The following is a 112,218-nucleotide window of genomic DNA, read 5'->3' on the forward strand; positions in this document are numbered from 1 at the left end:
GCTGCCGGAGTTCGTGGACGCGAACACCGCGACCGGGCAGTTCGTCGTCGAGCGCGACCGGTACACCGACCCCTGACAGAGCGTGACGCGCTGTGACCGGTGGGGCGGGGGAGGCGTCGACACACCTTCGGACCACGTCCGGGAACCGAGGATGCGCACGGATCGGCCGCCGTTCCCTACGCTGGGCCACGTGTCGTCACCCGTCGTCCCCCTCGCGGACGGCGGCCGTACGGGCGGGCACCGGTCCCGCCGCCCCGCGCCGGCCCTGCCCGCCGTCCCCGCCTCGGTGCTGGACGCCTTCCCGTCGCCGACCGCGCTGCTGGACTCCGAGGGCACTGTCCTGCTGGTCAACGCCGCGTGGGCCGGCCAGCTCGAGCAGGGCGCCGCGCTCCCGCTGGCCGCCGGCGACGACTACGCCGAGGCGGTGCTGGCCGCCCGCGACGACGACGACGTCCGCACGCTGCTGGCCGGCCTCGGCGAGCTCACCGCGCACGGCGGCCCGCCGGTGTCGATCGACGTCGCGCTGGGCCCGGCCCCGGTCGGCCGCTGGGTGCACGTGCAGGCCAGCCGGGTGGACGAGTCCGGCCAGCTGGTGCTCACCCACACCGACATCACCGCCAGCGTGGAGGCCGTCCGCGACAGCTCCCGCCGCGCGCTCTACGACCACCTCACCGAGCTGCCCAACCGGGTGCACCTGCAGGAGCTGGTCGAGGCCGAGCTGACCAGCGGCGACGAGCGCGGCACGGCCGTGCTGATCCTCGACGTCGACGAGTTCAAGGCCGTCAACGACACCCTCGGCCACGACACCGGCGACCTGCTCATCCGCCAGGTCGCCGCCCGGCTGGCCCGCGCCGCCCGCGAGCTCGACACCGTCGGCCGGCTGGGCGGCGACGAGTTCGTCGTCCTCTGCCGGGACGTCGACGCCGAGGAGGCGCTGCGGCTGGCCGAGCGCTGCCGCGCAGTGTTCGCCGAGCCCTTCACCGTCGCCGGGGCCACCGTGCCGCTGACCGCCAGCATCGGCGTGGCCGTCTCCGGCGGGCAGCGCAGCAGCGCCGCGGACCTCGTCCGGGACGCCGACCTGGCCAAGTACGCCGCCAAGGCCGCCGGGCGCAACACCGTCACCCTGTTCGAGGAGGAGCTGCGCGACGCCGCCCAGCGCCGCCTGCGGGTGACCACCGAGCTCCGCGACGCGATCGGCGCCGGCGAGCTTGTCGTGCACTACCAACCCCTGCTGCACCTGCGCACCCGCACGGTGACCGGTGTCGAGGCGCTGGTCCGCTGGCAGCACCCCGAGCGCGGGCTGCTGCCGCCCTCGGAGTTCGTGCCGGTCGCCGAGGCCAGCGGACTGGTCGACGAGCTGACCCGCTGGGTGCTCGCCACCGTCGCCCGCGACGCCGCCGGCTGGGACGCGATGGGCCTGCCGCTGACCGCCGCGGTGAACATCAGCGCCACCCACATGGGCTCGGGCACCCTGGTCTCCGACGTCAACTCCGTGCTGGCCAGCAGCGGGCTGCGCCCCGAGCGGCTCGTGCTGGAGCTCACCGAGACCAGCGTCGCCGAGGACCCCGAGCGCGCCGCCGAGCAGTTCGCCGAGCTGCGGGTGTCGGGCATCGAGGTGTCCATCGACGACTTCGGCAGCGGGTTCTCCTGCCTGGGCCAGATCGTCTCCATGCCCGCCGGCATCCTCAAGATCGACAAGTCGCTGGTGCAGGGCATCGCCGGGGTCGGCCACAAGCAGGCCAGCCAGTCCGCGGCCGCGGTCGAGACCGTGGTCAGCCTGGCCCGGGCCTGCGGCATGCGCAGCGTCGCCGAGGGCGTCGAGACCCCCGAGCAGCTGGCCACCGTCGCCGCCCTGGGCTGCACCTACGCGCAGGGCTTCGTCATCGCCCGACCCATGCCGGCCGAGGACCTGCCGCGCTGGCTGGGCTCCCGCAGCCGCCGCCGGGCCGCCCTCACCGGCTGACCCTGCCGGAAAACCAGGCGCGGCTGTCGGACCCCGTCCGTAGCGTGCTGCCCGACGGACGACGGCGGGACGACGGGGGAGGCGACAGCTCATGCGGCAGCACGCGCCCCTGGGCTGGCGCCGGCTCGCCGGGCCAGCGACGACGGTCGCCGCGGTCGCCGCCGTGCTGGCCGCCGTCGCCGAGACCCTGGGCACCGTGGTCGCCGGCCGGATCGCCGAGGGCCCGACCGGGTCGCTGCTCGCCGCGCTGGCGGTGCTGCTGGTCGGCTCGGCGGTCGGCGAGGTCGTCGGCCGCACGCTGTTCGCCACCGCCGTCGGCCGCGCCGAGGGCGTGCTGCGCGCCGACCTGCTCGACGCCGCCCTGCACCAACCGCTGACCACGCTGGAGGGCCAGGGCGTCGGCGAGCTGATCGACCGGGTCGACGACGACACCCGGCAGCTGGCCACCCTGCTGCGGATCACCGGCTGGGCGATGGGCCGCGCGGTGTTCCGCTCCGGCCTGGCCTGGGTCGCCGCCGGGCTGGTCTGGTGGCCGGCCTGGATCGCCTTCCCGCTGGTCGCCCTGCTGGTGCTGGCCACCGTCCGCGGGCTCACCTCCAGGCTGGCGGCGTCCAAGACCGTCGAGGAGGAGGCGTGGTCCGACGGCGCCGCCCAGCTCGAGGAGGCCGTCGCCGGCCGGGACGACGTCCGCACCTCGCTGGGCCAGCCGCACGTGGTCGCCCAGTTCGCCCGCCGCTCCGCCGAGATCGTCCGCCGGAACACCAGCACGTCCCGGATCGGCGCGATGGTCGCGCTGCGCAGCGGGCTGGTGCTGCACGGCATGCTCGCCGCCCTGGCGCTGACCGCGATCGCGCTGGTCGGCAGCGGCGAGCTCGACGTCGCCACCCTGGTCACCCTGTGGCTGCTGGTGACCACGTTCGTCGGCCGGCTCGACGAGGTGAACCACCACCTGCCCGAGATGCACGAGGGCATCGGCGCGCTCACCCGGATCCGCACGCTGATGTCCGCGGCGCCCGAGCCGCAGGGCGGCCTGCCGCTGACCGGCGCCGGCATCGAGGTGCGCGACCTGGACTTCTCCTACCGCACCGAGGGCCACCGGGAGCCGTTCAGCCTGCAGGTCGAGAGCTGGACGGTGCCGGTGGGCACCACCTGCGCGCTGGTCGGGCGCAGCGGGGCCGGCAAGTCCACGCTGGCCAAGCTGCTGTCCCGCGCGGTCGACCCGCCGGCGGGCACCGTGCTGGTCGGCGGCCAGGACGTCACGACGCTGGACCTCGAGCAGCTGCGGGCCGGCGTCGGCGTGGTCACCCAGCGCACCGAGCTGCTGGCCGCCACCCTCGCCGAGAACATCACCCTGTTCGCCGACCTGCCGCGCGCCGTGGTCGACCGGGCGGTCGCCGAGCTGGGGCTGACCCGGTGGGTGGCCTCGCTGCCCGACGGGCTGGACACCGTGCTCGGCCCGCGCGGGATCACCCTGTCCGCGGGCCAGGAGCAGCTGGTGGCCTTCGCCCGGCTGCTGGTCCGCGACGTCCGGGTGGTGGTGCTCGACGAGGCCACCGCGCGGATGGACCCGACCACCGAGGAGCTGGTCACCGGCGCCGCCCGCCGGCTGCTGGCCGGCCGGACCGGGGTGGTCGTGGCGCACCGGCTGGGCACCACCCGCTGGTGCGACGCGGTCGCGGTGCTGGAGTCCGGCCGGATCGTGCAGCAGGGTCCGCGCGCCGACCTGGCCGCCTCGCTCGGGCCGTTCCGCGACCTGCTGGTGGCCGCCGGCAGCGCCGGCACCCTGGACGGCCCGCCGGCCGACGAGGCCGCCGAGGTGGCCGAGGTCCCCGTCGCGCACGACGCCGGCCTGCTCTCCCGCGCGGAGCGGCGGGCCCCCCGTCCGCAGCCGCCGACCCCGCGGGTCCGGCTGGCCCGGACCGTGACGCGGGCGATCCTGGCGCACCCGCGCTGGGGCGTCGTGGGCACGATCGCGTTCCTGGGCGCCTCGGTGACCGGCACCTACGGCGTGTTCACCGGGGCGCTGTGGGGCGACCTGGTGGCCGGCCTGCAGCGCGGCGAGGACCCGACCGGGGTCTCGGTGCTGCTGGCCCTGTCGCTGCTGGGGTCGTCGCTGTTCGTGGCGTGGGCGTTCTGGCTGTACCCGATCTGGTGGACGTCGGTGACGCTGCGGCTACGGCTGGCCGTGCTCCGCGGGCAGACCGAGCAGTACCGGCTGGCCCGCACGCCGGCCGGCGAGGTGACCGCCCGGGCGCTGGACTCCGACCGGCTGATGAACTGGGCCGACCGCTGGATCGACGTCGGCATCGGCGCCGCGGTCACCGGGCTGACCATCGCGGTCACCGGGCAGCCGCTGGCCGGGGCGGTGACCGGCGGGGTGATCGTCGGTGCGGTGCTGGTCGCGTTCCTGGGCGCCCCGGCGGCCGGGCGGGCCGGTCGGCTGGCGGGGGACCGGCGGGCGGCCTTCGGGCGGTCGCTGGCCTCGGCCCTGGAGGCGGTGCGCACCGTCAAGCTCGCCGCCGCGACCGGCCCGGTGCAGCAGCACCTGGAGTCCGTCGACGCGCTGCGGGTGGCGGCCACCGTGCGCGAGACCCGGATCCGCACGCTGCTGGAGGGCGCGGCCGTCGTCCTGGTGCAGGTCGGCATCGTGGCGACCTGGGGCTTCTACCTGCTCGACGTGTGGGGGCTGGCCACCGCGCTCACCGTGAGCACCGCGGTCGCCGGGTCGGGTTGGTACGGGATCACCGCCGGACTCGCGGTCGTGGAGCGGCCGATCGCCGGTGCCTGGCTGCGGGAGGCCACCGCCCTGGCCGGCAGCGACGACCTGGTCGGCGTGCCGGCGGGGGTCGACCTGGTCGCCGGGTCCGCGCCGGCACCGGTCGACACCGACCGGGTGCCGCTGCGCCGGCTGCGCCTGGACCGGGTCACCGCTGTGCACGACGACGGCACCGTCGGCGTGGCCGACGTCGACCTCGAGGTGCCGGCCGGTTCGCTCACCCTGCTGGTCGGCCGGGTGGGGTCGGGCAAGACCAGCCTGCTCGGCGCACTCGCCGGGCTGGTGGACCACGAGGGCTCGATCCGCTGGAACGACACCGAGGTCGGTGACCCCCAGCTGTTCCTGCGGCCCGGCCAGGTGGCGCACGTCGCCCAGGTGCCGCGGGTGCTGTCGGGCACCATCACCGACAACGTCGCCCTGGGGCACGCCCGCGAGATCGGCGGCGCGCTGGCCGACGCCCGGCTGGAGCGCGACGTCTCCGAGGCCGGGGGAGTGGGGGCCCTGGTCGGGCACCGCGGGGTACGGCTGTCCGGCGGCCAGGTGCAGCGCCTCGCGCTGGCCCGGGCGCTGGCGACCGGGGCCGAGCTGGTGCTGGCCGACGACGTGTCCTCGGCGCTGGACGCCCGCACCGAGCTCGAGCTGTGGGCCGCGCTCCGGGAGCGCGGGGCCACCGTGGTGGGCGCCAGCTCCAAGCGGTCGGCGCTGGCGCTGGCCGACCAGGTGGTGGTCCTGGAGGCCGGCCGGGTCGTCGCCCGCGGCCCGTGGGTGGACCTGGCCGCGGACTGGGGCCACCTCGCGGGCTGAGCCGTCGGCCGGCCCGGCCGGTGACGACTAGGCTGGACCACCGTGGCTGCCGACTTCTCCTCCCGCATGGACGCCCTCGACGGCACGCTGAAGTCCATCGAGACCGTCCTCAAGCTCGACGACCTGCGCGACGAGATCCGCGACCTCGAGCAGCAGTCCGCCGCGCCGGACCTCTGGGACGACGTCGAGGCCGCGCAGAAGCTGACCTCGCGGCTGTCCTACCTGCAGGGCGACCTGCGCCGGGTCGAGGACCTGCGCAGCCGGATGGACGACGTCGCCGTGCTGTGGGAGATGGCCGCCGAGGAGGACGACGAGGCCACCCGCCTGGAGGCCGAGCGCGAGGTCGAGAGCCTGCAGAAGGCGATCGAGGAGCTCGAGGTCCGCACCCTGCTGTCCGGGGAGTACGACTCCCGCGAGGCGCTGGTCACGGTCCGGTCGGAGGCCGGGGGCGTGGACGCCGCCGACTTCGCCGAGATGCTGCTGCGCATGTACCTGCGCTGGGCCGAGCGCAAGGGCTACCCGACCGAGGTCTACGACACCTCCTACGCCGAGGAGGCCGGGATCAAGTCGGCCACCTTCGCCGTCAAGCAGCCCTACGCCTACGGCACGCTCTCGGTCGAGCAGGGCACCCACCGCCTGGTGCGCATCTCGCCCTTCGACAACCAGGGCCGCCGGCAGACCTCCTTCGCCGGGGTCGAGGTGCTGCCCGTCGTCGAGCAGACCGACCACGTCGACATCCCCGAGAACGAGATCCGGGTCGACGTCTTCCGGTCCTCGGGCCCCGGTGGGCAGTCGGTGAACACCACCGACTCCGCCGTCCGGATGACCCACATCCCCACCGGGATCGTGGTGTCCTGCCAGAACGAGAAGTCCCAGATCCAGAACCGGGCCGCGGCCCTGCGGGTGCTGCAGGCCCGGCTGCTCGTCGTCCGGCAGCGCGAGCAGAAGGCCGAGATGGACGCGCTCAAGGGCGAGGGCAGCAGCTGGGGCAACCAGATGCGCTCCTACGTCCTGCACCCGTACCAGATGGTGAAGGACCTGCGCACCGAGGTGGAGAGCGGGAACCCCTCCAACGTGCTCGACGGGGACATCGACGCCTTCGTCGAGGCCGGCATCCGCTGGCGCAAGCAGCAGGAGCAGTAAGCCGCCGAGGTGTAAGGCTCCGCCCGCAGCACGGCGAGCCGACCAGGATGACCAGGTTCGGCGGGTACGGTCAGTCCCCGTGATCGAATTGCAACACGTCACCAAGGTGTACCCGACGAGCCCGCGGCCGGCCCTGGACGACGTCTCCATGGAGATCGACAAGGGCGAGTTCGTCTTCCTCATCGGTTCGTCGGGATCGGGCAAGTCCACGTTCCTGCGGCTGCTGCTGAAGGAGGACAACCCGACCAAGGGCACGATCAAGGTCAACGACAAGACCTTGAACACCATGAGCAAGTGGCAGGTGCCCAAGCTGCGCCGCACGATGGGCTGCGTCTTCCAGGACTTCCGGCTGCTGCGCAACCGCACGGTCGCGGAGAACGTCGCGTTCGCCCTCGAGGTGATCAACAAGCCCCAGCGCACCATCCGCCGGGTCGTGCCCGAGGTGCTGGAGATGGTCGGCCTGGAGGGCAAGGCCGAGCGCCTGCCCACCGAGCTGTCCGGTGGTGAGCAGCAGCGCGTCGCGATCGCCCGCGCGTTCGTGAACCGGCCGCTGGTGCTGCTGGCCGACGAGCCCACCGGCAACCTGGACCCCGAGACCAGCCAGGGCATCATGCTGCTGCTGGAGCGGATCAACCGCACCGGCACGACCGTGGTCATGGCCACGCACGACTACCACATCGTGGACTCGATGCGCCGCCGCGTGATCGAGCTGAACGACGGTCAGGTGTCCCGCGACCAGTCGCGCGGCGTCTACGGCGTCGGTCGCTGACCCCCCGAATTCCCGAAGGAACCCATGCGCGTCAACTTCGTCCTCTCCGAGGTGGCCACCGGGCTGCGTCGGAACCTGACCATGACGGTCGCCATGATCCTGACGACCGGCATCTCGCTGGCCCTCATGGGCACCGGCCTGGTCATCGCCAACATGATCAGCGACATGCGAGCGATCTACTACGACAAGGTCCAGGTCTCGATCTACCTGACCGACGACGTCACCGAGGAGCAGCGCGAGTCCATCGCGACCGAGCTCGACTCCTCGCCCGAGGTCGCGAACTACATCTACGAGTCCAAGGCCGAGGCCTACCAGCGGTTCACCGAGCAGTTCTCCCAGCAGCCGGCCCTGGTCGAGAACACCGACCCGAACGCGCTGCCCGAGAGCTTCCGCGTCGAGCTGGTCAACCCGGAGCGGTACTCGGTGATCGCCGCCGAGTTCCCGAACGGGCAGAACGGCGTGGACCAGGTGCGCGACGAGGGCGACTTCCTGGACCGGTTGTTCAGCCTGCTCAACGGTGCCCGGAACGCGACCATCGCGGTGGCCGTCGTCCAGGCCCTGGCCGCGTTGCTGCTGATCTCCAACACGATCCAGCTCGCGGCCTTCAACCGGCGCAACGAGACCAACATCATGAGACTCGTCGGAGCCTCCCGCTGGTACACCCAGCTGCCGTTCATCCTCGAGGCCGCGCTCGCCGGCCTGCTCGGTGGGTTGCTGGCCACGGTGGGCCTGGTGCTGACCAAGGTGCTCTTCATCGACCGCACCCTGGCCGGCCCCATCCGCGCCGGGATCATCCCGCCGGTCGACTGGGGTGTCATCGCCACGATCAGCCCGGTCATCACCGGTGCCGGCATGGCCCTCGCGGCGATCGCGGCGTACGTGACCCTGCGGCTGTACGTGCGGCTCTAGCGGCGATGTGAGTTGCGGGGCGACCGTAGAGTTGACCCCGGACCAAGGCGAGGCGCCCTGCGGGGGCGGGTTGAGGAGTGGGGGCCGGAGGCTCCCGCGATCGATGCCCGGGGTGCGCTCGTCGCAGCTGGGGACGGCACCTGGAGCGGTGTCGTCCGGAGGACGACGAGGTGCAGAGTGCCGCGAGAACAGGGGCGGAAGTTCATCGCCCAGAACAAGAAGGCGCGGCACGACTACTCGATCCTCGACACCTACGAGGTCGGGCTCGTGCTGACCGGCACGGAGGTCAAGAGCCTGCGGATGGGTCGCGCGTCGCTGGTCGACGGGTTCGCCATGGTCGAGGACGGCGAGGTGTGGCTGCACCACGTGCACATCCCGGAGTACACCGAGGGCACCTGGACCAACCACACCCCCCGCCGCAAGCGGAAGATCCTCATGCACCGCAGCGAGATCGAGAAGCTGGTGGGCAAGACCAAGGAGGGCGGGCTGACGCTCGTCCCGCTGGACCTGTACTTCAAGGACGGCCGGGCCAAGGCGACGCTCGCGCTGGCCAAGGGCAAGAAGAGCTACGACAAGCGCCAGGACCTCGCGGAGAAGGACAGCCGCCGGGAGATGGAGCGGGCGTTCGGCCAGTACGTGAAGAGGGGCGGACGACGATGAGCGGGACCATGCGGGGGATCGCCTACGACACCTTCGGCGGTGTCGAGGTGCTGCAGCTGCGCGAGGACCTGCCGGTCCCGCCGGTGGGTCCGGACGTCGTCCTGGTCCGGGTGCACGCGGCCGGGGTCAACCCGGTCGACGTGGGCATCCGGTCCGGCGGGCTGGCGGAGCTGTTCCCGCACCACTTCCCGGTCGTGCCGGGCTGGGACGTCTCCGGCGTCGTGGAGCGGGTCGGTCCCGCCGTGACCGCGTTCGCCCCCGGCGACGAGGTGTTCGGCTACGTGCGCCGGGACGACGTCGGCCTGGGCACCTGCGCGGAGCTGGTCGCCGCGCCGCAGCGGTGCCTGGCGCACAAGCCGGAGTCGCTGTCCTTCGCCGAGGCCGGGGCGCTGCCGCTGGCCGGGCTGACCGCCTACCAGGCGCTGACCGAGGTGCTCGACGTCGGTGAGGGCGACCGGGTGCTGGTGCACCGCGCCGCCGGCGGGGTGGGGTTCAACGCCGTCCAGATCGCGGTGGCGCTGGGTGCGCACGTGATCGGCACGGCGAGCGCGAAGAACCACGGCTTCCTCCGCGAGGCCGGCTGCGCCGAGGTCTACGACTACGCCGACGGCCCGCTGAGCGAGCAGCTCTCCGAGCCGGTGGACGCCGTCCTCGACCTGGTCGGCGGGGCGACGCTGGCCGACGCCCCGGACCAGGTCCGCGACCCGGCCCGGATCGCCTCGGTGGTCGACCCGGCGGTCAACGACCTGGGCGGGCAGTACGTCTTCGTGCGACCCGACGCCCACGACCTGGAGGAGCTGGCCCGCCTCGCCGACGACGGCCAGCTGCGGGTCCCGGTGGCCAAGGCGTTCCCGCTGGAGCGCACCGGCGAGGCGCACGAGCTGGTGGCCGCCGGCCACGTCCGCGGCAAGGTCGTCGTCACCCTGCGCTGACGTGGCCGGCGGTCGGTCAGACCGCCAGCGCCGCGTCGGCGGGCAGGTCGTCCTTGCGCGCGGACACCAGAACGGCGCCGAGCAGCAGGGCCAGCGCCAGGAAGCCGGCGCCCCAGACGAAGGCCACGTGGTAGCCGTGCACGAACGCGGCGGCCGGTGACTCCCCGGGGTTCTCGGCGAGGTAGCCGGTCACCGACGAGGCGTAGAACGTGCTCAGCAGCGCCAGCCCCAGCGAGCCGCCGACCTGCTGGGCGGTGTTGAGCACCGCGGAGGCGACCCCGGAGTCCTGCTCGGAGACCCCGACCAGGGCGGTGCTGGACGCCGGCACGAAAACCGCGGCCAGGCCGAGGCTGATGACGACCTCGGCCGGGAGCACCTCGGTGACGTAGGAGCTGGTCACCCCGATGCGGGTCAGCCAGAGCATGCCGACCGCGGCCAGCAGCAGGCCGACCACCATCAGCGGCCGCGGCCCGACGCGGGGGAGCAGCTGGGAGACCACGCCGGCGCCCAGGATGATGCCGCCGCTGAAGGGCAGGAAGGCGAACCCGGACTCCAGCGGGGTGTAGCCCAGGGTCTGCTGGAAGTAGAAGGTCAGGAACAGGAAGATCGCGAACATGGCGGCCCCGACCAGCAGGAAGACCAGGTAGGACCCGCCGCGGTTGCGGTCGAGCACCACCCGCAGGGGCAGCAGCGGGTGGCTGGTGCTCCGCTCGCGGACCACGAAGCCGACGAGCAGCACCGCGGCGGCGGCGAGCAGCGTCAGGGTGACCGGGTCGCCCCAGCCCACGCCCTCCTCGGCGGCCTTGTTGAACCCGTAGACCAGGCTGGCCAGCCCGGCGGCCGACAGCAGGACGCCGGGGATGTCGAAGCGCCGGTCGCCGGTGGCCCGGCTCTCGGTCACCAGCGTGACGGCGAGGACGGCGGTGACCGCCGCGATGGGCACGTTGATCCCGAGCGTCCAGCGCCACGAGGCGTACTCGGTGAGCACCCCGCCGAGGATCAGGCCGATGGCCGCCCCGCCGCCGGAGATGGCGCCGAAGACCCCGAAGGCGCGGGCCCGCTCCCGCGGGTCGGTGAAGGTCACGGCCAGCAGGGACAGCGCGGCCGGTGCGAGCAGGGCCGCGAAGGCGCCCTGCAGCGCGCGGGCGGCGAACAGCAGCTCCTGGTTGGCCGCGATGCCGCCCAGCGCGGAGGCCAGGGCGAACCCGCCCAGCCCGACGAGGAAGGCCCGCTTGCGGCCGATGAAGTCCGCGATCCGGCCGCCGAGCAGGAGCAGCCCGCCGAAGGTGAGCGTGTAGGCGGTGACGACCCACTGGATGTTGGCCGCGGAGATGCCGAGGTCGGCACCGGCGTCGGGCAGCGCGATGTTCACGACCGACACGTCGAGCACGATCATCAGCTGGGCGACGGCGATGACCGCCAGCGCGAGCCATCGGCGGGGATCGGGCCCGGACTGAGGGGACCCGGCCTCCCTGGCTGTGGTGGTGGGGCTGTCTGCGGGCATGGCGGAGCCGTCCTTCCTGCGCGGGTGCGCAGACGGGGGGATGAGGGCGTGCGGGCAGGGACGGCCGGCGTCGGTGCGCGGTCGTCCGGTGGGGGTGCCGGGGAGGGGTGCCGGTGAGGGGTGGTCAGCCCACGGGGTGGGCGAGACCTGCGCCGGCCCAGCGCAGGCAGTCGCGGAGGATCTGCAGGAAGTCCTCGAAGGGGTCGTCGACGTCCCAGGCCTCGATGGCGGTGGCGACGGCGGCGACGGCGGTGTTGAGCACGAGGGCGGCGTGCACCCGGTCGGCGTCGGGGGACCGCCGGGTCAGCCACTCGTGCAGGTCGGGGTAGAAGGTGTCGCAGGTGCCCTGCGCGGCGGAGCACACGTCCGGTGACTGGGCGGTGAGCCGCTTCTGCAGGGGCAACCGGTCGGCCAGGGACGCCGCCAGCGCGAGGGCGACGTCGGTCATCGCCGTCCAGAGCGGGACGTCGTCGGGGACCTGGTCGAGCATCTCCTGCCAGCGCTGGACCTCGACCGGGTCCAGGTCGAAGAGGACGGCCTCCTTGCTGGGGAAGTAGCTGAAGAACGTGGTGCGGGAGACGCCGGCCTCCCGGGCGATGTCCTCCACGCTGACCGCGTCGAAGCCGCGTTCGCCGATCAACCGCAGCGCGGTGGACCGGATCGTGCGCCAGGCCGCGAGCTTCTTGCGCTCGCGCAGGCCCTGCACGGCGTCGACCACGCACCGCTGTCCTGTCGTCCTGGCCACGGGAGGAGGCTAGACCGAAAACTGGACGCAGTGCAAGTTTTTACGCAGTCCGGTTTTCGGGATCGTCCTAGGGTGACGTCGTGGTGCACCCGCCGGTCGACGACGCCGACGTCCCGCGGTACCTGGCCGAGCTGGGGATCCCCGGGATGGTCGACGTGCACGTGCACTTCATGCCCGAGCGGGTGCAGGCGGCGGTGTGGGCGTACTTCGCCCAGGCGGAGACGCACTACGGCGCGCCGTGGCCGGTCACCTACCCGGGGACCGTCGACGAGCGGTTGGCCCAGCTCGCGCAGCTCGGCGTCCGGGCGTTCTCGGCGCTGAACTACCCGCACAAGCCGGGGATGGCGGCCGGGCTCAACGACTGGTCGGCGGCGTTCGCCCAGGACCACCCGCAGGTGCTGCAGTCGGCCACCTTCTTCCCCGAGCCCGAGGCCGCGGACTACGTTCCCGCGGCGATCGGGGCCGGCGCCCGGGTGTTCAAGGTCCACGTGCAGGTCGGTTCGTTCGACCCCCGGCACCCGCTGCTCGAGCCGGTGTGGGCCGCGCTACAGGACGCCGGCACCCCGGTGGTCATCCACTGCGGGTCGGGGCCGCTGGCCGGGGAGCACACCGGACCCGCGCCGATGGCCGGGCTGCTCCAGCGGCACCCGCGGCTGCAGCTGGTGATCGCGCACCTCGGCATGCCGGAGTACGCGGAGTTCCTGACCCTGGCCGAGACCTACGACGGCGTCCGGCTGGACACCACCATGTTCGCCACCGACTTCACCGAGGCGCTCATGCCCTTCGACCGCGCGTTGCTGCCGCGGCTGGCGGCGCTGGGGGACAAGGTGCTGCTCGGCAGCGACTTCCCGACCATCCCGTACCCCTACGCCCACCAGCTCGCCGCCCTGCACCGGCTGGGTCTGGGCGAGGGGTGGCTGCGGTCGGTCCTGTGGGGCAACGGGGCGCGGCTGTTCGGGCTCACCCCCTAGGGTCGGTACCCGTGCCCTTCCCCGCCGGACTCACCGACCGCCCCCTCACCCGGGACGACCTGCCGGCGGTCGCCGCGCTGTACGCCGCGGCCGAGCAGGTCGACGACACCGGCGAGCACCACGACGCGCACGACCTGGCCGAGTACTGGTTCGCCCCCTACGTCGAGGTCGAGCACGACCTGCGGGTGGTGCTGGACGGCGACGACGTCGTCGCGGTCGGCACCACGGTGGCGCCGCCGACCTTTCGGGACGCCTACGCCGTGCACCTGGACGGCCGGGTGCACCCCGACCGCCGGGGCGAGGGCATCGGCCGCGCCCTGCTGGACTGGCAGGTCGCCCGGGGCACGGCGGTCCACGCCGCCCGCCACCCGGAGGCGCCGGGCCGGCTGACCGTGCTGGCGCAGTCGACCATCGCCGGCCAGGAGGGCCTGCTCCGCCGGGCCGGGTTCGCACCGGCCCGCTGGTTCCAGCAGATGTCCCGACCGCTCACCGGGCTGCCCGAGCCCCGCACCGTCGAGGGCGTGCAGCTGGTGCCCTTCGACTGGGCGCGCGACGAGCAGGTGCGGCACGCCCACAACGCCGCGTTCACCGAGCACTACGGCTCCAGCGAGCGCGACCGCACCTCGTGGGAGGCGATGTTCACCGGGCAGCGCGCCTTCCGGCCCGACCTGTCGGTGCTCGCCGTGGGCGACGGGGACGTGCTGGGCTACGTGCTCGCGTACGTGCACGACGCGGACACCGCGGCCACCGGTGAGGTCGACGCCTACTACGGCCAGATCGGCGTGGTGCCGGCCGCCCGCGGGCGCGGGCTGTCCAAGGCGGTCATCACCGCGGCGCTGGCCGCGGCGTCCGCGGCCGGGTGCGCGAGCGCGTCGCTGGAGGTCGACACCGACAACGTCAGCGACGCGCAGGGCCTGTACGAGGCCATGGGCTTCCGGGTCCGCCGCACCCAGGTCTCGTGGTCGGTCCAGCTCGCACCGCAGGGGTGACCGACCAGTAGGGTCCGGGCATGGTCACTGTGGATCAGCTCACACCGGCGGGGGTGGACGCCCGGCTGGCCGCCCGCGCCCACCGGGCGATCGAGCCGCTGCACTCCCACCACTACTTCAGCCCCGAGCTCGACGAGCAGCTCGCGGCGGCCGGGCTGCGGCCGGGCCGGATGACCTACTTCGCCGGCCGGGCCGCCCCGATGGGCGCGGTGTCCCCGGGTGTGGTGACGGCGACCTTCTACAACTTCGCGCCGGCCCTGGTGGCCCGGCACGTGCCCCGCTGCTGGACGCTGGCCACCCCGGAGACCGTGGTCGCCGCCCGGTTCGCCAGCGCCGGGGACTCCCTGACCCGGCTGCTCGGCGACACCCCGCTGGCCGACGTCGTCGAGCTCGGCGACCTGCTGGCCGAGGCGTCCACCGTGCTGACCCCCGAGGCCCGCCCGCTGTACGCCGGGCACGCCGACCTCGAGTGGCCCACCGACCCGGTGGTCCGGCTGTGGCACGCGGTGACCCTGCTGCGCGAGCACCGCGGCGACGGGCACCTGATGGCGCTGCAGCTGCACGGGCTGTCCGGGCTGGAGGCGCTGGTGACGCACACCGCGACCGGCCGCGGGTTCACCGTCGAGGCCGCCCAGCGCACCCGGGGCTGGTCGCCCGAGGAGTGGGCGGCGGCCCAGGACGGCCTCGTCGCCCGCGGGCTGGTCGACGAGCACGGAGCACTGACCGAGGACGGCGTGGCCCTGCGCGGGGCCGTGGAGGAGGCGACGGACACGATGAGCACCCAACCCTTCGAGCACCTGGGGCCCGAGCGCACCGCACGGGTGGTGGAGCTGGCCAAGGGCATGGCCCGCACCCTGGTCGGCAACGGCGCCTACCCGGCCGGCGTCCTGGCGGGTGGTCAGCGGTGAGCGGCACCCACCACGAGGCGACCGGCCCGGCCCGGCTGCCCTTCCCCGAGGTCGCGCCGGACGACGCCGCGGTCGCCGAGCGGATGGCGGCCCGCCGCGGCGGCGAGCTGTCCGCGCTGGACCGGCTGCTGCTGCACAGCCCGCCGGTCGCCGACGGCTGGAACGAGCTGCTGGGCGCGCTCCGGCACCGGTCGTCGCTGGCCGCCGACCTGCGCGAGCTGGCCATCCTGCGGGTGGCCGTGCTGAACAACGCGGCCTTCGAGTGGGTCGCCCACAAGGACGCCGCCCGCCGCGCCGGGGTGACCGACGCCCAGATCGACGCGCTGTACGAGCAGGACCCCTCGACGCACTTCGACGCCCGGCAGAACCTGGTGCTGGAGCTCACCGATGCCTCGACCTGGGGCATCGAGGTGCCCGAGCTGCTGTTCGACCAGGTCCGCGCGGAGTTCAGCGAGCGCGAGATCGTCGAGCTGATGGTCACCATCGGCGGCTACGCGATGGTCAGCCGGTTCCTGGTCGCGCTGCAGGTGCCCCCGCCCGAGGGCGAGGTCGGCTCCAGCTAGGGCGCGACCAGCAGCACCCGGGCGTCGTCCCGGGCGGTGACCGCCCAGCCGGCGGCCACCGCCTGGGCGACCAGCGGCCGGTCGGGGGTGAGCAGCAGGCACCCGACCCCGGCGGCGGTCAGCGTGTCCAGCGCGCCGTCCGCGCCGTCCATCAGCCGCTCGGTGGCCAGCAGCGCCGGCATGCCGTAGACGTCGTTGCGGCCGTCGGCGGAGACCAGGACGCCGTCCTGCCCGCGGAGCAGGGTGAGCAGACCGCCCTCGTCGTACTCGTTGAGCACCCGGCACCCGTCGGGGATCGCCGCGACGGTCGCCGCGGTCGGGAACAGCGGTCCCGGTCGTCCGAACGAGCCGGGGCTGGTGAGCGCGACGGCGACGACCGTCGCCCCGATCGCCACCGGCAGCGCCCAGGACAGCCGGCGCACCAGCCGCGGCACCCGGCCCGGGGTGACCGCGGGCAGCACGGCGGCCACCGCGGGCAGGGCCACCAGCACGGCCATGGGGGAGAAGCGGGCGGCGGTCACCCCGCCGATCACCAGCACCGCGACCGCCCCGACCCAGCAGGGCAGCCACCCGGGGACCCGGTCGGCCGCGGCCGCCCGGCGCCAGGCCAGCACCAGCACGGCCAGGCACAGCGCGGCGGCGACCCAGGTCATCGCCAGCACCGGCTTGGCCCGCCACAGCGGGGCCCACTCGTCGATCAGCGCCGTGGACTCGTCGGCGGTGTGCCCGGCCGCGGCCACGATGCCGGTGCCGAGCGGGGAGGCCAGGCAGCCCAGGCCCACCGCTCCGACGACCACGGCGGGTCGGACCAGCTGCCCGGCGACGTCCCGCCAGCGGCGCTCGCGGACGGCGGTGCGGACGGGTCCGGCGAGGACGGCGAGACCGACCCCGCCGGCCACCGCGGCGAACCCGCCGAGCGCGGCCAGGTGCAGGTTGACCCACAGCGCGGTGAGCCCGACCAGGCCCGCGGCCCCGAGCAGGGCCGACCGTCGTCCGGTGCCCAGGAGCACCCGGGCGGCCAGCCCGACGAGGAGGACCAGCGCGGCGTAGCTGACCGTCTGCGGCCGGGCCGACAGCCAGGCGGTCAGCGGGACGACGGCCAGCGTGGACACCACGGCCAGCGCGGGCGCCGCGGCACCCAGCCGGCGTCCGACCACGACGACCGCGACGCCGACCAGGGACACCGTGAGCACGGTGAACCAGCCCAGGCCCGCCCAGCCGCCGAGCCGCCAGGCCAGGTCGACCAGGACGTCGTAGCCCCAGGAGTTCGGGTGCCACGGTGTCCCGGCGGCGTTCCAGCTGTCGTCCTCCACCAGCGCTGTGGTGCGCCGGGCCAGGACCTCGGCGCCGGTGGTGATCTGCCAGTAGGTGTCGCCCTCGGCGAACGCTGTCGACCGGGCGAGGGCGACCAGCACGAACGGCAGCGCCCCGCCCAGCAACGCCGCGTCGCGCCACCGGTGGCGGGGCGCGGCGGTGGTCGGGGGCGGTGCGGGGTCGAGGCTGGTGGTCACGGGGTCCTCGGGCCGGGGCGGGGAGTCCTCCCGGTGATCGACCACCGTGGCCGGGTGCTTGAGCCCGGTCAGGCGGGCTGGGCCTCCCGGTCCGCGGCCCGCCGGCGGACGGCGACCAGCGGCAGGAACAGCTGGACCAGCGGACCGATGGCCACCGCGTAGAGCACCGTCCCGATGCCGACCGTGCCGCCGAGCAGCAGCCCGACGCCCAGCACGGTGACCTCCAGGCAGGTGCGGACCAACCGCACGCTGCGGCCGGTGCGCGCGACCAGGCCGGTCATCAGGCCGTCCCGTGGTCCGGCGCCGAACTCGCTGGCCAGGTAGGTCGCCCCGGCCAGCCCGTTGAGCACCACGCCGCCGAGGAGCAGCCCGACCCGCAGCGGCAGGGACTCCACCGGCGGCAGCACCGCGAGGCCGGCGTCCACCGTCAGGCCGATGACCACGACGTTGCTCACCGTGCCCAGCCCCGGCCACTGGCGCAGCGGCACCCACAGCAGCAGCACCAGCGCGCCGACCACGATGACGACCGTGCCGAAGGACCAGCCCAGCTGCTCGGCCAGGCCCTGGTGCAGCACGTCCCAGGGGTCCAGCCCGAGATCGGCGCGGAGCACCATCGCCATGGAGAACCCGTAGAGGGCCAGCCCGGCGTAGAGCTGGACCAGCCGTCGGGGCATCCGGCCGGTGCGCAACTGCTGGAGGGGGCTCAGCGACGGCGACGGCGGCGTGGACACGTGCGCCAGCCTGCCGCGGTCCACCCGCGTCGGGAGCAGTCCACTCCGGCCGGTGGACAGCAGTCCACCGGGCCGGGGGCCCCGGGCGAGTGGTGTTCACCGCACCGACCCCTGCCGTGCGTGCTGTTCCCGGCCCGGGCGTGTCACCATGGACGACGGCCCGCACCGGGGCCCGACGGGACGGGAGGTGGCACGCATGCGCAGCGAGCCCCCCAGTCACAGTCCCGAGGTCCCCGCCGCCTGACGCGGCCGGCCGCTGTCCCCCTCGCGGGGACCGGTGCGCGCGGGACCTCCTCCGACGTCCCCCACCCGCACCACCCGAGGGAGTCCGTCGTGGCCGACCGCCGCCGTCCCCAGCTCACCGCCCCGCTGACCGCGCTCAGCACGCTCACCCGCCGTCCCCGCCCCGCCGGGCTGGCCCCCGAGCCGGTCACCCGGCTCGAGCTGCCGGGCCGGGCGCCCAAGCTCATCGACAACGCCGTCTACAGCGCCGGCCGGCGGGTGGACACCCCGGAGTCGCCGGAGGAGAGCCGCACCTGGCTGCGCCTCACCGATGGGTTCACGGAGAACCGGCTGGCCTGGCTGGGGCTGTACCGGCCCGAGCCGCACCAGGTCGGCGAGCTCGCGGAGCTGTTCGACCTGCCGGAGCTGGCCGTCGAGGACGCCATCCACGCCCACCAGCGGCCCAAGTTCGAGCGCTACGGCGACACGCTCTTCGTCGTCCTCAAGGCCGCCCGGTACCTCGACGCCCGCGAGGAGGTGGAGTTCGGCGAGCTGCACCTGTTCCTGGGGCGCGACTTCGTGATCACCATCCGGCATGCCGAGTCCCCGGACCTCGCCCGGGTCCGCCGGCGGCTGGAGAGCGACCCCGAGCTGCTGGCCAAGGGCAGCGAGTCGGTGCTCTACGCGATCCTGGACGCCGTCGTCGACGGGTACCTGCCGGTGCTGGCCGGGCTGGACAAGGACATCGACGAGATCGAGCTCGAGGTGTTCCGCGGGGACCCGAAGGTGTCCCGGCGGATCTACGAGCTGTCCCAGGAGGTGCTCGACGTGCAGCGGGCCACCGCCCCGCTGGCCGGGATCTGCGCGGCGATCACCGCCGGGTTCGAGAAGTACGCCGTCGACGAGGACCTGCGGGCCGCCCTGCGCGACGTGGCCGACCACGTCACCGGCATCAACGAGCGGGTCGACGCCTTCCGCTCCCAGCTGCGGGACATCCTCACGGTCAACGCCACCCTGGTCGCGCAGCGGCAGAACGAGGAGATGAAGACGCTCTCGGAGACCTCGATCGCCCAGGGCGAGGAGGTCAAGAAGATCTCGGCCTGGGCGGCCATCCTCTTCGCCCCGTCGCTGGTGGGCGGGGTGTACGGCATGAACTTCCAGCACATGCCCGAGCTGACCTGGGTGTTCGGCTACCCGTTCGCGCTGACCCTGATGTTCGGCATCAGCCTGGCGCTGTACGTGATCTTCAAACGCCGCGACTGGATCTGACCCGCCCCCGGGGTGAATCGGGAAGCTTCCGGGCGGATGGCGGGTTACGATCTCCGTACAACTGCACAGGGGGTGATTGGTCTCGACTTCGGTCGGGTCACCAGGGGAAGCGAGCCGAGGAAGCCAACGATGAGCTCGTTAACCACGCGTTGGAAAACACACAAGCGCCGACTCCAGTCAGCGCGACTTCGCTCTCGCTGCGTAAGCAGCCAGAGTGAGTCTGTCAGCCCGGGTTTCGTCATCGGCCCGGATCCTGGCATCAGCTAGATGACTCACCGTGCTGGTCGGTCGCGGACCGGCACGGGACACCACACAGCGACTGGGCCTGTCGTCCCGACCTGTTCGTGGGATCGGGAAGGTCGAGCAGGGACTACGCGGACTGCGCTCGGAGAAGCCCTGGTCGCGCGTCGAAGGACGCGGGTTCGATTCCCGCCACCTCCACCATCACAGCAGTACCCCTTGCAGAGGTAGGCAGAGCCCGGACGGTCCACGGACCGCCCGGGCTCTGCTGCGTCGTGGCCGCCCGGTGGCTACCGTCCGCAGCCATGACGTCGGAGCTGACCGAGCACCACGAGGCCAACGCTGCGCTGGTGCAGCAGCGGATCGGGATGGGGGACCACCCAGCGTCCCCGCGACCGCTGGACCACCTGGTCGTCGTCCCCCGCACGCACGCGGCCGCGGTGCAGTCCGACCTGGAGGCGGCCGGGTTCCGGGTGGACGGCGTGCAGCGGGGTCTGCGGCGCGCCCGGATCGAGTTCTCCCGCATCGACGCCGCCGACCTCGACACGGCGGACGCGTTCACCCGGGAGATCGTCGAGATCGTCGGTCGCCACGGCGGCGGGTACGACGGGTGGGCCGGCTATCTGGTCGCCGGCCCGGCAGGGGGCTGACGGAGGCGGGCGCGGTTCGCCGACCGCCGCCGGTCAGGCGCCGACGTAGGCGGCCAGGTGCTGGCCGGTGAGGGTGCCGCGGTCGGCGACCAGCTCGGCGGGGGTGCCCTGGAAGACCACCCGGCCGCCGTCGTGGCCGGCGCCGGGACCGATGTCGATGATCTGGTCGGCGTGGGCCATCACGGCCTGGTGGTGCTCGATGACGATCACCGACCGGCCGGCGTCGACCAGCCGGTCGAGCAGGCCCAGCAGCTGGTCGACGTCGGCCAGGTGCAGGCCTGTGGTGGGCTCGTCGAGCACGTAGACGGTGCCGCCCTCGCCCATCTGGATCGCCAGCTTCAGCCGCTGGCGCTCGCCGCCGGACAGCGTGTTCAGCGGCTGCCCGAGGGTCAGGTAGCCCAGCCCGACGTCGACCATCCGGCCCAGCACCTTCTGCGCGGCCGGGGTCTTGGCCGCGCCGGTCCCGAAGTACTCCAGCGCCTCGGTGACCGGCAGCGCGAGCACCTCGGCGATGTTCTTGCCCTCGAGCCGGTACTCCAGCACCGCGGCCTGGAAGCGCTTGCCCTCGCACTCCTCGCAGGGCGTGGAGACGGTGCCCATCGTCGGGATCTCGGTGATGATCACGCCGGCGCCGTTGCAGGAGGGGCAGGCGCCCTCGGAGTTGGCGCTGAAGAGGGCGGGCTTGACCCCGTTGGCCTTGGCGAACGCCTTGCGCACCGGCTCCAGCAGCCCGGTGTAGGTGGCCGGGTTGCTCCGCCGGGACCCCTTGATCGCGGTCTGGTCGATGCTCACCACGCCCTCGCGCCCGGCCACCGAGCCGTGCACCAGCGAGCTCTTGCCCGACCCGGCGACCCCGGTCACCACGGTGAGCACGCCCAGCGGGATGTCCACGTCGACGTCGCGCAGGTTGTGCGTGCTGGCCCCGCGCACCTCGAGCACCCCGGTCGGCGTGCGCACCGTCGGCTTCAGCGTCGCCCGGTCGTCGAGGTGCGTGCCGGTCAGCGTGCCGCTGGCCCGCAGACCCGCCAGCGACCCCTCGTAGACGACCTGCCCGCCGGCGGTGCCGGCCCGCGGGCCGATGTCCACCACGTGGTCGGCGATCGCGATCGTCTCGGGCTTGTGCTCGACGACCAGCACGGTGTTGCCCTTGTCGCGCAGCTGCAGCAGCAGGGCGTTCATCTTGTCGATGTCGTGCGGGTGCAGCCCGATGGTGGGCTCGTCGAAGACGTAGGTGACGTCGGTCAGCGAGCTGCCCAGGTGCCGGATCAACTTGGTGCGCTGGGCCTCACCACCCGACAGCGTGCCCGCGGGCCGGTCCAGCGACAGGTAGCCCAGCCCGATGTCGGTGAACGCGTCCAGGGTGTCCCGCAGGCCGCCGAGCAGCGGGGCCACCGACGGCTCGTCGAGCCGGCGGATCCAGTCGGCCAGGTCGCTGATCTGCATCTGGCACAGCTCGGCGATGTTCTTGCCGGCGACCAGGGACGAGCGGGCGGTGTCGTTGAGCCGGGTGCCGGCGCAGTCCGGGCAGGTGGTGAAGGTGACCGCGCGCTCGACGAACGCCCGGATGTGCGGCTGCATCGAGTCGACGTCCTTGCTGAGGAACGTCTTCTGGATCTGCGGGATGATCCCGAGGAAGGTCAGGTTGATGCCCTCGACCTTGATCTTGGTGGCGTCCTGGTACAGCAGAGCGCGCAGCTCGCGCTCGGGCAGGTCGCGGATGGGGACGTCGCAGTCGAACAGGCCGCAACCGCGCAGGATCCGGCCCTGCCAGCCGTCCATCGACCAGCCGGGGATGGTCAGCGCACCCTCGTTGATGGTCTTGGTGTCGTCGTAGAGCGCGGTGCGGTCGAAGTCGGTGACCGACCCGCGGCCCTCGCACCGGGGGCACATGCCGCCCTGCACGCGGAACTCCTTGCGCTCGATGTTCCGGCCGGCCTCGGGGTCGCCCTTCTCGACGGTCACCCCGCCCTTGCCGCTGACCGTGGCGGTGTTGAACGAGAACGCCTGCGCCGAGCCGATGTGCGGGGTGCCGATCTTGGCGAACAGGATGCGGAGCAGGGCGTTCACGTCGGTCGCGGTGCCCAGGGTGGACCGCGGGTTGGCGCCCATCCGCTCCTGGTCGACGATGATCGCGGTGGTCAGGCCGTCGAGCAGGTCGACGTCGGGCCGGGCCTGGCTGGGCATGAAGCCCTGCAGGAACGCCGGGTAGGTCTCGTTGATCAGCCGCTGGGACTCCGCGGCGATGGTGGCGAAGACCAGCGAGCTCTTGCCCGACCCGGAGACCCCGGTGAAGACCGTCAGCCGCCGCTTCGGGATCTCGACGTCGACGTCCTTGAGGTTGTTCTCCCGGGCGCCCAGCACCCGGATCAGGTCGTGGGTGTCGGCCGGGTGCGTCGCGGGGCTGTCCACGGCGTGCTGTCTACCGCATCCGGGCGACAATTCCGACCCGGTCACACCCCGTGGGGCCGGGTCGTCAGGAGGCTGTGGAGATGGTCGAGGAGTTCGAGGCGGAGCGGCCCAGGCTGACCGCCCTGGCCGCGCGGGTGCTGGGTGACCGGTCCGAGGCCGAGGACGTCGTCCAGCAGGCCTGGCTGCGGCTGCACCGCACGGAGACCGAGGTGCTGGACCTGCCGGCCTGGCTGACGACGGTCACCACGCGGCTGTGCCTGGACCGGCTCAAGGCCCGCACCCCGGTGCCCGTCGAGGAGCTGGAGGACGTGCCGGATCCGGTGGCCGACCCCGCCGACGAGGTCGCGCTCGCCGACACCGTGGGGCTGGCCCTGCAGGTGGTGCTGGACCGGTTGCCGCCGCGGGAGCGGGTGGCCTTCGTGCTGCACGACAGCTTCGGGTTCGCGTTCCCCACCATCGCCGCGGTCCTGGACACCACCCCGGCCGCCGCCCGCAAGCTGGCCTCCCGGGCCCGCGCCCGGATCGCCCAGCCCGCAGCCGAGGACCGGCTGGCCGACTGGGTGGTGGTGGACGCCTTCATGGCCGCCGCCCGCGGCGGCGACCTGGCCCGGTTGCTCGAGCTGCTGGCGCCCGGTGCCGGGGTGACCGCCGACGCCGCCGCGCTGCAGGCCGGCACCCCGGAGCGGATCGAGGGCAGGGACGCGGTGGCCGCTTTCTTCGACGGCAGTGCGCACGCGGCGCTGCCGGTGCTCGTGGACGGCCGGGCCGGCTACGCCTGGTACCACCGCGGCGAGGCCAAGGTGGTCTTCGACTTCGCCGTCGCCGACGGCGTGGTGCAGGCCATCACCTTCCGCGCCGAGCCCGACCTGCTGTCCCGGGTCGAGCGCCGGTCACACCCGGACGACGGCCGTCGTCAGGGAGATGAACACCCCCGAGAGAGGACCGAGACGTGAAGACCATGACCTGCGCCCAGCTGGGTGGCCCCTGCGACCTGGCGCACCGCGGCGAGGACGCCAACGCCGTCATCAACGCCCAGGACCAGCACCTCAAGGAGGCGGAGAAGGCCGGCGACGCCAGCCACCAGGAGGCCCGGGACGCGATGAAGGGCCGCTGGCGGCACCCCAAGAAGTCGATGGACTGGTACCGGGGGATGCAGAAGGCGTTCGCCGACCTGCCCGAGGACTGAGGGCCTCAGGAGGTGAGCCCCACCGCCAGCGCCACGATGCCCAGCAGCGGTGGGGTGAGCTGGATCAGCGCGGGCCGGGTCTTGCTGCGGTCGGACAGCAGCAGGACCAGCCCGGCGGCCACCATCGACCCGGCCCCGACGAACACCAGCGTGGCGCCCACGGCGGTGCCGCCGGCGGCCACGACCACGATGCCGACGGCGATCTCGACGGCCAGGAACAGGTTGTAGAAGCCCTGGTTGAACGCCATCGACCGGGTCTCGCGCGCCTGCTCGGGCGTGGTGCCGAAGGTGGCCCGGGCCCTGTCGCCGGTCCAGGCGAGGGACTCGAGCACGAAGATGTACAGGTGGACGGCGGCGGCGATGCCGGCGAGGACCAGCCCGGCGACGAGCACGGCGCTACAGCTCGCCGCGCACGAGCTCGGCCGCCGTCGCCAGCGCCCGCATCTTGCCCGCGGCGGCCTCCCGCGGCAGGTACTTGAGGCCGCAGTCGCTGGACAGCACCAGCTTCTCGACGTCCACGTGGTCCAGGGCGCGGCGGACCCGGTCGGCGACCTGCACCGGCGTCTCGACCTCGGGCGTCGAGAGGTCCAGCACGCCCAGCGCGATGCCCTTCCCGCGCAGCGGGGCCAGCGTCGCGGGGTCCAGGCTGGACTGCGCGGTCTCCACCGAGATCGCGTCGGCGGTGACGTCGGCCAGCTCCGGCAGGAAGGAGTAGCCGTCGGGGCGCTGGGCGACCATCGCGGCGTAGCCGAAGCACAGGTGCACGTGGGTGGTGCCGGTGGCGCCCTCGAGCGCCCGGTTGAGCACCTCCACGCCGTACTGCCGGGCCACGTCGGGCCGGGCCTGCAGCCACGGCTCGTCCAGCTGGACGACGTCGGCGCCGGCGGCGAAGAGGTCGGCGATCTCGGCCCGGACCACGTCGGCGTAGGCCAGCGCCAGCTCGCGGTCGCTGCCGTAGAAGTCGTCCTGCGCCTGCTGGGCCATGGTGAACGGCCCCGGCACGGTGATCTTGACGGCCCGGTCGGTGTGCGCGCGCAGGAACCGCACGTCGTCGGCCTGCACCGGGCGCGGCCGGGTGATCGGGCCGGTGATCCGCGGGACCGGGATGTCCAGGCCCGAGCGGTTGCGCACCGTGCCCGGGTTGTCCAGGTCGATGCCCTCCAGCGCGGTGGCGAAGTGGTTGGAGTAGGACTCCCGGCGGATCTCGCCGTCCCCGACGATGTCCAGCCCGGCCGCCTCCTGCGCGCGGATGGTGACCAGCGTGGCGTCGTCCTGCGCCTCGGCGAGGTCGGCCTCGGGGATGCGCCACAGCTCGGCGGCCCGGACCCGTGGCGGGAACTGGTGGCCCAGCCGGTCCCGGTCGATCAACCACCCGGGCTGCGGCAGGCTCCCGACGACGGTGGTGGGCAGCGGCGGCAGCGGGCGGGGCATGGCGTCGATCCTGCCCGACCGCGGGGCTGTCGCCGTCGCCGGTCATGGGAGAGGGTGAGCGGCGTCACCCCACCCGGCTCGACGAGGAGCTGTCCGTGCTCGAGAACCCGTTCTACGCACCTGAGGTCCAGGGCCCCTACGAGATGCACTCGCTGGGGTCCTTCGACCTCGAGGAGGGCGGGACCATCCCGGACCTCCAGCTCGCCTACGCCACCTACGGCGTGCTGAACGAGGCCATGGACAACGCGATCCTGGTGCCCACCTGGTTCAGCGGCACCCACGCCACCTGGTGGCAGGTCTACCTCGGCCCCGGCCGGGCGCTGGACCCGGAGAAGTGGTTCATCGTGGTGGTGAACCAGATCGGCAACGGGCTGTCCACGTCACCGCACACCACCGACGACCCCTCCATCGCGATGTCGAGGTTCCCGAAGGTCCGGATCGGGGACGACGTCCGGGCGCAGCGGCAGCTGGCCGCCGACCTGTGGGGCATCGAGCGGTGGGCACTGGTGGTCGGCGGGTCGATGGGTGCGCAGCAGGCCTACGAGTGGGCCGTCCGGTACCCCGACCAGGTCGCCCGGTGCGCCCCGATCGCCGGCACCGCGCAGAACACCCCGCACGACTACCTGTTCACCCAGGCGCTGATGGACGCGATCACCTCGGACCCCGGCTGGGCCGGCGGGGAGTACAGCTCGAACGCCGAGGTCGCCGCGGGGCTGCGCCGGCACGCCGACATCTGGGCGATCATGGGGCTGTCCACGGAGTTCTGGCGGTCCGGGTTCTGGAGGGGCATCGAGCTGCCCGACGTGCACTGGGACACCTTCACCGAGTTCCAGGAGCGCTTCACCCAGGCGGTCTTCGGCGCGATGGACCCCAACGCGCTGCTGAGCATGGGCTGGAAGTGGCAGCGCGGCGACGTCGCCCGGCACACCGACGGCGACCTGGCCGCGGCGCTGGGGCGGATCACCGCGGTGACCTTCGTGATGCCGATCGACGAGGACATGTTCTTCCCGGTCCGCGACTGCCGGCGGGAGGCCGAGCTGGTCCCCGGCGCCGAGCTGCGGGTGCTGCCCAGCATCGCCGGGCACTTCGGCCTGTTCGGGTTCGAGAAGACCTACCTGGACGCCGTCGACGCCAACCTCTCGGAGCTGCTGGCCCGGCCGGCCTGAGGCAGCCGGAAAGCAGTCGCGCCCCGGCCCGGGGTCCGGCACGGTGGCGGCATGGAACGCACCGTGCCGGTCGCCGACGGGGTCGAGCTGTGGGTCGAGGAGCGGGGCGACCCCGGGGCGCCGGCGGTACTGCTGGTGATGGGCGCGGCGTCGTCGGGCCTGTTCTGGCCCGACGCGCTGGTCGACCGGCTGGCCCGGTCGTACCGGGTCGTCCGGTACGACCACCGGGACACCGGCCGGTCGACCGCGGGCAGCTCCTACGCGCTGCGGGAGCTGGCCGACGACGCGGTCGCCGTCCTCGACGGCCTGGGGATCGACCGGGCGCACGTGGTCGGCATGTCGATGGGCGGCCTGCTCACCCAGCTTCTGCTGCTGGACCACCCCGACCGGCTGCTGAGCGCCACGCTGTTCGGCACCGGACCGCTCGGCGGGGCGCCCGGCGAGCCCGCGCCCGGGCCGTCGGCGGAGCTGCTGGCCTTCTGGGCGACCATGGGCGAGCCCCGGGACGACGAGGCCGAGCTGGCCTGGCGGGTCGAGCACTGGCGGCTGCTGCACGGCGACGGCATCCCGGTCGACCCGGCGGAGTGGCGCGCGCAGGAGCTGCGGGTGGCCGAGCACTCCGGCGGTCTGCTGCCCGCGACGGCCCACGCCACCGCCGACCAGTCCGGGCTGGCGCGGGGCGCCGAGCTGGCGTCGGTCGCCGTCCCGGTGCTGGTCGTGGAGGCGCCGGCCGACCCCGCGTACCCGCCGCCCAACGCCCGACGGCTGGCCGACGCGCTGGGGAACGCGCACGTGGTGACCGTCCCGGGCATGGGCCACGCGCTGCCGGCCGCCGTCCTGGCCCCGCTCGCCGACGCGATCGAGGCCCAGCTGGTCAGCCCGCGCGGCGCGGGGGACCGGCCGGGGTGACGGCGGGCAGCTCGCTGGTCAGCAGCCGGACGTGCTTGCGGCGCCCGGGCCGGCGGGCGGCCAGGAAGTCCAGGGCGATCGCCGCCGTCCACGACTGGTCCCTGCTGCCCAGCTGCTCGCCGGTGATCGGCTGGTAGTACTCGGCGAAGTCGCACTCGACCAGCTGGGCCAGCCCGGCCAGCCGGAGCGCGTTGGCCGCCTCCTGCTCGCCGGACCGGTTGAGCGCCCAGGCCATCAGCCAGTTGAGCACCGGCCACTGCGGTCCGCGCCAGTAGGTGCGCTCGCGGAAGTGCGGCGAGGCCGGCGACACCGACGGGACGACGGGCCACCGCAGCCGGGAGTGCCCGCACCAGCGGGGGCCCAGCAGCAGGTCGCGCTGGCGGCGGATGAGCGCCTCGTCCCCGCCGCAGACCAGCGGGGCGAACCCGGCGGCGGAGTCGACGTCCAGGTACCGCCCGGTGCGCAGGTCCAGGTCGCGGGCCAGGCCGGTGCCCGGGTCCACCGAGCGCAGCACCCCGGTGCGGAACCGGCGGGCGATCGCCCGGGACTCCTCGACGCCGTCCACGATGCCCAGCTCCGAGCCCATGTCGGCCAGCAGGTCCGACGCCGCGGCCAGCAGCGCCGACACCAGGACGTCGCCGACCACGAAGTCGCCGGTGGCCCGGTAGGCCGCGTCGTCGTAGCGGGCCCGGACCTTCTGCTCGACCAGCCACAGGTACTTGGCGTACTCGCCGTCCGAGGGACGCTGCGAGGGGTCGCTGACGTGCGCCAGGTCCCGGCGGACGAACGGCGGCATGTCTGGGCCCGGGTGCACCTGGGCGTAGGGGGCGTCCCAGCGCGGGGAGTCGTCCATCCCGGACTCCCAGCCGTGGTGGATCTCGACCAGCCCGTGCGCGTACGGGTCGCGGGCGGTGGCCAGGTAGCGGTGCCAGGCCAGCCAGCGCGGGAACGTCTCCACCACGAAGGCCTCGGCCAGCTCCTGGTCGGCACCGCCCTTGCGCCGGGCGTCGTGCAGGATCCGGGACAGCGCGATCACGTGGATCGGCGGCTGGGTGATGCCCGAGGTGAGCACCCCGGCCGGCCGGGCGGCGGCGACCTGGGTGCGCCAGCGGTCCGGGTCGGGGAAGTAGTCGCTGGGGGAGTGGAACAGGATGTGCGGGATCATCCCGGTCGTCCACTGGCCGCCGAGCAGGGTGCGCAGCTCGTCCAGCGCCCGCGGCACCGACACCGTGGCGATGCCCAGGGCGACGAACCCGGCGTCCCAGCTCCACATGTGCGGGTAGAGCGTGGGCGAGGCGACGGTGAAGCGGCCGCGGTCATTGCCCTTGAGCACGTAGCCGGCGCGGCCGGCCATCAGCGCGATGTCGTTCGGGGTGGGCTGGTACATCGGGCTCCCTCGGCTGGGCGGCACCCGCGATCCTCGCCGGTGCGCGGCCCGCGGCCAACCCAGCTCGCCCGCCGATCACGTCACGTCCGGGCGGGCTGCTCGCTGCGCCGGCCGGCCAGCCGGGCCAGCAGGTACAGCCCGACCCCGACCAGCAGCATGATCCCGGCGCGCAGCCAGGTCCCCGCCTCCTGCTGCCACAGCAGCAGCACGCACGACCCGATCGCCAGGTAGGGCAGCACCACGGGGGCTCGGAAGTGGTCGTGCTCGACGGCGTCCCGGCGCAGCACCAGCACCGAGACGTTGGTGGAGAGGAAGACCAGCAGCAGCAGGAGGACGACGGTGGTCGCCAGCGTGGCCAGGTCCCCGGTCAGGGTGAGCCCGATGGCCACCACCGTGGTGGCCACGATCGCCACCCAGGGGGTGCGGCGGCGCGGCAGCACCCGGCCCAGCACCGGGGGCAGCAGCCGCTGCTCGGCGAGCCCGAACACCAGCCGGCTGGCCATGATCATGGTCAGCAGGGCGCCGTTGGCCACCGCGACCAGGGCGATCGCGCTGAACACCTGGTCGGGGAGTCCGACGCCGCTGGCCTGCACGACCGCCAGCAGCGGGCCGGACGACGCGGCCAGGTCGTCGGGCGCGAGCACCACGGAGGCGGCCAGCCCGACCAGCACGTACACCGCCCCGGCGGTCAGCAACGCCCCGAACAGGGCGCGCGGGAAGACCCGGCGGACGTCGCGCACCTCCTCGGCCAGGTTGGCCGAGGTCTCGAAGCCGACGAAGGAGTAGTAGGCGAGCACCGCGGCGGCCAGCACGGCCGAGCCGGCCGACACCCCGTCGGGGAACTCGGTGACCCGGCCGACGTCGCCGTCCCCGCGTCCGAGCACGACCGCGCCGAGGACGACGACCAGCACCAGGCCGGACACCTCGACGCAGGTCATGACCAGGTTGGCCCGCATGGACTCCTGGATGCCGCGGGCGTTGAGCAGCCCGACCAGCACCAGGAAGACCACCGCGGCGGGCACGGCGGGCACGTCGAGGAAGACGGTGAGGTAGTCCCCGCTGAACGCCAGCGCCAGGCCCGCGGCGCTGGTGACGCCGGCGGCGAGCATGCAGAACCCGACCAGGAACGACAGCAGCGGGACGCCGAAGGCCCGCTCGGCGAACACCGCCGCACCCCCGGCCCGCGGGTACTTGGTGACCAGCTCGGCGTAGGACGCCGCGGTCAGCAGCGCCAGCACCAGGGCCACCAGCAGCGGCAGCCAGACCGCCCCGCCCACCTCGCCGGCCACCTCGCCGACCAGGGCGTAGATGCCGGCCCCCAGCACGTCGCCGAGGATGAAGACGTAGAGGAGCTTGCCGCTGACGGCCTGCTTGAGCTGGGAACCGTCCTGGTTCCGGTCCGTGTCGGTCACCGAACCACCCTCCGCCCGGTGGCCGGTGCCGGCAAGCGCAGCCTCCCCCCGCAGGTGGGGGGCAGGGTGGCGCGGGCGCCCCGTGCCGTGCACCGTGGCGCGGTGCAGCGTGTCCCGGCGTCCCCCCGCTCGTTGGAGCAGCGCGTGGAGCCGTCGTGATCACCCGGGCCGTGCGCCGGCTGCTCGCGGTGCTGCTCCGGGTGGTCGTCCCCGGCATCCGCCGGGTGGTCCCCGCCGACCGGGTGGTCGCCCCGGGCATCGTGCTGCTGGTCGTCGCCGCCAACGTGGTGGGCGCCGGGGTGGTCACCCTGCTGCTGCTCGGGGTCAACGGCGGCTCGGACGCCGACTCGCCCACCGGGCGGCTGGTCACCGCGGTCGCCGGGGCGGGCTACCTGGTGCTGGCCATCCCGGTCGGCGTGCTGTGGGGGCTGCGCCAGCAGCGGCAGACCAACCGGTGGCTGTGGGCCGGGCGGGCACCGACCGCCGAGGAGGCGCTGGTCGCCCTCCGGCTGCCCGCCGACATCGGCCGGCTGGTGGCCGTGATCTGGGCGGTCGCCGCCGTGGGGCTGGGGGTCGTGGCGGCCGTGGTCTACCCCGAGCCGCTGGTGGGGCTGCGGATCGGGTTGTCCGTCGTCCTGGGCGGGGTGGTCACCGCCGGGGTCGGCTACCTGCTCGTCGCCCGCGCCGCCCGGCACGTGACCGCCCGGGCGCTGGCCGCCCACCCGCCGGACGAGCCGCGCACGCTCAGCGTCCGCCGGCGCCTGCTGCTGGCCTGGGGGCTGACCAGCGCGGTGCCCATGGTCGGTCTGATCCTGCTGGTGCTCGACCCGACCGGCCAGGGCACGCCCGGCCGATTCACCGCGCTGTTCCTGCCCGGCGTCAGCCTGGTGATCGGGCTGCTGGCCACCCTGCTCATCGCCCGCGCGGTCGGGTCGCCCCTGCGCGAGCTGCGCCGGGCGGTGCAGCGGATCGGCGACGGCGCCACCGACGTCCGGGTGGTCGTCGACGACGCGGGGGAGATCGGCCTGCTGCAGGCCGGGGTGAACTCGATGGCCGCCGGGCTGGCCGAGCGCGAGCGGCTGCGCGACCTGTTCGGCCGGCACGTCGGCGACACCGTGGCCGCCCAGGCGATGGAGCAGGGCGTCGAGCTGGGCGGCGAGACACGCACCGTGGCCGCGCTGTTCGTCGACGTCGCCGGCTCCACCGGGTTGGCCCAGCAGCTGGGACCGCAGGAGATGGTCGGGCTGCTCAACCGGTTCTTCGCCGTCGTGGTGGACGCGACGTCGGCGGAGGGCGGGCTGGTCAACAAGTTCGAGGGCGACGCCGCGCTGTGCGTGTTCGGTGCGCCGCGGACCCTGGACGACGCGGCCGGGGCGGCGCTGCGGGCCGCCCGCGCCATCTGCACCGCGGTCGGCGAGGCCGGCGAGGTCGAGGTGGGTGTCGGGGTGGCCTGGGGCGACGTCGTGGCCGGTCAGATCGGGGCGGACAGCCGCTCGGAGTACACCGTCATCGGCGACGCGGTGAACTCCGCGGCCCGGCTCACCGAGCTGGCCAAGGACCACACCGGGCGGGCGGTGGCCAGCGACGCGGCCGTGCAGGCGGCGGACCCGGCCGAGCGCGAGCACTGGGTGTGCGCCGACGAGGTCGTGCTGCGCGGGCGGTCCGAGCCGACCCGCACGTGGGTGCGGCGCGGCTAGGAGTGCGAGCAGCTAGGCGTGCGAGCGGACGACGACGAGGACGTCCTCGGACTGCAGGGTGCCGATCTTGGGGTCGTCGAAGCGCAGCGTGCGGCCGCCCCGGGTGACCGACAGGACGACGTCGCGCAGCTGGCGGGCGCCCATGCCGACCTCGGCGCTGGTGACCGTCCGCTGGGCGAGGTCCAGGCCGTGGCCCGACGTCAGCAGGTCCTCCACGACCGCGACCACCCGCGGGCTGTCGGTGGCCAGGCCCAGCAGTCGCCCCGAGGTGGACGACGAGGTGATCACCGAGTCGGCACCGGACTGCCGCAGCAGGCTGGCGTTCTCCTCCTCGCGCACGCTGGCCGTGATCGGCACGGTGGGGTTGAGCTGGCGCACGGTGAGGGTGATGAGGACGGCGGTGTCGTCGCGGTTGGCGGCCACCACCACCGCCCGGGCCTTCTCGATCGACGTCCGGCGCAGCACGTCGGCCCGTCCGGCGTCGCCGACGATGCCGGTGAAGCCCAGGGAGTTGGCCTCGTCGATCGCCGTCGGGCTCGGGTCGACGACGACGATCAGCTCCTTCTCGGTCCCGTTGGCCAGCAGCGCGCGGATGGCGCTGCGGCCCTTGGTGCCGTACCCGCACACGACGACGTGCTGGCGCACGGAGGACCTCCAACGACGGACCCGGAACTCCTCCCGGGAGCGCGCGGTGAGCGCCTCCAGGGTGGTCCCGATGAGGATGAGCAGGAACAGCACGCGCAGCGGGGTGATGATCAGGATGTTCACCAGCCGCGCGCCGGGGGTGATCGGCGTGATGTCGCCGTAGCCGGTGGTCGAGAGGCTGACCGTGGCGTAGTAGGTGGCATCCAGCAGCGACAGCTCGTCGCCGTTGTTGTCGCGGTAGCCCTCGCGGTCGAAGTAGACGATCAGCACGGTGGCCACCAGCACGACGGTGGCGATGACCACCCGCTTGCCGACCTGCCGGAACGGCGACTGCTCGGTGTGCGCGAGCTGCACACCGCCGTGGTCGGTCAGCACCGGTTCGTCACGGGCGTGACAGTAGTGAGCGGCGGGGTGCCCGGCTGCCCCGGACACCCCGGACGGGTCATCCCGCGGCGGCGCGCTCGCGGTCGGCCAGCACCCGCTTGAGCACCTTGCCCGCCGCCGACACCGGGATGGCGTCGGTGAACACGACGTCCCGCAGCCGCTTGTATGGCGTCACCCGGTCGTTGACCGCGGCCATCACGCTGGCCTCGGTGAGCGCGGCGCCGGCGTCGTCGGCCCGGCGGACCACGTAGGCGACCGGCAGCTCGCCGGCCATCGGGTCGGGCCGGCCCACGACGGCCGCACCCGCGACGCCCGGGACGCCGACCAGGATCTCCTCCAGCTCGCGGGGGAACACGTTGTAGCCCTTGTGCAGCAGCATGTCCTTGGTCCGGTCGACCACGGCCAGGTAGCCGTCCTCGTCGAGCACGCCGACGTCGCCGCTGTGGAACCAGCCCTCGGCGTCGATCGACAGCGCCGTGGCCTCCGGCCGGCCCGCGTAGCCGCGCATGACCTGCGGACCGCGGATGCAGATCTCCCCGCGCTCGCCGGCGGGCAGCGCGGCACCGCCCTCCAGCGGCCGGATGCTGATCTCGGTGTCGAAGACCGGCAGGCCCACGGTCCCGGCCTTGCGCAGCCCGCTGCGGGCGGCCGGGTTGCCGGTCGCCTGCATCGTCACCTCGGTCAGCCCGTAGCCCTCGCCGATGACGGCCTGCGGGAACAGCGCGGTCAGCCGCTCGATCAGCGGGACGGCCAGCGGTGCCGCCCCGCTGGACAACCCGCGCACGCTGGTCAGGTCGACCTCGGCGATGCCGGGCACCTGCAGCAGCGCGGCGAACACCGGCGGGGCACCGCCGATGCCGGTCACCCGGTGGGCGACCGCGTCGGCGACGTAGGCGACCGGGTCGAACCGGTCGTGGATGACCACCGTGGCGCCGCTGAGCACCTGGCCGTTGAGGTAGCCGATGACGCCCATGGCGTGGAACCACGGCGTCAGGTTGATCGCGCAGGCGGTGCCCAGCCGGACCGGGAACTCCTCGGGGCTGCTCACCTGGTCCAGGGTCAGGTCGCCCTCGGCGTCCAGCGCCGGCAGCGAGCCCGAGGCCCAGCAGCCCGACTGCAGCACGTTGGTGACGACCTGCCGGTGCGGGAGCTCCACGCCCTTGCTCACCCCGGTCGTGCCGCCGGTGTAGGCCAGGTGCGCCACGGCGGTCGCGACGTCCAGGTCGGCGTCCCGGTGGGCGTCGGCGGGGTCGGCGCGCAGCAGCTCGGCCAGGTCCACGCCGCCCTCGGGCAGCTCGACGGCGGCGTCGGGGTCGGCGATCTGCTGCGGCCCGGTGACCACGACGGTCTGCACCGCGGTGTCGGCCAGCGCGGCCCGGACGGCGGGCAGGCAGGCCTCCCAGGTGATCAGCGTCCGGGCACCGCTGTCGGCCAGCTGGTGGGCGAGCTCGGTGGGCGTGAGCAGCGGGTTGGTGGGGGAGAAGGTGGCCCCGGCCAGCAGCACGCCGTAGTAGACCGCCGGGTACTGCAGGCAGTTGGGCAGGTGGACGGCGACCACGTCCCCCCGGCCGACCCCGCGCTCGGCCAGCCCCGCGGCCACCGCGTGCGCCCGGCGACCCAGCTCGGTGAAGGTCAGCTCGACGCCGTGGTGGACGAAGGCCGTGCGGTCGCCCCAGCGACGGACGGCGGCGCGCAGCACGGAGCCGACCGGTACGGCCGGGTAGTCGAGGGTGCGGGGGAGCCCGGCGGGCCAGCGGTCGGTCACCCGGCCGATGGTGGCCCGGGTCACAGCGGTTGTCGAGCCCGGCCGGTGCCGCACACTGGCGCCCATGAGCGGTGGGCGGACGGCACTGGTCCTCGGCGGCGGCGGCATCACCGGGATCGCCTGGGAGATCGGGGTGGTGACCGGGCTGGGCGACGCCGGGGTCGACCTCCGGACGGCGGACCTGGTCGTCGGCACCTCGGCCGGCTCGGTGGTCGGTGCCCAGCTGCGCAGCGCGGCGTCCCGCGAGGAGCTGTACCGGGCCCAGCTCGGGCCCTCGGTCGAGACCGGCCCGCCCGCCGCGATGGGTCGCGGCACCCTGCTGCGCTTCGGGCTGGCGATGCTCCGGCACCGTCGCGACGAGCAGGCGTTCCGGGCCCGGCTCGGTGCGCTGGCGACCGCCGCGGCCGCCGCGGGCCGCACGCCCACCGAGGAGGCCCGGCGGGCCGCGATCACCGCCCGGCTGCCCAGCACCGAGTGGCCGCGGGAGCCGCTGACGATCACCGCGGTGGACGCCGCCACCGGCGCCTTCGAGACGTTCACCCGGGACTCCGGGGTCGACCTGGTCTCCGCGGTCGCCGCGAGCTGCGCGGTGCCCGGGGTCTACCCGCCGATCACGGTCGGCGGCCGCCGGTTCGTCGACGGCGGGGTCCGGTCGGTGGCCAACGTCGACCTGGCCGCCGGCTACGACCGGGTGGTGGTGCTGGCGCCGATCACCCGCGGCATCGGCCCGATGACGGGGGTCGACGAGCAGGTGGGCGGGTTGGGGGGCCGGGTGGTCGTCGTCCGCCCGGACGCCGGGTCCACGGCCGCGATCGGCAAGAACGTGCTGGACCCGGCCGCGCGGGCCCCCTCCGCGCAGGCCGGTCGGGCCCAGGCGGAGGCGGTGGCCGACCAGGTGCGCGAGGTCTGGACCGGCTGACCGCCTCGGGTAGCCGGACCGGCGGGGCAGGCGGATGATCACGACTGGTTGAGAGTTGCAACGAGACGGGGATCCCTGATGACCAGCAGCACCGAGGCCACGGCGGCCCACCGCCGGGCCGTCACGAAGGCCGCGTCGCTGACCGCGGTCGGCGGCATCCTGTTCGGCTACGACACCGGTGTCATCGGTGGCGTCCTGCCCAACATCAGCGACGACTTCACGCTGGACACCCCGTTCCTGCAGGGCACCGTGGTGTCGATCCTGCTGGTCGGGGCGGCGGTGGGGGCGCTGATCGCCGGCCGGGTGGCCGACACCCTGGGCCGGCGCCGGGCGATCATCGCGACGTCCGTCGTGTTCGTCGTGGGCCTGCTGCTGTCGATCGTCGCCCCGGCGTTCTGGGTGCTGCTGCTCTCGCGGTTCCTGATCGGCGTCGGCGTCGGGTCGGCGTCCTTCGTCGTCCCGGTGTACATCGGGGAGATCGCGCCCCCCGAGCGGCGCGGGGCCCTGGTCAGCCTCAACCAGCTGTCGGTGACCATCGGCATCCTGGTCTCCCAGCTGGTCGCCTACTTCCTCGCCGGCAGCGGCGACTGGCGGATCAGCGTGGGCCTGGCGCTGGCACCGGCCGTCGTCCTGGGCCTGGGCATGATCCGCGAGCCCGAGAGCCCGGCCTGGCTGGTCCGGCAGGGCCGCGACGACGAGGCGCGCGAGGTGCTCCGGACGCTGCGCGACTCCGAGGACGCGATCACCGAGGAGATCGACGACATCCGCGGCACCGCCACCGAGGAGGAGAAGGGCGCCAAGCGCTCGCTGCTCGCGCCCAAGCTGCGGCCGGCGCTGATCCTCGGCGTCACCCTGGCGATCGTCCAGCAGATCACCGGTGTGAACACCGTCATCTACTTCGCCCCGACCGTGCTGGAGAACGCCGGCCTGGGCTCGCAGGCCGCGCTGCTGGCGCTGCTGGTCGTCGGCCTGACCAACGTGGTCATGACGATCGTGGCGATCAAGGTCATCGACCGGGTCGGCCGGCGCGCCCTGCTGATCTGGGGCATGAGCGGCATGGTGCTGGGCCTGGCCGGGCTGGCCGTGGCGTTCCTGTTCGACATCGCCGGGGCGGGCGCGATCGCCACCACCGTGGTGCTGGCCTTCTACGTCGGGTCCTTCGCGGTCAGCCTGGGCCCGGTGGTCTGGTTGCTGATCAGCGAGATCTTCCCGCTGGCGGTGCGCGGGCGGGCCTCGTCGGTGGCCACCATGGCGAACTGGGTGGCCAACTTCGTGGTCGCGGTCAGCTACCTGTCGATCATCTCGGCCATCGGGGAGACCGCGACGTTCGGCGTCTACGCGGTCATCACCGTGCTGTCGCTGGTCTACGTGGTGAAGGCCGTGCCGGAGACGAAGAACCGGAGCCTGGCCGACATCGAGCGGGAGCTGTCCCCCTCCACCTGATCCGGCCCCGGGTCGGGGCTGACGGTCAGGGTTGACTGCCCGGCCCCGACCTGGCAGACATGCCGGCATGGCAGACACGGTGCTCGCAGAGGTGTCCGACGGCGTCGGCGTCATCACGCTCAACCGGCCGGAGGCGAAGAACGCCGTCGACCTGGCGACGACGCAGGCGCTGGCCGCCGTCGTCGACGAGTTCGACGCCCGGGACGACGTCGCCGTGCTGGTGCTCACCGGCGCCGGCGGCGTGTTCTGCGCCGGGATGGACCTCAAGGCCTTCTCCCGCGGCGAGCGTCCTTCCCTGCCCGGCCGCGGGTTCGCCGGGCTGACCGAGGCGCCGCCGGCCAAGCCGCTGATCGCCGCCGTCGAGGGCTGGGCGCTGGCCGGCGGCTTCGAGCTGGTGCTGGCCTGCGACCTGGTGGTGGCCTCCCGGGAGGCGCGCTTCGGCATCCCGGAGGTCAAGCGCTCGCTGGTCGCCGCCGGCGGCGGCGTGCTCCGGCTGCCCAAGACGCTGCCGTACCAGCGGGCGATGGAGCTGGCGCTGACCGGCGACCCGATGGGCGCCGAGGAGGCGCACCGGTTCGGCCTGGTCAACCAGCTCACCGAGCCCGGCGGCGCGCTGGCCGGGGCGCGTGAGCTCGCCGCCCGGATCGCGGTGAACGGCCCGCTGGCGATCAAGGCCACCAAGCAGCTGGTCGCCGGCGCCGTCCGCTGGACCGACCGCGACCTGCTCGACCACCAGGCCACCGTCGTCGACGCCGTCTTCACCTCCGCCGACGCCCAGGAGGGCGCCCGCGCCTTCGCCGAGAAGCGCCCCCCGGTCTGGCAGGGCAAGTAGCCGCCGAGTGACAGCTGAGCGCGGTCAACGCCCGGGTGCAGGCCGCGCTGAGCTGTCACTCGGTGGCCTGTCCACAGGCTCGACCTGCGCAGCGCGGCTCTCGGGCACGCTGCGGCGGTGCGTGCACCCCGTCGTCCGACCGCGCTGGTCGGCCGGTGGTTCCGGGGCAGCGACGTCGTCGCACGGGGGCTGCTGACCCCGGGCGAGCTGCGCAGCTCGGCCTGGCGCCGGGTCTTCCCCGACGTCTACGTCGATGCCACCTGCGCCGTCGACCACGCGCTGCTGGCCCGCATCGCGGCCACGACCCTGGTGCCGGGTGCGGTGGTGACGGGCGCGAGCGCGGCGGTGCTCTGGGGGCTGACCGACCTGGCCGGCGTCGACGACCCCGTGGAGCTGACGGTCGCGCCCGGGGTCCCACGTCCGAGCTGCGCCGGCGTCGTCGTCCGGCGGCGGTCGCTGCCGGCTGAGCAGGTGCTTCGGCGGGGCGCCGTCCTGGTGGCCACCCCGGAGGCGACCGCGCTGGAGCTCGCCACCCGGCTGGACCCGGTGGAGGCTGTTGTGCTGCTCGACCGGTGCGTCGCCGAACGCCTGACCAGCCTCGCCGCCCTGCGGGAGTCGGCGGCGGGCCTGACCGGTCGGGGGTGCCGACGGGCCCGCGCAGCCGTCGACCGGGCAGACGGCCTGGCCGGCTCACCGCAGGAGACCCGGCTGCGGATGGTGCTGCACGACTCGCACCTGCCGCGCCCGGTGGCCCAGTTCGAGGTCCGCGATGCCGGGCGGTTCCTCGGCCGGGTGGACTTCGCCTGGCCCGCGCACCGCATCGCCCTGGAGTACGAGGGCGCCTGGCACACCACGCAGATCGCGGCTGACCGCCGGCGCATCGAGGCTCTGCAGGCGGCCGGCTGGCGGGTGCTGTTCGTGACGGCGGCCGACCTCCACCGCCCGGCGATGCTGCTGGCCCGCATCGCGGCAGCGCTCACCGCGTCGAGTGACAGCTGAGCGTCGCTACGACGGCCCGTCAGCAGCGCTCAGCTGTCACTCGGTGGTCAGACGGCGGGGGCGGCGACGAGGTCGCCGGCGGAGTGCTCGGTGCGGAGCTGGGTCTTGAGCACCTTGCCGCTGGGGTTGCGGGGGAGGGCCCCCACGACCGAGTACTCCCGGGGGCACTTGTAGCGGGCCAGCCGCTGCCGGCACCAGGCGGAGAGCTCGGCGGCGGTGGGCGGCGCGGCCGGGTCGCGGGGCGCGACGACGGCCAGCGGCGCCTCGCCCCACCTGCTGTCCGGGACGCCGATCAGCGCCACCTCGGCCACCCCGGGGTGCGCGGCGAGGACGTCCTCCACCTCGGCGCAGTAGATGTTCTCGCCGCCGCTGATGATCATGTCCTTCTTGCGGTCGACGACGAAGTAGTAGCCGTCCTCGTCCTGCCGCACCAGGTCGCCGGAGTGGAACCAGCCCCCGGTGAACGCCTCGGCGGTGGCGTCCGGCTTGCCCCAGTACCCGCTCATCACCATCGGCGAGCGGTAGACGATCTCGCCGACCTCGCCCGGCGGCACGTCCTGCATCAGCTCGTCCACGACCCGGACCTCGACGTTGAGCATCGGCGTGCCCACCGACCCCAGCTTGCGGATCGAGTCCTCACCGCGCAGCAGCGTGGTCACCGGGCTGCACTCGGTCTGCCCGAACGCGGTCATCACCTCGGCCTGCGGGAAGGTGTCGATCAGCGTGCGCAGCAGCGTGGTCGACGCCGGCGCGGCGCCCCAGCTCACCCGGCGCAGGCAGGACAGGTCGCGCTCGGCGATCCCCGGGACGGCGACGACGGCGGCCCACATCGCCGGCACCAGGAAGATGCTGTTCACCCGCTCGCGCTCGATCAGGTCCAGGGTCGCCACCGGGTCGAACCCGCCCGAGCGCAGCACCACGTGGGTGCCGCCCAGCAGCAGCGGCGGCAGACCACCGGCCAGCCCGGCGATGTGGAACATCGGCGTGCCCGGCGCGTGCACCTTCTCCGTCGTCGGGTCCACGCCGTTGGTGACCACCTGGCTGAAGGCGTGCATCAGCAGGTTGCGGTGGGTCAGCACGGCGCCCTTGGGCCGCCCGGTCGTCCCCGACGTGTACATGATGAACGCGGGGCCGTTCTCGTCGACCTCGACGTCCAGCGGTTCCGCGGACGCCGCGGCGAGGGCCGCCTCGTACTCCTCCCCGACCTGCAGCACCGTGGCCACGCCCGGCGCCTGCGTGCGCGCCGCGGCCGCCACCTCGGCCATCGCCGCGTCGACGACCATCGCCACCGCGCCGCTGTCGGTCAGGGCGTAGGCGATCTCGTCGGCCACCAGCCGGAAGTTCACCGGGACGACGACCGCCCCCAGCCGCACGCCGGCCAGGTAGCTCTCCCACACCTCCGGCCCGTTCAGCGCCAGGACGGCGACCCGGTCGCCGGTGCGCACCCCCCGGTCGGCCAGCGCGTGCGCCAGCCGGGTGACCCGCTCGTCCAGCTCCGCGTAGGTCAGCCCGTGGCCGTCGAAGCGCAGGGCGACGGCGTCGGGGGTGGACCGGGCGTGCCGGCCGAGCTGGGAGCTCATGGTCATGCCGCGCCAACCGGTGTCGTGCCGGGTCTGCTGCACGCGGGCTCCCTGGGGCCGGGGGGATGTGTGGTCGGCGTCATGCTGGCCCCCGCCATCCATTACGGTCAACCCTGACTGCCACGCCCCGATCGAAGGAGAACCATGGACGTCACCGACGCCGTCGCCGTCGTCACCGGAGGTGCCTCCGGCCTCGGCCTGGCCACCGCCCGCCGCCTGCGGGACGCCGGAGCCCAGGTCGTGCTGCTGGACCTGCCCAGCTCGGCCGGCGAGGCCGTGGCCGCGGAGATCGGCGCGCACTTCTCCGCCGCCGACGTCACCTCGCCCGAGCAGGTCGAGGCGGCCCTGGACCTCGCCGTCGGGCTCGGCCCGCTGCGGGTCGCGGTGAACTGCGCCGGCATCGGCAACGGCATCAAGACCGCCGGCAAGAAGGGCGCCTTCCCGCTCGAGGCGTTCCAGAAGGTCATCCAGGTCAACCTGGTCGGCACCTTCAACGTCATCCGGCTCGCCGCCCAGCGGATGCTGGCCGTGGACCTGCTGGGCGAGGAGCGCGGCGTCATCGTCAACACCGCGTCGGTCGCGGCGTTCGACGGCCAGATCGGTCAGGCGGCCTACTCGGCGTCCAAGGGCGGCATCGTCGGCATGACCCTGCCGATCGCCCGCGACCTGGCCAGCGAGGCCATCCGGGTGGTCACCATCGCCCCCGGCCTGTTCAACACCCCGCTGCTGGCCGGGCTGCCCGAGGAGGCCAAGGCCTCCCTCGGCGCCCAGGTTCCGCACCCGGCCCGGCTCGGCGAGCCCGACGAGTACGGCGCGCTGGTCGCCCACGTGGTGGCCAACCCGATGCTCAACGGCGAGGTCATCCGGCTCGACGGCGCGATCCGGATGGCGCCCCGCTAGTCCTCGAGCAGCTCCCGGGCCATCGACTGCCACAGCGCTACGTGGGGGTCGGTGGCCGGCGGGCGGTCCTCGAACGCGTAGGCCATCGCCACCCCGCGCATCGAGGTGAACAGCAGCTCGGAGACCACCGGGTAGCGGGGGTGCGCGGTCACCTGCGGCCCCCAGATCCGGTCGGCCACGCCCCGGATCGCCACCCGCAGCCGGCGCTCCTGGGGCCGCAGCGCCGCCCGCAGCGCCTCGTCGGTGCGGGCGGCGTTCCACAGCTCCATGGCCGCCCAGAACGGCGGCTCGAAGAACGTCGCCCAGATCAGCTCGACGCACCGGTCGACGCGCTCGGCCTCGTCGGTGATGCCCGCGCCGACGGCGACGGCGTGGTCGGCGGCCTCGGTGAGCATGGTCTCGGCCAGGTGCGACGTGGCGGCGACCAGCAGTTCCTCCCGTGAGGGGAAGTGGTGCAGCAGCCGGCCGCGGGACACCCCCGCGCGGGCCTGCACGGCCAGCGTCGAGGCCCCGGCGTAGCCGTCGGACACCAGGCAGGCGACGGCGGCGTCGAGGATGAGGGCGCGGCTGTCGGCGCTCCGCTCGCTCCGGCTGCGGGTCTCCATCGGCGCAGTCTACGCCGCTGGCAGTCAGGGTTGACCGTTCCGTGACCCGACCGGAGGATGCGCAGGAGCACCACCACTCACCGAGGAGAGGTGTCCCGCCGTGGACTTCGACGACACACCGGACGAGGCCGCCTACCGCGCGCGCGTCCGCGACCTGCTGGCCGAGCACGCGGCCGACCTGGTGCACCTGGACGCCGGCGAGGAGGCCGCCGACCCCCGCGAGCAGGAGCAGGCGCTGCGCCGCACCCAGCGGGTGCTGGCCGACGCCGGGCTGGTCGGGGTGGCCTGGGCCGCCGAGCACGGCGGGCAGGCCGGCTCGCTGGCCCAGCAGGCGATCGTGGGCCAGGAGCTCGCCCGCGCCCGGGTGCCCAGCCTGATCAACCACATCGGGATCGGCATGTGCGGGCCGACGGTCATCGCGCACGGCACCCCCGAGCAGCACGAGAAGTACCTGGCCCGGCTGCTGCGCGCCGAGGACGTCTGGTGCCAGCTGTTCAGCGAGCCGGCCAGCGGTTCGGACCTCGCCGCGCTGCGCACCACCGCCGTCCGCGACGGCGAGGACTGGGTGGTCAACGGCCAGAAGGTCTGGACGACGCTCGCGCACGTCTCCGACTTCGGCATCCTGCTGACCCGCACCGACCCCGACCGGCCCAAGCACGGCGGGCTGACGATGTTCGTCGTCGACATGCACGCCCCGGGCGTCACCGTCCGCCCGCTGCGCCAGATGGGCGGGCAGTCGGACTTCAACGAGGTCTTCTTCGACGACGTCCGGATCCCGGACTCCGAGCGGCTGGGCGAGCCGGGCGAGGGCTGGCGGGTCGCGCTGACCACGCTGCTCAACGAGCGCGTGGCCGTCGGCGGCGGCGGCAACGACCTGGGCCTGTCGATCGAGTCGCTGGCCCGGCTGGCGGGGGAGAAGCTGCCCGGCCTGCCCGCCGAGCGGCAGGTGCTGGCCCGGCAGGCGGTCGGCCGGGCTGCGGTCGCCGCGCTGGCCAACCGGTACACCGGCTACCGCCGGCTGACCGCGATCAGCCAGGGCGGGCTGCCCGGCCCGGAGGCCAGCGCCGGCAAGCTCGCCGGCACCGCCGCGGCGAAGCTCGTCGCCGACGCCGGGGTCCGGCTGCTCGGTGACGACGCGGTCTTCGCCGCCGCACCCGGGGACGGCAGCGGGGAGGACGGCGCCGGCCGCTGGCAGCGCAACCAGGCGTGGCTGCCGGGCATCGCGATCGCCGGCGGCACCGACGAGGTGCTGCGCAACATCATCGGCGAGCGGGTGCTGGGCCTCCCGCCCGAGCCGCGCGAGGACAAGCACCGCCCCTTCAACGCCTCCGGGAGCACTCGGTGAACTTCGACCTCGACCAGGACCAGCTCGACGCAGCCGCCGGCGCGAAGCAGTTCTTCGGCGGCCAGGCGTCCCCGGCGCAGGCCCGCGCCGCGCTGGAGGACGGCCCGGTGGCGCCCGGGAGGAAGGCGCTGGCCGACATCGGGTTCACCGGGATCACGGTCGCTGAGTCCGCCGGCGGCGCGGGGGGTTCGCTGCTGGACCTCGCCGTCGTCGCCGAGCAGGCCGGCGCCGTCCTGGCCGGGCCGTCGTTGGTCACCGCCGCCCGCGCCGCCGTGCTGCTGGCCGACCAGCCGGAGCTGGCCGCGGCGCTGGCCGACGGGTCCCGCGCGTTCTGCGTCGTCGACGGCTCCACCCCGGCGCTGGACGCCGTCGGTGCCGACACCTTCCTGGCGCTGGTGGACGGTGCCCTGGTGGTGGGCGGCGGCGACGTGGTGACCGGCCGGCCGATGGACGCCACCCGCGGCCTGGGCGTCGTCACCCTGACCGACCCGCAGGTGCTCGTGCCCGACGCCGCCCGGCTGTGGGCTCGCGCCCGGGACGTCGCCCTGGTCGCGCTGGCCGCCGAGGACCTCGGCACCGCCGGGAAGGCCGTCGAGGTCGGCGTTGCCTACGCGAAGGAGCGGCACGCGTTCGGCCGGGCGATCGGGTCCTACCAGGCGGTGAAGCACTCGCTGGTCGACGCCTGGGTGGGCGTCGAGCAGCTGCGCTCGCTGGTCTGGTGGGCGGCCTGGGCCGCCGACGCGGCCCCCGACGAGCTGCCGCTGGCCGCCGCGGCGGCGAAGGCGTTCGCCGCCGAGACGCTGGAGCGCGCCGCCGAGACCTGCATCCAGGTGCACGGCGGCATCGGCTTCACCTGGGAGCACGACGCGCACCTCTACTGGCGGCGGGCCAAGGTCGACCGGCTGCTGCTGGGCGACGCCGCCGAGCACACCGACGTCGTCGCCGGGCTCGTCCTCGCGGGGGCCCTGGCATGAGGCAGTGGGAGCAGGTCAGCTGGGCCGTGGACGGCGGGGTCGGCACGCTGACCCTCGACCGGCCCGACCGGCGCAACGCCTACACCCCGCTGATGGCCCGCGAGCTCGGCGAGGTGGCCGCGGTCGCCGACGCCGACGACGCCGTCCGGGTGGTCGTGGTGACCGGCCGCGGCCGGGACTTCTGCGTGGGTGCCGACCTGCAGCGGGCCGGCACCTTCGACCGCAGCGCCCAGGCCGACGAGGCCGGCACCATCGACGGCGTCGCCCGCGACTGGGGCGGCATCGGCGCGCTGCCGTTCGCCGCGCTGCGCAAGCCGGTGATCGCCGCGGTCAACGGCGTCGCGGTCGGCATCGGGGCCACGATGATCCTGCCGATGGACATCCGGATCGCCGCGGAGTCCGCCCGGTTCGGCTACGTCTTCGCCCGCCGCGGGATCGTGCCCGAGGCCGCCTCGAGCTGGTTCCTGCCACGGGTGGTCGGGATCAGCCAGGCCATGGAGTGGGTGGCCACCGGCCGGGTCTTCGACGCAGCCGAGGCGCTGAGCGGGCGGCTGGTCTCCCGGGTGGTGCCGGACGCCGAGCTGCTGGACACCGCCTACGCCCTCGCCCACGAGATCGCCGACAACACCTCCGGGGTCTCGGTGGCGGTGTCCCGGCAGCTGCTGTGGTCGATGCTGTCGGCGGCCAGCCCGTGGGACGCGCACCGCGCGGAGTCCCGGGCGCTGGTGGAGCTGGGCAGCGGTCCGGACGCCGCGGAGGGCGTCGCCTCCTTCCTGGAGAAGCGCCCCGCGGCCTTCACCGCCCCGCTGGACGGCGTCGGGCTGGGCTGGCCGGCACCGCCGGCCGACCTGGCCTGAGGGTCCCCGCGGTTTCGGGCAGGGGGACGGCGGGGCACCACCGCTGCGTGGACACCCAGATCACCCTGCGGGTCGACGGGGCCGACCGGCCGCTCACCGTCGACACCCGCACCTCCTTGCTGGACGCGATGCGCGAGCGGCTGGGGGCGACGAGCGCCAAGAAGGGCTGCGACCACGGCCAGTGCGGCGCCTGCACCGTGCTGCTGGACGGCCGCCGGGTCAACAGCTGCCTGGTGCTGGCCGTCACCGCGGAGGGGCAGGAGGTGACGACGTCCGACGGGCTGGCCGCCGACGGCCCGCACCGGCTGCACGAGACGTTCGTCGACCACGACGCCTACCAGTGCGGCTACTGCACGCCCGGGCAGATCACCTCGGCCGCCGGGGTCCTGGCCGAGGCCGCGCAGGGCTGGCCGAGCGCGGTGACCGAGGACCTGGTCGCCGACCGGACCGACCTCACCGACGCCGAGATCCGCGAGCGGATGAGCGGCAACCTGTGCCGCTGCGCGGCGTACGCGAACATCGTCCCCGCGGTCGCCCAGGTCGCCGTCGAGCAGGGAGTGCGCGCGTGAGGGAGTTCCGCTACGAGAAGGCCATCGACCCGGCGGGTGCGGTGGCGCTGCTGACCGGGGAGCCCGAGGGGGCCTACCTGGGCGGGGGCACCAACCTGGTCGACCTCATGCGGCTGGGGGTGGCCACCCCGGACGTGCTCGTCGACGTCCGGCAGCTGACCTCCACCGAGGTCGAGGACCTGCCCGACGGCGGGCTGCGGATCGGGGCCGCGGTGCCCAACGCCGACCTGGCGGCCGAGCCCCGAGTGCGCGAGCGCTACCCGCTGCTGGCCCAGGCCCTGCTGGCCGGGGCGTCGGGGCAGCTGCGCAACCGGGCCACCACCGGGGGCAACCTGCTGCAGCGCACCCGCTGCACCTACTTCACCGACACCACGATGCCGTGCAACAAGCGCGACGCCGGCTCCGGCTGCGGCGCGGTCGAGGGCCTGCACCGCAACCTCGCCGTGCTGGGCGCCACCCACGAGGGCCCGACGTCCCCGCACACCTGCATCGCCACCCACCCGTCGGACATGGTGGTCGCGCTGCGGGCGCTGGACGCCTCGGTCCGGGTGCTGGGCGCCGACGGCGAGCGCACCGTGCCGATCGCCGAGCTGCACCGGCTGCCCGGCGACGACCCGGCGCGGGACACCACGCTGGCGCACGGCGAGCTGATCACCGCCATCGACGTCCCGGCGCTGCCGTGGGCCACCCGCTCGCGCTACCGCAAGGTCCGCGACCGGGCCTCCTACGCCTTCGCGCTGGTGTCCGTCGCCGCCGCCCTCGACCTCGACGGTTCGACCGTCCGCGACGTCCGGATCGCCCTGGGCGGGGTGGCGCACAAGCCGTGGCGGGCGACCGTCGCGGAGGACGCCCTGCGCGGCGGACCGGCCACCGAGGCCGCCTTCGCCGCAGCCGCAGAGGCCGAGCTGGCCGCCGCCGCGCCGCTCGCCGACAACGCGTTCAAGGTCCCGATGGCCACGAACATGATCACCCGCACCCTCGTCCAGCTCGCGGAGGCCCGCGCATGACCGCCACCACCGAGCGGGCCGTCGGCAGCGACGTCCGCCGGATCGACGGCCCGGCCAAGGTCCGCGGCCTGGCCCCCTACGCCTACGAGCACGAGGTCGACGGCTCGGCGGTGTTCGTCGCGCTGGTGCAGTCCACCGTGGCGAAGGGGCGGATCACCTCGATCGACGTCTCGGCCGCGCAGGCGGTGCCCGGGGTGCTCGCCGTCCTCACGCACGAGGACGCGCCGCGGCTGGGGGACGTCGCGGAGGAGCTCCTCGTCCTGCAGTCCGACCGCGTGCAGTACGCCGGCCAGCCGGTCGCCGTCGTGGTGGCCGAGACCTCCGAGGTCGCCCGGGACGCCGTCGGCCGGGTCGTGGTGCGCTACGACGCGCAGCGCCCGGACGTCGACCTGCGGGCCGACCGGGACGACCTGTACCCGCCGGAGAAGCTGATGGGCGGCTTCGAGACCGACTCGGTCATCGGCGACGTGGACGCCGCGCTGGCCGCCGCGCCGGTGTCGGTCGACGTCACCTACGAGACGCCGAACGAGCACAACAACCCGATCGAGATGCACGCGACGGTGGCCCGGTGGGACGGGGACGTGCTGCGGATGTGGGACGCCAACCAGGGCCCGCACAACCTGGTCCCGGTGATCACCGAGGCGTTCGGGATCACCGCCGACCAGCTGCACATCACCTCGCCCTACGTGGGCGGCGCGTTCGGGTCCAAGGCGTTCACCCACGTGCACCAGCTGATCGCCGGGATGGCCGCCAAGGTCACCGGCCGCACGGTGAAGGTGGAGCTGACCCGGCAGCAGATGTTCAGCCTGGTCGGCCACCGCACCCCGACCATCCAGCGGCTGCGGCTGGGCGCGCTGCCCGACGGCACCATGACCGCGATCAGCCACGAGGTCGTGGAGCACACCTCGCAGAACGCGGAGTTCGCCGAGCAGACGGCGACGGCGACCCGGTTGATGTACGCCGCGCCGGCCCGCCGGACGACGCACCGGCTGGCCAAGCTGGACGTGCCGGCGCCGACGATCATGCGGGCGCCGGGGGAGGCCCCGGGCATGTACGCCCTGGAGTCCGCGGTCGACGAGCTCGCCGAGGCCCTGGGCATGGACCCGGTGGAGCTCCGGCTGCGCAACGAGCCCGAGCGCGACCCCGAGCGCGACGTGCCGTGGAGCACCCGGAACCTGGTCGCCTGCCTGCGCCAGGGTGCGGAGCGGTTCGGCTGGGCCGACCGCGACCCGCGGCCCGGCGTCCGTGCGGACGGCCGGTGGCTGGTCGGCACCGGGGTCGCCGCGTCCACCTACCCGACCCGCCGCCGGCCCTCGCAGGCCCGGATCGAGGCCGTGCCCGGCAAGCCGTTCGTGGTCAGCATCGACGCCTCCGACATCGGGACCGGCGCCTGGACGGCGCTGACCCAGATCGCCGCCGACGCGCTCGGCGTGCCCATGGACGACGTCGACCTCCGGATCGGCGACAGCCGGCTGCCGAAGGCCTCGGGGGCGGGCGGCTCGACCGGGATCACCTCGTGGGGGCCGGCGATCATCGCCGCGGCGCAGGAGCTGCGCGACCGCGAGGTGCCGCCCGGCGGCCTGACGGTGACCGGGTCCTCCGGCCCGGGCGACGAGGCCGAGCAGTACTCCAGCCACGCCTTCGGTGCGCACTTCGCCGAGGTCCGGGTGGACCGGGACTCCGGCGAGGTCCGGGTGCCGCGGATGACCGCGGTCTTCGCGGCCGGCCGGATCATCAACCCGACCACCGCCCGCTCGCAGTTCCTCGGCGGCATGACGATGGGCCTGTCGATGGCGCTGCACGAGGAGGCGGTGCTCGACGCGACCCACGGCCACTACGCCAACCACGACCTCGCCGAGTACCACGTCGCCACGAACGCCGACGTCGGCGAGGTGGACATCAGCTGGGTCGACGAGGTCGACGAGCTGCACAACCCGCTGGGCGCCAAGGGCATCGGCGAGGTCGGCATCGTCGGGTCGGCGGCGGCGATCGGGAACGCCTACGCGCACGCCACCGGACGCCGGGTCCGGGACCTGCCGCTCACCCCGGACAAGTTCTTCCGCTGACCCCGGGGGCGGCGCCCGGGGTCAGCGCGTCGGGTCGAGGTGGGCCAGCAGGGTCTGGCCGATGTCCTCCAGCGCCGCGATCTGCGCCGGGCTGAGCTGGTCGAACAGGTGCGTGCGGACGCTCTCCACGTGCACCGGCGCGGCGTGCTCCAGGGCGGCGAACCCCTCGTCGGTGAGCACGGCGAGCTGGCCGCGGCCGTCGCTCTCGCACACCTGGCGCCGCACCCAGCCGCGTTCCTCCAGCCGGGACACCGCGTGCGAGAGCCGGCTGCGGGAGGACAGGCACCGCTCGGCGAGCTGGCTCATCCGCAGCGACCGGCCAGGGGTCTCCGAGAGCTGCACCATGATCTCGTAGTAGGCATGGGAGATGCCGGTCTCGCGGGTCAGCTCGCGGTCCAGGCGGTCCTGCAGCAGCTGGGTGCTGTAGAGCCAGGCCCGCCAGGCCTGCTGCTCCTCGGGGCTGAGCCAACGCGGCTGTGACGGAGCCGACACCTCTGCGGACATGCCCAGAAGGGTACTAGCGGAATGCTCAAGCCTTCAACTACGCTACGGTCCGGCGAAGCAGTCAAACGCTCAACGACTTGGAGACAGACATGACCAGCACGCAGATCCCCGGTTACCTGGCCGGCACCTGGGACATCGACGCCAGCCACTCGACGGTCGGGTTCTCCGTCCGCCACATGATGGTCAGCAAGGTCCGCGGGTACTTCACCAAGTTCGAGGGCACCCTCGTCACCGCCGAGGACCCGGCCGCCTCGACCGTCGAGGCCACGATCGACATGGACTCGATCGACACCCGCCAGGAGCAGCGCGACGCGCACATCAAGTCCGCCGACTTCTTCGACACCGGCAACCACACGGTCATGACCTTCCGCTCCACGTCGATCAAGCCCAAGGGCGACGACTGGACCGTCGAGGGCGACCTCACCATCAAGGGCATCACCAAGCCCACCACCCTGGACCTGGAGCTCAACGGCTTCGGCCCGGACGCCTACGGCGGCACGCGCGCCGGCTTCTCCGGCAAGACCACGATCTCCCGCAAGGAGTTCGGCGTGGACATCGACATGCCGATGGACGGCGGCGGCGTCGTCGTCGGCGACAAGATCTCCGTCGAGCTCGAGATCGAGGCCGTGCTCCGCGCGAGCTGAACCACCGCGGCGTCGACCTGACGCCGCCGCACGACCGACGAGGGCCCCGGGTGACCACACCCCGGGGCCCTCGCCGCGTCCGGACCGGCGCGTGCAGGCCCTGACCAGCAGGTCCTGGGCAGATCCGCAGCCGGTTCCCAGGAACTCCCGGGGGTCCGGCGACGACTGTGCTGTCGTGCGGTCCGACGAGGTGCGTCCCTGGCTGGCGCTGGCTGCCCGGCTGCTGCTGGGCGGCGTCCTGGTGGTGGCCGGGGCGCTCAAGGTGCCCGATCCCGCGGCGGCCGTCCGCGCCGTGCGGGCCTACCGGCTGCTGCCCGAGGGCCTGGTCGGCCCGGTCGCCTTCGGGTTGCCGGCGCTGGAGGTCGTCGTCGGCCTGGCCCTGCTGGCCGGCGTCCTCGTCCGGGCGTCGGCGGTCGCGGCCGCCGTGCTGATGGTGGTCTTCCTGGTCGGCATCGGCTCGGCCTGGGCGCGCGGCCTGCAGATCGACTGCGGCTGCTTCGGCGGCGGCCAGGTCGACGCCGGCCAGACCGCCTACCCGGCCGAGGTGGCCCGGGACACCGCGCTGCTGCTGGTCGCCCTGGCCCTCGCCCGCTGGCCGCACTCCCGTCTCGCCCTCGCCCACCGTCTGGAGCCCGCCACACCATGAGCACGTCGAGATGAGCACGTCGAGCAAGAAGGAGACCGCCCGCCGGCGGATCGCCGCGAAGCGGGAGGCCGAGGCCGCCCAGCGCGCCGCCGAGCAGCGCCGCCGCCGGACGATCCTGGGCGGCTCGATCGCCGCCGCCGTGGTGGTGATCGCCGTCGTGGTCGCGATCGTCGTGCAGACCGCCCGGACGTCGACCGCCGCGGACGCGGCCGTGCCCAGCGGCACCGTGGCCGACGGCAACGGCTACACGTTCGCCGTCGGGCCGGACGACGCCCCGGTCACGGTGGACCTGTACGAGGACTACCAGTGCCCCAACTGCAGGGACTTCGAGGACGCCGCCGGCTCCACCCTGGAGGACCTGGTCACCGCCGGCACCGTGCGGATCGTCTACCACGGCATGGCCTTCCTGGACTCCTCGCGCAACGACGACTACTCCACCCGGGCCCTCAACGCCGCGGCCGTGGTCGCCTCCACCTCGGGCACCGACGTGCTCGAGCGGTTCCACGACCTGCTGTACGCCAACCAGCCCGACGAGGCCACCGGCAGCGGACTGACCGACGACCAGCTGATCTCCTACGCCGAGCAGGCCGGGGCGAGCGCGGAGGCCGTCGAGTCCGGCATCCGCGACCAGGTCTACGGCGGCTGGGTGGAGCGGGCCACCGACCAGGCCTCCAAGGACGGCGTGACCGGCACCCCGACGGTGTTCGTGGACGGCACCACGCTCACCGACCTGTCCGCCGACGGGCTGTCGGCCGCGGTCGCGGCGGCGACGTCCTGACGGGGGAGACTGGGTCCATGACGACGAGCACCCCGTCCCGCACGTCCCCGCTCACCTCGCTGCCCAGCGCGCTCCCGGTGGCCGTCGGGCTGGCGGCCGGGTTCGGCATCGCGCAGGGCACCGGCGTCCGGGCACTCGGCGGTCTGGTCTTCGTCGCCGGGGGCGTCGCGGCCGGGTGGCTGTGGCGCCGGCGCCGCGGCTGGGCCGTGACCGCCGGCCTGGCCGCGGTCTACCTGGTGGCGTTCGTGCTGGCCCACGTGCTGGCCATCGGCGTCGGCTGGCCGGCCTGGCTGGCCGTTGGCCTGGTCACCGTGGTCGCCGCGGGGATCAGCTACGGGGTCGCCGACAGGTGAGCCGGGGCGGGTCGCGCCTCCCCCCGAGGGGTGCGTGACAGCGCACACGCCGGGCATCCCCTCCGGAGCGCCTACCATGGGAGGGTCGCCGGTCGGCGACCCCGCGGCGTGCAGCGCTGCGAAACCCCGATCTTCCTGAGGTGCTCTTCGCATGCCCACCCGTAACGACCTGCGCAACGTGGCGATCGTGGCCCACGTCGACCACGGCAAGACGACCCTCGTCGACGCCCTGCTCCGGCAGGCCGGTGCCCTCGGTCGTGCCAAGGGCGAAGGCACCGACAACGACTCGACGCAGGACCGGGTCATGGACTCCATGGACCTGGAGCGCGAGCGCGGGATCACCATCCTCGCCAAGAACACCGCGATCCGGCTGGCCGACGAGAACGGTGACCCGGTCATCGTCAACATCGTCGACACCCCGGGCCACGCGGACTTCGGCGGCGAGGTCGAGCGCGGTCTGTCCATGGTCGACGGCGTCGTCCTGCTGGTCGACGCCTCCGAGGGCCCGCTGCCGCAGACCCGCTTCGTGCTGCGCAAGGCGCTGGCCAAGGGGATGCCGGTCATCCTCGCGGTGAACAAGACCGACCGCGGCGACGCGCGCATCGACGAGGTCGTCGACGAGTGCTACGAGCTGTTCATGGAGCTGCTCGAGGACGCCGGGCTGCCCGCGGAGACCCTCGAGTTCCCGATCGTCTACTGCAACGGCCGCACCGGCCAGGCGTCGATGAACAAGCCGGAGAACGGCACCGTCCCGGACAGCCCCGACCTGGGCCCGCTGGTCAAGACGCTGCTGGACACCATCCCGGCCCCGGTCTACGACGCCGAGGAGCCCCTGCGCGCGCAGGTCACCAACCTCGACGCCTCGCCCTTCCTCGGCCGCCTCGCGCTGCTGCGCATCCACTCCGGTGAGATGAAGCGCGGCCAGCAGGTCGCCTGGTGCAAGGTCGACGGCACCATCACCAAGGTCAAGATCACCGAGCTGCTGACCACCGAGGGCCTGACCCGTGTCCAGGCCGACAGCGCCGGCCCCGGCGACCTGGTCGCCATCGCCGGCATCGAGGACATCGGCATCGGCGACACCCTGGCCGACCCCGACGACCCGCGCCCGCTGCCGGCGCTGACCGTCGACGAGCCGTCGATCTCGATCACCATCGGGATCAACACCTCGCCGCTGTCGGGCAAGTCGGGCAAGAAGGTCACCGCCCGCCTGATCAAGAACCGCCTCGACCAGGAGCTGGTCGGCAACGTCTCGGTGCGCATGCTGCCCACCGAGCGCCCCGACACCTGGGAGATGCAGGGCCGCGGCGAGCTGGCCCTGGCGATCCTGGTCGAGCAGCTGCGCCGCGAGGACTTCGAGCTGACCGTCGGCCGCCCGCAGGTGGTCACCAAGGTCATCGACGGCAAGGTGCACGAGCCGGTCGAGCGGGTCACCATCGACACCCCCGGCGAGTACGTCGGCACGCTGACCCAGGCGCTGGCCGTGCGCAAGGCGCGGCTGGAGAACCTGGTGCACCACGACACCGGCTGGGCCCGCATGGAGTACATCGCGCCCTCCCGCGGCCTGATCGGGTTCCGCACCGAGTTCCTCACCGAGACCCGCGGCACCGGCGTGTTCAACCACGTGCTCGAGGGCTACGAGCCGTGGCTGGGCGAGATGCGCGCGCGGCCCACCGGGTCCCTGGTGGCCGACCGCTCCGGCGTCGCGACCACGTACTCGATGTTCTCGCTGCAGGAGCGCGGCTCGATGATGGTCGAGCCCGGCACCGAGGTCTACGAGGGCATGCTGGTCGGTGAGAACTCGCGTCCCGACGACATGGACGTGAACATCACCAAGGAGAAGAAGCTCACCAACATGCGCAAGTCCACCTCCGAGGAGCTGGAGCGGCTCATCCCGCCGCGGATCCTCAACCTGGAGCAGGCGCTGGAGTTCTGCGCCGAGGACGAGTGCGTGGAGGTCACCCCCACCGTCGTCCGCATCCGCAAGGTCGAGCTGGACCAGACCACCCGCGGCCGCTCGCGCAACAAGAAGCCCAAGCCGGAGTAGTCGCCCCCCGGCACGTCCGACGCCCCCGTCACCCCGAGGTGACGGGGGCGTCGTCGTCCCGGGGTGAGGTGGCTCGCTCTCGCGTGGTCACCCACCGTGAGGGCTGGCCGTGTGGCTCGCGGGGCGGCTGGGACGTGGCGTGTCCCGCCGGAGGGCCCAGGTGCCGCGCCTAGCGTTGCCTGGTGGGGATCGAGCGAGGGGTGGTGCCGGTGGCGGACCGGGCGGCGTGGGTCGGTGAGCAGGAGCTCCCGGGTTTCCGCGGGGGGATCGACGTCCGGGTGAGCCTGCGCACCGATGCCGGCCCCGGTCTGCGGGGTGCGTGGTGGCCCCGGTCGACCGACCTGGCGCTGGAGCTGCCCGAGCTGGTGGCCGCGCTGGCCCGGCGCGGCGTGCTGGTCACCCGGTTCACCTACCCGTTCAGCACCTGGCACGCCGTCCCGCGCAAGCTGGCGGTCGGGGACCGGATCGTGCGGGTCGGCGGGTTCGGCACCGGTGACCCCCAGGTGGTGTCGCTGACCTGCGGCCCCGACCAGCTGCACCTGGAGCTGCTGGTCGTGCCGCCGGCCACCGAGGCGTTGTTCAGCGCCCGCGCGCTGCGGATGGCCGCTGTCCCCGGGACCGCGCTGACCGCCCGCGCCGTGCTCACCGCGGCCGGGCGGCACCCTGCCCTGCGCACCGGCGAGATCCCGGTGCAGACCGCCGGCTGAAATCCCACCGATCCGGTGGGAATCGCCGGGCGGGTGGTCCCGGTTGGGGCAGGGGAGACGACCACCCCCTGGAGGACCCGTGACCAGCACGCTGCCCGACACCCAGTCCGACACGTTCGCCGCCGACTGGGCGCAGTGGCACGAGGCCAAGGAGGCCACGCTCACCGCGCCGCACGGCTTCCTGTCGGTGACCGCGCTGGCCTGGCTCACCGACCAGCCGATCGCGATCGAGGGCGTGCCCGGGCGCTGGTCGGACGGCGACCGCGGCGTGGTGGTCGAGCTGGCTGCCGACGAGCAGCTCGCGGTCGGCGACCGGCCGGTGGTGGGGGAGCACGTGTTCGGCGCGCTCGGGCTGCGGGAGAGCGTGCTGGCCACCGCGGGCGACACCGTCGTCGAGGTGGCCGAGCGCGGTGGCCGGCACGTCGTCCGGCTGCGCGACCCGGAGTCCCCGCTGCGGCTGGCCCACCCCGGCACGCCCGCCTACCCGGCCGACCCGCGGTGGGCCGTGGAGGGCCGCTTCGTGCCCTTCGCCGCCCCCGAGCCGACCACGGTGGGCGGCGCCTTCGAGGGCGTCGAGCACGTCTACGACGCCCCCGGCACCGTGGAGTTCGAGCTGGACGGCCGGCCGCTGTCGCTGCGGGCGTTCCCCGGGCACGGCGAGGGCCGGCTGATGGTGCTGTTCTCCGACGAGACCTCCGGGGACACCACCTACGCCTTCCGGTCCCTCCAGGTCGTGCCCGACGCCGACGGCCGGGTCGTGGTCGACCTCAACCGGGCGACGAACCTGCCCTGCGCCTACACCGACCTGGCGACCTGCCCGCTGCCGCCGGCGGAGAACCGGCTGCCGCTGGCCGTCGAGGCGGGGGAGCGGACGCCGACCACGCGCGGCGTCGCCGTCCCCACCGCGGACGGGGCCGTGCTGGCCCGCTAGTCCGAGCCCTCGACGGTGAACCGGAAGGCGTCCCGGAGGGTGTGCAGGTCCCACAGGTGGCCGGCCATCACGTCGGGACCCTTCACCGGGTCCCCCTCGACCAGCGCGCCCGGGATGACCAGCTGGGACACCTGGATGCCCTCCTCGCCGAGCACCTCGTGCAGCAGCTGGGCGTAGGCGGTCAGCCCGGCGAAGGCGATGCTGGTGCCCGCCACGCCCTTGTTCGGCACGGTCGCCGACCCGCCGTTGACGAACAGGATCGAGGGCTTCGCGTCCTTGGGCAGGTAGCGCATGCCCGGCAGCACCTGCCGGACGGCGGCCACCGGCCCGTAGATCGAGAACTCCACCGGCCCGACCAGGTCGGCGACGGTGGTCTCCAGCACCGGCCGCAGGAACGTCTTGTCCGGCAGCGGGCTGTACTGCAGCACCTCGATCGGGCCCATCGCCTGGGCGACGGTCTCCAGCGTGTGCGTGATCGAGTCGGGGTCGCGGACGTCGGCGACGAACCCGCCGGCGGTGATCCCCTCGGCCGAGAGGTCGTGCGCCAGGTCGGTGACCCGCTGCTGGTTGCGGGCGATCAGCGCGATGTCGTACCCCTGCGCGCCGAATGTGCGCGCCACCTGGGCGCCCAGGCCCCGACCGGCTCCGATGATGGCCATCACGGACATGCGGGTGCTACCTCCACGGCTGTGCACGGCGCCGTGGTCGGCGCCGTCGCCCTGCACCCCTACCCGGTCGGTCGCGGGCAACGCATCGGCCCTGCGCGAACCGGCTGGACGCCCGGTCGCCGCCGCGATGGGGTGGGGGAATGCGACTCCTCGTCCTCGGCGGCACCCACTTCCTCGGCCGGCACGTGGTCGACGCCGCGCGCGCAGCCGGTCACGACGTCGCGACGCTGACCCGGGGTGTGTCGGGGGAGCCGCCCGACGGTGTGCGCGCCTTCCACGCCGACCGGGACGACCCGCTCCCCGCCGAGGTGCTGGCCTGGGCGCCCGAGCTGGTGGTGGACACCTCGTGCCAGACCCGGGCGGCCGCCGAGCACGCGACCGCGCTGGACCCGGCCGGCTACGCCTTCGTCAGCAGCCTCAACGCCTACCGGGGCTGGCCGCCCGGGCCGCTGCGCGGGGAGGACGAGCCGACCTGGGACACCGACGACGACGAGTACGGGCCCGTCAAGGCGCACGCCGAGCGGGTGCTGGGTGGTGCCCTCCGCGACCGGTTCCTCACCGCCCGGGCCGGGCTGGTCGTCGGGCCGTTCGACCCGCTCCACCGGCTGGGCTGGTGGCTGGACCGGATCGCGGCCGGCGGGCCGGTCGTCGTCCCCGACGCCCTCGACCAGCCGATCGCGCTGGTCGACGCCCGGGACCTGGCCGGCTGGCTGGTGCAGGTGTGCGGGCAGCGGTCCGGCGCTGTCAACGCCACCGGCCCGGCCGGGATGACCACCCTCGGCGGGCTGCTGGACACCTGCCGGGAGGTCACCGGTGGCGACGCGGAGTGGGTCGTCGTCCCGGAGGCGGACCTGCTCGCCGCCGGGGTGCAGCCGTGGCAGCACCTGCCGCTGTGGCTGCCGGCCGACGTGGCCCGCACTGCCTGGGACGTCGACACCGGCCGGGCGCGGGAGCTCGGCCTGCCCAGCCGGCCGGTTCGGGACTCGGTCGCCGACACCTGGGTGTGGATGCAGACCCACCCGCGCCCCGAGCCCCCGCCCGGCCGCACCCTGCCGGGCCTCCCCGCCGACCTGGAGGAGACCCTCCTCCGGACGTGATCATGGGGTTGTCGTCCGATCGACACGCGCGCCCGGCGCGTCGTCCGGCGACAACCCCATGATCACGCGGGGAAGGCGGGCGGGTGGTCAGTCCCTGGGGGCCTGGGGGCGGCCGGCGGTGACCGCGTCGTCGTCGCGGCTGAGCTCGGCGACCAGGGCGTCGCGGCGCTCCTGCTCGAGCTTGGCGGCCGCCTCGACCGACTCGGCCTCGGTGTCGGCCCGGTAGACCCGCCACGAGTGGACGACGGCGGCGACCCAGCCGAGCACGATCACCGCGTAGACCGGCCAGCGGACGGCGTCGGCGACCTCGAAGGCGTTGAACAGCGACCGGGTGTTGGTGAACACGATGATCCCGCCGACCGCGGAACCCAGCAGGCGCGGCGGCACGTGCCGGACCAGCCAGGCGGCGATCGGCGCGGCGATGACGCCGCCGATGAGCAGGCCGGCCACCCAGGTCGCGTCGATCCCCTGCGAGCCGAGGGAGAACAGGAAGCCCAGCGAGGCGGCCAGCGCCACGATGAACTCCGAGGTGTCGATGGAGCCGATCACCTTGCGGGGCTCCATCCGGCCGCTGGCCAGGATCGCCGGCGTGCCGACCGGCCCCCACCCGCCGCCGCCGGTGGCGTCGACGAAGCCGGCGACCAGGCCCAGCGGGCCGAGGAAGCGCTTGCGCATCGGCTTGCCGAGGTTCTGCTTGTTCAGGCCGCGGAAGGTGAAGCGGATCAGCACGTACAGGCCCAGCACCAGCAGGATCGCGCTCATCAGCGGGGCGGCGACCGAGGTGTCCAGCGAGGCCAGGAAGGTCGCGCCGGCGAAGGCCCCGACACCACCGGGGATGCCGATCTTGGCGACGACCTTCCAGTCGACGTTGCCGAACCGCCAGTGCGAGGCGCCCGACACCAGTGTGGTGCCGATCTCGGCCAGGTGGACGGTGGCCGACGCGGCGGCCGGGCTGGCGCCGACGGCCAGCAGCAGCGTCGTCGAGGTGACGCCGTAGGCCATGCCCAGGCTGCCGTCGACGAGCTGGGCGCCCAGGCCGACGAGGGCGAACAGGATGAGGGTGCGCACGGTGGAGCTCCAGGGGAGGGTCGCGACAGGGGGGAGTCCCCCGGCCGCGCACCCGCGCCGGAGGTCGGGGCAGCGGTGCCCCGGGTGTGGTCAGCGGGCCGGACAGGCCGTGGTGGTGACGCGCACGAGGTCGACGTGGATGCGGCTCACCAGGAGGTCCCCCGGGAGCAGGCGGGTCGTCGACACGAGGTCAATGTCTACCAGCCCGATGCACAAAGAAGGCAACGGGACGTCCCGTCAGGTGGGATCGGGCTCCAGGACGTCGTCCCGGATGGTCAGGAACGACACCAGGCCGCCCACGGCGAGCAGTCCGGCGCACACCCGCATGGCCAGCGCATAGCCGTCGGTGAAGGCGTCCGGGCGGGCGTAGTCGTCGCCGGACAGGCCCACCACCAGGGGCAGCGCGGCGACGGCGAGCAGCTGGCCGGCCCGCGCGACGGTGTTGTTCACCCCGCTGGCCACCCCGGCCAGGTGGTTGGGGGCGGCGCCCAGCACGGTCGCGGTCAGCGGGGCCACGGTGGCCGCCATCCCGAGACCGAACAGGACCGACCCGGGCAGCACGCCGGTCACCCAGCCGGTGCCGGCGTCCACGAAGGACAGGTAGAGGACGCCGGACCCCGCGACCAGCGGGCCGACGGTCATCGGCAGGCGGGGTCCGATCCGGCCGGCCAATGCACCGGCCCGGGAGGACAGCAGCGAGATGATCAGGATCGACGGGACGACGGCGGCCCCGGCGGCCAGCGCGTCGTAGCCGAGGACGGTCTGCAGCTGCAGCACCAGGAAGAAGGACATGCCGCCCAGCGCGCCGTAGACCGCCAGCGTGGTCAGGTTGGCCCCGGTGAACTGCCGGTCGGCGAAGACGCCCAGCGGCAGCATCGGGTCGGCCGCCCGGCGCTCCTGGACGACGAACCCGACCCCGGCGGCCAGCCCGAGCGCGAGGGCGACCCAGGTGCCCGGTCCCGCGCCGGCGTCGATCAGCGCGTAGGTGACCCCGCCGAGGGCGAGTGCTGCGGTGAGGGCGCCGCCGACGTCGAACCGGCCGTGGTGGGCGGGGTCGCGGCTCTCGGGCACGTGCCGCAGCGCCACCAGGACGACGGCGACGGCCAGCGGCACGTTGAGCAGGAACACCCACCGCCAGCTGACGGTGTCGACCAGGAAGCCGGCCAGGAACGGGCCGCCCAGCCCGGCGATCCCGCCCAGCCCCGACCACAGGCCGATGGCCTTCGCCCGGTCGGCGTGGGCGAAGGAGGCCTGGATGATCGACAGCGACCCGGGCACCAGCAGCGCCCCGCCGATGCCCTGCAGCACCCGGGCGGCCACCAGCAGGCCGGTGGAGGGCGCCAGGCCGCACAGCAGCGACGTGGCGGCGAACCAGACCACGCCGACCAGGAAGACCCGTCGCCGTCCGAACCGGTCGCCCAGCGCGCCGCCCAGCAGCACGAGCGAGGCCAGCGCGAGGGTGTAGCCGGTGACCGTCCACTGCAGCCCGGACAGCGAGGCGTCCAGGTCGCGGCCGATGGTGGGCAGCGCGACGTTGACCGCGGTGGAGTCCAGGAACGCCATCGCCGAGGCCAGCACGGTGGCCAGCACCGTCCAGCGACCCTGCGCCGTCCCCAGTCGCAGGTCGCCCACGGGACTCCTGTCAGCCGACGATCGCGTGCGTGAGGTAGTAGACCGCAGCCGCGACGGCGCCGGCCGCGGGGAGGGTCAGCACCCACGCGACGACGATGTTGCCAGCGACGCCCCAGCGCACCGCGGACAGCCGCCGGGTGGCGCCCACGCCCATGATCGAGGTGGTCGTGATGTGCGTGGTGGACACCGGGACGGCGAACACCGTGGCCGTGGTGACCATGACCGCCGAGGCCACGGTCTGGGCGGAGAAGCCGCCGGCCGGGGTGAGCTGGATGATCCGCCGGCCCAGCGTGCGCATGATCCGGAAGCCGCCGGCGTAGGTGCCCGCGCTGATCGCCAGGGCCGCGGCGAGGATGACCCACAGCGGTACCTCGAAGCTGTCGATCTGGCCCGAGGTGACCAGCGCGAGGGTGATGATGCCCATGGTCTTCTGAGCGTCCTGCAGGCCGTGGCCCAGCGCCATGGTCGCCGAGCTGACGATCTGTGCGTAGCGGAACCCGCGGTTGGCCCGGGTCACGTTGGCGCCCCGGAAGGACCATAGGATCGCCAGCATGAACAGGTAGCCCAGGCCGAACCCGACCAGCGGCGAGAGCACCATCGGGATGACGACCTTCTCGATGATCCCCGCCCACTGCACCGAGTGGACCGCGGCCAGCGCCGCGCCGACCAGGCCGCCGATCAGCGCGTGGGACGACGAGCTGGGCAGCCCGAAGTACCAGGTGATCAGGTTCCAGGTGATCGCGCCCATGAGCGCGGCGAAGACGATCTGCAGGCCGCCGGACCCGGACGGGGTGTCGATGATCCCGGCGCCGACGGTCTTGGCCACCTCGGTGGAGATCAGCGCCCCGACCAGGTTCATCACCGCGGCCAGCGCGAGGGCGACCCGCGGGGTCAGCGCCTTGGTGGACACCGCGACGGCGATCGAGTTCGCCGCGTCGTGGAAGCCGTTGGTGTAGTCGAAGGCCAGCGCGACGACGACGATGACGACCATCGCCAGGAAGAGCCCGTCCACGGTGGGCTCAGGACTCCTTGACCGCGATGGTCTCGACGACGTTGGCGACGTGCTCGAAGGCGTCGGCGGCCTCCTCGAGCTGGTCGGCCACCTCCTTGAGCTTGAGGATCTCCAGGGCGTCGAACTCGCCCGAGTACAGCCGGGACAGCAGTCGGCGGTAGAGCTTGTCCGCCTCGTTCTCCAGGCTGTTGACCTCGATCCAGTAGTCCGACAGGCCCTTCATGGCCTTCAGCCGCGGCATGGCGTCGGCGGTGACCTGGGCACAGCGCTGCAGCAGGGCGACCTGCTGGCCCATCTCGGCGGGCAGCGTGCCCAGGCCGGTGAGGACGACGAGGTCGGCGGCGGCCTCGATGGCGTCCATGACGTCGTCCAGGTCGCTGGCCAGGTTGTAGATGTCCTCCCGGTCGAACGGGGTGACGAAGCTGGAGTTCAGCTGGCGGAAGACCGCGTGCGTGGCGTTGTCCCCGGCGTGCTCGAGGTCGCGCAGCTTGCGGGCGAGCTCCTCGCGCCGCGCGTGGTCGTGCACGAAGTCACCGAGGACCGACGTGGCCTCGACGAGGTTGCGCGCCGAGACGGCGAACATCTCGTAGAAGCTCGAGTCCTTGGGCGTGAGGCTGAAGGGCACGCGCGGAGCTTAGGACCCCTCCTGGCCACCCACCGTTCACCGGGCCTTCATCTACCCGTGCGCGGCGTCCGCCGATCCGGCGTCCAGCGCGGCGACGAGGTCGGCGCGGGCCCGGGCGACCCGGGAGCGGACGGTGCCCACCGGCACCTCGGCGATCCCTGGGTGAGGTCGTCGGCGGACTGCCGGTCGCCCAGGTGCGCGGACAGCCGCCAGCCGTCGGCCGTCGGTGCGCCGACAGCACGGTCCCGTCGGCTGATCCGCAGGACGTCCCACCGGGGACGAGCAGGTCCTGCGCCCTCCGCCGCGCCGCCGTCCTGGCCGTGACCACCGCCGCCCCGGGCAGGTGCTGCCCGGCGTCGACGTGCGGCGGGCGGCGACCGTGCCGGCCACCGGTCCGGCCCTGCTCGCCCGCGCCGCGGTGGTGGTGTTGCTGGCGGGCGGGATCGGGCTGGCCGTCGGGGGAGCGGCCGCCGCCCGCCGGTCGCGCACCGCCGACGCCGGCCCCTCCGCCGGGGCACCGGTCCCGGTCTGGGCCGCGTGCGCGGGACGGTCGTGGCAGGCTCGCAGTCGTGGACGGGGTGCAGCTGCTGACGGCCGGCGGGGGGCCACCCCCCGGGGTGGAGCCCCACCTGGGCCTGTCCGTGGCGTTGGCGCTGCTGTCGGCGTGCGCGTTCGCGGTCTCCACCGTGGTGCAGCACCGGGCGGCGACCACCGCCGGCCAGGACCTGCCCGAGGGCGCGGTCCTGCGGCTGGTCGGCAAGCTGGTCCGCAACCGCGCCTGGATCGGCGGGCAGGCCGCGGCGCTGTGCGGCTTCCTGCTGCACGCCGCGGCGCTCAAGTTCGGTCCGGTCGTCGTCGTCCAGCCGCTGCTGTCCGGCGGGCTGGTCATCTCCCTGGCGTTGGGTGCCCTGGTCGACCGCCGGCACCCGGGGCGGGTGCTGCCGGAGCGGGGGCAGTGGATCTCCGCCGGGGTGGTCGCGGTGACCCTGGGGCTGTTCGTGCTGTCGGCCCGCCCGGACCACGGCGGGTCCTACGCCCGGCCGGGTCCGCTGCTGATGTGCGTGGGGGCCGCGGCGGCGGTGATGGTGCTGGCCGCGCTGTGGGCGCTGCGCCCGCGGGCCCCGCACAAGGCGCTCGCCCTGGGCCTCGGGGCCGGGTTCGGCTTCGGCATCACCGGCCTGCTGCTCAAGGACGTCGTCGCCCGCCCGCCCGGGGACCTGCTCACCAGCTGGACCACCTACCTGCTGCTGGTCTCCGGGGCCGCCTCGATCACCTTCGCGCAGTGGGCCTACCAGTCCGGCGCGCTGATCGAGTGCCTGCCGGTGATGGCGGTGCTCGAACCGCTGGTCGCCGTCGGCCTGGCCGCGCCGGTGTACGGCGAGCGGCTGGCGCCGGGCGTGCTGGCCACGACCGGCCAGGTGGTCGGCGTGGTCGGGCTGGTGGTCGGGGTCGCCGTGCTGGCCCGCCGGACGGCGGCACGGGACGCCACCGGCGTCCCGCTGGCGGTGCCCGCGCCCGCGCCCGCACCGCACCGGCGCGGCTGAACTACACCGTTGTCATTCTCCAGACGGCGTGTCGCGGGCGGCACGCCGACCAGGGGGTCACAGAGGCATCACGGCTCGTTACGTTGTGCGCTGTCGACCGCGCGGGGTGGTCGGGACGCACAGGGGGAGCAAGCGTGGCCGTTCGGGGCAACGGGGTCGGGCATGGTCCGGGCACACACCTGCGGCGTCGTCCGGCCGCCCTGCTGGTCGCCCTCGCGCTGGGCGGCGCCCTGGCCGGTGTCCTCGGTGTCCCCGTCGCACCGGAGGCCGGTGCCTCGTCGGTGGACGCCGACGTCGTCCAGGCGCTGGAGGCCTCGGAGACCTCGCTGTTCGACGAGCAGGCCGAGGTGATGCCGCAGATGGCGATCACCGAGGCGCAGGCGCAGCAACGGCTGGCCGAGGTGGCCGCCTCCCGTGCCCAGCGGGACGCCGAGGCCGCGGCGGCCGCCGAGGCCGCCCGGCCCGACGCGGTCATGCCCGTCGACGGGGCCCGGATGACGACCTGCTTCTGCCAGCGCTGGGGGACCATGCACAGGGGCATCGACCTGGCCGCCCCGATGCTCACCCCGGAGTACGCAGCCGAGGACGGCGTCGTGATCAAGGCCGGAGCGGCCAGCGGCTATGGACTGGCCGTCTACATCCTGGGCGTCAGCGGCGACGTGATGATCTACGGGCACATGGAGGAGATCACGGTCTCCGCCGGCGACGCGGTCGAGATGGGCCAGACCATCGCCCTGGTGGGCAGCCGCGGGCAGTCGACCGGGCCGCACCTGCACTTCGAGGTGCACTCCGGGGGCATCAACGGCGAGCCCGTCGACCCGGAGGAGTGGCTCCGCGACCGCGGCGTCGACATCTGATCGATCGCCTCAGGGCGTGAAGCGGTAGCCCATCCCCGGTTCGGTGTGCAGGTAGCGGGGGTGGGCCGGGTCGGGCTCGAGCTTGCGGCGCAGCTGGGCCAGGTAGACCCGCAGGTAGTTCGTCTCGGTCTCGTAGGCCGGCCCCCACACCGACTGCAGCAGCTGGCGCTGGCCGACCAGCCGGCCGCGGGCGCGCACCAGCTCCGACAGCAGCGCCCACTCGGTGGGGGTCAGCCGCACCGGGACGCCGTCCGCGGTCACCTGCCGGGCCGCGAGGTCGACGGTGAAGTGCTCGGTCGCGACGACCGCCTCGCCGCCCTCGGCGGGTCGGCGGCGCACCACCGCGCGGAGCCGGGCCAGCAGCTCGTCCATGTCGAAGGGCTTGGTCACGAAGTCGTCGGCGCCGGCGTCGAGTGCGTCGACCTTGTCCCGGCTGTCCGAGCGGGCCGAGAGCACCAGCACCGGGCCGGTGAACCACGGCCGCAGCCCGGCCAGCACCTCGGTGCCGTCGAGGTCGGGCAGGCCCAGGTCCAGGACGACGACGTCGGGGTGGCTGGCGGCGGCCTCGCGCAGCGCCGTCGTCCCGTCGGGGGCGGTGACCACCTCGTGGCCGGCGGCCCGCAGGGTGATCCGCAGCGCGCGCAGCAGCTGAGGGTCGTCGTCGACGACCAGCACCCGGCTCACGTCGTCCATGATCGCCCCCGAGGCGTGCGCCGGGCCCCGCGGGGCAGCTCAGGGTCGCCCGGTGGGGGTGGTCCAGTGCAGCTCCCACGTCTGCCCGGGCGCCAGGGCCCGCCACCGCTGCCGGGCGGCGGCCAGCGCGTCGGCGGCCCGGCGCAGCTCGGCCGCGGGCACCCACGAGGCCTCGCCGCGCTGCACCGGCTCGGACCGGGACAGCCGGGCCACCACGTCGGCGAGCGCCTCGGCCCGGCCGACCGCGCCGTGCCGGTCCTTCTTCAGCTGGTCGGAGCGCTCCCGCGCGTGCGGGCGCTGACGGCCGGAGACGTGGGTCATCGAGCCCCACACGACGCCGTCGGCGATGGCGCCCCAGATGCCGTCGCGGACCCGGAGCTCGGTCTCGACCAGCAGGTGCACCAGGTCGTGCGGCAGGTCGTCACCGCCGCCGGCGCCGCGCAGGGTGAAGGCGACGCCGTCGTCCCGGGTCAGCGGGGTGACCACCGGGCGCCGGTCGGCCATCCGGGTGAAGACCACGCGCACGCATCCATGGTCCGACGGCAGGTCAACCGGGTTCCCGCCGTGGGGAGCGGGACGCCACGCCGATGACCGGGACCCTCCTCGGGGGTGGCCGTCCGGGGACTGTATGGTTGTCAACGGCTCGGACACACCAGACCGGGTCGCAAGGGGCTGTGGCGCAGCTGGTAGCGCACCACACTGGCAGTGTGGGGGTCAGGGGTTCGAGTCCCCTCAGCTCCACCCACGTGAACAGGCCGTCCACCCGCTGGGTGGACGGCCTGACTCGTCTCCGGGCTAGCGGGAGTTCTGCCTACGGGCGACGACGACGAGCCCGACGAGCACCAGCGCCAGTGGAGCCCAGCCCGGCAGGCCGAACGGGCCGAGGATCAGCTCCGCGACGAAGATCAGCAGTCGGAACGCGACCCAGAAGCCGACCAGCAGGACGAGCCAGAACACGACGGGTCGTTCGGCCTGCAGGCGGCGCAGCATCTCCATCGCCCCATCATCCCCCGTGCGCGCCACGGAACACGGCGACGGCCCGCGGTGCTGCCCTGAAGGATGAGCACCCTGCAGACCACCCCCACCCCACCCTTCCTCGGCGCCCACGCCCTCGTGGTCGGCGCCAGCGGCATCACCGGCAGCGCGCTGGTGGAGAAGCTGACCGCCGGCGGCTGGGAGGTCTCCGGCCTCTCCCGCAACCCGGTCGAGGGCTCCAGTGCCCGGCACGTCCGCGCCGACCTGCGCTCCGCGGACTCCCTGGCGGAGGCGCTGGGCGAGCTGCGGCCGACCCACGTGTTCTTCTGCGCCTGGTCCAAGCAGGACACCGAGGCCGAGAACATCGTCGTCAACCGGGCGATGGTCGCCGACCTGCTGGCCGCGCTGGCGCCGGGCCGCAGCGTGCGGCACGTCGCGCTGGTCACCGGGCTGAAGCACTACCTCGGCCCATTCGAGGCCTACGCCCAGGGCGAGATGCCCGACACCCCGTTCCACGAGGACGCCGACCGGCTGCCGGTCGAGAACTTCTACTACGCCCAGGAGGACGCCCTCTTCGAGGCGGCGGCCGAGCAGGGCTTCACCTGGAGCGTGCACCGCTCGCACACCGTCATCGGCCACGCCGTCGGCAACGCCATGAACATGGGCTCGACGCTGGCCGCCTACGCCGCGATCTGCCGCGCCGACGGCCGACCGTTCGTGTTTCCGGGGTCCGAGACCCAGTGGAACTCCCTGGTCGACATGACCGACGCCGGCCAGCTCGCCGATCACATGATCTGGGCCTCGACCACCGAGGCCGCCGCGGACCTGGCGTTCAACGTGGTCAACGGGGACGTCTTCCGCTGGCGGTGGATGTGGCCCCGGCTCGCCGCCGCGCTCGACGTCGAGCCGATCGGCTACTCCGACGCCCCGCGGCCGCTGGAGGAGCAGATGGCCGACGCCGAGCCGGTCTGGGCCCGGGTCGTCGCCGAGCACGGGCTGGTCGAGCCCGACCTCGCCCGGGTCGCGTCGTGGTGGCACACCGACTCCGACCTCGGTCGCGACATCGAGGTGCTCGCCGACATGAGCCGCTCCCGGCTGCTCGGCTTCACCGGCTACGTGCGCACCGAGGACTCGTTCCTGCGCCTGTTCGACCGCTACCGGGCCGAGGGACTCATCCCCTGACCGGCTCGCGGTAGACGGTGGTCTCCCCGCTGACCAGGGTGACCCCGGCCCCCGCGAAGTTCGCCAGGTCCGCGACCGCGGCCTGCCCCTCCGGCCCCGCCATGGCGGCGTCCAGGGCGGCCTGGTCGTCGAACTCCAGGACGGCGACGAAGTGGAACGGGGCCGGTGCGCCGTCCGGACCCGGGGCCGGGTGGGTCCCGGTGAACGAGCGGAGCCCGGGGAACGCCAGGCCGAGCCGGCTGTGGGTCTCTGCGTAGTGCCGGTCGAACGCGGCCGGGTCCTCGGGCTGGGCGTAGAGGGCGATGAGCGTGTGGGTCATGGTGCTGGGCTCCTCGAGATCACCGTGCACGGGCGGCCGGCCCCGGCAGCTCGCTGGGGTTGTGGCCGAACTGCTGCTTGAACGTGCGGGAGAAGTGGCTGGCGTCGGCGTAGTGCCAGCGCTGGGCGACGGTGCGGCCGGCGAGCAGCTCGTCCCTCGCCCGGGCCAGCCGTCGGGTCCGGATGTGCCCGGCGACGCCCTCGCCGGTGGGGGCGAAGGCGCGCTGCAGGGTGCGCAGCGACACCCCCAGCGCGGCCGCCACCGAGGCCGGTACCAGCGCCGGGTCGCCCAGGTGCCGGTCGACGTGGGCCTCGGCGGCCGCCCGGACGACCGCGGGGTGCCCGGGCGGTCCGGCCGGTGCGTCCTGCAGGGCGGCGGCGAGCAGCTCGATCGTGGCGTTCCGGGCCGCCGGCAGGGCGGCCAGCGGCAGGTCGTCCAGCGTGCTGGACAGCCCGTCCAGGTAGGCGCCGAGGAGGGTGACGGCGGGGGCGCTGCTGTCCAGGACCGTGCCGGTGAGCAGCAGCCCGCGTGACCCGACCTCGGCCAGCGCCGCCTTCGGGACGACGAGGCTGCGCTTGACCAACCGCTCCTGCACGACGAACTCGGCCGGGGTCGTGGAGTCCCAGACCACGACGCTGCCCGGGCGCAGCTGTGCCTGGCGCCCGCCCTGGCCGACGACCTCCCGTCCCGACAGCGTCATGAGCATGACCAGGTACTCGCCGTCGGTGGCCGCGATGTCGTGCGCGCGCCGGGTGCCCGAGCAGGGGTCGCAGGTGCAGTCGACCAGCACCAGGTCGGCGAGGTGGCGCCGCCGGACGGTGGCCCGGAACCCGGGGGCGTCGGCGTCCAGCTCGGCGATGCTCCACGGCAGGTGCGTGGACGACAGCAGTCGGCCCCACGCGTCCTGCGCCTGGGCGCGGCCCACCCCCTGCACGGTCCGGACCTCGTCGGTCACGGCCACCACCTCGGTCCTCGTCGACGGAGTGCCCGAACCCTAGGGAGGTTGGCACCGCGCTGGCGAGGGCTGCGCGGGGGGTTGGCGCGCAGAGTCGGGTGGACGGCGTCCCCGTCCATGGCCCTGGGCCGTCGGCGTCCCTAGGTTTCGGCCACCGCCGGTCCACCCGGACCTGCCCACGACGCCGTGGAGGACCACCCGTGACCAGCACCCAGCCCGCACCCGAGCGCACCGACGTGGAGTTCGACGCCGACGGCGTCACCCTGCGCGGGTGGCACTACCGGCCGGGCACCACCGACCCCGCCCCGGTGATCGTGATGTGCCACGGCTTCGCCGCGGTGAAGGAGATGTACCTGGACGTCTACGCCGAGGTCTTCGCCGCCGCCGGGTTCCACGTGCTGGTCTACGACAACCGCAACCTCGGCGCCTCGGGCGGGGAACCCCGTGGCGAGATCACCCCGCACGACCAGATCGACGACTTCCGCACCGCGATCACCTTCGCCGAGACGCTGCCGGGCGTGGACGCCGAGCGGATCGGCATCTGGGGCTCGAGCTACTCGGGCGGCCACGTGCTCGTCGTGGCCGCGACCGACCGCCGGGTGCGGTGCGTCAGCGCCCAGGTCCCGGTCGTGGACGGCGACGCCAACTTCCGGCAGCTCGTGCGGGCGGACTTCGTGCGCGGTGCCCGGGCCGGCTTCGACGAGGACCGGCGCGCCCGGGCCCGCGGCGAGGCGCCGGCCATGATCGACGTGGTCAACGCCGACCCGATGGCGCCCAGCGCGCTGCCGACCCCGGACTCCTACTTCTGGTTCATGGGCACCCACGAGCTGCGCGCGCCCAGCTACGTCAACTCCTGCACGCTGCGCAGCGTCGAGCGGTTCTCCGAGTACCAGCCGGGTGCCTACATCCGGTTGATCGCGCCGACCCCGTTGCTCATGTGCGTCGCCGAGGACGACGTCCTCACCCCCACCAAGATCGCCATCGACGGGTTCCACGACGCGCGGGAGCCGAAGAAGCTGGTCGTCCTGCCCGGCGGGCACTTCGACGCCTACGTCGAGGGGTTCGCGATCTCCTCGGCGGTCCAGGTGGACTGGTTCACCCAGCACCTGCAGCCCGGCCGCGCCCCGGCCTGAGGGTCAGCCGGCGGTCGCGTCCAGCTCGGTGAGGACGGCGGCCGCCAGCGCTTCGACGTCGTCGGCCGACGGGGCGATCTCCGCACCGACCGCCAGGCCGAGGACCGCAGCGGCCGCGTCGTACCTGATCACCGTGCTGGCCGGCAGCTGTCCGTCGCCCATCAGCCCGTCGGCGACCAGCTCCAGCTCGTTCAACGGGGTGCCCTTCTTCCCCGACAGGCCCCGGGTCCGGTGCACGAAGCGGCGGTCCAGGGCCAGCAGCACCGCCGAGGCGAAGCGGGGCTCGAGCGCATCCCGCTCGGGCCCCGCCGGCACGGCACGGAACGCGGCGAGCTGGCCGGCGACGTCGGCGCGGGCGGCAGCGACCTCGTCGGCGGTGAACGAACTGCGACCCAGCACGGGACCTCCTGGACGACGTCGGCGCGCGCAGGCTACCGCCCGGGGCGACCATCCCGGGGTGACCGTCGCCCTCTCGCACTGGCCCACCCCGCTGGACGCCGCACCTCGTCTCGCCGTCGCGGTCGGGCTCCGACCGGGCGACCTGTGGGTCAAGCGCGACGACCTCACCGACCTCGGCGGCGGCAACAAGATCCGCAAGCTCGAGCACCTGGTGGCCGAGGCCGAGGGCGCGGGCGCGTCCGTGCTGGTCACCAGCGGCGGGGTGCAGAGCAACCACGCCCGGATGACCGCCGCGGCAGCCGCCCGGCGCGGGCTGGGGTGCGTGCTCGTGCTCGCCGGCGACGCCGACCCGCAGCGCCCCGGCAACCTGGCCCTGGAGGGGCTGTTCGGTGCCCGGGTCGTCCTCGGCGGGGATCCGGTCGCGGTGGCCGATGAGCTGCGCGGCGCGGGGGAGCGGCCGTTCCTCATCCCGCTCGGCGGGTCCTCGCCGACCGGTGCCCGGGGGTACCTGGCCTGCGCCGCCGAGCTGGAGGAGCAGGCGCCGGACCTGGCCCACGTGGTCACCGCCGTCGGGTCCGGCGGCACGATGGCCGGGCTGGTCGCCGGGCTCGGCGCCGAGCGGGTCCTCGGGGTGGACACCGGGGCCGTCGACGACCCGGTCGAGCGGGTGACCGCCCTGGTCGAGGCGCTCGGCGGCTCGGTCGGCGCCCTGCGGCTGCGGTCCGACCAGGTCGGCGCCGGCTACGGGGCGCTCACCGCGGCCGGGGAGCACGCCATCCGGACGGCGGCCAGCACGGAGGGCTTGGTGCTGGAGCCGACCTACACGGCCAAGGCGATGGCCGGGCTGGTCGCCGCGGTGGCCGACGGCGACGTCCGGCCGGGGGAGCGGACCGTCTGGCTGCACACCGGGGGCCTGCCCGGGTTCTTCGGCCACCCGTTCGCCGAGCAGGCCGCCCGGGGGGCCCTGACGCACCGCGGATGAGGCCCGATCCCGGCTCTGAACTGGTCTTTCGTGTTGTCGCTGACACCCCCTCGCGGTAGACTTCGAACACACATTCGAATGCCGGGGAGGTGTCGTGAGCGAGCTCGGGTCGGCCCTGGACAGCTTCGGCGCAGAGGACCTGCACGGGCTCACCGGTGGTCAGACCCTGGAGCGGACGGCGGTGCTCGTGGCAGCTCGCAACCGGCTGGATGCCGAGATCGCCCGCACCGCCCGGCACGCCGAGCTGACCCAGGCCCCTGAGCACGACGGGCTGGTGTCGATGCGGTCCTGGTTGATCGGTCACCTGCGGCTCTCGGCCGCCGAGGCGAGCCGGATCGTGCGGACCGGTCGCGCGCTGGAGCACTTCCCGGCGCTGGCCGCAGGGTTCGCCGAGGGTGCGGTGACCGCCGCGCAGGTCGACGTGGTGGCCTCGACGGTGGGGGAGCAGGAACGGGCCCGGGCGGCGGAGCAGGACGTCGACCTGGCCGCGTTCGACCGCACGTGGGCAGCGCTGGCGGTCTCCTCGTCGCACCAGACCCTGGCGGTGGCGGTCAAGGCGTTCGAGGCCGCCCTGGACCCCGACGGTGCTGAGCCCGACCCGACCGAGGATCGGCGGCTCAGCGTGGCCACGCACGCCGACGGCAGCGTGACCGGCCGGTTCGACCTGGATGCGGTGGGCGGGGAGAAGGTCAAGGCGGCGCTGGAGTCGATCGTGCAGGCCGACCGGCCGCAGGGTGACCTGCGCACGCGGTGGCAGCAGAACGCCGACGCGCTGGTGCAGCTCGCGGACAACCAGCTCGCCGCCGGCGACCTGCCCACGTTGCGGACCCAGAAGCCGCACGTCGTGATCACGGTCGGTGTCGAGGACCTGGTCGGCGAGGGCACCGGGCCCGGGACGGCGAGCACCGGCTTCGGTGCGGTCATCTCCGCCGCCCGGGCCCGCTGGCTGGCCTGCGACGCGGTGGTGTCGAGGATCGTCATGGGCCCCGACGGCGTCCCGCTGGACCTGGGCCGCGCCCACCGGGTGGTCACCCCGGCACTGCGGCGAGCAGTCGTGGCGAGGGACGAGACTTGCGTGTTCGCCGGCTGCGGCGCACCCCACCACTGGGCCGATGTGCACCATCTCGTGCACTGGGCGCACGGCGGGGAGACCTCGTTGGAGAACTCGGCGCTGCTGTGCGAACGGCACCACACCAAGGTCCACCACGGCTTCCGGGTGCAGCGAGATCCTGGTGGCCGATGGCGCACCCACCGCCCCGACGGCACCGAGATCCTCCTCGAACCCCGCCTCGTCTGAACCAAGGCCGGCCGTCGTGCGCTAGCTACTGCCCATGGGCGGGGCTACAGCGCTGCCCTCCTCCAGCCACGGCCCGGGCGGGTCGGGGCGGCGCCCCAGCAGGCCGCCGACGAACCGGAGGACGACGTCGGCGGCCAGGTCCACCAGCAGCCCCACCGCGACCACCAGCGAGACCGGCAGCACCAGCGGGGCCGCCACCAGGGAGATGGCAACGACGCCGGGCAGGTCCCGCGCGATGCCCGGCCGGCGGACCGCCGAGGCCAGTGCACCCCAGCGGACCCCGGCCCACATGAGCCACCGCCGCGGGATCGGGGTGCCCAGCTCCCGGCACATGCGCCGGAACACCGCGTCGGCGTCCCCGCTGCTGATCGCCCCGGCCTCGATGCCGACCGAGCAGAACCAGTCGTGCACGATCGCGGCCGCCGTCCACGGGCCGTCGGCCGGGATCAGCCAGCGCACCGGCACCGGCACCGATGCGAAGTCGGTGACGAACCCGACCGGCACCACCCAGTCCTCGCGGCGTCCGCGGTAGACCAACGGCTCCGTCAGTCGCCACCGGCGGTCGGCCAGCTGCTCGACGTGCGGTCGGGTGACGAAGGGCACCGGGCCAGTGTGGCCCGCGGGTCAGACAGGTCCGGCGGCCTCCCAGGCGTCGATGCCGGCGAGCAGCTCGGCCTTGCGGTCGTCGGCGGCGAACGAGGCCCGCACCGACGTGCGCGCCAGACCGGCGAACTCCTCGGCGGTGAATCCCAGCGCGAGCAGCGCGGCGTAGTTGTCGGCCGCGTAGCCGCCGAAGTAGGCCGGGTCGTCGGAGTTGACCGTCACCTGGACACCGGCGTCCAGCAGTGCCCGGATCGGGTGCGCCGCCAGGTCGGGCACCGCCCGCAGCCGCACGTTGGACAGCGGGCACACCGTCAGCGCGATGCCCCGCCCCACCAGCAGGGCCAGCACGTCCGGGTCCTCGACGGCGCGGATGCCGTGGTCGACCCGCTCCACGCCGAGCAGCTCGACCGCCTCCCGCACGTAGGCCGGGGGACCCTCCTCGCCGGCGTGCGCCACCCGGTGCAGGCCCATCGCGGCGGCCCGGTCGAACACCGACACGAACAGCGAGGGCGGGTAGCCCACCTCGGCCGAGTCCAGCCCGATGCCGACCAGGTCGTGCACCCGGTGCGCGACCGCGTCCAGCGCGGCGTGCGCGGTCTCGACCGGTCGGTCGCGGACCACGCACAGGATGACGCCCCCGGTCATGCCCCAGCGCTCGCCCGCCGCGGCCAGCGCCGAGGTCATCCCGTCCAGCACGTCGTCGGCGGACACCCCGTTGCCCAGGTGCACCTGCAGGTCGACGAACAGCTCCGCGTGTGCCACCCCGTCGGCGTGCGCCCGCGCCAGGTAGGCGGCGGTCAGGTCGTGGAAGTCCGCGGCGGTCACCAGCACCGGCATGCAGGCGTAGTACAGGTCCAGGAACGACTGCAGGTCGGCGAAGTCGTAGGCCCGGCGCAGCTCCTCGACATCGCCGTAGGGCAGTCGGACGCCGTTGCGCTGCGCCAGGGCGAAGGCCAGCTCCGGTTCGAGGGTGCCCTCCACGTGCAGGTGCAGCTCGGCCTTGGGCAGACGGGACAGGGCGTCGGGCAGGCTCACGCCGGGCCATGATCCTCGGGCGGGGCGGGTGCCGACCGGCCGGTCCGCACGGTGGATCCGGTTCGTCGACAGTTCCAGCACCTTCCGCAAGCATCTGCTCTGGGGGATCGTGCTCATCGTCGTCGGGCTGCTGGTCGGTCCGGGTGGTGTCAGCATCTTCACGAGCTGACCGGGCTCGGCGGGACGGCGGACGAGGGCGCCGTCCCACCGGGCGATCAGCTGGTCAGCCCTGCGGTGAGTGCACCGTGTCGGCCTCGACGGTGAGCACCACCCGCTGCTGGTCCCGGCCGCCGAACCACGGGTAGGGGCCGCCCAGGTACTTCTGCGCCAGCGCCTCGATGTGCTCCGCGGCGCCGTCGGTGGTCATCGCCACCACCCGGCCTCGCACCCCGAAGTACCGCGAGGGGTTCGCCGGGTCGGCGATGTTCAGCGCCACCCGCGGGTCCCGCTCGACGTTGCGCACCTTCTGGAAGCCGGCGACGGTGTTGACCACGACCCGGCCGGCGTCGTCGACGTCCACCCAGGTCTGGGTCATCTGCGGCCCGCCGTCGGGCATCAGCGTGGCGATGAAGCAGGGCGCGGGGGAGCGGAGCAGCTCGAGCAGTGCCGGGGGCAGATCCATGCCCCGACGCTACGACCGCAGCGCCTCGATCTCCCAGCTCGCGGAGTGCGTGTCCCCGGGCTGCAGCACCACCAGGTCCGTGCCGGAGTTCAGCGCGTCCGGCGGGCAGGTCATGGGCTCGACCGCGAGCCCCACCCGGTCGTCGGCCGGGTCGGGACGGTCGGCGGTGTGCACTTGCACCCAGGGCAGCTCGGCGGTCGACCAGTGCATCGCCACCCCGCCGCCGTCGGCGGCCCGCACGGTCGCCGTCGCACGCTCGGCGGCGCCCAGCCCGGTGTAGGCGTGGTCGACGGCCAGCCCGCGCAGCGAGCGGCTGGTCCGGAAGTCCAGGTCGGTGCCCTCGACGTCGGCCAGGCCGGTCGGCAGCAGCCGCTCGTCGTCCACGGTGAGCACCCGCGCGGCGTCGAGCTGCAGCTCCCAGTCGTCGACCCGGCCGGGACCGGCCACGAGGTAGGGGTGCACCGAGCTGCCCCACGGCGCCGCGGACTCCCCGGTGTTGCGCCCCTCCACGGTCCAGCGGAGACCGGCCGGCGTCAGCTCGTAGCCCACGACGACGTCCAGCAGGTGCGGCCAGCCCTGCTGCGGCCAGACCCGCACGCCCAGCCGCAGCGTCGAGGCGGTGCGGTCCAGCAGCTCCCAGGCGCTCCAGCAGGTGAGGCCGTGCAGCGCGTTGCCGCGGTCGGGCTCGGTGAGGGCCAGCTGCTGCACCTGGTCGCCCGAGGTCCAGCGGCCGTCGGCCACCCGGTTGGGCCACGGCGCCAGCACCGAGCCGCGGTAGAGCGGGCGCGGGACCTCGACGGGGAAGCCGACGACCAGGTCGCGGCCGGCCACGGCGAGGCTGCGCAGCCCGCCGCCGACCTCGGTGACCACCGCGCGGACGTCGTCCAGGACGAGTTCGTGCTGGGTGCCGCTGGGGTGCGGGGAAGGCATGCGTGGCTCCTGGCGGACGGCAGCGGGTCTGTGAACGCTAACAGCGGCGCTCTCCCGTGCCACGATGCGCGCGACGTGTGCGGAGCAGGAGGCTGCGGTGGAGGACAGACCCGGACGACCGGTCATGGCCGACGTCGCCGAGCTCGCCGGTGTCTCCCACCAGACGGTCTCCCGGGTGCTCAACGACCACCCCTACGTCAAGGAGGAGACCCGGGCCAAGGTGCTGGCGGCGATGGCCGAGTTGGGTTACCGGCGCAACCTCACCGCCCGGGCGCTGGCCCGCCGGCAGTCCGACACCATCGGCGTGATCGCGTTCGACACCACGCTGCACGGCCCGGCGAGCACCCTGTTCAGCCTGGAGCAGGCCGCCCGGGCCGCGGGTTACCAGACCCAGGTGGTCACCGTGCCCGACCCGCACCCGCAGGCCTTCGCCGACGCGGTCGACCGGCTGGTCGCCCAGTCGGTGTGCGGGGTCGTCGTGCTCGCCCCGCAGCGCGCCGCGGTGCAGGTGATGGCCGGGTTGCCGGCCGACCTGCCCGCGGTCGCCGTCGAGGGCGGGACGGCGCCCGGTGTGCCGTCGGTCGTGGTGGACCAGTTCGACGGCGCGCAGCAGGCCACCCGGCACCTGCTCGACCTGGGGCACACCGAGATCGCCCACGTCCGGGGCCGCCTGGACTGGCTGGAGGCCGAGGCCCGGCTGGACGGCTGGCAGCAGGCCATGACCGCCGCCGGGCTCCGGCTGCGCGAGCCGCTGGTCGGTGACTGGAGCGCGCGGTCCGGGTACGCGGCCGGCCTGGAGCTGCAGCGGCGGTGGCCCGAGGTCACCGGGGTGTTCGTGGCCAACGACCACATGGCGCTCGGCCTGGTCCGCGCGCTGGCCGAGGCCGGGGTCGACGTGCCCGGGCAGGTGAGCGTGGTCGGCTTCGACGACATCGCCGAGGCCGAGTTCCTGCGGCCCCCGCTCACCACCGTGCACCAGGACTTCGCCGAGGTCGGCGCCCGCTGCGTCGACGTGCTGGTCGAGCGGATGGGGGCCGCCGACCGGTGGTTCCAGGGCCGGCCGGTGGTCGTGCCCGGTCGCCTCGTGGTGCGGGCCTCCACCGGTCCCGTCCCGCGCTGACCTCACCCCGGCAGCGGGGTGCGGCCGGTCCCCAGGTCGGCGCCGTCGGCCGCCCGCCGGCCGGCCCACCAGCCGGCCGCGTCCACCGGACGGCTGCGGGTGCGCCGCAGGTGCGGGAACAGCTCCGTGACCCGGCCCTGCACGGCGGCCTCGCGTCGGACGAGCACCGGCACCAGGGACCCGCCGTGCTGCTGCGCGGCGCCGGCCGCGGCGCGCTCGCCGGCCACGGCCAGCCGCTCCCCGATGCGGGCGGCGTAGGCGACCAGGAAGCCGCGCCGGAACACCGCCGTGCGGGGGCCGTCGGCGTCGGCCAGGGCGCGGGTGGCCTGCAGCAGCAGCGAGGTGAACAGCAGGTCGACCAGCTCCAGGTCCACCGGGAGGCCGACCACGGTGGCGATGCCGAGCTCGCGCAGCAGCACGACCCGGCAGCCGTTCGCCACGGCGACCGCGTGCAGCAGCTGGGCCTTCGCGCCGGTGAACGGGTCGGTGAGGTGCAGCCGCCGGGCCACCACGTCGGCCCCGAGGTCGGGCCCCCGCTGGTCGGCCAGCACCGCGCTGTCGATGGCGTACCGGCTCATCAGCTCCTGGGCCTTGCCGGTCAGGGCATCGGCCTCCTCGGGGAACTCGGTGCGCTCGGCCTTGGCCAGCAGGGCCCGCACCCGGCCCAGCGCCTTCTCGTCGACCGGGCCGGTCGGCACCGGGGTGTCGGCACGGCGGTGCTGCGGCCAGCCGGCCGGGCCGGGCAGCAGGTGCTCCAGCCGCGGCAGGTCCGGCAGCAGGCCCAGCACCCGGACGACGTCGCGCCACCCGGTGGCCGGGTCCACCCCGGTGCCCGCCCACCAGCCGGCCAGCCCGGCCGCGGGACCCAGGGCGTCGAGCTGGTCGGCCCACGCCCGCGGGGCCCGGTCGGCGGCCCGGGTGGTGCGCGCCTGGGCCACCACGACGGCGGCGGCGAGCCGGCCGGCCCGCTGGCTGACCCGCCGGCGGACCACGTGCACCACGTCGGTGGGCTGCCAGCCGCGGTCGTAGGCGGCGGCCACCCCGTCGGCCAGCGTGGTCTCCGCGCCGGGCAGGTCGAGGGCGGGGTGGGCGCTGGCGAGCGCGCTCACCAGCGGGTCCAGCAGGTCGCCGGCGTCGGGGTCGCGGGCCAGCCGGCCCGCCGCGCGGAGCAGCTCCAGCGGGTCGGGGTCGACGGGTGGGCGGCCGGTGCTCCGCCACGGGGTGCGCATGACCAGCAGCGTGCCGCAGGACCCCGACGTCCGCGGTCGACCTGTGGACGGCGGCCGGTCCCGTGGACGGAGCCGGGGTGGATGTCGGTGCGCACCGCTACCGTCGCCGTCCGACCCCCGGAGGCCCCATGGACGTCGACGTCACCGCCCTGCGCCGGATGCGGCTGGCCGCGCTGGGCCTGACCCGTCCACGGGGCGGAGTGGTCGCCGCGGTGGCCGGCCTGCTGGCGATGCAGGCGCAGGACCTGCGGCAGGCCGAGTGGGCGATCGGCTCCCGGGTGCCCGGGAGCACCGTCGCCGACGTCTGGGCGTCCTTCGCCGCCGGCGAGGTGGTCCGCGCGTGGCCGATGCGCGGCACCCTGTTCGCCACCACCCCCGCCGACCTGCGGCTGCTGCTCGGGCTGACCGCGGGGCGCCAGGTGCGCACCGCTCAGCCGCGGCACCGCCAGCTCGGGCTGACCGACGACGACGTCGACCGGGCCGGCGACGTGGCCCGCGCCGAGCTGGCCGGGGGCGGTGCGCTGACCCGGCCCGAGCTGCTGGCCGCGTGGACCGCGGCCGGCCTCGACGTCACCGGGCAGCGCGGGCCGCACCTCTACGGCCGGTTGGCCCACCAGGGCCTGCTGTGCCTGGGCCCGCCGCGCGGGGAGACCGCGGGCGGGGCGCTGCAGGCCTTCGTGCTGCTGGACGAGTGGGCGCCCGGCGAGGCCGTCGGTGACCGGGCGGCGGCCGTCGCCGAGGTGGTCCGGCGGTACCTGGCCGGGCACGGTCCGGCCACCGAGCGCGACCTGGCCTGGTGGACCGGTCTGACGCTGACCGAGGTGCGGGCGGGCTTCGCCGCGGTGCGCGACGAGCTGACCGAGGTGCGGTGCGAGGGGGCCGTGCTCTGGACCCTGGGCGAGCCGCCGGCGGCCGGGCCCGACGGGGTCCGTGCGCTGGCCGGTTTCGACGAGCTGCTGCTCGGCGTCACCGACCGCTCGCACGTGCTGGCCGCCGAGCACTGGCAGACGGTGGTCCCCGGCGGGAACGGGGTCTTCGCCCCGATGCTCGTCGAGGACGGCGAGGTGGTCGGCACCTGGCGCCGGGTGGTGACGCGTGGCCGGGCGTCCGTGGCGGTCAGCCCGTTCGACGCGACCGCCGACCCGCGCCGGTTCGCCGACGCCGCCGGCGCGGCGCTGGCGTTCCGGGGCGAGGCCTGATCAGGCGCGCGGGCGCACCCGGCCGGCGGCCTCCCGGGCGGTGGCGCGCGCAGCGTCGACGTCCTCGGCGCGGGCCAGGGCCACGCCCATGCGGCGGCGGGTGAAGCTCTCGGGCTTGCCGAACAACCGCAGCTGGACGCCGGGGAGGGCCAGCGCCTCGTCCACCCCGTCGAACACGATGCCCACCGCCTCGACCCCGCCGTAGACGACCGCGGACGCGCCGGGGTTGCGCAGCGAGGTGTCCACCGGCAGGCCCAGCAGCGCCCGGGCGTGCAGCTCGAACTCGTCCTGCCACTGCGTCGTCATGGTGACCATGCCGGTGTCGTGCGGGCGCGGGCTGACCTCGGAGAACCAGACGTCGTCGCCGCGGACGAACAGCTCGACGCCGAACAGGCCCAGCCCGCCGAGGTCGCCGGTCACCGCGGCGGCGATCGCCCGGGCGCGCTCGAGCGCGACCTCGCTCATCGGCTGGGGCTGCCAGCTCTCCACGTAGTCGCCGGACTCCTGCCGGTGCCCGATCGGTGCGCAGAAGTCGGTGACGGTCTGCCCCTCGCGCTGTGAGCGCACGGTGAGCAGGGTGATCTCGTAGTCGAAGTCGACGAAGCCCTCGACGATGACCCGGGTGCCGGCGACCCGGCTGCCGGCCATCGCGTAGGTCCAGGCCGCCTCGACGTCGTCCGCCGTGCGCACCGTGCTCTGGCCCTTGCCCGACGACGACATCACCGGCTTGACCACGCACGGGAACCCGACCGCGGCGGCGCCGTCCTGCAGCTCCGCCAGCGAGTCGCAGAACCGGTAGGGGCTGGTGGGCAGACCGAGGGTCTCGGCGGCCAGCCGGCGGATGCCCTCCCGGTCCATGGTCAGCCGGGCGGCCCGCGCGGTCGGCACCACGCGCACGCCCTCGGCCTCCAGCTCCACCAGCGTCGGGGTGGCGATGGCCTCGATCTCGGGGACGACGACGTCGGGCCGCTCGGCCTCGACGAGCGCCCGCAGCTGCTCGGGGTCGCTCATGGTGATCGTGCGCGCGTGGTGGGCCACCTGGTGCCCGGGGGCATCGTCGTACCGGTCGACCGCGATGGTCTCCACGCCCAGGCGCTGCAGCGCGATGAGCACCTCCTTGGCCAGCTCGCCGCTGCCCAGCAGCATCACGCGGGTGGCCGAGGGGGACAGGGGCGTGCCCAGGGAGACCATGCGGGCAGGTTAGCGGCGCCCGGTCAGCCGATCTCGGCCCGGAGCACGGTGCCGTCGGCGGACAGCCACACCCGGTCGCCGGCCCCGGAGTAGGGCTGGGAGACGGTGAGCAGCAGGTCGCCGTAGGTGGGGAAGGGCCGCTCGACCACCAGCTCGAGGAGGTCCACGTCGTCGTCCTCGCCGCCCAGCGCGCGGTTGCCGGTGCTCAGTGCCTCCACCAGCGCGGGGGCGGAGACGTCGGACAGCGCGAACTCCGCCTCGGCCGGCGGCTGCGCGGGCAGCGGCTCGGCGCGTCCCTCGCCCGGGGCGTCGAAGTCGTACTCCTGGTAGCGGGTCCACAGGCCGGTGTCGGCGTCCAGGAGCACGGCAGAGAACGTGCTGTCCTCCACGACCAGCTGGGTGACCCGGGTGGTGCCGGCGTCGTCGACGGCGGCGTCCAGCGCGGCCTGCAGCCGATCCGGGTCGGTGAACGGCACGTCGTCGTCGCCGTCGGACTCCGTGGACGAGCTGCTGTACAGGTGCGGCAGGACGCCGGCCTTCTCGGCCCCCACCACGCCGAGGGTGACGGCGAGGCCGAGCACGAGCCCGAGGACGAAGCCGCCGGGTCGGCGCGGCGCGGGCTCGCCCGGGACGACGACGGTGCTGGCGGGCGCGCTCACGCGGGGGACCGCTGCAGGTAGAGCAGGTCGCCGGCTGCCGACGTCCAGAGCGTCTCGTCCTCGAACCCGTCGGCGCCGTTGACCAGCTGCACGGTCACCTCGGCGCGCAACCGGTCGGGCTGCTCGATGCGGGCGCTGAGGTCGGCGACGTCGGTCCACGACGCGGCGTGCTGCCGCGCGGCCCGCTCGAGGGCGCGGGCCAGCACGTCGGGGGCCAGGTCGCGGGCCTGGAACCGGCCCGAGGTGTCCAGGCCGGCCCCGGGCTCCACCGGCAGGTCGTCCTGGTCGACGGTGAGCGCACCGTCGACGAACTCCACCGCGCTGGTCCGGCGGCCGCGGGGACCCAGGTCGGTGACCAGGACGGAGTCCTCGGTGACCTCGACCTGCTCGAGCACGGACACCCCGTGCTCCTGGGCCAGCCACAGCAGGGCGTCACCCAGCCGGCGGCCGACGAAGAACCCGGTCGGTGCCCGCGGTCCCGAGGCAGCCGGGGTGGCGGGCCGGGGTCGGGCGCGCCGGGCCGGCCGGGCCACGTCCCGGGAGGCGAGGACGACGACCAGCACGACGGCCACGACGCCGAGGACGACGGCGTAGGGCCGGTAGACGTCGGCCGTCGCCGCGAAGACGGAGCCGATCGCGACGCCCAGCGCCGTGCCCTGCAGGAACCGCACGTGGTCTCCCGTGCTCGGTGGGTGGTCGCGGCGAGCCTAGGGGGCCTGGGGGCAAGGTCACCCGGACCGGGCACGCCTGGAGTGGCTACCGGCGGGTAACCGGCGGACCATCGGTGGGGAGACGCCGTCGTCGACGAGGGAGATCCACCACATGACCGCCGACCTGCTCACCGGGGACTTCTTCGGGTACGAGACCCTGCTGTCCGACGAGGAGCGCAAGGAGCTGCAGACGCTCCGGGACTTCCTCGACGAGAAGGTCCGGCCGCGGGTGAACGACGCCTGGGCCGCCGCCGAGTTCCCGATGGACCTCATCCCGGAGTTCGCCTCCATCGACGTGGTGGGCCGCGCCTACGAGTGGGACGGCCGGCTGCCGGCGTCCAAGCTGTACGGCGGGTTCCAGGCCCTGGAGCTGTCCCGGGTGGACCCCTCGATCGCCACGTTCCTGGGCGTGCACAACGGCCTGGCGATGGGCTCGATCATGATCCTGGGCTCGGAGGAGCAGCGGCAGCGCTGGATCCCCGAGATGATGTCGATGGACAAGATCGGCGCCTTCGCCCTCACCGAGCCCGAGGGCGGCTCGGACGTCGCCCGCGGCCTGCGCACCACCGCCCGCCGGGACGGCGACTCGTGGGTGCTCAACGGGGCCAAGCGCTGGATCGGCAACGGGACCTTCGCCGACCACGTCGTGGTGTTCGCCCGCGACGAGGCCGACGACGCGGTGAAGACCTTCGTGGTCGACAAGGGCACCCCGGGCTTCACCGCCACCAAGATCGAGGACAAGTTCGCGCTGCGCACGGTGCAGAACGCCGACATCACCTTCGTCGACTGCCGCATCCCGGCCGACCACAAGCTCGAGGGCGGCAACACCTTCAAGGACGTCAACAAGGTCCTCAAGGTCACCCGCGGCGGCGTGGCCTGGTCCGGCGTCGGCTGCCAGATGGGTGCCTACGAGTACGCGCTGGCCTACGCCAAGGAGCGGGTCCAGTTCGGCAAGCCGATCGGCAGCTTCCAGCTGATCCAGGACCTGCTGGCCAAGATGCTCGGCAACGTCACCGCGAGCCTGGGCATGGTCGTGCGGATCGCCCAGCTGCAGGAGACCGACGACCTGCGCGACGACCAGGCGGCGCTGGCCAAGGCCTACGTCACCGCCCGCGGGCGCGAGACCGTGGCCATGGCCCGCGAGCTGTTCGGGGGCAACGGCATCGTGCTGGAGAACAACGTGATCCGGTACTTCAACGACGCCGAGGCGCTGTACTCCTACGAGGGCACCCGCGAGATGAACACCCTCATCGTGGGCCGGTCGGTCACCGGGCTCAGCGCCTTCGTCTGAGGCCGGAGCTGCGCGGTGCCTGCGTGGCGTACGGTTAGGGCAGCCTAACCAGGAGGACGTACGTGACGCAGGCACCGAAGAAGCGACGGGTGACCCGGGTGGGCACCGTCGTGCGCACCGAGCGGGTGACCCCGCATCTGGTCCGGGTCGTGCTGGGCGGCGAGGCCCTGGCCGGCTTCGGCGCGGGGGACTTCACCGACCACTACGTGAAGCTGCAGCTGCCCCCGGCCGGGGCGCCCTACGCCGCGCCGTTCGACGCCGAGGTGGTGCAGGCCGAGCACCCGCGTGAGCTGTGGCCGGTCAGCCGGACCTACACCGTCCGCGCCTGGGACGCCGCTGCGCAGGAGCTGACCCTGGACTTCGTCACCCACGGGGACGAGGGCGTGGCCGGGCCCTGGGCCGCCGCTGCCCGCCCCGGTGACCTGCTGCAGTTCGCCGGGCCCGGCGGGGCCTACGCCCCGGCCGCCGAGGCGGACTGGCACCTGCTGGTCGGCGACGACTCCGCGCTGCCGGCGATCGCCGCGGCCCTGCCCCGGCTGCCGGCCGGCGCGGTCGCCCACGTGTTCGTCGAGGTGGAGGGTCCCGCCGACGAGCAGGACCTGCCCGGGGTCACTTGGGTGCACCGCGGCGAGCAGCCCGTGGGCGCGGCGCTGACGGCCGCGGTGCTGGCCACCGAGCTGCCCGGCGGTGTGCCGCACGTCTTCGTGCACGGCGAGGCCGGCTTCGTGCGGGAGCTGCGCCGCGTCGTCCGGTCCCGGTGGGAGGTGCCGCGCGAGCTGCTCAGCGTGTCGGGCTACTGGCGGGTCGGGCGCACCGAGGACCGCTGGCAGGCCGAGAAGCCGGAGTGGAACGCGGCGGTCGCGGCCGACGAGGCCGCGCTCACCGTCTGAGGCGGCGGCGGCGCGGCCTGCGTCGCTCACATGTCGCGGTAGCGCTCGGCCTCCGAGGTGGCCTGGCGGAGCTGCTCGACGTCGTACTCCGGGCCGTAGCCGGGGGTGTCCCGCTGGATGCGCCAGCCCTCGGCGAGCGGGCCGACGTCGTAGGTGTCGAAGCCGATCCGGTCGATGTAGTCGGCGACCCAGGCCTTGGCGTCGGCGTCGTCCCCGGCGATGACCAGGGCCCGGCGGTGCGGGGTGCCGCTCTCGCTGCGCTTGCTGGTCAGGTGCTCGGAGTAGATGTGGTTGAAGGCCTTGACGACCTTCGACGTCGGCAGGTGGCGCTGGGCCATCTCCGCGGTGGTCGTCGACTCCTCGTCGAGCTCGGCGATGTGGCCGTCCCGCTCGGGGTAGTAGTTGTTCGTGTCGATCACGGTCTTGCCGGCCAGCGGCTCGACCGGGACGTCGGCCAGGTTCTTCAGCGGCACCGTGACGACGACGACCTCGCCGGCCGCGCCGGCCTCGGCGGCGGTGGCCGCGGAGATCGCACCCTGCCGGGTGTCCCGGGCCTCGATCTCGGCGACGAGGTCGGCCAGGGTCTCCGGGCCGCGGGAGTTGGAGATCACGACGTCGTAGCCGGCGTCGGTGGAGATGCGGGCGAGCTGGGAGCCGATCAGGCCGGCCCCGATGATGCCGATGGTGGTCATACCGGCTCCAACAGCGTCAGCCGGCGCTGATTCCGCCGTCCCACGGGAAGGCGGGGGCCCGGCGCTCGGCGAACGCGGCCACGCCCTCGGCCAGCTCGCCGGAGGCGATGGTCTCGCCGAACCAGCGGTCGGCCACCTGCTCGGCGTCCCCGCCGGTGGTCAGCTCGGCGACCACCTCCTTGGTGGCCCGCTGGGTCAGCGCCGACCGCCCGGCCAGGACGGCGGCGAACGCGGCCACCCGGTCGGCCAGCCCGTCGACGGGGAGCACCTCGTCGACCAGCCCGACCCGCAGCGCGGCGACGGCGTCGAGCAGCTCCCCGGAGAACAGCAGGTACTTCGTCGTCGCCGGTCCGACCAGGTCGACCAGCGCCTTGGTGGGGGCCGGCGGGTAGACCACCCCGATCCGGGCCGGGGTGACCCCGAAGACCGCGGTGTCGTCGGCGAACCGCAGGTCGCAGCTGGCGGCCAGCTCCACCCCGCCGCCGATGCAGTGCCCGCGGACGACGGCCAGCGTCGGGTGCGGGAACGCCCGGATCGCCGCCTGGGCGGCCAGGTTGTCCGCGCGCAGGCCGGCCATCGGGTCGGTCGGGTCCTCCCCGCCGAGCAGCTCGCCGATGTCGGCCCCGGCGCAGAACGAGGGACCGGCCCCGGTCACCAGCAGCACGCGGACGTCGTCCACGACCTGCGCGAGCAGGCCGGGGACGGCCGCCCACATCGCCCGGGTCATCGCGTTGCGCTTGGCCGGCCGGTCCACCGTCAGGGTGGCGACCGGGCCCTCGACCGCGATGTGCAGGTCGCTCATCCCAGGTCGTCGGTGCCGAACGTGTCGCAGGCGCCCGGGTCGCCGGAGCTGTAGCCGGTGGAGAACCAGCGCTCGCGCTGCTCGCTGGACCCGTGGGTGAAGGCGTCCTGGTCGACGGTGCCGTTGCCCAGGTTGGTCTGGATGAAGTCGTCGCCGATCCGGCTGGCGGCGTCCAGCGCCCGGGCCACGTCGTCGTCGGTGATCTCGGTGATCAACGGCTCCTGGCCGTCGTCGGACGTCGTCGTCGCGTGGTTGGCCCAGACCCCGGCGTAGCAGTCGGCCTGCAGCTCGAGCCGGACCGTGCCCGACGTCGGACCGGTCTCGCCCGGGGTGACCTGCTGGTTGGTGCCCAGCAGGTTCTGCACGTGGTGGCCGTACTCGTGGGCCAGCACGTAGGCGTCGACGAACGTGCCGCCGCGGGCGCCGAACTGGGTCTCCAGCTGGTCGAAGAAGGTCAGGTCGACGTAGACCAGCTGGTCGCCGGGGCAGTAGAACGGCCCGGACCCGCTGGTCGCCCCGCCGCACGCGGTCTGCACCGAGCCGGAGAAGAAGACCGTCGGGGTGTCGGCGTACTGCGTGCCGAGGGTGTCGGGGAGCGCCGTCGTCCAGTAGTCCTGGATGGAGTCGATGATCGCCACCGCCGCGCAGTCGGCGCTGTCGTTGGCGTCGGCCCCCGTCCGGCACTGCTGCTCGAGCTCGGTGTTGTCGGCCGTGCCGCCCCCGCCGCCCTGCAGCTGGGACAGGATGCTGGCCACGTCGCCGCCTCCGCCGCCCGAGCCCCCGCCGCCGAGCACCTGGACGAGGACGAAGGCGATGATGCCGACGATCCCGATGCCCCCGCCGCCGACGGCGAGCCCGCGGCCACCGCCTCCGCCGCGGCGGTCCTGCACGCCGGACGTGTCGAGCTTCGCGCCTTCGCGGAACCGCACCATCTAGAGCTCCTCGAGGTTGGGGGGAGAGATCAGGAACACGGCCTCGACCGCGCCGTGCACCTCCTGCAGGGTGGGCTCGAGCTCCAGCTCGGGTGCCGCGGCCGCGCCGGCCCGTCCCCGGGCCGCGCTGGCCATCATCACCGGCGCCGGGGCGCCCGTGCCGACGTCGCGCAGCTCGACCAGCCCGGTGACGGTGCTGCCGACCGCGGCCGCGTAGCCGCGGGCCCGGGCCACCGCCTCGGCGATGGCCTCGGTCCTGGCCTGGTCGTGCGCCGGGTCGTCGCGGTCCAGCCGCCAGTTCGGGCCCCACAGCGAGCTGCCCTCGAGCGCGGCCGCGGCGACCGCGACCTCGCCGACCCGGTCGACGTCGTCGAGCCGCAGCTGGGTGGTGACCGAGGCCCGGTAGCCGGTGATCCGGTTCCGCTCGGCCTGCTCGGGGTGCACGCCGACCGAGGCGGTGGAGTGCCGGGTGACCAGGTCGGCGTGCTGGGCGAGGAGGTCGGTGACCCCGCGCTGCAGGTCGCCGAGGAGGGACAGCGCACGGTCCCGCCGCTTGTCCCGGGCGGTCACGGTGATGCTCAGCGTGGCGTGGCTCGGGCGCACCCGGAGGGTGGTCTCGCCGCGCACCACCACCCGCGGGATCTGCTCGGTCACCGGGTCACCCTGGCAGATCACAGGTGGGGAACGCTTCTCGACCCGTGACGCTCCTGTGACCCGGCGCTGTGAGGGTGGCCCCGTGGCCGGTCACCGAGGAGCCGAGAGCAGGTTCATGACCATCGGCGTGGTCGGTGGCGTCTGCCTGCTGTCGGCGCTGCTGACCTCGTGGATGCTCGGCGTCCCGGCCTGGGTGTTCGCGGTGGTGTTCGCCGGGCTGGTCGTGGTCAGCCTGATCCGCCCGCCCAACGGCTGACCGCGCTCACCGTCGGCGGCGGGTGCCGAAGATGCCGCGGGTGATCTCCCGGCCCAGGGCCGACGCGGCCGACCGGGCGAACGCCTTGAACGCCGAGGACCCCAGGACGTCGGCCACCACGCTCGAGTCGGGCTCGGGCGCGGGCTCCCGGCGCGGCCGCGGGGCGGGCTCGCGGGGTGCCCGCGGTGCCGGCTCGGCGCGGGGGGCCGGCGCCGGGGTCGGGGCCGTGGGCGGCGGGGCCAGCCGGGTGGCCAGCCGCTCGTAGGCCGACTCGCGGTCCACCGCGGCGCCGTAGCGGGGGAGCAGCGCGGAGGCGGCGACCGCGGCCTGCAGCTGCGCGGGCTCCACGGCGCCCATGAAGGACCGGGGCGCCCGCAGCATCGTCCACGCCACCGGCGTCGGTGCCCCGCGCTCGGACAGCACGGTCACGATCGCCTCGCCGGTGCCCAGCGAGGTCAGGGTCTCGGCGATGTCGTAGGCGTCGGACTTCGGGTAGGTCTTCACGGTCTTCTTCAGCGCCGTGGCGTCGTCGGGGGTGAACGCGCGCAGGGCGTGCTGCACCCGGTTGCCCAGCTGGCCCAGCACCGCGGTCGGCACGTCGGTCGGGTTCTGGGTCACGAAGAAGACGCCGACCCCCTTGGACCTGATCAGCCGCACCGTCTGGGTGACCGAGTCCAGGAACGCGGTGCTCGCCCCGGTGAACAGCAGGTGGGCCTCGTCGAAGAAGAACACCAGCTTGGGCTTGTCGACCTCGCCGACCTCGGGCAGGTCCTCGAACAGGTCGGCCAGCAGCCACATGAGGAAGGTGGAGAACAGCGCCGGGCGGTCCTGCACCGCGGACAGCTCGACGGAGCTGATCACGCCCCGGCCGTCCGGGGCGGTGCGCATGAGGTCGGCGGTGTCCCACTCGGGCTCGCCGAAGAACACGTCGCCGCCCAGGTCGTCCAGCGCGATCAGCTCGCGCAGGATCACCCCCGCGGTGGCCTTGCTCAGCCCGCCCAGGCCCTGCAGGTCGGCCTTGCCCTCGTCGCTGACCAGCCAGGAGATGACCGACCGCAGGTCCTTGAGGTCCAGCAGCGGCAGCCCGGCGGCGTCGGCGTAGTGGAAGACCAGGCCCAGCGAGCTCTCCTGGGTCTTGTTCAGCCCCATGACCTTGCTGAGCAGCACCGGGCCGAAGGAGGTGATGGTCGACCGCACCGGGACGCCGGTGCCCAGCCCGCCGAGGGCCAGGTACTCCACCGGGTACCCGGTCGCCGTCCAGGCGTCGGCGGTGCCGGTGGCCCGGGCGGTGATCCGGTCACCGGGCTCGCCGGGCCGGGACAGCCCGGTGAGGTCGCCCTTGACGTCGGCGAGCACGACCGGCACGCCCTGGGCCGACAGCTGCTCCGCCAGCAGCTGGAGCGTCTTGGTCTTGCCGGTGCCGGTGGCCCCGGCGATCAGGCCGTGCTGGGTCATCATCGACAGCGGTACCCGGACCTGGGCGTCGGGGTGCGGCGCGCCGCCGTGCACCACCGAGCCGAGGTCCAGCGCCGGCCCGGTGAACGCGTAGCCCGCCGCGATGCCGGTGGCGACGTCGTCGGCGGTGTCCTCGAGGGGTGCGCTCACCGGGGGCCGGTCAGCCCTGGTCGCGGGCGGCGCGGTCGACCTCGGGGGTCGGTGACGGCGGTGCGTAGCCCGAGCTGGACGGCGCGGCCTGCTCGGCGGCGCGGTCGACCTCGGGGGTGGCCGACGGGGTGGCCGAGGGGACGGTCGGGGTGGTGCCCGGCGGTGCCCAGGACGGCGCGCTGGTGTCCGGCGCCGTGTGCGTCGGCAGCGGGTCGGGGGCAGCGGTCGGCGCGGTGGGGGTCGCCGTCGACGCCGGGGCCGCCGTCTCGGTGTCCGTCGCGAGCGGGATGTCGGGGGTCGCCGAGGTGCCGTCCGCGTGGCGGGGGACGGCGGCCTTGGCCTTCTGGGTGGCGTTGTCGATCTGGGCCGCGCGGTCGGGCATCTTGTCCTTGGCGAACTGGCCGGCCTTGTCCACCGCGCCCTCGATCCGCCCGGCGTTGTCCTTGACCGCCGTCTCGAGCTTGTCCGCACCCTGGGCCAGGGCGTCCTGCGCCTGCTTCGCGAGCTTGCCGAAATCCACCATGGCGCCCACCCTGCCGTCCGCGGGCCGAGCGCGCCACACTGCACCGGTGACCGAGAAGGTGCAGGGACCCGCCAGCTACTTCCCCGCGATGGAGAAGAAGTACGGCCGGCCGATCGGTGAGTGGCAGGAGGCGGTGCGTGCCCGCCGGGCGGAGCAGCCCGGGGCGAAGCACATGGAGCTGGTCGCCTGGCTCAAGACCGAGCACGGCATGGGCCACGGGCACGCCAACGCACTGGTCGCGCACACCCTCGCGCAGGGCTGAGGACAGCGCGGGCTGAGCCGGTGCCCTTCACCGGCAGCCACCCGGCCGCCGTCCTCCCGTTCCTGCGAACCCGCCTGCCGGCGTCGGCGCTGGTGATCGGCAGCGTCGTCCCCGACCTGCCGGCCTACCTGCCGGTGGACCCGCTGTGGAGGACCCACACCTGGACGGCGGTCGTGACCGTCGACCTGCTCACCGGACTGCTGGTCTGGGCGCTGTGGCACGGCGTCCTGAGCCGGCCGGTGGTGGCGTCCTCGCCCGCGCCGCTGCGGGCCCGGCTGGCCGGCGTCCCGCTCGGGCTGCGCGGCCGGCTGACCGGGTGGCGGGACCTGCTCGTGGTGGCGCCGGCCGTGGTGGTGGGCGCGGCGACCCACGTCGTGCTGGACGCCTTCACCCACCCGCGGCGGTGGGGCGTGGACCTGGTGCCGGCGCTGTACGAGCCGGTGGCCGGGGTGCCGGTCTACAGCTGGCTGGCCGACGGCGGCGGCGTGCTGGGCGGCCTGGTGCTGCTGGGCTGGTGCGCGCTGTGGTGGCGCCGGACGCCGGCGGCTCCGGTGGTGGCCGGTCGCGGCTGGGCGTGGGGAGTGGTGGGGCTGGCTGCCCTGGCCGGGGGCCTGGCCGGTGCGCCGGGGGAGCCGGACACCCGCAGCGCGGCGGTCGCAGCGGCGTTCGCCGGCGGGGGAGCGGCGATGGCGACCGCGGCCGTGCTGGTCCTCGGCTGGCAGGCGCGCCGGTTCCGCGATCGGGGGCGCTGCGGTGCTGGTGCCGGGCCGGCCGGGCGGCCCTAGGGTCGGGGCATGCCACTGGAAGGCGAGTACGAGCCCAGCCCGGAGAAGTGGGTCCGCGACCAGGTCGAGGCCTACGAGCGCAGCGGCGGACGCGAGGCCAACACCCTCCCGAACCGCCCCGAGCCCGTCGTGGTGTTTACCACCCGCGGTGCCAAGAGCGGCAAGGTGCGCAAGAACCCGCTCATGAAGGTCGAGCACGACGGCGTCTACGCGATGGTCGCCAGCCAGGGCGGCGCGCCCAAGCACCCGACCTGGTACTTCAACGTGACCGCGCACCCCGACGAGGTGACGGTGCAGGACGGCGACCAGGTCTGGGACGGCGTCGCCCGCGAGATCCACGGCGAGGAGAAGGCGGTCTGGTGGGAGCGCGCCGTCGCCGCGTTCCCCGACTACGCCGACTACCAGCGCAAGACCGACCGCTCGATCCCGGTCGTCCTGGTGGAGCGCCCGAGCTGACGCAGGCCCGCGTCGCCGTCGTCACCGGTGCCTCCGACGGCATCGGGGCGGCGGCGGCCCGCCGGCTGCACCGCGACGGGTGGCAGGTGGTCGTCGTCGGCCGGTCGCCGGACAAGACCGCCGCCGTCGCCGACGAGCTGCAGACCCAGGGCCACCCCGACGACCACCGCGAGGTCGAGCGGCACACCGTGGACTTCTCGCGGCTGGACGACGTCCGGGCGCTGGCCGCCGACCTCGTGGCCCGGCACCCGCGGATCGACGTCCTGGCCAACAACGCCGGCGGGTCCTTCCCGCGGCGGGTGACCACGGTCGACGGGTTCGAGACCACGTTCCAGGTCGACCACCTCGCCCCGTACCTGCTGACCCGCCTGCTGGAGGAGCCGCTGCGCGCGGCCCGCGGACGGGTGGTGGCGACGTCGTCCTTCATGCACCGGATCGGTCCGCTGCCGCGGACGGTCACCGCGGACCCGCCGCGCCCCTACTCGGGGATGCTCGCCTACTCGCGGGCCAAGACGATGAACGCGCTGACCACCCGCGAGCTGGCCCGTCGCTGGGCGCCGGACGTGACCGCTACCTGCTACACCCCGGGCGCGGTCGCGACGTCGTTCGGGGCGCGGTCGGGCGGGCTGTCCGGGCTGGCCTGGAAGCTGGGGCTGTCCCGCAGCTTCCGCACCCCGGCGCAGGGCGCGGACACCCTGGTGTGGCTGGCGACAGCGGACGAGGGCTGGCGCAACGGCGGTTTCCACGCCGACCGGTCACCGGCCCCCGCGATGCCCTGGGCCACCGACGACCGCCGCGCGCGCTCGTTGTGGGACCTGTCGGCCGGTGCGGTAGGACTGCCCGCATGACCAAGGCCGGCGACGCGATCGAGGTCGAGGTGGACGGTCTGGACGTGCGGCTGTCCAGCCCGGACCGGGTGTACTTCCCAGCGCGCGGGGAGACCAAGAAGGACCTGCTCGACTACTACCTCGCCGTCGGCCCCGGGATCGTGAACTCCCTGCGCGAGCGGCCGTGCATGCTGCACCGGTTCCCCAAGGGCGTAGAGGGCGACAAGGTGCACCAGAAGCGGGTCCCGGCCGGGGCGCCGCCCTGGATCGAGACCGTGCGGGTGCACTTCCCGCGCTGGAACCGGACCGCCGACGAGCTGTGCGTGACCCACCTGGCGCACGTGGCCTGGGCGGTGCAGATGTCGACGGTGGAGTTCCACCCGTGGAACAGCCGCCGGGCCGACACCGAGCTGCCCGACGAGTGGCGGATCGACCTGGACCCGATGCCCGACGCCGACTACGCCGCGGTCCGCCGGGTCGCCTCCGTGGTGCACGAGGTGCTCGACGAGCTGGGCGCGGTCGGCTTCCCCAAGACGTCGGGCGGCAACGGCCTGCACGTCTACGTCCGCATCCCCCCGGTGCACGGCTTCACCGACGTCCGCCGGGGCGCGCTGGCCTTCGCCCGCGAGGTCGAGCGGCGCACGGCCGACGTGACGACGACCTGGTGGCGCAAGGACCGCGACCCGACCGCGGTGTTCGTGGACTACAACCAGAACGCGCGGGACCACACCATCGCCGCGGCCTACAGCGTGCGCGGCAACGCCGAGGGCACCGTGTCCACGCCGATCCGCTGGGACGAGGTGGACGACGCCCACCCGCGTGACTTCACCATCGCCACGGTGCCGGCCCGCTTCGCCGAGCTCGGCGACCTGCACGCCGACATCGACCGCGAGGTGTTCGACATCGCGCCGCTGCTGGAGTGGGCCGAGCGCGACGAGCGCGAGGGCGCCGAGACCCCGCCGGAGCCGGACGACGCCTAGAGCTGCCGGTAGGCCGAGTCGGGGACGTCGGTGACGAACATGTGCCCGGGCGCGTGGGTGATCGCGAACGGCGGCCGGGAGGCCGTCAGCGCCGCCTGCGGGGTCACCCCGCACGCCCAGAACACCGGGACGTCGCCGGGCTGCACGTCGACCGGGTCGCCGAAGTCGGGCCGGTCCAGGTCGGCGATGCCCAGCGCCCCGGGCGACCCGACGTGCACGGGCGCGCCGTGCACCTCGGGCATCCGGGCGGTGACCTGCACGGCGGTGGCCACCAGGGGCGCCGGGACCGGTCGCATGGAGACCACCAGCGGGCCCGACAGCCGCCCGGCCGGCCGGCACTCCCGGTTCGTCCGGTACATCGACACGTTGCGGCCCTGCTCGATGTTGCGCACCGGGACGCCGGCGTCCAGCAGCGCGGTCTCGAAGCTGAAGCTGCAGCCGACCAGGAAGGCCACCAGGTCCTCGGTCCACAGGTCGACGACGTCGGTGGGCTCGTCGACCAGCTCGCCGTCCCGCCACACCCGGTAGCGCGGCAGGTCGGTCCGCAGGTCGGCGTCCGGTGCGAGCACCGTGGTCGTGCTGCCGGGGTCGGTGACGTCCAGCAGCGGCACCGGGCGCGGGTTGCGCTGGCCGAACAGCAGCATGTCCCAGGCCCAGTCGCGGGGCAGGACGACCAGGTTGGCCTGGGTGAGGCCGGGCGCCCACCCCGACGACGGGACGGCGAGGCCGCCGCGGAACGCCGCACGGGCCTCGGCAGGGGTGGTCGCGGTCATGGCTGCTCCTCGTGGTCGCGGCGGAGATCGGTCAGGTGGGCGAGGGAGACGTCGAGGTAGTCCTCCAGCGCCGCGGCGGCCTCGGTGGTGCGGCCGGCGGCGACCAGGTCCAGCAGGGCGCCGTTGCGCTCGACGTAGGGCGCGTGCATCGCCTCGGCGTCCGCGCCCTGGAAGGCCAGCCGCAGCTCGGCGAGCAGCCGGCTGGTCGCGGCGTCCAGCCGGGGGCTGCCGGCCAGGGCGACGAGGTGGGAGTGGAAGTGCATGTTCGCCGTCCCGACGCCGGTCCAGTCGCCGCGGGCGGCGGCCGCGGCGCCGTCGGCGACGTCGGCGCGCAGCGGCTCGAGCACCTCGGGGTCCGGCGCCGTCGCGCCCAGCCGCCGGACCACGTCGCACTCGATCGCCCGGCGCACGCGGTAGACGTCGGCCAGCTCGTCGTCGCTGAGCTCGGTGACGAACACCCCGCGGTGCAGCCGGTGCACCAGCAGGCCCTCGTGGCCCAGCAGCCGGAACGCCTCGCGCAGGGTGTTGCGGGAGACCTGCAGCACGGCGCTGAGCTGCTCCTCCGAGAGCTGGCTGCCCGGCGGCAGGTCGCCCTCGGTGACCCGGCGGCGCAGGATCTCCGCCACCCGCTCGGCGGTGCTCGCCCGGCGCAGCCCGGAGACCTCGGCGGCCAGCTCGTCGAGGAAGGACTGCTGGGTGCTCACGCCGCCATCGTGCCGTGACGGTCGCGTGTCCGGCTAGTCAATCGTTGATGTCACCTCTTGTCGGATTGTTCAACAACTCTCTAGGTTGAGGCGCAGCTCACCCCCCGTCCTGCCGAGGAGACCCGCGATGACCCAGCCCGACGACGCGCCCGCCACCGGCGCGGCACCACCGGCCGGGGGCGGGCGGTTGGCCACGAGCACCCGGTCCACCCTGCTCGGCGCCATGTTCCTGATGGCCACCTCGGCCATCGGCCCGGGCTTCATCACCCAGACCACGACGTTCACCGTCCAGCTCGGCGCGGCGTTCGCCTTCGCGATCGTCATCTCGATCCTGGTCGACATCGCACTGCAGCTGAACGTGTGGCGGGTGATCGGCGTCAGCGGCCGGCGCGCGCAGGAGCTGGGCAACCTGGTGCTGCCCGGCCTCGGCTGGGTGATGGCGGCGTTCCTGCTGGTCGGCGGTCTGGTGTTCAACATCGGCAACGTCAGCGGCGCCGGGCTGGGGCTGGACGCGATGCTCGGCCTGGACCCCAAGATCGGCGGCGCGCTGTCCGCGCTGGTCGCGATCGGCATCTTCCTGTCCAAGAAGGCCGGGGTGGCCGTCGACCGGATCGTCGTCGTCCTCGGGCTGGTGATGATCGCGCTGACCACCTACATCGCGATCACCTCGGGCCCGCCGGTCGGCCAGGCGCTGCGCAACGTGGTGCTGCCCGAGGACGTGTCGATCCTGGCGATCACCACCCTGGTCGGCGGCACCATCGGCGGCTACATCGTCTACGCCGGGGCGCACCGGCTGCTGGACTCCGGCGTCACCGGGCCCGAGCACGTCCGGGACATCACCCGCGGGTCGGTCACCGGCATCCTGATCACCGCGGTCATGCGGATCGTGCTCTTCCTGGCCATCCTCGGCGTCGTCACCGGCGGTGCCGCCCTGGACCCGGAGAACCAGGCGGCGTCCGCGTTCGGCCAGGCGGCCGGCGAGGTGGGCATGCGGGTGTTCGGCGTCGTGCTGTGGGCCGCGGCGATCACCAGCGTGATCGGCGCCAGCTACACCTCGGTCTCGTTCGTGACGTCGCGGACCGGGACGTCGGACCGCACCCGGACCCTGCTCGTCGTCGGGTTCATCGTGGTCACCTCGGGGGCGTTCCTGCTGATCGGGGCCGCGCCGACCACGCTGCTGGTCTTCGCCGGGGCCTTCAACGGGCTGCTGCTGCCGATCGGCATCGCCGTCCTGCTGTGGGTGGCGACCCGGCGCACCGACCTGCTCGGCGGCTACCGGTACCCGCGCTGGTTGCTGAGCATCGGCTGGGTCGCCTGGCTGCTGACCCTGTACCTCGCGGTCAACTCCGTCCGCCCGGTGATCGACCTGTTCTCATGAGTGCCGTGGATCTGAACTCCGACCTCGGCGAGGGCTTCGGCTCCTGGACCCTCGGCGACGACGACGCCCTGCTGGAGATCGTCACCAGCGCCAACGTGGCCTGCGGCTTCCACGCCTCCGACGCCACGATCATGCGGCGGGTGTGCGAGCGCGCGGTGCAGCACGACGTGGCGATCGGTGCCCAGGTCGGGTACCGCGACCTGCCCGGGTTCGGCCGCCGGTTCATCGACGTCGACCCGCACGAGCTGACCCAGGACGTCATCTACCAGCTCGGAGCCCTCGACGGGTTCGCCCGGGTGGCCGGCTCCCGGGTCCGCTACCTGAAGCCGCACGGCGCGCTCTACAACGCGATCGTCACCCACGAGGAGCAGGCCGCCGCGGTGGTCGCCGCCGTCGTCGACTACGACCGCACCCTGCCGGTGCTCGGGCTGCCCGGGTCGGCCTGGCTGCGGCTGGCCGGGGAGGCCGGGCTGACCACGGTGGCCGAGGCGTTCGCCGACCGGGCCTACACGCCCGACGGCGCGCTGGTGTCCCGGCGGCTGCCGGGCGCGGTGCTGCACGACGTCGAGGAGATCGCCGCGCGGTGCGTGGCGATGGCGACCGGTCAGCCGGTGCTCGACGTCGACGGCGGCGAGCTGTCGCTGCAGCCGGGCTCGATCTGCGTGCACGGGGACACCCCGGGCGCGGTGCAGATCGCCCGCCGGGTGCGCGATGCGCTCGCCGGTGCCGGGCTGTCGTTGGCCCCGTTCAGCTGATGCGGGTGCTGCCCAGCGGGGACGCCGCCGTCCTCGCCGAGCTCGACGACCTGGACCAGGTGCTCGCGCTGCACGCGGCGCTCGGGCAGCCCCCGGACGGCGTGCTGGACGTCGTCCCGGCCGGGCGCACCGTGCTGGTGGCGCTGGACCCGACCCGGACGTCGGTCGACGCGGTCACCCGGTGGGTCCGGGATGCCCGACCGGTGCCCGGGGCGCGGCCGGAGGCCGAGGAGCTGGAGGTGCCGGTGGTCTACGACGGCGCGGACCTCGCCGACGTGGCCGAGGTGCTGGGCTGCTCGCCGGCCGAGGTGGTCACCCGGCACACCGGCACGGTCTGGACGGTGGCGTTCTGCGGGTTCGCGCCCGGGTTCGGGTACGCCACGGCGGCGGACGGCGACTGGGCGATCCCGCGGCGGTCGAGCCCCCGCACCCGGGTGCCGGCCGGGTCGGTCGCGCTGGCCGGGGAGTTCAGCAGCGTCTACCCGCGGGAGTCCCCGGGCGGGTGGCAGCTGCTGGGCCGCACCGACCTGGCGATGTTCGACGTCGACCGCGATCCCGCGGCCCTGCTGCGGCCGGGCGTGCGGGTCCGCTTCCGGGACGTGTCCTGACGTGCTGACGGTGCTCTCCGCGGGGCCGCTGACCACCGTGCAGGACCTCGGCCGACCGGGGCGGGCCGCCGAGGGCATCGGCCGGTCGGGTGCCTGCGACCGGACGTCGGCGGCGCTGGCCAACCGGCTGCTGGGCAACGACGCCGGTGCGGCTGTGCTGGAGGTGACCGCCGGCGGGCTCGCGGTGCGGGCCGAGACCGGGGTGTGGGTGGCGCTGACCGGCGCCCGGTGCGCGGGGACGCCGTACGGGGCGCCGACCTGGTTGCCGGCGGGTTCGACGCTCCGGCTGGGGCCGCCGACGACGGGGTTGCGCAGCTACCTGGCGGTGCGCGGCGGGATCGCCGCCGAGCCGGTGCTCGGGTCGCGGTCGACCGACCTGCTGTCCGGGCTGGGTCCGGCGCCGCTGGCGGTCGGTGACGTGCTGCCGGTCGGCACAGCGGGGGACTGGCCCGGTGTCGACCTCGCGCCGGTCGCCCAGCCGGTGCCGGGGGAGCTGGTGGCCGCCGTCCGGCCCGGGCCGCGGGCGGACTGGTTCGCCGACGAGGTGCACCGGACCCTGACGACGACCGCGTGGGAGGTCACCGGCGACAGCAACCGGGTCGGGCTGCGGCTGGCCGGGCCGGTGCTGGAGCGCCGGCGCGACGGCGAGCTGGCCAGCGAGGGCATGGTGCGGGGGGCGCTGCAGGTGCCGCCGTCCGGGCAGCCGGTGTTGTTCCTGGCCGACCACCCGGTCACCGGCGGGTACCCGGTCATCGGCTACGTCGCCGACGTCGACGTCGACCGCTGCGCCCAGCTCGCCCCCGGCCAGACCCTCCGCCTGCGCCCCTGACCCCGAGAACGGGGTTCCCGCCCTCATCCAGAGCCGGATGAGGGCGGAAACCCCGTTCTGCAGCTCAGGCGGTCAGACGGCCGGGGGGACGGCGGAGGCGGTGACCAGGTCGGCCCGCTCCCACACCCGGTGCTGGCCCATGGCGGCGACCAGGTCGGCCACCACGTCGTCGACGCCCTTGCCGGTGAACACACCGGGTCCGGACACGCCGGCCGTGGTCAGCACCTCGGCGCCGTCGCCCCAGGCTGCGAACGGCTTGAGCTGCCGCAGCGCCTCCTGGAGCAGGACGGTGGCCTTGATGTCGCCGTCCTTCGGTGCTCCGTCGGCCACGACGACGGCGTCGAACTCGATCGACCGGGCGGTCACGTTGGTCCGCTCGACCACCTGCTGGTTCTTGCCCGTGCCCAGCTTCCCGCCGCGCGGGGCCAGCACCTTGAGCTGCACGCCCTCGGCGTCCAGTGCCTCGCGGAGCGCGGCGATCCCGGCCAGGTCGGAGTCCGGCCCGGCGACGACGGCGACGAGCCGGCCGTCCAGCGGGAACGACTCACCGGTCACCTGGGCCAGTGCCGGGGACGGCGGCAGGTGCTCGGCCGGCTTCCCCTTCGGCGCCGGCAGCCCGAGGCCCTCGGCGACGAGGCTGGCCAGCTCGGTGTCGATGTTGGCGAGGACGCCGAGCACGCGCTCCTTGATCGCCTGCTCGTACACCTTGCCGAGCTCGAAGGTGTAGGCCTCGATCGTGTGCGTCTTCTCCACGTCCGACAGCGACGCGTAGAACATCGCCGGCTGGCTGAAGTGGTCCTCGAAGGACGCGGCCACCTCGCGCACGACCTGGCCCTGGACCTCCCGCGGCACGACGACGTAGCCGCCCTCGTCCCAGTCGGCGGGCTGCGGGCTCTCGCCGTCCACGGTGTTGGGGCTGTAGGGCGCCTCCCCGGTGGGGATCCCCTGCTGCATGAAGCCGTCGCGGTGGTTGTCGTTCACCGGCACCTGCGGCCGGTTGATCGGCAGCTGGGTCCAGTTGGGGCCGCCCAGGCGGGTCAGCTGGGTGTCCTGGTAGGAGAAGTTGCGGCCCTGCAGCAGCGGGTCGTTGGTGAACTCGATGCCCGGGACGACGTGGCCGGTGTTGTAGGCGACCTGCTCGGTCTCGGCGAAGTAGTTCGTGGGGTTGCCGGTCAACCGCAGCGTCCCGATGGTCTGCACCGGGACCATCTCCTCGGGCACGATCTTGGTGGAGTCGAGCAGGTCGATGCCCTCGTAGGTCTGCTCCTCGTTGTCCGGGAACACCTGGACGCCGAGCTCCCACTCCGGGTACGCCCCGGCCTCGATGGCGTCGGCGAGGTCGCGGCGGTGGAAGTCCGGGTCGGTGCCCATCGCCAGCTGCGCCTCCTCCCAGGTCAGGGAGTGCACACCCAGCTTCGGGGTCCACTTGAACTGCACCAGCACGGTCTCGCGGTCCTGGTTGACCAGCCGGAAGGAGTGGACGCCGAAGCCCTCCATCATCCGGTAGCTGCGCGGGATGCCCCGGTCGCTCATGTTCCAGAGCGTGTGGTGGGTGGCCTCGGTGTGCAGGGACACGAAGTCCCAGAACGAGTCGTGCGCCGACTGCGCCTGCGGGATCTCCCGGTTCGGGGAGGGCTTCGCGGCGTGGATCAGGTCGGGGAACTTGATGGCCTCCTGGATGAAGAAGACCGGCATGTTGTTGCCGACCAGGTCCCAGGTGCCCTCCTTCGTGTAGAACTTCGTCGCGAACCCGCGGGTGTCCCGGGCGGTGTCGGCCGAGCCGCGCGAGCCCAGCACGGTGGAGAACCGCACGAAGACCGGCGTCTCCAGACCCTTCTCCGCGAGCACGGGCGCCCGGGTGATGCTGGCCGCCGAGCCGTTGGCGGTGAACACCCCGTGCGCGCCGGCGCCGCGGGCGTGCACGGCCCGCTCCGGGATCCGCTCGTGGTCGAAGTGGCTGATCTTCTCCCGCAGGTGGAAGTCCTCGAGCAGGGTCGGCCCGCGCCGGCCGGCCTTGAGCGCGTGGTCGGTGTCCGGGATGCGCACGCCGTTGGGCGACGTGAGGTGGTCACCGCCCTGGGCCCGCGGGTCGCGGTCGCCCGCGGCGGCCTCGAAGGGGACACCCGAGGCGCTGACCTGGGCGGGGGCGGACTGGTCGGCCAAGCGGTGAGGAGGCATGGTTCTCCCTGGAGAAGGGGGACAGGGGGGACGACGACGCCGTTCTCTGGACGCGCAGCCTCACGGACCTCCCCGGCCCAGGGGGGTCCGAAACGGTTCAGCGCCCGGCGCGCACCCGGTCGGCCAGGACGCCGGCCAAGTCGTCCTCGCCGCGCGCCCGGGCGGCCAGCAGGCCCCAGCCCAGGTCGCTGGTCCACCGACCGCGGCGCAACCACCCCGCCGTCCCGGGTGCCGGGCGGAGCTCGGCGCGGGCCGCCGTCGCCACCTCGTTGAGCGTGTCCAGGGCCGCGTGCAGCGCCTGCTCGTCGCCCGTCCCGGCCACCAGCTCGGCGGTGCGGCGGCCGGCCAGCGCGACGACGCCGGGCAACCGCCGGCTGGCCGAGCGGGGGAGCAGCAGCAGGCCGGCCGCCAGCGCCAGCGCGATGCCGACCAGCGTCTCCGCCAGCCTGGTGGTGATCAGCTCGGTGCCGGTCCGGTCGGGCACGCCGACGTGCACCAGCAGCAGCGACAGCGGGGTGATGAAGGAGACGGCGAGGGTGTACTGGTGGGCGACCAGCAGCTCGACGCCCATCAGCAGCACGCCGACCACGACCACCTCGACCCCCACCGGCAGGTCGGCGGCCAGCAGCAGCGCGGCGACGCCCACGCCGACGAGGGTGCCGGTGATCCGGTGCACCGACCGGGCGCGGGTGGCCCGGGCGTCGGTGCCCAACAGGATGGCCACCGCGGTCGTCGAGGCCCAGTACGTGCTGGCCAGGCCCAGCCCGGCCGCCAGCAGCCCGGCCGCGGTGACCCCGACGGTGATCCGGGTCGAGGTGGCCACCCAGGCCGGGAAGGCGCGGGACGCGGGCGCCGGACCGGGGTCGCCCGGCGGCGCCGGGACGTCGGCCACCGGCAGCTCCTGCAGGAACCGCGCCTCCAGCTCCCGCACCCGGGGGCGCAGGGAGGCCCGCCGGCGGCTGCCCCCCGCGACGGCCGCGTCGGCGGCGCGGAGGGCCCGGGCCACCACGGCCGGCCGGACGGCGGCCGCGCCCGCGACGGCGGCCTCCGCGGCGGCGACGGCCCGGCGCTCGGGACCGGCCGGGTCCCACAGCCACGGCAGCACCACGACCACCCAGGCCAGCAGCGCCCCGGCCGCCGCGGCGGCCACGTGCCCGGCCAGCACGGTCGGCGCCGCGCCCAGCGCGCTGGCGCTGCCCCCGACGAGGACGACGCCCAGGGCGCCCGGCGGCCCGATCCGGAGGACCGCGGTGCCCGCCGCGGCGGCGCCGGCCAGCAGGCCCAGCACCACCGACAGCAGCCACGGCGTCCCGCCGGTCAGCCCGCCGAGCGCGACGGCCAGCACCAGGACCGCACCGCAGCCGGCGACGACCCGGGCCCGGCGGCGGTAGGAGAGCTGGTGGCCGTAGATCGCGGTGAGCCCGCCCAGCGCGGCGGCCGAGCCCAGGTCGGCGTGCCCGGTGGCGACGCCGAGGCCCAGCGGCACGGCCACCGAGAACGCGGCCGACACCGCCTTGCGCCCGCCGGCGGCCCACAGCGCCGCCGCCGTCGGGGGCCGCCGGCCGACCAGGTGCGGCAGAGCACGGCGGACGACGGGGGGCACCGGTCCATCCTCGGGGTCGACCCGCGGGCACCCGGCGCCGGCGACCCCGTCCAGCGGAAGCCCGCGACCGGGCTCACGTCGTCCGACGAGCCGCGCAGCGGAGCCCCCCGCCGCACAGACTCGGGGGCTACGTTCCCGCCCGTGCACGCCACCGACTGGGACGCCCGGTACGCCGACAGGCAGCAGTGGTCGGCGACGCCGAACCCCGTCGTGGCGCAGCTGTGCGCCGACCTGCCGCCGGGCCACGCCGTCGACCTGGCCGCGGGGGAGGGCCGGCACGCGCTGTGGCTGGCCGCCCGGGGTTGGCGGGTCACCGCCGTGGACTTCTCCGCCGTCGGCCTGGACCGCGGCCGCTCGACGCCCTACGGCCACGACGTCGAGTGGGCCGTCGCCGACGTGGCGGGGTGGCGGGCCGCCGAGGCGTCGCTGGACCTCGTCCTGGTGGCCTACCTGCACCTGCCCGAGGCCGAGACCGCCGCGCTGCTGACCCGCGCGGTGGGCTGGCTGCGGCCCGGCGGGCACCTGCTCGTGCTGGGCCACGACGTGGACAACGTGGCGCACGGCGTGGGCGGCCCGCAGGACCCGGCGATCCTGCACTCGGTCCACCGGCTGGCCCCGGTGGCCGCGCTGCTGGACGTCGACCGGTGCGAGCAGGTGCGCCGGGAGACCCCCGGCGGCACCGCGCTGGACACGCTCCTGTGGGGGACGCGACCCGTCTCGAGGTGAAGTCCACCAGGTCGGTGTGCTTTCCTGGCCGGGTGCCGACCCAGGAGCTGACCCGACGCCGCGTCGTGGACTTCTGCCGCGTCTCCAGCACCGCGTGCACGACCGCCCGTCCGCGCTGAGCTCCCGCTCCCGCACCGGCCCACGCACGTCTCCCCCCACCTCCGTGAGGACACCCCTGCCATGAGCGCACCCACCACCCCCGACGACGAGCTCCAGGCCTCGAAGTTCGCCTACTGGGTCCCCAACGTCAGCGGCGGCCTGGTCACCTCGACCATCGAGCAGCGCACCGACTGGGGCTACGACTACAACAAGAAGCTCGCCCAGACCGCCGAGGCGGTCGGGTTCGAGTACGCGCTGAGCCAGGTCCGCTACATGGCCAGCTACAGCGCCGCGTTCCAGCACGAGTCGGTGTCCTTCTCCCTGGCGCTGCTGCTGGCCACCGAGCGGCTCAAGGTCATCGCCGCCGTGCACCCCGGCATGTGGCAGCCCGGTGTGCTGGCCAAGCTGGGCGCCACCGCCGACCACCTGAGCAACGGCCGGTTCGCCGTCAACGTCGTCTCCGGCTGGTTCAAGGGCGAGTTCACCGCCATGGGCGAGCCGTGGCTCGAGCACGACGAGCGCTACCGCCGCAGCGAGGAGTTCATCAGCGCGCTGAAGGGCATCTGGACCGAGGACGGCTACACCCTCGGTGGCGACTTCTACCGCTTCCGCGACTTCGACCTGCAGCCCAAGCCGCTGTCCTCGCCGGGCCGGCCGCACCCCGAGGTCTTCCAGGGCGGCAACTCCACCGCGGCCCGGCAGATGGCCGGCCGGGTCTCGGACTGGTACTTCTCCAACGGCAAGGACCTGGCCGGCATCGACGAGCAGATCCGCGACGTCCGCGCCGTGGCCGACCCGCTGGGCCGCCGGGTCCGGTTCGGCCTCAACGGCTTCGTCATCGCCCGGGACACCGAGGCCGAGGCGCACGACACCCTCCGCGAGATCGTCGCGAAGGCCGACCGGCCCGCCGTCGAGGGGTTCCGGGACGCCGTCGCCCAGGCCGGCAGCTCGACCGGGGACAAGAAGGGCATGTGGGCGGACTCCTCGTTCGAGGACCTGGTCCAGTACAACGACGGCTTCAAGACCAACCTGATCGGGACGCCGGAGCAGATCGCCGAGCGGATCGTCGAGTTCCGCCGGCACGGCGTGGACCTGTTCCTCACCGGCTTCCTGCACTTCCAGGAGGAGATCGAGTACTTCGGCGCCAAGGTGCTGCCGCTGGTGCGCGAGATGGAGCAGGCCGCCGGCTTCGCGCCGACCGAGTTCCAGCCCGCCGCCTCGGTCTGACCCCGGTACGGTCCCGCCCATGATGGTCGAAGGACCTCGTCCTCCTCAGCACGAGCAAGCTCGCGCCGAGCCTCTGGACGAGGCCGGACTGTGATGGACCGGGACAAGCAACGCGTGGTGGCGGGGATCGTCGTCCTGGCGATGGTGCTCGCCGCCGGCGCGGTGGTGTTCTCGATCCTGCTGGGCTGACCCGGCCCGGGCGTCCGGGACACTGGTCGGCGTGGGATACGTCGACGTCACCGGGATCCGGTTCACCCTGCCCGACGGGCGGGTCCTGCTGGACGACGTCTCCTTCCGCGTCGGCGACGGCGCGGTCGCCGCGCTGGTGGGGGAGAACGGCGCCGGCAAGACCACCCTGCTGCGGATCATCACCGGCGACCTGACCCCCGACGCCGGGTCGGTCGCCCTGGTCGGCGGGCTGGGCGTGATGCGCCAGTTCATCGGCTCCGTCCGCGACGCCACCAGCGTGCAGCAGTTCCTGGTGGACCTGGCGCCGCCCGCCGTCCGCGACGCCTGGCACGCCGTCGAGGCCGCCGAGCTGGCGATGATGGAGGCCGACGACGAGCCCACCCAGATGGCCTACGCGAACGCGCTCGCGCACTGGGGCGACGTCGGCGGCTACGACGTCGAGGTCACCTGGGACACCGTGACCGTCGCCGCGCTCGCCGTCCCCTACGAGCAGTGCAAGTACCGCGAGCTGCAGACGCTGTCGGGCGGGGAGCAGAAGCGGCTGGCGCTGGAGTGCCTGCTCCGCGGACCCGACCAGGTGCTGCTGCTCGACGAGCCGGACAACTACCTCGACGTCCCCGGCAAGCGCTGGCTGGAGGCCCGGCTGGCCGAGACCCGCAAGACCGTGCTGTTCGTCAGCCACGACCGCGAGCTGCTGGACACCGTCGCCACCCGGGTGGTCACCGTCGAGGGCGGGACGGCGTGGGTGCACGGCGGCAACTGGCAGAGCTACCCGGCTGCTCGCGAGGCCCGGCACGAGCGGATGGCCGAGCTGCGGCTGCGCTGGGAGGAGGAGCACCAGCGGCTGGTCGACCTCACCCGCACGATGCAGCAGCAGGCGGCGAACTCCCCGGACATGGCCAACCGGTACCACGCGATGCAGACCCGGCTGGCCAAGTTCGAGGCCGCCGGCCCGCCGCCGGAGCGCCCGCCGCAGCAGGAGGTGGCGATGCGCCTGAAGGGTGGCCGCACCGGCATCCGGGTGCTGGTGGCCGCCGACCTGGAGCTGACCGGGCTGATGAAGCCCTTCGACGTCGAGCTGGACTACGGCGACCGGGTCGCGGTGCTGGGCTCCAACGGCGCCGGCAAGTCGCACTTCCTGCGGCTGCTGGCCGGTCAGGACGTCGACCACACCGGCACCTGGAAGCTCGGCGCCCGCGTCGTCCCCGGGTTCTTCGCCCAGACCCACGCGCACCCGGAGTGGATGGAGCGCACGCTCACCGACCTGCTCTGGCACGGCGAGGCCGGCCGACCCGGGATCGACCGGGGCCGGGCGATGGCCGTGCTGCGCCGGTACGGGCTGGCCCCGGCCGGGGACTCGCTGTTCCGGTCGCTGTCGGGTGGTCAGCAGGCCCGGTTCCAGGTGCTGCTCCTGGAGCTGTCCGGCGCGACCCTGCTGCTGCTCGACGAGCCCACGGACAACCTGGACGTGCTGAGCGCGGAGTCCCTGGAGCAGGCGCTGGCCGCCTTCGACGGCACCGTCGTCGCGGTCACCCACGACCGCTGGTTCGCCCGCTCCTTCGACCGCTTCCTGGTCTTCGGCTCCGACGGCCGGGTCCGCGAGACCCCGGAGCCGGTCTTCGACGAGGCGCGGGTGCAACGCGCCCGGTGACCGGCGTGCTTGACCCGCCGGACGCCGCCGGGCAGCGTCCACGCGCATGAGGTGGCGGAACTGGGCGGGCAACCAGCGGGCCGACGGCATCGACGTCCGGCGGCCGCGCACCACCGGTGAGATCGCCACGGTGCTGCACGAGGCCTCGGTCGCCGGTCGCCGGGTGCGGCCGATCGGCAGCGGGCACTCGTTCTCCGGCATCGGCCGGCCCGAGCAGGTGCAGCTGGTGCTGGACCGGCACGCCGACCTCGTCGACCTGACCGCCGACGGCCTGGTGACCGTGCAGGCCGGGATGCCGCTGCACCGGCTCAACGCGGTGCTCGCCCGGGAGGGCTGGGCGCTGACCAACCTCGGCGACATCGACCGGCAGACCGTGGCGGGGGCGCTGTCCACCGGCACCCACGGCACCGGCGCGCGGTTCGGCGGGCTGGCCACCCAGGTGCGCGCCCTGCAGCTGGTGACCGCCGACGGCGCGGTCCTGGACTGCTCGGCCACCCTCGAGCCCGAGGTGTTCGCCGCGGCGCGGGTCGGCCTGGGGGCGCTCGGGGTGCTGGCGACGGTCACGCTGCAGGCCGAGCCGGCCTTCGCGCTGCAGATGGACGAGCGGCCGATGCCGCTGGCGGAGGTCCTGGAGGACCTGGACGAGTTCATGACCTCGACCGACCACGTCGAGTTCCACTGGTTCCCGCACACCGACATGTGCCTGGCCAAGCGCAACACCCGGGTGCCGGTCTTGGCCGGCCTCGCGCCGCTGCCCCGCCGGCAGGTGCTGTGGGAGGACGAGGTGCTGGCCAACGGCGCGTACTCCGCGCTGATCGCCGCCGGCCGCGCCGTCCCCGCGCTGGTGCCGCCGCTGGCCCGGTTCGCCTCCACCGCTCTGAGCCCCCGGACGGCGACCGACCTGTCCCACCGGGTCTTCGTCTCCACCCGCCGGTTCCGGTTCCGGGAGATGGAGCAGGCCGTGCCGCGCGAGTCGGTGGCCGACCTGCTCCGGGAGCTGGCCCGGCTGACCGCGGCGCGCGGCTGGCGGCTGCCGATCCCGACCGAGGTCCGCTACGCCGCTGCCGACGACGTCCCGCTGTCCACCGCGTCGGGCCGGGACACCGCCTACGTGGCGGTCCACGTGCCGGCCCGCAGCGACCCGACCGACTACTTCGGCACCTTCGCCGCGCTGGCCGGGGAGGTCGGCGGTCGCCCGCACTGGGGCAAGGAGCACGATCTGGACGCCGCGGTGCTGGCGCAGCGCTACCCCCGGTTCGACGAGTTCGTCGCCGTCCGGGACCGCCTGGACCCCGCCGGCGTGCTCGGCAACGCCTACCTGGACCGCGTGCTGGGAGCCGCTGCCCGGGTCTCCTGACGGGCCCGCCGGTGGGCGGCCATCCGGACCGGGCTGTTGACCGCGCCGTACCCGTCGTAGCCAGCCAGCCGCTGCACCACCTCGAAGAACACCCGGCCGCCCAGCACCTCGGTGTAGAGGTGCAGGAAGGCGCCGTCGGCGTCGGCGTCGTAGAGCAGGCCGTGCTCGCGCAGGTCGGCCAGCAGGGCCGGGTCGAGGTCCAGGCGGGCGTCGAGGTCGTCGTGGTAGTTCGCCGGCACCGCCAGCAGCGGCGCCCCGGCCGCGCGCAGCGCGCGGGCCGTGCCCACGGCGTCGTCGGTGGCGAAGGCGACGTGCTGGGGGTCGGGCACCCCCGGCGCCCAGCCGCCGCCGCGGCGCAGCAGCGACACGGACAGCGCCAGCCGGACGCCGCGGTCGGGGGTGGTGACCCCGCGGGATCGGACCAGGCCGAACGGCGCGGCGACCTCGGACCCGCTGCCGGCGTCCAGGCCGAGGACGGAGTCGTAGAACAGCCCGGCCTCGTCGTAGGCGTCGAAGGGCTGGGTGAGCCCCACGTGGTCGGTCCGGGTCAGCCCGGCGCCGGCGGAGGTCTCCCCGGTGGGCAGGAAGTCCGCCGGCCACCCGTCGGGCCCGGTCCGCGCGAAGAACACCTGGGTGCCGTCCGGGGCGGCCACCGCGGACAGCTCGGCCTCGGCGTTCCCCCGTGTTCGCGGCAGCACCGGCGCCAGCAGCGCCTCGGCCCGGGCGGCCGAGCCCGTCGGGTCCACCGACTCCACGGCCAGCGCGACCACCGCGGCCTCGCCGTCGGCGGGGCGGGCGGCACCGGCGTTCAGCAGCACCCGCGCGCTGCCCTGCTCCCACAGCTGCACCGGCTTGGACCGGTGCTGCCCGGTGTGGGCGAACCCCAGCCGGCCCAGCACGTCGGCCACCACCGGCCCGGAGGAACCGTCGACGGCGAGCTCGGTGAACGCGTGCCCGGTCAGGGCCGGGGCGGGGGGCAGCACCAGCGGGTCGACCGGCAGCGCGGCCTCCAGGGCCAGCAGCGACCGCATCGCGTCCACCGCCGTCCGGGCCGGGTCGGACTGCCGGAAGACGTCGTTGAAGACCTCCAGCGACAGCGGCCCGGCGTACCCGGCGGCCAGCACGGAGCCGAGGAAGGCGGGCAGGTCGAAGGCGCCCTGGCCGGGGAAGAGCCGGTGGTGCCGCGACCACTGCAGGACGTCCATCGACAGCTGCGGGGCGTCGGCCAGCTGCAGGAAGAACAGCTTGTCCCCGGGGACGGCGGTGAAGCCGGCCGGGTCGCCGCCGCGCGAGAGCACGTGGAAGGAGTCCAGGCACAGTCCCAGCGCCGGGTGGTCGGCGGCGCGGACGAGGTCCCAGCTGTGGTCCCAGGTGGACACGTGGGTGCCCCAGGCCAGCGCCTCGTAGGCGATCCGGAGCCCGCGCTCGCCGGCCAGCTCGGCGGCCGCGTGCAGCTGGGCGGCCAGCTCGTCGTCGTCGGTGACCGCGTCGGGCGCCACGGCCGAGCAGACCAGCACGGTGTCCACGCCGAGGGCGGCCATGACGTCGAACTTCGCCCGCGCCCGGCGCCGGTTGCGGGCGACGGTGGCCGGGTCGGTGGAGTCCAGGTCGCGGAAGGGCTGGTACAGGTCGATCGCCAGCCCCAGGTCGGCGCAGCGGGCGGCCAGCTCGGCCGGTGACCACGGCGAGGCCACCAGGTCGGGCTCGAACACCTCGATGCCGTCGAACCCGGCGCCGGCCGCGGCGACCAGCTTGTCCTCCAGCGTCCCGGACAGGCAGACGGTGGCCACCGCCCGCCGCCGGGTCGACCGGTCAGCCAACGGGGGAGCCCGCGGGGTCCACCAGCGCGGCGAAGTGCGCCAGCATCCGGTCGGCGTCGGGCTCGAGCCCGGTGAACAGGCGGAAGGAGTCCACGGCCTGGAAGACCGCCATGCCGCCGCCGTCGAGCACCCGGCAGCCCCGCTCGCGCGCGGTGGTGACCAGCTCGGTGGCCAGCGGGCGGTAGACGATGTCGGCCACCCACAGGTCGGGCCGCAGCAGGTCCGCCGGCACCGGCGAACCGGGGTGGGCGGCCATGCCGGTCGGGGTGGCGTGCACCAGGCCGTCGGCCGCGGCCACCGCCGTCCCGAGGCCGGTCAGGTCCCCGCCCCCGGCGCGGCCGGCGCCGAAGCGGCCGGTCAGCGCGCGGGCCAGCTCGGTGGCCCGGGCGGCGTCGACGTCCAGCACGGTCAGCCGGTCGGTGCCCAGCGTGAGCAGGGCGTGCGCGACCGCGGCCCCCGCGCCGCCGGCCCCCAGCAGGACGACCCGGTCCATCGCCGCGTCGGGCAGGCCGCGGTCGACGTTGCGGGCGAAGCCGGACCAGTCGGTGTTGTGGCCGACGGCCCGGCCGTCGGCGAGCACCACCGTGTTCACCGCGCCCAGGGCGGCGGCGTCGGGGGAGAGCTCGTCGAGGTGCTCGAGGACCAGCTGCTTGCACGGGTGGGTCACGTTCAGCCCGTCGTAGCCCGCCAGCTGCGCGGCCCGGACCAGCTCGCCGACCTCCTCGGGGGCCTTGCCCAGGACGTCGAGGTCCAGCCGGCGGTAGACGTACCGCAGGCCGAGCGCGTCGGCCTCGGCCTCGTGCAGCTGCGGGGACAGCGAGGGCCCGATGCCCGAGCCGATCAGCCCGACGACGGTGCCGGGACGGGCTGGGCTCACGGGCGACCTCCGTATGTACCAACTGGTGAGTTGCTGCACCCCAGGACACCACACCGTGACGCCGGGCACCACCCCTCCCGGGGGATCGGCCCGCGGCGCCTGCACACCCGGCCCTAGGCTCGGGACGCCGCCACCCGGGCGGACCAGCGAGGAGGACGGCGTGTCAGCCCAGCCGACCGGCACCCCGCCCGAGCGCACCCGGGACGCCGAGCGGACCCGGGCCGAGATCCTGACCGTCGCCACCGAGGAGTTCGCGCACTCGGGGTACGCCGGCGCCCGGGTCGACGTCATCGCGGCCAAGACCAGCACCACCAAGCGGATGATCTACTACTACTTCGGCGGCAAGGAGCAGCTCTACGTCGCCGCCCTCGAGGCCGCCTACACCCGGATCCGCGGGCTGGAGCAGCAGCTCGACGTCGAGCACCTCGACCCGGTCGAGGCGATCCGCGAGCTCGCCGGCCTCACGTTCGACCACCACGAGGCGCACCCGGACTTCATCCGCCTGGTCAGCATCGAGAACATCCACCACGGCGAGCACATCGCCGGCTCCGCGGTGCTGTCGAACCTGGCGAACCCGGCCCTCGACGTGCTCGGGGCGATCCTGGACCGCGGCCGGGCCGACGGCGTCTTCCGGGCCGACGCCGACGCCCTGGACGTCCACCAGGTGATCAGCAGCTTCTGCATCTTCCGGACGGCGAACCAGCACACCTTCGGCGCGCTCTTCGGCCGCGACATGCTCGCCCCCGGGCTGCGGGACCGCCAGCGCGCGCTGCTCGGCGACCTGGTGCTCGGGTATCTGTGCTCATCGTGATCCTGCGGATCACACCGCGGCCAAGGGCCGTGCCCGGCCGGCGCTGAGCCGTTGGTGGTCCCTCCTCGGGGAGGGGCGCTCGTGCCTCGCGACCCTCCCGTCGTCGGGACGCCGGCTGCCGGCCGTCCCCGGCCGACGTCGCCGTCCTGCCCGGGGTGGTCGCGACCCGCTGGACCCCGTGTCCCCTTGACAGGGTGATCGGGGCCACCTCATCCTCTGGTTCGTACTAACCAGTTGGTACATAAGCCCGATCCAGGCACCGACGCCATAGATCCAGGAGCCCTGCGCATGACTGCGACCCCGAGCCCCCCGGCCGCCCCGCCCGTGAAGCGGACACCCGTGAAGGCCGCGCTCAGCGGCTGGCTGGGCAGTGCGCTGGAGTACTACGACTTCTTCATCTACGCCCAGGCCGCCGCGCTGGTCTTCCCGACGGTGTTCTTCCCGGCCGACGACCCGCAGGTCGCCGTCGTCGCCTCGCTGGCCACCTTCGGGGTCGGCTACGTGGCCCGGCCGATCGGCGCCTTCGTCCTCGGCCACTGGGGTGACACCCACGGGCGCAAGAACATGCTCGTGCTCTGCATGCTGATGATGGGCATCTCGACCTTCCTGGTCGCCGTGCTGCCCACCTACGGCCAGGTCGGCGTGCTCGCCCCGGCGCTGCTGGTGCTCATGCGGCTGATCCAGGGCTTCGCCGTGGGCGGCGAGATCGCCGGTGCCAGCACGATGACGATGGAGCACGCGCCGTTCGGCAAGCGCGGCTTCTACACCAGCTTCACCCTGCAGGGCGTCCAGGGCGGGCAGCTGCTGGCGGCGGCGATCTTCCTGCCGCTGGCCGCCGTCCTGCCCGAGGACGACTTCCAGAGCTGGGGCTGGCGCATCCCGTTCCTGCTCAGCTCCGTGGTGATCGTGGTGGGCCTGGTCGTGCGTCGGAAGGTCGAGGAGACCCCGGCGTTCCAGGAGAAGGCCGCCACCGGCGAGGTGCCGAAGGCCCCCATCGTGCAGGTGGTCCAGGAGAACGGTCTGGACATGCTGCGGGTGGTCGTCATGGCCCTGATGAACGCGGTGCCGTTGACCGCCACCGTCTTCGGGGCCACCTACGCGACCAGCGAGGCCTACGGCGTGGGCTTCTCGACCGCGACCTACCTCTGGATCTCGGTGGTCGGCAACCTGGTCGCCATGGTGCTCATCCCGTTCGTCGGGAACCTCTCGGACCGGATCGGCCGGCGCCCCTGCATCATCGTCGGCTCGCTCGGCTCGACCGCCATGGCCTACGCCTACCTGTACGCGATCAGCATCGACAACGTGTTGCTGGCGTTCGTGTTCGCCCTGGTCATGTGGGGGTCGGTCTACCAGGGCTACAACGCGGTGTTCCCGAGCTTCTACCAGGAGCTCTTCCCGACCCGGACCCGCGTGACCGGCTTCGCGGTGAGCCAGAACATCGGCACGATGATCACCGCGTTCCTGCCGTCGTTGTTCGCGGCGATCGCCCCGCCCGGGTCCAACGTGCCCCTGATCGTCGGCAGCATCGTGTTCGGGATCGGCATCGCGGTCGCCGTCGCCGCGTGGTCGGCGCGGGAGACCCACCGGGTGGCCCTGGACGACCTGGGCAGGTCCGACGCCGTCCCGCTGGACAAGGCCGAGTTCGAGCGCCTGCGCAACCAGCGGGAGTCCGTCGCCGAGACGGTCTGAGAACCGTCCCGCCCCCCGGTGCGGGCCGGGGGGCGGGACGTGGTGTCAGGGGCCGCCGATGGCGTCCAGCTCGGCCAGCTCGGCCGGGCCGAGCACCCGCGCGGCGGACTCCAGGTTGGACTCCAGGTGGGCCACCGACGAGGTGCCCGGGATGAGCAGGATGTTGGGCGAGCGGGCCAGCAGCCAGGCCAGTGCGACCTCCATCGGCGTGGTCTCCAGCGTCCGGGCCACCGACTCCAGCGCCTTGCTCTGCAGCGGGGAGAACCCGCCCAGCGGGAAGAACGGCACGTAGGCCACGCCCTCACGGGCCAGCGCGTCGATCATCGCGTCGTCGTCCCGGTGCACCAGGTTGTAGTGGTTCTGCACGCAGACGACCGGGGCGATCGACTGCGCCTCGGCCAGCATCGAGGTGCTCACGTTGCTGATCCCGATGTGCCGGACCAGGCCCTCGGACTGCAGCGCGGCCATGGTCTCCATCGGCTCGACGACCGAGCGCTCCACGGGCTCCGCGAAGCCGGGCATCCGCAGGTTCACCACGTCCAGGGCGTCGAGCCCGAGGTGGTCGAGGTTGTCGTGCACCGCCTGCCGCAGCTCGTCGGCGCCCAGCGCCTCGGGCCACTCGCCCTCCGGCGTCCGGCGCGCGCCGATCTTGGTCACCAGGGTCAGCTGCTCCGGGTAGGGGTGCAGCGCCTCGCGGATGATCTCGTTGGTCACGTGCGGGCCGTAGTAGTCGCTGGTGTCGATGTGGTCCACACCGAGCTCGACCGCCCGGCGGAGCACCGCCACGGCGGCCTCCCGGTCGGCCGGCGGACCCATCACGTGCGGTCCGGCCAGCTGCATGGCGCCGTAGCCCATGCGCTGCACGGTGCGGTCGCCGAGGGCGAACTGCCCGGCGCGGTC

General features: G+C 74.3%; 111 protein-coding genes, 1 tRNA gene and 1 other RNA gene (2 of these 113 cut by a window edge). 67 read left to right on the forward strand and 46 right to left on the reverse strand.

Annotation, left to right across the window (positions count from 1 at the left end; all coding sequences use genetic code 11):
* The 8 genes from UXQ13_RS03180 to UXQ13_RS03215 all read left to right on the forward strand — a co-directional run.
* Positions 1–76 carry the 3' portion of a hypothetical protein gene (locus tag UXQ13_RS03180; protein ID WP_225232674.1) on the forward strand. Its footprint begins 380 nt before the window's first position, so only the last 76 of its 456 coding nucleotides appear in the window; the start codon falls outside the window, past its left edge; the stop codon is at positions 74–76.
* Positions 77–190: 114 nt separating this feature from the next.
* Positions 191–1,963, forward strand: a complete 1,773-nt coding sequence (locus tag UXQ13_RS03185; protein WP_225232673.1) for a putative bifunctional diguanylate cyclase/phosphodiesterase — start codon at positions 191–193, stop codon at positions 1,961–1,963.
* Between the two features lie 91 nt (positions 1,964–2,054).
* Positions 2,055–5,543: an ATP-binding cassette domain-containing protein gene (locus tag UXQ13_RS03190; RefSeq protein WP_225232672.1), complete on the forward strand. Its 3,489-nt coding sequence runs from the start codon at positions 2,055–2,057 to the stop codon at positions 5,541–5,543.
* A gap of 66 nt (positions 5,544–5,609) precedes the next feature.
* Positions 5,610–6,686 carry a peptide chain release factor 2 gene (prfB, locus tag UXQ13_RS03195; RefSeq protein WP_336391837.1) on the forward strand — a complete coding sequence of 359 codons (1,077 nt, stop codon included), beginning with the start codon at positions 5,610–5,612 and terminating at the stop codon, positions 6,684–6,686.
* A 79-nt stretch (positions 6,687–6,765) separates the two neighbouring features.
* Positions 6,766–7,455, forward strand: coding sequence for a cell division ATP-binding protein FtsE (ftsE, locus tag UXQ13_RS03200; RefSeq protein WP_091237996.1), 690 nt, complete (start codon positions 6,766–6,768; stop codon positions 7,453–7,455).
* A 24-nt stretch (positions 7,456–7,479) separates the two neighbouring features.
* Entirely contained in the window at positions 7,480–8,364 is an 885-nt protein-coding gene (gene ftsX / locus UXQ13_RS03205) for a permease-like cell division protein FtsX (protein ID WP_225232670.1), read from the forward strand.
* 177 nt (positions 8,365–8,541) lie between these two features.
* Entirely contained in the window at positions 8,542–9,024 is a 483-nt protein-coding gene (smpB, locus tag UXQ13_RS03210) for an SsrA-binding protein SmpB (RefSeq protein ID WP_091237991.1), read from the forward strand.
* Positions 9,021–9,956: an NADP-dependent oxidoreductase gene (locus UXQ13_RS03215; protein WP_225232669.1), complete on the forward strand. Its 936-nt coding sequence runs from the start codon at positions 9,021–9,023 to the stop codon at positions 9,954–9,956. The genes smpB and UXQ13_RS03215 overlap by 4 nt, the downstream gene beginning before the upstream one ends.
* A gap of 16 nt (positions 9,957–9,972) precedes the next feature.
* On the opposite strand, the gene UXQ13_RS03220 is transcribed toward UXQ13_RS03215, so the two are convergent.
* Positions 9,973–11,460 (reverse strand): MFS transporter, encoded by a 1,488-nt coding sequence (locus UXQ13_RS03220; protein WP_336391808.1) that lies wholly within the window; start codon positions 11,458–11,460, stop codon positions 9,973–9,975.
* A 124-nt stretch (positions 11,461–11,584) separates the two neighbouring features.
* Positions 11,585–12,205 (reverse strand): TetR family transcriptional regulator, encoded by a 621-nt coding sequence (locus UXQ13_RS03225; protein ID WP_225232668.1) that lies wholly within the window; start codon positions 12,203–12,205, stop codon positions 11,585–11,587.
* 80 nt (positions 12,206–12,285) lie between these two features.
* Here UXQ13_RS03225 and UXQ13_RS03230 point away from each other — a divergent pair, with 80 nt between their 5' ends.
* The 4 genes from UXQ13_RS03230 to UXQ13_RS03245 are packed head-to-tail and all read left to right on the forward strand — an operon-like array spanning position 12,286 to position 15,636.
* Entirely contained in the window at positions 12,286–13,176 is an 891-nt protein-coding gene (locus UXQ13_RS03230) for an amidohydrolase family protein (protein WP_225232667.1), read from the forward strand.
* An 11-nt stretch (positions 13,177–13,187) separates the two neighbouring features.
* Complete coding sequence (locus UXQ13_RS03235; protein ID WP_225232666.1) at positions 13,188–14,165, forward strand: GNAT family N-acetyltransferase; 978 nt, start codon at positions 13,188–13,190, stop codon at positions 14,163–14,165.
* 20 nt (positions 14,166–14,185) lie between these two features.
* Complete coding sequence (locus UXQ13_RS03240; protein WP_225232665.1) at positions 14,186–15,073, forward strand: SCO6745 family protein; 888 nt, start codon at positions 14,186–14,188, stop codon at positions 15,071–15,073.
* Positions 15,070–15,636, forward strand: coding sequence for a carboxymuconolactone decarboxylase family protein (locus UXQ13_RS03245; RefSeq protein ID WP_225232664.1), 567 nt, complete (start codon positions 15,070–15,072; stop codon positions 15,634–15,636). Before UXQ13_RS03240 ends, UXQ13_RS03245 begins: the two co-directional genes overlap by 4 nt.
* Here the strand turns inward: UXQ13_RS03245 and UXQ13_RS03250 are convergent.
* Both UXQ13_RS03250 and yczE read right to left on the reverse strand, forming a co-directional pair.
* The gene (locus UXQ13_RS03250; protein WP_336391809.1) at positions 15,633–17,147 is read right to left on the reverse strand and encodes a hypothetical protein; all 1,515 of its coding nucleotides are present in this window, start codon (positions 17,145–17,147) and stop codon (positions 15,633–15,635) included. The two genes, UXQ13_RS03245 and UXQ13_RS03250, sit on opposite strands and share 4 nt — an antisense overlap.
* Positions 17,148–17,215: 68 nt before the next feature.
* Positions 17,216–17,878: a membrane protein YczE gene (gene yczE, locus UXQ13_RS03255; protein ID WP_225231760.1), complete on the reverse strand. Its 663-nt coding sequence runs from the start codon at positions 17,876–17,878 to the stop codon at positions 17,216–17,218.
* A gap of 333 nt (positions 17,879–18,211) precedes the next feature.
* Between yczE and UXQ13_RS03260 the strand changes: the two genes are divergently transcribed.
* The 3 genes from UXQ13_RS03260 to UXQ13_RS03270 all read left to right on the forward strand — a co-directional run bounded on the left by UXQ13_RS03260 (position 18,212) and on the right by UXQ13_RS03270 (position 20,259).
* The gene (locus UXQ13_RS03260) at positions 18,212–19,369 is read left to right on the forward strand and encodes a magnesium and cobalt transport protein CorA (RefSeq protein WP_336391810.1); all 1,158 of its coding nucleotides are present in this window, start codon (positions 18,212–18,214) and stop codon (positions 19,367–19,369) included.
* A 68-nt stretch (positions 19,370–19,437) separates the two neighbouring features.
* Positions 19,438–19,813, forward strand: a transfer-messenger RNA (tmRNA) gene (ssrA, locus tag UXQ13_RS03265).
* Between the two features lie 101 nt (positions 19,814–19,914).
* A complete protein-coding gene (locus UXQ13_RS03270) occupies positions 19,915–20,259 on the forward strand; it encodes a ribonuclease E inhibitor RraB (RefSeq protein WP_225232662.1) in 345 nt (114 codons plus the stop codon).
* 33 nt (positions 20,260–20,292) lie between these two features.
* Here the strand turns inward: UXQ13_RS03270 and UXQ13_RS03275 are convergent, their stop codons facing one another.
* Positions 20,293–22,668, reverse strand: a complete 2,376-nt coding sequence (locus UXQ13_RS03275) for an ATP-binding cassette domain-containing protein (protein ID WP_225232661.1) — start codon at positions 22,666–22,668, stop codon at positions 20,293–20,295.
* Positions 22,669–22,748: 80 nt separating this feature from the next.
* Here UXQ13_RS03275 and UXQ13_RS03280 point away from each other — a divergent pair, with 80 nt between their 5' ends.
* Positions 22,749–23,621 carry a sigma-70 family RNA polymerase sigma factor gene (locus tag UXQ13_RS03280; RefSeq protein ID WP_225236010.1) on the forward strand — a complete coding sequence of 291 codons (873 nt, stop codon included), beginning with the start codon at positions 22,749–22,751 and terminating at the stop codon, positions 23,619–23,621.
* Positions 23,618–23,854 carry a hypothetical protein gene (locus UXQ13_RS03285; RefSeq protein ID WP_225232660.1) on the forward strand — a complete coding sequence of 79 codons (237 nt, stop codon included), beginning with the start codon at positions 23,618–23,620 and terminating at the stop codon, positions 23,852–23,854. Before UXQ13_RS03280 ends, UXQ13_RS03285 begins: the two co-directional genes overlap by 4 nt.
* 5 nt (positions 23,855–23,859) lie before the next feature.
* Here UXQ13_RS03285 and UXQ13_RS03290 read toward each other — a convergent pair whose 3' ends face one another.
* Positions 23,860–24,246: a DUF1304 domain-containing protein gene (locus tag UXQ13_RS03290; protein WP_225232659.1), complete on the reverse strand. Its 387-nt coding sequence runs from the start codon at positions 24,244–24,246 to the stop codon at positions 23,860–23,862.
* A gap of 4 nt (positions 24,247–24,250) precedes the next feature.
* Positions 24,251–25,285 carry a uroporphyrinogen decarboxylase family protein gene (locus UXQ13_RS03295; protein ID WP_225232658.1) on the reverse strand — a complete coding sequence of 345 codons (1,035 nt, stop codon included), beginning with the start codon at positions 25,283–25,285 and terminating at the stop codon, positions 24,251–24,253.
* Between the two features lie 95 nt (positions 25,286–25,380).
* On the opposite strand from UXQ13_RS03295, the gene UXQ13_RS03300 reads away from it, so the two are divergent.
* Both UXQ13_RS03300 and UXQ13_RS03305 read left to right on the forward strand, forming a co-directional pair.
* On the forward strand, positions 25,381–26,451 hold the full coding sequence (locus UXQ13_RS03300) for an alpha/beta fold hydrolase (protein WP_225232657.1): 1,071 nt from the start codon (positions 25,381–25,383) through the stop codon (positions 26,449–26,451).
* A 51-nt stretch (positions 26,452–26,502) separates the two neighbouring features.
* A complete protein-coding gene (locus tag UXQ13_RS03305; protein ID WP_225232656.1) occupies positions 26,503–27,360 on the forward strand; it encodes an alpha/beta fold hydrolase in 858 nt (285 codons plus the stop codon).
* Here the strand turns inward: UXQ13_RS03305 and ggh are convergent.
* Complete coding sequence (gene ggh, locus UXQ13_RS03310) at positions 27,326–28,747, reverse strand: glucosylglycerate hydrolase (protein WP_225232655.1); 1,422 nt, start codon at positions 28,745–28,747, stop codon at positions 27,326–27,328. The two genes, UXQ13_RS03305 and ggh, sit on opposite strands and share 35 nt — an antisense overlap.
* 80 nt (positions 28,748–28,827) lie before the next feature.
* Positions 28,828–30,159 carry an APC family permease gene (locus UXQ13_RS03315; protein ID WP_336391811.1) on the reverse strand — a complete coding sequence of 444 codons (1,332 nt, stop codon included), beginning with the start codon at positions 30,157–30,159 and terminating at the stop codon, positions 28,828–28,830.
* Positions 30,160–30,314: 155 nt separating this feature from the next.
* Here UXQ13_RS03315 and UXQ13_RS03320 point away from each other — a divergent pair, with 155 nt between their 5' ends.
* Positions 30,315–31,856: an adenylate/guanylate cyclase domain-containing protein gene (locus UXQ13_RS03320; protein ID WP_336391812.1), complete on the forward strand. Its 1,542-nt coding sequence runs from the start codon at positions 30,315–30,317 to the stop codon at positions 31,854–31,856.
* Positions 31,857–31,868: 12 nt separating this feature from the next.
* Here UXQ13_RS03320 and UXQ13_RS03325 read toward each other — a convergent pair whose 3' ends face one another.
* Complete coding sequence (locus UXQ13_RS03325; protein ID WP_225232652.1) at positions 31,869–32,876, reverse strand: potassium channel family protein; 1,008 nt, start codon at positions 32,874–32,876, stop codon at positions 31,869–31,871.
* Positions 32,877–32,943: 67 nt separating this feature from the next.
* A complete protein-coding gene (locus tag UXQ13_RS03330) occupies positions 32,944–34,650 on the reverse strand; it encodes a class I adenylate-forming enzyme family protein (protein WP_225232651.1) in 1,707 nt (568 codons plus the stop codon).
* Positions 34,651–34,714: 64 nt separating this feature from the next.
* On the opposite strand from UXQ13_RS03330, the gene UXQ13_RS03335 reads away from it, so the two are divergent.
* The 4 genes from UXQ13_RS03335 (at position 34,715) to UXQ13_RS03350 (ending at position 38,843) form a co-directional block, all read left to right on the forward strand.
* Positions 34,715–35,569 carry a patatin-like phospholipase family protein gene (locus tag UXQ13_RS03335; RefSeq protein ID WP_225232650.1) on the forward strand — a complete coding sequence of 285 codons (855 nt, stop codon included), beginning with the start codon at positions 34,715–34,717 and terminating at the stop codon, positions 35,567–35,569.
* 78 nt (positions 35,570–35,647) lie between these two features.
* Complete coding sequence (locus tag UXQ13_RS03340) at positions 35,648–37,012, forward strand: sugar porter family MFS transporter (protein WP_225232649.1); 1,365 nt, start codon at positions 35,648–35,650, stop codon at positions 37,010–37,012.
* Positions 37,013–37,079: 67 nt separating this feature from the next.
* On the forward strand, positions 37,080–37,844 hold the full coding sequence (locus UXQ13_RS03345) for a crotonase/enoyl-CoA hydratase family protein (RefSeq protein ID WP_225232648.1): 765 nt from the start codon (positions 37,080–37,082) through the stop codon (positions 37,842–37,844).
* Between the two features lie 117 nt (positions 37,845–37,961).
* On the forward strand, positions 37,962–38,843 hold the full coding sequence (locus tag UXQ13_RS03350) for a DUF559 domain-containing protein (RefSeq protein ID WP_225232647.1): 882 nt from the start codon (positions 37,962–37,964) through the stop codon (positions 38,841–38,843).
* A gap of 47 nt (positions 38,844–38,890) precedes the next feature.
* Here the strand turns inward: UXQ13_RS03350 and UXQ13_RS03355 are convergent, their stop codons facing one another.
* Positions 38,891–40,465 (reverse strand): long-chain-fatty-acid--CoA ligase, encoded by a 1,575-nt coding sequence (locus tag UXQ13_RS03355; RefSeq protein WP_225232646.1) that lies wholly within the window; start codon positions 40,463–40,465, stop codon positions 38,891–38,893.
* Between the two features lie 102 nt (positions 40,466–40,567).
* On the opposite strand from UXQ13_RS03355, the gene UXQ13_RS03360 reads away from it, so the two are divergent.
* Positions 40,568–41,323 (forward strand): 3-hydroxyacyl-CoA dehydrogenase, encoded by a 756-nt coding sequence (locus tag UXQ13_RS03360; protein ID WP_225232645.1) that lies wholly within the window; start codon positions 40,568–40,570, stop codon positions 41,321–41,323.
* Here UXQ13_RS03360 and UXQ13_RS03365 read toward each other — a convergent pair.
* Positions 41,320–41,928 (reverse strand): TetR/AcrR family transcriptional regulator, encoded by a 609-nt coding sequence (locus UXQ13_RS03365; RefSeq protein WP_225232644.1) that lies wholly within the window; start codon positions 41,926–41,928, stop codon positions 41,320–41,322. The two genes, UXQ13_RS03360 and UXQ13_RS03365, sit on opposite strands and share 4 nt — an antisense overlap.
* Positions 41,929–42,028: 100 nt before the next feature.
* Here UXQ13_RS03365 and UXQ13_RS03370 point away from each other — a divergent pair, with 100 nt between their 5' ends.
* Genes UXQ13_RS03370 through UXQ13_RS03395 form a run of 6 tightly spaced genes read left to right on the forward strand, consistent with a single transcriptional unit; the run spans position 42,029 to position 48,746 of the window.
* Positions 42,029–43,273: an acyl-CoA dehydrogenase family protein gene (locus UXQ13_RS03370; RefSeq protein WP_225232643.1), complete on the forward strand. Its 1,245-nt coding sequence runs from the start codon at positions 42,029–42,031 to the stop codon at positions 43,271–43,273.
* Positions 43,270–44,247, forward strand: coding sequence for an acyl-CoA dehydrogenase family protein (locus tag UXQ13_RS03375; protein ID WP_225232642.1), 978 nt, complete (start codon positions 43,270–43,272; stop codon positions 44,245–44,247). Before UXQ13_RS03370 ends, UXQ13_RS03375 begins: the two co-directional genes overlap by 4 nt.
* Positions 44,244–45,104 (forward strand): enoyl-CoA hydratase-related protein, encoded by an 861-nt coding sequence (locus UXQ13_RS03380; protein ID WP_225232641.1) that lies wholly within the window; start codon positions 44,244–44,246, stop codon positions 45,102–45,104. Before UXQ13_RS03375 ends, UXQ13_RS03380 begins: the two co-directional genes overlap by 4 nt.
* Before the next feature lie 47 nt (positions 45,105–45,151).
* Positions 45,152–45,673, forward strand: coding sequence for a 2Fe-2S iron-sulfur cluster-binding protein (locus tag UXQ13_RS03385; protein ID WP_225232640.1), 522 nt, complete (start codon positions 45,152–45,154; stop codon positions 45,671–45,673).
* Positions 45,670–46,680 (forward strand): FAD binding domain-containing protein, encoded by a 1,011-nt coding sequence (locus UXQ13_RS03390; RefSeq protein WP_225232639.1) that lies wholly within the window; start codon positions 45,670–45,672, stop codon positions 46,678–46,680. The genes UXQ13_RS03385 and UXQ13_RS03390 overlap by 4 nt, the downstream gene beginning before the upstream one ends.
* Positions 46,677–48,746, forward strand: a complete 2,070-nt coding sequence (locus UXQ13_RS03395; RefSeq protein WP_225232638.1) for a xanthine dehydrogenase family protein molybdopterin-binding subunit — start codon at positions 46,677–46,679, stop codon at positions 48,744–48,746. Before UXQ13_RS03390 ends, UXQ13_RS03395 begins: the two co-directional genes overlap by 4 nt.
* Positions 48,747–48,767: 21 nt before the next feature.
* Here UXQ13_RS03395 and UXQ13_RS03400 read toward each other — a convergent pair whose 3' ends face one another.
* Positions 48,768–49,250 carry a MarR family winged helix-turn-helix transcriptional regulator gene (locus tag UXQ13_RS03400; protein WP_225232637.1) on the reverse strand — a complete coding sequence of 161 codons (483 nt, stop codon included), beginning with the start codon at positions 49,248–49,250 and terminating at the stop codon, positions 48,768–48,770.
* A gap of 89 nt (positions 49,251–49,339) precedes the next feature.
* On the opposite strand from UXQ13_RS03400, the gene UXQ13_RS03405 reads away from it, so the two are divergent.
* The 7 genes from UXQ13_RS03405 (at position 49,340) to UXQ13_RS03435 (ending at position 55,353) form a co-directional block, all read left to right on the forward strand.
* Complete coding sequence (locus UXQ13_RS03405; RefSeq protein WP_225232636.1) at positions 49,340–49,894, forward strand: YceI family protein; 555 nt, start codon at positions 49,340–49,342, stop codon at positions 49,892–49,894.
* A gap of 175 nt (positions 49,895–50,069) precedes the next feature.
* Complete coding sequence (locus tag UXQ13_RS03410; RefSeq protein WP_336391813.1) at positions 50,070–50,540, forward strand: MauE/DoxX family redox-associated membrane protein; 471 nt, start codon at positions 50,070–50,072, stop codon at positions 50,538–50,540.
* Between the two features lie 10 nt (positions 50,541–50,550).
* On the forward strand, positions 50,551–51,318 hold the full coding sequence (locus UXQ13_RS03415; RefSeq protein WP_225232634.1) for a DsbA family protein: 768 nt from the start codon (positions 50,551–50,553) through the stop codon (positions 51,316–51,318).
* 17 nt (positions 51,319–51,335) lie between these two features.
* Positions 51,336–51,671, forward strand: a complete 336-nt coding sequence (locus UXQ13_RS03420) for a hypothetical protein (RefSeq protein ID WP_225232633.1) — start codon at positions 51,336–51,338, stop codon at positions 51,669–51,671.
* Between the two features lie 151 nt (positions 51,672–51,822).
* Positions 51,823–53,715 (forward strand): translational GTPase TypA, encoded by a 1,893-nt coding sequence (gene typA / locus UXQ13_RS03425; protein ID WP_225232632.1) that lies wholly within the window; start codon positions 51,823–51,825, stop codon positions 53,713–53,715.
* 182 nt (positions 53,716–53,897) lie between these two features.
* The gene (locus tag UXQ13_RS03430) at positions 53,898–54,422 is read left to right on the forward strand and encodes a DUF5994 family protein (RefSeq protein WP_225232631.1); all 525 of its coding nucleotides are present in this window, start codon (positions 53,898–53,900) and stop codon (positions 54,420–54,422) included.
* A 79-nt stretch (positions 54,423–54,501) separates the two neighbouring features.
* Positions 54,502–55,353 (forward strand): DUF1684 domain-containing protein, encoded by an 852-nt coding sequence (locus UXQ13_RS03435; RefSeq protein ID WP_225232630.1) that lies wholly within the window; start codon positions 54,502–54,504, stop codon positions 55,351–55,353.
* Here the strand turns inward: UXQ13_RS03435 and UXQ13_RS03440 are convergent.
* Entirely contained in the window at positions 55,350–56,012 is a 663-nt protein-coding gene (locus UXQ13_RS03440) for an SDR family NAD(P)-dependent oxidoreductase (protein ID WP_225232629.1), read from the reverse strand. The two genes, UXQ13_RS03435 and UXQ13_RS03440, sit on opposite strands and share 4 nt — an antisense overlap.
* Before the next feature lie 149 nt (positions 56,013–56,161).
* Here UXQ13_RS03440 and UXQ13_RS03445 point away from each other — a divergent pair, with 149 nt between their 5' ends.
* Positions 56,162–57,118, forward strand: a complete 957-nt coding sequence (locus UXQ13_RS03445) for an NAD-dependent epimerase/dehydratase family protein (protein WP_336391814.1) — start codon at positions 56,162–56,164, stop codon at positions 57,116–57,118.
* Positions 57,119–57,205: 87 nt separating this feature from the next.
* Here the strand turns inward: UXQ13_RS03445 and UXQ13_RS03450 are convergent, their stop codons facing one another.
* From UXQ13_RS03450 to UXQ13_RS03465, 4 genes are all read right to left on the reverse strand, one after another.
* Positions 57,206–58,186 carry a sulfite exporter TauE/SafE family protein gene (locus tag UXQ13_RS03450; RefSeq protein WP_336391815.1) on the reverse strand — a complete coding sequence of 327 codons (981 nt, stop codon included), beginning with the start codon at positions 58,184–58,186 and terminating at the stop codon, positions 57,206–57,208.
* Between the two features lie 237 nt (positions 58,187–58,423).
* Entirely contained in the window at positions 58,424–59,818 is a 1,395-nt protein-coding gene (locus tag UXQ13_RS03455) for an MFS transporter (RefSeq protein ID WP_225232627.1), read from the reverse strand.
* Between the two features lie 10 nt (positions 59,819–59,828).
* On the reverse strand, positions 59,829–60,830 hold the full coding sequence (locus tag UXQ13_RS03460) for an inorganic phosphate transporter (RefSeq protein ID WP_318249963.1): 1,002 nt from the start codon (positions 60,828–60,830) through the stop codon (positions 59,829–59,831).
* A 7-nt stretch (positions 60,831–60,837) separates the two neighbouring features.
* Entirely contained in the window at positions 60,838–61,455 is a 618-nt protein-coding gene (locus tag UXQ13_RS03465; RefSeq protein WP_225232626.1) for a DUF47 domain-containing protein, read from the reverse strand.
* Positions 61,456–62,024: 569 nt separating this feature from the next.
* On the opposite strand from UXQ13_RS03465, the gene UXQ13_RS03470 reads away from it, so the two are divergent.
* Both UXQ13_RS03470 and UXQ13_RS03475 read left to right on the forward strand, forming a co-directional pair.
* Entirely contained in the window at positions 62,025–62,999 is a 975-nt protein-coding gene (locus UXQ13_RS03470) for a DMT family transporter (protein ID WP_225232625.1), read from the forward strand.
* A gap of 134 nt (positions 63,000–63,133) precedes the next feature.
* Positions 63,134–63,856, forward strand: a complete 723-nt coding sequence (locus tag UXQ13_RS03475) for a M23 family metallopeptidase (protein ID WP_225232624.1) — start codon at positions 63,134–63,136, stop codon at positions 63,854–63,856.
* Between the two features lie 9 nt (positions 63,857–63,865).
* On the opposite strand, the gene UXQ13_RS03480 is transcribed toward UXQ13_RS03475, so the two are convergent.
* Both UXQ13_RS03480 and UXQ13_RS03485 read right to left on the reverse strand, forming a co-directional pair.
* Positions 63,866–64,540, reverse strand: coding sequence for a response regulator (locus UXQ13_RS03480; RefSeq protein ID WP_225232623.1), 675 nt, complete (start codon positions 64,538–64,540; stop codon positions 63,866–63,868).
* 48 nt (positions 64,541–64,588) lie between these two features.
* Positions 64,589–65,074: a hypothetical protein gene (locus UXQ13_RS03485; protein ID WP_225232622.1), complete on the reverse strand. Its 486-nt coding sequence runs from the start codon at positions 65,072–65,074 to the stop codon at positions 64,589–64,591.
* Positions 65,075–65,217: 143 nt separating this feature from the next.
* Between UXQ13_RS03485 and UXQ13_RS03490 the strand changes: the two genes are divergently transcribed.
* A tRNA-Ala gene (locus UXQ13_RS03490) sits at positions 65,218–65,290 on the forward strand.
* A 54-nt stretch (positions 65,291–65,344) separates the two neighbouring features.
* Here UXQ13_RS03490 and UXQ13_RS03495 read toward each other — a convergent pair.
* Positions 65,345–65,545 (reverse strand): hypothetical protein, encoded by a 201-nt coding sequence (locus UXQ13_RS03495; protein ID WP_225232621.1) that lies wholly within the window; start codon positions 65,543–65,545, stop codon positions 65,345–65,347.
* 63 nt (positions 65,546–65,608) lie between these two features.
* On the opposite strand from UXQ13_RS03495, the gene UXQ13_RS03500 reads away from it, so the two are divergent.
* Positions 65,609–66,706 carry an SDR family oxidoreductase gene (locus UXQ13_RS03500; protein WP_225232620.1) on the forward strand — a complete coding sequence of 366 codons (1,098 nt, stop codon included), beginning with the start codon at positions 65,609–65,611 and terminating at the stop codon, positions 66,704–66,706.
* Here UXQ13_RS03500 and UXQ13_RS03505 read toward each other — a convergent pair.
* Positions 66,696–67,025, reverse strand: coding sequence for an EthD family reductase (locus UXQ13_RS03505; RefSeq protein ID WP_225232619.1), 330 nt, complete (start codon positions 67,023–67,025; stop codon positions 66,696–66,698). The genes UXQ13_RS03500 and UXQ13_RS03505 overlap by 11 nt on opposite strands.
* 19 nt (positions 67,026–67,044) lie before the next feature.
* A complete protein-coding gene (locus tag UXQ13_RS03510) occupies positions 67,045–67,980 on the reverse strand; it encodes an AraC-like ligand-binding domain-containing protein (RefSeq protein ID WP_225232618.1) in 936 nt (311 codons plus the stop codon).
* Positions 67,981–68,180: 200 nt separating this feature from the next.
* Between UXQ13_RS03510 and UXQ13_RS03515 the strand changes: the two genes are divergently transcribed.
* Positions 68,181–69,113, forward strand: a complete 933-nt coding sequence (locus UXQ13_RS03515) for an alpha/beta hydrolase (RefSeq protein WP_225232617.1) — start codon at positions 68,181–68,183, stop codon at positions 69,111–69,113.
* Between the two features lie 3 nt (positions 69,114–69,116).
* On the opposite strand, the gene UXQ13_RS03520 is transcribed toward UXQ13_RS03515, so the two are convergent.
* Entirely contained in the window at positions 69,117–69,512 is a 396-nt protein-coding gene (locus tag UXQ13_RS03520; RefSeq protein WP_225232616.1) for a hypothetical protein, read from the reverse strand.
* Between the two features lie 58 nt (positions 69,513–69,570).
* Between UXQ13_RS03520 and UXQ13_RS03525 the strand changes: the two genes are divergently transcribed.
* Both UXQ13_RS03525 and UXQ13_RS03530 read left to right on the forward strand, forming a co-directional pair.
* The gene (locus UXQ13_RS03525) at positions 69,571–70,494 is read left to right on the forward strand and encodes a pyridoxal-phosphate dependent enzyme (RefSeq protein WP_225232615.1); all 924 of its coding nucleotides are present in this window, start codon (positions 69,571–69,573) and stop codon (positions 70,492–70,494) included.
* Between the two features lie 94 nt (positions 70,495–70,588).
* The gene (locus UXQ13_RS03530; RefSeq protein ID WP_225232614.1) at positions 70,589–71,791 is read left to right on the forward strand and encodes an HNH endonuclease; all 1,203 of its coding nucleotides are present in this window, start codon (positions 70,589–70,591) and stop codon (positions 71,789–71,791) included.
* A 21-nt stretch (positions 71,792–71,812) separates the two neighbouring features.
* Here the strand turns inward: UXQ13_RS03530 and UXQ13_RS03535 are convergent, their stop codons facing one another.
* The gene (locus UXQ13_RS03535; RefSeq protein ID WP_225232613.1) at positions 71,813–72,394 is read right to left on the reverse strand and encodes a DUF1353 domain-containing protein; all 582 of its coding nucleotides are present in this window, start codon (positions 72,392–72,394) and stop codon (positions 71,813–71,815) included.
* A gap of 21 nt (positions 72,395–72,415) precedes the next feature.
* A complete protein-coding gene (locus UXQ13_RS03540; RefSeq protein WP_225232612.1) occupies positions 72,416–73,429 on the reverse strand; it encodes an adenosine deaminase in 1,014 nt (337 codons plus the stop codon).
* A gap of 28 nt (positions 73,430–73,457) precedes the next feature.
* Between UXQ13_RS03540 and UXQ13_RS03545 the strand changes: the two genes are divergently transcribed.
* Entirely contained in the window at positions 73,458–73,598 is a 141-nt protein-coding gene (locus UXQ13_RS03545; protein WP_225232611.1) for a GPGG-motif small membrane protein, read from the forward strand.
* 54 nt (positions 73,599–73,652) lie between these two features.
* Here UXQ13_RS03545 and UXQ13_RS03550 read toward each other — a convergent pair whose 3' ends face one another.
* Together UXQ13_RS03550 and UXQ13_RS03555 are read right to left on the reverse strand one after the other, a co-directional pair.
* Positions 73,653–74,051, reverse strand: a complete 399-nt coding sequence (locus tag UXQ13_RS03550) for a PPOX class F420-dependent oxidoreductase (protein WP_225232610.1) — start codon at positions 74,049–74,051, stop codon at positions 73,653–73,655.
* A 9-nt stretch (positions 74,052–74,060) separates the two neighbouring features.
* Entirely contained in the window at positions 74,061–74,981 is a 921-nt protein-coding gene (locus UXQ13_RS03555; RefSeq protein WP_225232609.1) for an aldose 1-epimerase family protein, read from the reverse strand.
* Positions 74,982–75,078: 97 nt separating this feature from the next.
* On the opposite strand from UXQ13_RS03555, the gene UXQ13_RS03560 reads away from it, so the two are divergent.
* On the forward strand, positions 75,079–76,101 hold the full coding sequence (locus UXQ13_RS03560) for a LacI family DNA-binding transcriptional regulator (RefSeq protein WP_225232608.1): 1,023 nt from the start codon (positions 75,079–75,081) through the stop codon (positions 76,099–76,101).
* A 2-nt stretch (positions 76,102–76,103) separates the two neighbouring features.
* Here the strand turns inward: UXQ13_RS03560 and UXQ13_RS03565 are convergent, their stop codons facing one another.
* On the reverse strand, positions 76,104–77,330 hold the full coding sequence (locus UXQ13_RS03565) for a DUF2786 domain-containing protein (protein ID WP_225232607.1): 1,227 nt from the start codon (positions 77,328–77,330) through the stop codon (positions 76,104–76,106).
* A 128-nt stretch (positions 77,331–77,458) separates the two neighbouring features.
* Between UXQ13_RS03565 and UXQ13_RS03570 the strand changes: the two genes are divergently transcribed.
* Positions 77,459–78,529, forward strand: coding sequence for a winged helix DNA-binding domain-containing protein (locus tag UXQ13_RS03570; RefSeq protein WP_225232606.1), 1,071 nt, complete (start codon positions 77,459–77,461; stop codon positions 78,527–78,529).
* Here the strand turns inward: UXQ13_RS03570 and purT are convergent, their stop codons facing one another.
* From purT to UXQ13_RS03585, 3 genes are read right to left on the reverse strand one after another with little or no spacing between them, the layout of a single operon-like run.
* Positions 78,530–79,720, reverse strand: a complete 1,191-nt coding sequence (gene purT / locus UXQ13_RS03575) for a formate-dependent phosphoribosylglycinamide formyltransferase (protein ID WP_225232605.1) — start codon at positions 79,718–79,720, stop codon at positions 78,530–78,532. It abuts the gene before it with no gap.
* 23 nt (positions 79,721–79,743) lie between these two features.
* Positions 79,744–80,379, reverse strand: coding sequence for a hypothetical protein (locus UXQ13_RS03580; protein WP_225232604.1), 636 nt, complete (start codon positions 80,377–80,379; stop codon positions 79,744–79,746).
* Positions 80,376–81,050: a hypothetical protein gene (locus UXQ13_RS03585; protein ID WP_225232603.1), complete on the reverse strand. Its 675-nt coding sequence runs from the start codon at positions 81,048–81,050 to the stop codon at positions 80,376–80,378. Before UXQ13_RS03585 ends, UXQ13_RS03580 begins: the two co-directional genes overlap by 4 nt.
* 151 nt (positions 81,051–81,201) lie before the next feature.
* On the opposite strand from UXQ13_RS03585, the gene UXQ13_RS03590 reads away from it, so the two are divergent.
* Together UXQ13_RS03590 and UXQ13_RS03595 are read left to right on the forward strand one after the other, a co-directional pair.
* On the forward strand, positions 81,202–82,380 hold the full coding sequence (locus UXQ13_RS03590; RefSeq protein WP_225232602.1) for an acyl-CoA dehydrogenase family protein: 1,179 nt from the start codon (positions 81,202–81,204) through the stop codon (positions 82,378–82,380).
* A gap of 62 nt (positions 82,381–82,442) precedes the next feature.
* Complete coding sequence (locus UXQ13_RS03595; protein WP_225232601.1) at positions 82,443–83,270, forward strand: siderophore-interacting protein; 828 nt, start codon at positions 82,443–82,445, stop codon at positions 83,268–83,270.
* 26 nt (positions 83,271–83,296) lie between these two features.
* Here the strand turns inward: UXQ13_RS03595 and UXQ13_RS03600 are convergent, their stop codons facing one another.
* The 4 genes from UXQ13_RS03600 to UXQ13_RS03615 are packed head-to-tail and all read right to left on the reverse strand — an operon-like array spanning position 83,297 to position 86,350.
* Entirely contained in the window at positions 83,297–83,962 is a 666-nt protein-coding gene (locus tag UXQ13_RS03600) for an NADPH-dependent F420 reductase (RefSeq protein ID WP_225232600.1), read from the reverse strand.
* A gap of 16 nt (positions 83,963–83,978) precedes the next feature.
* A complete protein-coding gene (locus tag UXQ13_RS03605) occupies positions 83,979–84,764 on the reverse strand; it encodes an enoyl-CoA hydratase/isomerase family protein (RefSeq protein WP_225232599.1) in 786 nt (261 codons plus the stop codon).
* Positions 84,761–85,696, reverse strand: a complete 936-nt coding sequence (ypfJ, locus tag UXQ13_RS03610; RefSeq protein WP_225232598.1) for a KPN_02809 family neutral zinc metallopeptidase — start codon at positions 85,694–85,696, stop codon at positions 84,761–84,763. The genes UXQ13_RS03605 and ypfJ overlap by 4 nt, the downstream gene beginning before the upstream one ends.
* Positions 85,697–86,350, reverse strand: a complete 654-nt coding sequence (locus UXQ13_RS03615) for an SIMPL domain-containing protein (protein WP_225232597.1) — start codon at positions 86,348–86,350, stop codon at positions 85,697–85,699.
* Between the two features lie 115 nt (positions 86,351–86,465).
* Here UXQ13_RS03615 and UXQ13_RS03620 point away from each other — a divergent pair, with 115 nt between their 5' ends.
* Entirely contained in the window at positions 86,466–86,606 is a 141-nt protein-coding gene (locus UXQ13_RS03620; protein ID WP_225232596.1) for a hypothetical protein, read from the forward strand.
* A gap of 6 nt (positions 86,607–86,612) precedes the next feature.
* On the opposite strand, the gene UXQ13_RS03625 is transcribed toward UXQ13_RS03620, so the two are convergent.
* Both UXQ13_RS03625 and UXQ13_RS03630 read right to left on the reverse strand, forming a co-directional pair.
* On the reverse strand, positions 86,613–88,211 hold the full coding sequence (locus tag UXQ13_RS03625; RefSeq protein WP_336391816.1) for a helicase HerA-like domain-containing protein: 1,599 nt from the start codon (positions 88,209–88,211) through the stop codon (positions 86,613–86,615).
* 10 nt (positions 88,212–88,221) lie between these two features.
* Positions 88,222–88,734 (reverse strand): antitoxin, encoded by a 513-nt coding sequence (locus UXQ13_RS03630; protein ID WP_336391817.1) that lies wholly within the window; start codon positions 88,732–88,734, stop codon positions 88,222–88,224.
* Positions 88,735–88,780: 46 nt separating this feature from the next.
* Between UXQ13_RS03630 and UXQ13_RS03635 the strand changes: the two genes are divergently transcribed.
* From UXQ13_RS03635 to ligD, 5 genes are read left to right on the forward strand one after another with little or no spacing between them, the layout of a single operon-like run.
* Positions 88,781–88,996 carry a DUF4287 domain-containing protein gene (locus UXQ13_RS03635; protein ID WP_225232594.1) on the forward strand — a complete coding sequence of 72 codons (216 nt, stop codon included), beginning with the start codon at positions 88,781–88,783 and terminating at the stop codon, positions 88,994–88,996.
* A 20-nt stretch (positions 88,997–89,016) separates the two neighbouring features.
* On the forward strand, positions 89,017–89,781 hold the full coding sequence (locus UXQ13_RS03640) for a DUF4184 family protein (protein WP_225232593.1): 765 nt from the start codon (positions 89,017–89,019) through the stop codon (positions 89,779–89,781).
* Between the two features lie 9 nt (positions 89,782–89,790).
* The gene (locus UXQ13_RS03645) at positions 89,791–90,237 is read left to right on the forward strand and encodes a nitroreductase family deazaflavin-dependent oxidoreductase (RefSeq protein ID WP_225232592.1); all 447 of its coding nucleotides are present in this window, start codon (positions 89,791–89,793) and stop codon (positions 90,235–90,237) included.
* Positions 90,141–91,085, forward strand: coding sequence for an SDR family NAD(P)-dependent oxidoreductase (locus UXQ13_RS03650; protein ID WP_225232591.1), 945 nt, complete (start codon positions 90,141–90,143; stop codon positions 91,083–91,085). The genes UXQ13_RS03645 and UXQ13_RS03650 overlap by 97 nt, the downstream gene beginning before the upstream one ends.
* Entirely contained in the window at positions 91,082–92,044 is a 963-nt protein-coding gene (ligD, locus tag UXQ13_RS03655; RefSeq protein ID WP_336391818.1) for a non-homologous end-joining DNA ligase, read from the forward strand. The genes UXQ13_RS03650 and ligD overlap by 4 nt, the downstream gene beginning before the upstream one ends.
* Here the strand turns inward: ligD and UXQ13_RS03660 are convergent.
* Positions 92,041–92,817 carry a putative hydro-lyase gene (locus UXQ13_RS03660; RefSeq protein WP_336391819.1) on the reverse strand — a complete coding sequence of 259 codons (777 nt, stop codon included), beginning with the start codon at positions 92,815–92,817 and terminating at the stop codon, positions 92,041–92,043. The two genes, ligD and UXQ13_RS03660, sit on opposite strands and share 4 nt — an antisense overlap.
* Positions 92,814–93,521 carry a GntR family transcriptional regulator gene (locus UXQ13_RS03665; RefSeq protein WP_336391820.1) on the reverse strand — a complete coding sequence of 236 codons (708 nt, stop codon included), beginning with the start codon at positions 93,519–93,521 and terminating at the stop codon, positions 92,814–92,816. Before UXQ13_RS03665 ends, UXQ13_RS03660 begins: the two co-directional genes overlap by 4 nt.
* 127 nt (positions 93,522–93,648) lie before the next feature.
* On the opposite strand from UXQ13_RS03665, the gene UXQ13_RS03670 reads away from it, so the two are divergent.
* From UXQ13_RS03670 to UXQ13_RS03685, 4 genes are read left to right on the forward strand one after another with little or no spacing between them, the layout of a single operon-like run.
* The gene (locus tag UXQ13_RS03670; protein ID WP_336391821.1) at positions 93,649–94,899 is read left to right on the forward strand and encodes an NRAMP family divalent metal transporter; all 1,251 of its coding nucleotides are present in this window, start codon (positions 93,649–93,651) and stop codon (positions 94,897–94,899) included.
* On the forward strand, positions 94,896–95,654 hold the full coding sequence (locus UXQ13_RS03675; RefSeq protein WP_336391822.1) for a LamB/YcsF family protein: 759 nt from the start codon (positions 94,896–94,898) through the stop codon (positions 95,652–95,654). Before UXQ13_RS03670 ends, UXQ13_RS03675 begins: the two co-directional genes overlap by 4 nt.
* On the forward strand, positions 95,654–96,262 hold the full coding sequence (locus UXQ13_RS03680; protein ID WP_336391823.1) for a 5-oxoprolinase subunit B family protein: 609 nt from the start codon (positions 95,654–95,656) through the stop codon (positions 96,260–96,262). Before UXQ13_RS03675 ends, UXQ13_RS03680 begins: the two co-directional genes overlap by 1 nt.
* A 1-nt stretch (position 96,263) precedes the next feature.
* Positions 96,264–97,091 (forward strand): 5-oxoprolinase subunit C family protein, encoded by an 828-nt coding sequence (locus UXQ13_RS03685; RefSeq protein ID WP_336391824.1) that lies wholly within the window; start codon positions 96,264–96,266, stop codon positions 97,089–97,091.
* Positions 97,092–97,163: 72 nt separating this feature from the next.
* Here the strand turns inward: UXQ13_RS03685 and UXQ13_RS03690 are convergent, their stop codons facing one another.
* Complete coding sequence (locus UXQ13_RS03690; protein ID WP_336391825.1) at positions 97,164–99,269, reverse strand: catalase; 2,106 nt, start codon at positions 99,267–99,269, stop codon at positions 97,164–97,166.
* 97 nt (positions 99,270–99,366) lie between these two features.
* Positions 99,367–100,872 carry an FUSC family protein gene (locus UXQ13_RS03695; RefSeq protein WP_336391826.1) on the reverse strand — a complete coding sequence of 502 codons (1,506 nt, stop codon included), beginning with the start codon at positions 100,870–100,872 and terminating at the stop codon, positions 99,367–99,369.
* 141 nt (positions 100,873–101,013) lie between these two features.
* On the opposite strand from UXQ13_RS03695, the gene UXQ13_RS03700 reads away from it, so the two are divergent.
* The 4 genes from UXQ13_RS03700 to UXQ13_RS03715 all read left to right on the forward strand — a co-directional run bounded on the left by UXQ13_RS03700 (position 101,014) and on the right by UXQ13_RS03715 (position 106,121).
* The gene (locus UXQ13_RS03700; protein WP_336391827.1) at positions 101,014–101,598 is read left to right on the forward strand and encodes a class I SAM-dependent methyltransferase; all 585 of its coding nucleotides are present in this window, start codon (positions 101,014–101,016) and stop codon (positions 101,596–101,598) included.
* 180 nt (positions 101,599–101,778) lie between these two features.
* A complete protein-coding gene (gene sfnG / locus UXQ13_RS03705; RefSeq protein ID WP_225232580.1) occupies positions 101,779–102,924 on the forward strand; it encodes a dimethylsulfone monooxygenase SfnG in 1,146 nt (381 codons plus the stop codon).
* Positions 102,925–103,144: 220 nt separating this feature from the next.
* On the forward strand, positions 103,145–104,764 hold the full coding sequence (locus UXQ13_RS03710) for an ABC-F family ATP-binding cassette domain-containing protein (protein WP_336391828.1): 1,620 nt from the start codon (positions 103,145–103,147) through the stop codon (positions 104,762–104,764).
* 46 nt (positions 104,765–104,810) lie between these two features.
* On the forward strand, positions 104,811–106,121 hold the full coding sequence (locus UXQ13_RS03715) for a D-arabinono-1,4-lactone oxidase (RefSeq protein WP_336391829.1): 1,311 nt from the start codon (positions 104,811–104,813) through the stop codon (positions 106,119–106,121).
* Here the strand turns inward: UXQ13_RS03715 and UXQ13_RS03720 are convergent.
* Both UXQ13_RS03720 and UXQ13_RS03725 read right to left on the reverse strand, forming a co-directional pair.
* Positions 106,079–107,941 carry a bifunctional sugar phosphate isomerase/epimerase/4-hydroxyphenylpyruvate dioxygenase family protein gene (locus UXQ13_RS03720; protein ID WP_225232577.1) on the reverse strand — a complete coding sequence of 621 codons (1,863 nt, stop codon included), beginning with the start codon at positions 107,939–107,941 and terminating at the stop codon, positions 106,079–106,081. The two genes, UXQ13_RS03715 and UXQ13_RS03720, sit on opposite strands and share 43 nt — an antisense overlap.
* Entirely contained in the window at positions 107,934–108,818 is an 885-nt protein-coding gene (locus UXQ13_RS03725) for a shikimate dehydrogenase (RefSeq protein WP_225232576.1), read from the reverse strand. Before UXQ13_RS03725 ends, UXQ13_RS03720 begins: the two co-directional genes overlap by 8 nt.
* Before the next feature lie 160 nt (positions 108,819–108,978).
* On the opposite strand from UXQ13_RS03725, the gene UXQ13_RS03730 reads away from it, so the two are divergent.
* The gene (locus UXQ13_RS03730; RefSeq protein ID WP_225232575.1) at positions 108,979–109,629 is read left to right on the forward strand and encodes a TetR/AcrR family transcriptional regulator; all 651 of its coding nucleotides are present in this window, start codon (positions 108,979–108,981) and stop codon (positions 109,627–109,629) included.
* Between the two features lie 288 nt (positions 109,630–109,917).
* The gene (locus UXQ13_RS03735; protein WP_225232574.1) at positions 109,918–111,318 is read left to right on the forward strand and encodes an MFS transporter; all 1,401 of its coding nucleotides are present in this window, start codon (positions 109,918–109,920) and stop codon (positions 111,316–111,318) included.
* Between the two features lie 45 nt (positions 111,319–111,363).
* Here the strand turns inward: UXQ13_RS03735 and UXQ13_RS03740 are convergent, their stop codons facing one another.
* Positions 111,364–112,218 carry the 3' portion of an oxidoreductase gene (locus tag UXQ13_RS03740; protein WP_225232573.1) on the reverse strand. 15 nt of this gene lie beyond the right edge of the window, so only the last 855 of its 870 coding nucleotides appear in the window; the start codon falls outside the window, past its right edge; its stop codon occupies positions 111,364–111,366.

It is taken from the genome of Klenkia terrae, from assembly GCF_037083865.1.
GTDB lineage: Bacteria > Actinomycetota > Actinomycetes > Mycobacteriales > Geodermatophilaceae > Klenkia > Klenkia terrae.

What these genes read in the sequence shown, in the direction of transcription:
- UXQ13_RS03190 (WP_225232672.1), top strand. Translation starts at nt 2,055, where the DNA reads ATGCGGCAGCACGCGCCCCTGGGCTGGCGCCGGCTCGCCGGGCCAGCG.
- prfB (WP_336391837.1), top strand. Translation starts at nt 5,610, where the DNA reads ATGGACGCCCTCGACGGCACGCTGAAGTCCATCGAGACCGTCCTCAAG.
- ftsX (WP_225232670.1), top strand. Translation starts at nt 7,480, where the DNA reads ATGCGCGTCAACTTCGTCCTCTCCGAGGTGGCCACCGGGCTGCGTCGG.
- UXQ13_RS03215 (WP_225232669.1), top strand. Translation starts at nt 9,021, where the DNA reads ATGAGCGGGACCATGCGGGGGATCGCCTACGACACCTTCGGCGGTGTC.
- UXQ13_RS03220 (WP_336391808.1), bottom strand. Translation starts at nt 11,460, where the DNA reads ATGCCCGCAGACAGCCCCACCACCACAGCCAGGGAGGCCGGGTCCCCT.
- UXQ13_RS03240 (WP_225232665.1), top strand. Translation starts at nt 14,186, where the DNA reads ATGGTCACTGTGGATCAGCTCACACCGGCGGGGGTGGACGCCCGGCTG.
- UXQ13_RS03270 (WP_225232662.1), top strand. Translation starts at nt 19,915, where the DNA reads ATGACGTCGGAGCTGACCGAGCACCACGAGGCCAACGCTGCGCTGGTG.
- UXQ13_RS03280 (WP_225236010.1), top strand. Translation starts at nt 22,749, where the DNA reads ATGGTCGAGGAGTTCGAGGCGGAGCGGCCCAGGCTGACCGCCCTGGCC.
- UXQ13_RS03295 (WP_225232658.1), bottom strand. Translation starts at nt 25,285, where the DNA reads ATGCCCCGCCCGCTGCCGCCGCTGCCCACCACCGTCGTCGGGAGCCTG.
- UXQ13_RS03305 (WP_225232656.1), top strand. Translation starts at nt 26,503, where the DNA reads ATGGAACGCACCGTGCCGGTCGCCGACGGGGTCGAGCTGTGGGTCGAG.
- ggh (WP_225232655.1), bottom strand. Translation starts at nt 28,747, where the DNA reads ATGTACCAGCCCACCCCGAACGACATCGCGCTGATGGCCGGCCGCGCC.
- UXQ13_RS03335 (WP_225232650.1), top strand. Translation starts at nt 34,715, where the DNA reads ATGAGCGGTGGGCGGACGGCACTGGTCCTCGGCGGCGGCGGCATCACC.
- UXQ13_RS03340 (WP_225232649.1), top strand. Translation starts at nt 35,648, where the DNA reads ATGACCAGCAGCACCGAGGCCACGGCGGCCCACCGCCGGGCCGTCACG.
- UXQ13_RS03345 (WP_225232648.1), top strand. Translation starts at nt 37,080, where the DNA reads ATGGCAGACACGGTGCTCGCAGAGGTGTCCGACGGCGTCGGCGTCATC.
- UXQ13_RS03360 (WP_225232645.1), top strand. Translation starts at nt 40,568, where the DNA reads ATGGACGTCACCGACGCCGTCGCCGTCGTCACCGGAGGTGCCTCCGGC.
- UXQ13_RS03365 (WP_225232644.1), bottom strand. Translation starts at nt 41,928, where the DNA reads ATGGAGACCCGCAGCCGGAGCGAGCGGAGCGCCGACAGCCGCGCCCTC.
- UXQ13_RS03380 (WP_225232641.1), top strand. Translation starts at nt 44,244, where the DNA reads ATGAGGCAGTGGGAGCAGGTCAGCTGGGCCGTGGACGGCGGGGTCGGC.
- UXQ13_RS03395 (WP_225232638.1), top strand. Translation starts at nt 46,677, where the DNA reads ATGACCGCCACCACCGAGCGGGCCGTCGGCAGCGACGTCCGCCGGATC.
- UXQ13_RS03400 (WP_225232637.1), bottom strand. Translation starts at nt 49,250, where the DNA reads ATGTCCGCAGAGGTGTCGGCTCCGTCACAGCCGCGTTGGCTCAGCCCC.
- UXQ13_RS03405 (WP_225232636.1), top strand. Translation starts at nt 49,340, where the DNA reads ATGACCAGCACGCAGATCCCCGGTTACCTGGCCGGCACCTGGGACATC.
- UXQ13_RS03415 (WP_225232634.1), top strand. Translation starts at nt 50,551, where the DNA reads ATGAGCACGTCGAGCAAGAAGGAGACCGCCCGCCGGCGGATCGCCGCG.
- UXQ13_RS03420 (WP_225232633.1), top strand. Translation starts at nt 51,336, where the DNA reads ATGACGACGAGCACCCCGTCCCGCACGTCCCCGCTCACCTCGCTGCCC.
- typA (WP_225232632.1), top strand. Translation starts at nt 51,823, where the DNA reads ATGCCCACCCGTAACGACCTGCGCAACGTGGCGATCGTGGCCCACGTC.
- UXQ13_RS03440 (WP_225232629.1), bottom strand. Translation starts at nt 56,012, where the DNA reads ATGGCCATCATCGGAGCCGGTCGGGGCCTGGGCGCCCAGGTGGCGCGC.
- UXQ13_RS03445 (WP_336391814.1), top strand. Translation starts at nt 56,162, where the DNA reads ATGCGACTCCTCGTCCTCGGCGGCACCCACTTCCTCGGCCGGCACGTG.
- UXQ13_RS03495 (WP_225232621.1), bottom strand. Translation starts at nt 65,545, where the DNA reads ATGGAGATGCTGCGCCGCCTGCAGGCCGAACGACCCGTCGTGTTCTGG.
- UXQ13_RS03500 (WP_225232620.1), top strand. Translation starts at nt 65,609, where the DNA reads ATGAGCACCCTGCAGACCACCCCCACCCCACCCTTCCTCGGCGCCCAC.
- UXQ13_RS03505 (WP_225232619.1), bottom strand. Translation starts at nt 67,025, where the DNA reads ATGACCCACACGCTCATCGCCCTCTACGCCCAGCCCGAGGACCCGGCC.
- UXQ13_RS03550 (WP_225232610.1), bottom strand. Translation starts at nt 74,051, where the DNA reads ATGGATCTGCCCCCGGCACTGCTCGAGCTGCTCCGCTCCCCCGCGCCC.
- UXQ13_RS03555 (WP_225232609.1), bottom strand. Translation starts at nt 74,981, where the DNA reads ATGCCTTCCCCGCACCCCAGCGGCACCCAGCACGAACTCGTCCTGGAC.
- UXQ13_RS03565 (WP_225232607.1), bottom strand. Translation starts at nt 77,330, where the DNA reads ATGCGCACCCCGTGGCGGAGCACCGGCCGCCCACCCGTCGACCCCGAC.
- UXQ13_RS03570 (WP_225232606.1), top strand. Translation starts at nt 77,459, where the DNA reads ATGGACGTCGACGTCACCGCCCTGCGCCGGATGCGGCTGGCCGCGCTG.
- purT (WP_225232605.1), bottom strand. Translation starts at nt 79,720, where the DNA reads ATGGTCTCCCTGGGCACGCCCCTGTCCCCCTCGGCCACCCGCGTGATG.
- UXQ13_RS03590 (WP_225232602.1), top strand. Translation starts at nt 81,202, where the DNA reads ATGACCGCCGACCTGCTCACCGGGGACTTCTTCGGGTACGAGACCCTG.
- UXQ13_RS03600 (WP_225232600.1), bottom strand. Translation starts at nt 83,962, where the DNA reads ATGACCACCATCGGCATCATCGGGGCCGGCCTGATCGGCTCCCAGCTC.
- UXQ13_RS03605 (WP_225232599.1), bottom strand. Translation starts at nt 84,764, where the DNA reads ATGAGCGACCTGCACATCGCGGTCGAGGGCCCGGTCGCCACCCTGACG.
- ypfJ (WP_225232598.1), bottom strand. Translation starts at nt 85,696, where the DNA reads ATGGTGCGGTTCCGCGAAGGCGCGAAGCTCGACACGTCCGGCGTGCAG.
- UXQ13_RS03620 (WP_225232596.1), top strand. Translation starts at nt 86,466, where the DNA reads ATGACCATCGGCGTGGTCGGTGGCGTCTGCCTGCTGTCGGCGCTGCTG.
- UXQ13_RS03630 (WP_336391817.1), bottom strand. Translation starts at nt 88,734, where the DNA reads ATGGTGGATTTCGGCAAGCTCGCGAAGCAGGCGCAGGACGCCCTGGCC.
- UXQ13_RS03645 (WP_225232592.1), top strand. Translation starts at nt 89,791, where the DNA reads ATGCCACTGGAAGGCGAGTACGAGCCCAGCCCGGAGAAGTGGGTCCGC.
- ligD (WP_336391818.1), top strand. Translation starts at nt 91,082, where the DNA reads ATGACCAAGGCCGGCGACGCGATCGAGGTCGAGGTGGACGGTCTGGAC.
- UXQ13_RS03660 (WP_336391819.1), bottom strand. Translation starts at nt 92,817, where the DNA reads ATGACCGCGACCACCCCTGCCGAGGCCCGTGCGGCGTTCCGCGGCGGC.
- UXQ13_RS03670 (WP_336391821.1), top strand. Translation starts at nt 93,649, where the DNA reads ATGACCCAGCCCGACGACGCGCCCGCCACCGGCGCGGCACCACCGGCC.
- UXQ13_RS03675 (WP_336391822.1), top strand. Translation starts at nt 94,896, where the DNA reads ATGAGTGCCGTGGATCTGAACTCCGACCTCGGCGAGGGCTTCGGCTCC.
- UXQ13_RS03680 (WP_336391823.1), top strand. Translation starts at nt 95,654, where the DNA reads ATGCGGGTGCTGCCCAGCGGGGACGCCGCCGTCCTCGCCGAGCTCGAC.
- UXQ13_RS03690 (WP_336391825.1), bottom strand. Translation starts at nt 99,269, where the DNA reads ATGCCTCCTCACCGCTTGGCCGACCAGTCCGCCCCCGCCCAGGTCAGC.
- sfnG (WP_225232580.1), top strand. Translation starts at nt 101,779, where the DNA reads ATGAGCGCACCCACCACCCCCGACGACGAGCTCCAGGCCTCGAAGTTC.
- UXQ13_RS03715 (WP_336391829.1), top strand. Translation starts at nt 104,811, where the DNA reads ATGAGGTGGCGGAACTGGGCGGGCAACCAGCGGGCCGACGGCATCGAC.
- UXQ13_RS03735 (WP_225232574.1), top strand. Translation starts at nt 109,918, where the DNA reads ATGACTGCGACCCCGAGCCCCCCGGCCGCCCCGCCCGTGAAGCGGACA.